92 protein-coding genes and 2 pseudogenes (1 of these 94 running past the window's edge) are annotated in these 115,100 nt (G+C 72.3%); 51 read left to right on the top strand and 43 right to left on the bottom strand.

What is annotated here, in order from left to right; genetic code table 11:
* From ACV530_RS22845 to ACV530_RS22865, 5 genes are all read left to right on the top strand, one after another.
* Positions 1–467: cbb3-type cytochrome c oxidase subunit I (locus tag ACV530_RS22845; RefSeq protein WP_494334469.1), on the top strand; the 467-nt coding region annotated here is incomplete at its 5' end.
* On the top strand, positions 464–784 hold the full coding sequence (locus ACV530_RS22850; RefSeq protein WP_494334470.1) for a hypothetical protein: 321 nt from the start codon (positions 464–466) through the stop codon (positions 782–784). The genes ACV530_RS22845 and ACV530_RS22850, both read left to right, overlap by 4 nt.
* A gap of 217 nt (positions 785–1,001) precedes the next feature.
* A complete protein-coding gene (locus ACV530_RS22855) occupies positions 1,002–1,532 on the top strand; it encodes a ferredoxin (protein ID WP_494334471.1) in 531 nt (176 codons plus the stop codon).
* Between the two features lie 45 nt (positions 1,533–1,577).
* On the top strand, positions 1,578–2,102 hold the full coding sequence (locus ACV530_RS22860; protein ID WP_494334472.1) for an HAD domain-containing protein: 525 nt from the start codon (positions 1,578–1,580) through the stop codon (positions 2,100–2,102).
* 61 nt (positions 2,103–2,163) lie between these two features.
* Positions 2,164–3,117, top strand: a complete 954-nt coding sequence (locus ACV530_RS22865; RefSeq protein ID WP_494334473.1) for an alcohol dehydrogenase catalytic domain-containing protein — start codon at positions 2,164–2,166, stop codon at positions 3,115–3,117.
* A gap of 165 nt (positions 3,118–3,282) precedes the next feature.
* On the opposite strand, the gene ACV530_RS22870 is transcribed toward ACV530_RS22865, so the two are convergent.
* Positions 3,283–3,450, bottom strand: a complete 168-nt coding sequence (locus ACV530_RS22870; RefSeq protein ID WP_494334474.1) for a hypothetical protein — start codon at positions 3,448–3,450, stop codon at positions 3,283–3,285.
* Positions 3,451–3,485: 35 nt separating this feature from the next.
* Positions 3,486–3,995, bottom strand: a complete 510-nt coding sequence (locus ACV530_RS22875; RefSeq protein WP_494334475.1) for an NUDIX domain-containing protein — start codon at positions 3,993–3,995, stop codon at positions 3,486–3,488.
* Between the two features lie 318 nt (positions 3,996–4,313).
* On the opposite strand from ACV530_RS22875, the gene ACV530_RS22880 reads away from it, so the two are divergent.
* The 3 genes from ACV530_RS22880 (at position 4,314) to ACV530_RS22890 (ending at position 7,339) form a co-directional block, all read left to right on the top strand.
* Entirely contained in the window at positions 4,314–5,489 is a 1,176-nt protein-coding gene (locus ACV530_RS22880; protein WP_494334476.1) for a DUF5005 domain-containing protein, read from the top strand.
* A gap of 570 nt (positions 5,490–6,059) precedes the next feature.
* Positions 6,060–6,623: a GNAT family N-acetyltransferase gene (locus ACV530_RS22885; protein WP_494334477.1), complete on the top strand. Its 564-nt coding sequence runs from the start codon at positions 6,060–6,062 to the stop codon at positions 6,621–6,623.
* 269 nt (positions 6,624–6,892) lie between these two features.
* Positions 6,893–7,339 carry a hypothetical protein gene (locus tag ACV530_RS22890; RefSeq protein WP_494334478.1) on the top strand — a complete coding sequence of 149 codons (447 nt, stop codon included), beginning with the start codon at positions 6,893–6,895 and terminating at the stop codon, positions 7,337–7,339.
* A 77-nt stretch (positions 7,340–7,416) separates the two neighbouring features.
* Here the strand turns inward: ACV530_RS22890 and ACV530_RS22895 are convergent, their stop codons facing one another.
* Complete coding sequence (locus tag ACV530_RS22895) at positions 7,417–7,872, bottom strand: hypothetical protein (RefSeq protein ID WP_494334479.1); 456 nt, start codon at positions 7,870–7,872, stop codon at positions 7,417–7,419.
* A 208-nt stretch (positions 7,873–8,080) separates the two neighbouring features.
* On the opposite strand from ACV530_RS22895, the gene ACV530_RS22900 reads away from it, so the two are divergent.
* Positions 8,081–8,722 (top strand): pentapeptide repeat-containing protein, encoded by a 642-nt coding sequence (locus ACV530_RS22900; RefSeq protein ID WP_494334480.1) that lies wholly within the window; start codon positions 8,081–8,083, stop codon positions 8,720–8,722.
* Between the two features lie 3 nt (positions 8,723–8,725).
* On the opposite strand, the gene ACV530_RS22905 is transcribed toward ACV530_RS22900, so the two are convergent.
* Positions 8,726–9,616 carry an esterase/lipase family protein gene (locus ACV530_RS22905; RefSeq protein WP_494334481.1) on the bottom strand — a complete coding sequence of 297 codons (891 nt, stop codon included), beginning with the start codon at positions 9,614–9,616 and terminating at the stop codon, positions 8,726–8,728.
* A gap of 272 nt (positions 9,617–9,888) precedes the next feature.
* On the opposite strand from ACV530_RS22905, the gene dcd (ACV530_RS22910) reads away from it, so the two are divergent.
* Positions 9,889–10,464, top strand: a complete 576-nt coding sequence (dcd, locus tag ACV530_RS22910) for a dCTP deaminase (protein WP_494334482.1) — start codon at positions 9,889–9,891, stop codon at positions 10,462–10,464.
* A gap of 26 nt (positions 10,465–10,490) precedes the next feature.
* On the opposite strand, the pseudogene ACV530_RS22915 reads toward dcd (ACV530_RS22910), so the two are convergent.
* The 5 genes and pseudogenes from ACV530_RS22915 to ACV530_RS22935 form a co-directional block, all read right to left on the bottom strand.
* Positions 10,491–11,041, bottom strand: a pseudogene (locus ACV530_RS22915) (YciI family protein).
* 74 nt (positions 11,042–11,115) lie between these two features.
* Positions 11,116–12,456, bottom strand: coding sequence for a vWA domain-containing protein (locus ACV530_RS22920; RefSeq protein WP_494334483.1), 1,341 nt, complete (start codon positions 12,454–12,456; stop codon positions 11,116–11,118).
* Positions 12,453–13,721: an AAA family ATPase gene (locus ACV530_RS22925; RefSeq protein ID WP_494334484.1), complete on the bottom strand. Its 1,269-nt coding sequence runs from the start codon at positions 13,719–13,721 to the stop codon at positions 12,453–12,455. Before ACV530_RS22925 ends, ACV530_RS22920 begins: the two co-directional genes overlap by 4 nt.
* A 113-nt stretch (positions 13,722–13,834) precedes the next feature.
* On the bottom strand, positions 13,835–15,280 hold the full coding sequence (locus ACV530_RS22930; RefSeq protein ID WP_494334485.1) for a hypothetical protein: 1,446 nt from the start codon (positions 15,278–15,280) through the stop codon (positions 13,835–13,837).
* A 126-nt stretch (positions 15,281–15,406) separates the two neighbouring features.
* Positions 15,407–16,390: a helix-turn-helix domain-containing protein gene (locus tag ACV530_RS22935; protein WP_494334486.1), complete on the bottom strand. Its 984-nt coding sequence runs from the start codon at positions 16,388–16,390 to the stop codon at positions 15,407–15,409.
* Positions 16,391–16,532: 142 nt separating this feature from the next.
* On the opposite strand from ACV530_RS22935, the gene ACV530_RS22940 reads away from it, so the two are divergent.
* Entirely contained in the window at positions 16,533–17,303 is a 771-nt protein-coding gene (locus ACV530_RS22940; RefSeq protein ID WP_494334487.1) for a G1 family glutamic endopeptidase, read from the top strand.
* Between the two features lie 138 nt (positions 17,304–17,441).
* Here the strand turns inward: ACV530_RS22940 and ACV530_RS22945 are convergent, their stop codons facing one another.
* The gene (locus ACV530_RS22945; RefSeq protein WP_494334488.1) at positions 17,442–18,875 is read right to left on the bottom strand and encodes an erythromycin esterase family protein; all 1,434 of its coding nucleotides are present in this window, start codon (positions 18,873–18,875) and stop codon (positions 17,442–17,444) included.
* Positions 18,876–19,281: 406 nt separating this feature from the next.
* Between ACV530_RS22945 and ACV530_RS22950 the strand changes: the two genes are divergently transcribed.
* Entirely contained in the window at positions 19,282–20,034 is a 753-nt protein-coding gene (locus ACV530_RS22950; RefSeq protein ID WP_494334489.1) for an SDR family NAD(P)-dependent oxidoreductase, read from the top strand.
* Between the two features lie 53 nt (positions 20,035–20,087).
* Here the strand turns inward: ACV530_RS22950 and ACV530_RS22955 are convergent, their stop codons facing one another.
* Positions 20,088–21,530, bottom strand: coding sequence for an alkaline phosphatase family protein (locus ACV530_RS22955; RefSeq protein ID WP_494334490.1), 1,443 nt, complete (start codon positions 21,528–21,530; stop codon positions 20,088–20,090).
* Positions 21,531–21,755: 225 nt separating this feature from the next.
* Between ACV530_RS22955 and ACV530_RS22960 the strand changes: the two genes are divergently transcribed.
* The 3 genes from ACV530_RS22960 (at position 21,756) to ACV530_RS22970 (ending at position 23,434) form a co-directional block, all read left to right on the top strand.
* Positions 21,756–22,712 carry an isopenicillin N synthase family dioxygenase gene (locus ACV530_RS22960; protein WP_494334491.1) on the top strand — a complete coding sequence of 319 codons (957 nt, stop codon included), beginning with the start codon at positions 21,756–21,758 and terminating at the stop codon, positions 22,710–22,712.
* Positions 22,713–22,776: 64 nt separating this feature from the next.
* A complete protein-coding gene (locus tag ACV530_RS22965) occupies positions 22,777–22,998 on the top strand; it encodes a superinfection immunity protein (protein ID WP_494334492.1) in 222 nt (73 codons plus the stop codon).
* Between the two features lie 130 nt (positions 22,999–23,128).
* Positions 23,129–23,434, top strand: coding sequence for a hypothetical protein (locus ACV530_RS22970; protein WP_494334493.1), 306 nt, complete (start codon positions 23,129–23,131; stop codon positions 23,432–23,434).
* Positions 23,435–23,490: 56 nt separating this feature from the next.
* Here ACV530_RS22970 and ACV530_RS22975 read toward each other — a convergent pair whose 3' ends face one another.
* Positions 23,491–24,081 (bottom strand): snapalysin family zinc-dependent metalloprotease, encoded by a 591-nt coding sequence (locus ACV530_RS22975; protein ID WP_494334494.1) that lies wholly within the window; start codon positions 24,079–24,081, stop codon positions 23,491–23,493.
* Positions 24,082–24,436: 355 nt separating this feature from the next.
* Between ACV530_RS22975 and ACV530_RS22980 the strand changes: the two genes are divergently transcribed.
* The gene (locus tag ACV530_RS22980; RefSeq protein ID WP_494334495.1) at positions 24,437–25,051 is read left to right on the top strand and encodes a methyltransferase family protein; all 615 of its coding nucleotides are present in this window, start codon (positions 24,437–24,439) and stop codon (positions 25,049–25,051) included.
* Positions 25,052–25,101: 50 nt separating this feature from the next.
* Here ACV530_RS22980 and ACV530_RS22985 read toward each other — a convergent pair whose 3' ends face one another.
* A complete protein-coding gene (locus tag ACV530_RS22985) occupies positions 25,102–25,497 on the bottom strand; it encodes a GNAT family N-acetyltransferase (RefSeq protein WP_494334496.1) in 396 nt (131 codons plus the stop codon).
* Between the two features lie 51 nt (positions 25,498–25,548).
* Positions 25,549–26,001, bottom strand: a complete 453-nt coding sequence (locus tag ACV530_RS22990) for a hypothetical protein (RefSeq protein ID WP_494334497.1) — start codon at positions 25,999–26,001, stop codon at positions 25,549–25,551.
* 155 nt (positions 26,002–26,156) lie between these two features.
* Here ACV530_RS22990 and ACV530_RS22995 point away from each other — a divergent pair, with 155 nt between their 5' ends.
* Positions 26,157–26,420, top strand: a complete 264-nt coding sequence (locus ACV530_RS22995; protein WP_494334498.1) for a DUF6225 family protein — start codon at positions 26,157–26,159, stop codon at positions 26,418–26,420.
* Here the strand turns inward: ACV530_RS22995 and ACV530_RS23000 are convergent.
* Positions 26,417–26,914 (bottom strand): HIT family protein, encoded by a 498-nt coding sequence (locus ACV530_RS23000; protein ID WP_494334499.1) that lies wholly within the window; start codon positions 26,912–26,914, stop codon positions 26,417–26,419. The genes ACV530_RS22995 and ACV530_RS23000 overlap by 4 nt on opposite strands.
* Positions 26,915–27,130: 216 nt before the next feature.
* Here ACV530_RS23000 and dcd (ACV530_RS23005) point away from each other — a divergent pair, with 216 nt between their 5' ends.
* The gene (dcd, locus tag ACV530_RS23005) at positions 27,131–27,679 is read left to right on the top strand and encodes a dCTP deaminase (protein WP_494334500.1); all 549 of its coding nucleotides are present in this window, start codon (positions 27,131–27,133) and stop codon (positions 27,677–27,679) included.
* Positions 27,680–27,696: 17 nt separating this feature from the next.
* Here the strand turns inward: dcd (ACV530_RS23005) and ACV530_RS23010 are convergent, their stop codons facing one another.
* Both ACV530_RS23010 and ACV530_RS23015 read right to left on the bottom strand, forming a co-directional pair.
* Complete coding sequence (locus ACV530_RS23010) at positions 27,697–28,023, bottom strand: hypothetical protein (protein ID WP_494334501.1); 327 nt, start codon at positions 28,021–28,023, stop codon at positions 27,697–27,699.
* A gap of 93 nt (positions 28,024–28,116) precedes the next feature.
* Positions 28,117–28,689, bottom strand: coding sequence for a GNAT family N-acetyltransferase (locus ACV530_RS23015; RefSeq protein ID WP_494334573.1), 573 nt, complete (start codon positions 28,687–28,689; stop codon positions 28,117–28,119).
* Between the two features lie 84 nt (positions 28,690–28,773).
* On the opposite strand from ACV530_RS23015, the gene ACV530_RS23020 reads away from it, so the two are divergent.
* A complete protein-coding gene (locus ACV530_RS23020; protein ID WP_494334502.1) occupies positions 28,774–29,562 on the top strand; it encodes a phosphotransferase enzyme family protein in 789 nt (262 codons plus the stop codon).
* Between the two features lie 167 nt (positions 29,563–29,729).
* Positions 29,730–29,942 carry a hypothetical protein gene (locus ACV530_RS23025; RefSeq protein WP_494334503.1) on the top strand — a complete coding sequence of 71 codons (213 nt, stop codon included), beginning with the start codon at positions 29,730–29,732 and terminating at the stop codon, positions 29,940–29,942.
* Between the two features lie 16 nt (positions 29,943–29,958).
* Here ACV530_RS23025 and ACV530_RS23030 read toward each other — a convergent pair whose 3' ends face one another.
* Both ACV530_RS23030 and ACV530_RS23035 read right to left on the bottom strand, forming a co-directional pair.
* Entirely contained in the window at positions 29,959–30,663 is a 705-nt protein-coding gene (locus tag ACV530_RS23030) for a lysophospholipid acyltransferase family protein (protein ID WP_494334504.1), read from the bottom strand.
* Positions 30,664–30,797: 134 nt separating this feature from the next.
* A complete protein-coding gene (locus ACV530_RS23035; RefSeq protein WP_494334505.1) occupies positions 30,798–31,931 on the bottom strand; it encodes an amidase domain-containing protein in 1,134 nt (377 codons plus the stop codon).
* Between the two features lie 557 nt (positions 31,932–32,488).
* Here ACV530_RS23035 and ACV530_RS23040 point away from each other — a divergent pair.
* From ACV530_RS23040 to ACV530_RS23070, 7 genes and pseudogenes are all read left to right on the top strand, one after another.
* Positions 32,489–33,413 (top strand): annotated as a pseudogene (locus ACV530_RS23040) (aldo/keto reductase).
* A 95-nt stretch (positions 33,414–33,508) separates the two neighbouring features.
* Positions 33,509–34,168 carry an NADPH-dependent FMN reductase gene (locus ACV530_RS23045; protein ID WP_494334506.1) on the top strand — a complete coding sequence of 220 codons (660 nt, stop codon included), beginning with the start codon at positions 33,509–33,511 and terminating at the stop codon, positions 34,166–34,168.
* Positions 34,169–34,207: 39 nt separating this feature from the next.
* Complete coding sequence (locus ACV530_RS23050) at positions 34,208–35,314, top strand: PP2C family protein-serine/threonine phosphatase (RefSeq protein ID WP_494334507.1); 1,107 nt, start codon at positions 34,208–34,210, stop codon at positions 35,312–35,314.
* Between the two features lie 99 nt (positions 35,315–35,413).
* Complete coding sequence (locus tag ACV530_RS23055; RefSeq protein WP_494334508.1) at positions 35,414–36,733, top strand: alkaline phosphatase family protein; 1,320 nt, start codon at positions 35,414–35,416, stop codon at positions 36,731–36,733.
* A gap of 243 nt (positions 36,734–36,976) precedes the next feature.
* Positions 36,977–37,822, top strand: coding sequence for a 2,3,4,5-tetrahydropyridine-2,6-dicarboxylate N-succinyltransferase (locus tag ACV530_RS23060; RefSeq protein ID WP_494334509.1), 846 nt, complete (start codon positions 36,977–36,979; stop codon positions 37,820–37,822).
* Positions 37,823–37,873: 51 nt separating this feature from the next.
* Positions 37,874–39,073 (top strand): acyl-CoA dehydrogenase family protein, encoded by a 1,200-nt coding sequence (locus tag ACV530_RS23065; RefSeq protein ID WP_494334510.1) that lies wholly within the window; start codon positions 37,874–37,876, stop codon positions 39,071–39,073.
* A 12-nt stretch (positions 39,074–39,085) separates the two neighbouring features.
* Positions 39,086–40,657, top strand: a complete 1,572-nt coding sequence (locus tag ACV530_RS23070; RefSeq protein WP_494334511.1) for an AMP-binding protein — start codon at positions 39,086–39,088, stop codon at positions 40,655–40,657.
* 29 nt (positions 40,658–40,686) lie between these two features.
* Here ACV530_RS23070 and ACV530_RS23075 read toward each other — a convergent pair whose 3' ends face one another.
* A complete protein-coding gene (locus ACV530_RS23075; protein ID WP_494334512.1) occupies positions 40,687–42,234 on the bottom strand; it encodes a CocE/NonD family hydrolase in 1,548 nt (515 codons plus the stop codon).
* Between the two features lie 138 nt (positions 42,235–42,372).
* On the opposite strand from ACV530_RS23075, the gene ACV530_RS23080 reads away from it, so the two are divergent.
* Positions 42,373–42,960, top strand: coding sequence for a hypothetical protein (locus tag ACV530_RS23080; protein WP_494334513.1), 588 nt, complete (start codon positions 42,373–42,375; stop codon positions 42,958–42,960).
* 16 nt (positions 42,961–42,976) lie between these two features.
* On the opposite strand, the gene ACV530_RS23085 is transcribed toward ACV530_RS23080, so the two are convergent.
* Positions 42,977–43,252: an acylphosphatase gene (locus tag ACV530_RS23085; RefSeq protein WP_494334514.1), complete on the bottom strand. Its 276-nt coding sequence runs from the start codon at positions 43,250–43,252 to the stop codon at positions 42,977–42,979.
* Between the two features lie 85 nt (positions 43,253–43,337).
* Between ACV530_RS23085 and ACV530_RS23090 the strand changes: the two genes are divergently transcribed.
* The 3 genes from ACV530_RS23090 (at position 43,338) to ACV530_RS23100 (ending at position 45,784) form a co-directional block, all read left to right on the top strand.
* The gene (locus tag ACV530_RS23090) at positions 43,338–43,724 is read left to right on the top strand and encodes a MerR family transcriptional regulator (RefSeq protein WP_494334515.1); all 387 of its coding nucleotides are present in this window, start codon (positions 43,338–43,340) and stop codon (positions 43,722–43,724) included.
* A gap of 148 nt (positions 43,725–43,872) precedes the next feature.
* Complete coding sequence (locus tag ACV530_RS23095) at positions 43,873–45,027, top strand: site-2 protease family protein (RefSeq protein ID WP_494334516.1); 1,155 nt, start codon at positions 43,873–43,875, stop codon at positions 45,025–45,027.
* A gap of 112 nt (positions 45,028–45,139) precedes the next feature.
* Positions 45,140–45,784 (top strand): CBS domain-containing protein, encoded by a 645-nt coding sequence (locus ACV530_RS23100; protein WP_494334574.1) that lies wholly within the window; start codon positions 45,140–45,142, stop codon positions 45,782–45,784.
* Positions 45,785–45,792: 8 nt separating this feature from the next.
* On the opposite strand, the gene ACV530_RS23105 is transcribed toward ACV530_RS23100, so the two are convergent.
* The gene (locus tag ACV530_RS23105; protein ID WP_494334517.1) at positions 45,793–51,798 is read right to left on the bottom strand and encodes a WD40 domain-containing protein; all 6,006 of its coding nucleotides are present in this window, start codon (positions 51,796–51,798) and stop codon (positions 45,793–45,795) included.
* Here ACV530_RS23105 and ACV530_RS23110 point away from each other — a divergent pair.
* A complete protein-coding gene (locus tag ACV530_RS23110; RefSeq protein ID WP_494334518.1) occupies positions 51,775–52,965 on the top strand; it encodes an ArsB/NhaD family transporter in 1,191 nt (396 codons plus the stop codon). The two genes, ACV530_RS23105 and ACV530_RS23110, sit on opposite strands and share 24 nt — an antisense overlap.
* Here the strand turns inward: ACV530_RS23110 and ACV530_RS23115 are convergent.
* From ACV530_RS23115 to ACV530_RS23125, 3 genes are read right to left on the bottom strand one after another with little or no spacing between them, the layout of a single operon-like run.
* A complete protein-coding gene (locus ACV530_RS23115; RefSeq protein WP_494334519.1) occupies positions 52,857–53,810 on the bottom strand; it encodes an inositol monophosphatase family protein in 954 nt (317 codons plus the stop codon). The genes ACV530_RS23110 and ACV530_RS23115 overlap by 109 nt on opposite strands.
* On the bottom strand, positions 53,791–54,465 hold the full coding sequence (locus ACV530_RS23120) for a hypothetical protein (protein WP_494334520.1): 675 nt from the start codon (positions 54,463–54,465) through the stop codon (positions 53,791–53,793). Before ACV530_RS23120 ends, ACV530_RS23115 begins: the two co-directional genes overlap by 20 nt.
* 9 nt (positions 54,466–54,474) lie before the next feature.
* Positions 54,475–55,440 carry a hypothetical protein gene (locus ACV530_RS23125; RefSeq protein ID WP_494334521.1) on the bottom strand — a complete coding sequence of 322 codons (966 nt, stop codon included), beginning with the start codon at positions 55,438–55,440 and terminating at the stop codon, positions 54,475–54,477.
* 235 nt (positions 55,441–55,675) lie between these two features.
* On the opposite strand from ACV530_RS23125, the gene ACV530_RS23130 reads away from it, so the two are divergent.
* Genes ACV530_RS23130 through ACV530_RS23160 form a run of 7 tightly spaced genes read left to right on the top strand, consistent with a single transcriptional unit; the run spans position 55,676 to position 74,722 of the window.
* Positions 55,676–56,431, top strand: coding sequence for a thioesterase II family protein (locus ACV530_RS23130; protein ID WP_494334575.1), 756 nt, complete (start codon positions 55,676–55,678; stop codon positions 56,429–56,431).
* A gap of 44 nt (positions 56,432–56,475) precedes the next feature.
* The gene (locus ACV530_RS23135; RefSeq protein WP_494334522.1) at positions 56,476–62,799 is read left to right on the top strand and encodes a type I polyketide synthase; all 6,324 of its coding nucleotides are present in this window, start codon (positions 56,476–56,478) and stop codon (positions 62,797–62,799) included.
* The gene (locus ACV530_RS23140) at positions 62,796–66,812 is read left to right on the top strand and encodes a non-ribosomal peptide synthetase (protein WP_494334523.1); all 4,017 of its coding nucleotides are present in this window, start codon (positions 62,796–62,798) and stop codon (positions 66,810–66,812) included. The genes ACV530_RS23135 and ACV530_RS23140 overlap by 4 nt, the downstream gene beginning before the upstream one ends.
* Positions 66,809–70,177 carry a non-ribosomal peptide synthetase gene (locus ACV530_RS23145; RefSeq protein ID WP_494334524.1) on the top strand — a complete coding sequence of 1,123 codons (3,369 nt, stop codon included), beginning with the start codon at positions 66,809–66,811 and terminating at the stop codon, positions 70,175–70,177. The genes ACV530_RS23140 and ACV530_RS23145 overlap by 4 nt, the downstream gene beginning before the upstream one ends.
* Complete coding sequence (locus ACV530_RS23150; protein ID WP_494334525.1) at positions 70,174–71,265, top strand: flavin-containing monooxygenase; 1,092 nt, start codon at positions 70,174–70,176, stop codon at positions 71,263–71,265. Before ACV530_RS23145 ends, ACV530_RS23150 begins: the two co-directional genes overlap by 4 nt.
* The gene (locus tag ACV530_RS23155; protein ID WP_494334526.1) at positions 71,262–73,130 is read left to right on the top strand and encodes a CoA transferase; all 1,869 of its coding nucleotides are present in this window, start codon (positions 71,262–71,264) and stop codon (positions 73,128–73,130) included. The genes ACV530_RS23150 and ACV530_RS23155 overlap by 4 nt, the downstream gene beginning before the upstream one ends.
* The gene (locus tag ACV530_RS23160) at positions 73,127–74,722 is read left to right on the top strand and encodes a class I adenylate-forming enzyme family protein (RefSeq protein WP_494334527.1); all 1,596 of its coding nucleotides are present in this window, start codon (positions 73,127–73,129) and stop codon (positions 74,720–74,722) included. The genes ACV530_RS23155 and ACV530_RS23160 overlap by 4 nt, the downstream gene beginning before the upstream one ends.
* Here the strand turns inward: ACV530_RS23160 and ACV530_RS23165 are convergent.
* The 3 genes from ACV530_RS23165 to ACV530_RS23175 form a co-directional block, all read right to left on the bottom strand.
* Complete coding sequence (locus ACV530_RS23165) at positions 74,703–75,512, bottom strand: alpha/beta fold hydrolase (RefSeq protein ID WP_494334528.1); 810 nt, start codon at positions 75,510–75,512, stop codon at positions 74,703–74,705. The genes ACV530_RS23160 and ACV530_RS23165 overlap by 20 nt on opposite strands.
* Before the next feature lie 66 nt (positions 75,513–75,578).
* Entirely contained in the window at positions 75,579–76,823 is a 1,245-nt protein-coding gene (locus tag ACV530_RS23170) for a GNAT family N-acetyltransferase (RefSeq protein WP_494334529.1), read from the bottom strand.
* A 65-nt stretch (positions 76,824–76,888) separates the two neighbouring features.
* On the bottom strand, positions 76,889–78,271 hold the full coding sequence (locus ACV530_RS23175) for a S53 family peptidase (protein ID WP_494334530.1): 1,383 nt from the start codon (positions 78,269–78,271) through the stop codon (positions 76,889–76,891).
* Positions 78,272–78,575: 304 nt separating this feature from the next.
* On the opposite strand from ACV530_RS23175, the gene ACV530_RS23180 reads away from it, so the two are divergent.
* From ACV530_RS23180 to ACV530_RS23190, 3 genes are read left to right on the top strand one after another with little or no spacing between them, the layout of a single operon-like run.
* Positions 78,576–82,571 (top strand): Pls/PosA family non-ribosomal peptide synthetase, encoded by a 3,996-nt coding sequence (locus tag ACV530_RS23180; protein ID WP_494334531.1) that lies wholly within the window; start codon positions 78,576–78,578, stop codon positions 82,569–82,571.
* The gene (locus ACV530_RS23185) at positions 82,568–83,881 is read left to right on the top strand and encodes an aspartate aminotransferase family protein (protein ID WP_494334532.1); all 1,314 of its coding nucleotides are present in this window, start codon (positions 82,568–82,570) and stop codon (positions 83,879–83,881) included. The genes ACV530_RS23180 and ACV530_RS23185 overlap by 4 nt, the downstream gene beginning before the upstream one ends.
* A gap of 22 nt (positions 83,882–83,903) precedes the next feature.
* Positions 83,904–85,151, top strand: coding sequence for an aspartate kinase (locus ACV530_RS23190; RefSeq protein ID WP_494334533.1), 1,248 nt, complete (start codon positions 83,904–83,906; stop codon positions 85,149–85,151).
* A 58-nt stretch (positions 85,152–85,209) separates the two neighbouring features.
* On the opposite strand, the gene ACV530_RS23195 is transcribed toward ACV530_RS23190, so the two are convergent.
* Positions 85,210–86,016: a M15 family metallopeptidase gene (locus tag ACV530_RS23195; protein WP_494334534.1), complete on the bottom strand. Its 807-nt coding sequence runs from the start codon at positions 86,014–86,016 to the stop codon at positions 85,210–85,212.
* 251 nt (positions 86,017–86,267) lie between these two features.
* On the opposite strand from ACV530_RS23195, the gene ACV530_RS23200 reads away from it, so the two are divergent.
* On the top strand, positions 86,268–86,612 hold the full coding sequence (locus ACV530_RS23200) for a DUF6355 family natural product biosynthesis protein (protein WP_494334535.1): 345 nt from the start codon (positions 86,268–86,270) through the stop codon (positions 86,610–86,612).
* A 21-nt stretch (positions 86,613–86,633) separates the two neighbouring features.
* Here ACV530_RS23200 and ACV530_RS23205 read toward each other — a convergent pair whose 3' ends face one another.
* The 5 genes from ACV530_RS23205 to ACV530_RS23225 all read right to left on the bottom strand — a co-directional run bounded on the left by ACV530_RS23205 (position 86,634) and on the right by ACV530_RS23225 (position 93,634).
* Positions 86,634–89,741 (bottom strand): error-prone DNA polymerase, encoded by a 3,108-nt coding sequence (locus ACV530_RS23205; protein WP_494334536.1) that lies wholly within the window; start codon positions 89,739–89,741, stop codon positions 86,634–86,636.
* On the bottom strand, positions 89,734–91,239 hold the full coding sequence (locus tag ACV530_RS23210; protein WP_494334537.1) for a DNA polymerase Y family protein: 1,506 nt from the start codon (positions 91,237–91,239) through the stop codon (positions 89,734–89,736). Before ACV530_RS23210 ends, ACV530_RS23205 begins: the two co-directional genes overlap by 8 nt.
* 6 nt (positions 91,240–91,245) lie before the next feature.
* Positions 91,246–91,872: a DnaE2-dependent mutagenesis accessory factor ImuA' gene (gene imuA', locus ACV530_RS23215; RefSeq protein ID WP_494334538.1), complete on the bottom strand. Its 627-nt coding sequence runs from the start codon at positions 91,870–91,872 to the stop codon at positions 91,246–91,248.
* Between the two features lie 144 nt (positions 91,873–92,016).
* Positions 92,017–92,694, bottom strand: a complete 678-nt coding sequence (locus ACV530_RS23220) for a transglycosylase SLT domain-containing protein (RefSeq protein ID WP_494334539.1) — start codon at positions 92,692–92,694, stop codon at positions 92,017–92,019.
* Between the two features lie 307 nt (positions 92,695–93,001).
* Complete coding sequence (locus tag ACV530_RS23225) at positions 93,002–93,634, bottom strand: hypothetical protein (protein WP_494334540.1); 633 nt, start codon at positions 93,632–93,634, stop codon at positions 93,002–93,004.
* A gap of 92 nt (positions 93,635–93,726) precedes the next feature.
* Between ACV530_RS23225 and ACV530_RS23230 the strand changes: the two genes are divergently transcribed.
* Positions 93,727–94,035 (top strand): DUF5959 family protein, encoded by a 309-nt coding sequence (locus ACV530_RS23230; protein WP_494334541.1) that lies wholly within the window; start codon positions 93,727–93,729, stop codon positions 94,033–94,035.
* Positions 94,036–94,042: 7 nt separating this feature from the next.
* Here the strand turns inward: ACV530_RS23230 and ACV530_RS23235 are convergent, their stop codons facing one another.
* Positions 94,043–95,200, bottom strand: a complete 1,158-nt coding sequence (locus tag ACV530_RS23235; protein ID WP_494334576.1) for a globin domain-containing protein — start codon at positions 95,198–95,200, stop codon at positions 94,043–94,045.
* A gap of 246 nt (positions 95,201–95,446) precedes the next feature.
* On the opposite strand from ACV530_RS23235, the gene ACV530_RS23240 reads away from it, so the two are divergent.
* Positions 95,447–97,762: a GH92 family glycosyl hydrolase gene (locus tag ACV530_RS23240; protein WP_494334542.1), complete on the top strand. Its 2,316-nt coding sequence runs from the start codon at positions 95,447–95,449 to the stop codon at positions 97,760–97,762.
* Here the strand turns inward: ACV530_RS23240 and ACV530_RS23245 are convergent.
* Complete coding sequence (locus ACV530_RS23245; protein ID WP_494334543.1) at positions 97,731–98,432, bottom strand: metal-dependent hydrolase; 702 nt, start codon at positions 98,430–98,432, stop codon at positions 97,731–97,733. The two genes, ACV530_RS23240 and ACV530_RS23245, sit on opposite strands and share 32 nt — an antisense overlap.
* A gap of 104 nt (positions 98,433–98,536) precedes the next feature.
* Here ACV530_RS23245 and ACV530_RS23250 point away from each other — a divergent pair, with 104 nt between their 5' ends.
* On the top strand, positions 98,537–99,526 hold the full coding sequence (locus tag ACV530_RS23250) for an alpha/beta fold hydrolase (protein WP_494334544.1): 990 nt from the start codon (positions 98,537–98,539) through the stop codon (positions 99,524–99,526).
* 9 nt (positions 99,527–99,535) lie between these two features.
* A complete protein-coding gene (locus ACV530_RS23255; protein ID WP_494334545.1) occupies positions 99,536–100,393 on the top strand; it encodes a trypsin-like serine peptidase in 858 nt (285 codons plus the stop codon).
* Here the strand turns inward: ACV530_RS23255 and ACV530_RS23260 are convergent.
* Positions 100,363–101,211, bottom strand: coding sequence for a chitosanase (locus tag ACV530_RS23260; protein ID WP_494334577.1), 849 nt, complete (start codon positions 101,209–101,211; stop codon positions 100,363–100,365). The genes ACV530_RS23255 and ACV530_RS23260 overlap by 31 nt on opposite strands.
* A 303-nt stretch (positions 101,212–101,514) precedes the next feature.
* Between ACV530_RS23260 and ACV530_RS23265 the strand changes: the two genes are divergently transcribed.
* Positions 101,515–103,056 carry a trypsin-like peptidase domain-containing protein gene (locus ACV530_RS23265; RefSeq protein WP_494334546.1) on the top strand — a complete coding sequence of 514 codons (1,542 nt, stop codon included), beginning with the start codon at positions 101,515–101,517 and terminating at the stop codon, positions 103,054–103,056.
* 3 nt (positions 103,057–103,059) lie between these two features.
* On the opposite strand, the gene ACV530_RS23270 is transcribed toward ACV530_RS23265, so the two are convergent.
* Positions 103,060–103,374, bottom strand: a complete 315-nt coding sequence (locus ACV530_RS23270) for a hypothetical protein (RefSeq protein ID WP_494334547.1) — start codon at positions 103,372–103,374, stop codon at positions 103,060–103,062.
* 91 nt (positions 103,375–103,465) lie between these two features.
* On the bottom strand, positions 103,466–103,804 hold the full coding sequence (locus tag ACV530_RS23275; protein ID WP_494334548.1) for an MmcQ/YjbR family DNA-binding protein: 339 nt from the start codon (positions 103,802–103,804) through the stop codon (positions 103,466–103,468).
* A 33-nt stretch (positions 103,805–103,837) separates the two neighbouring features.
* Between ACV530_RS23275 and ACV530_RS23280 the strand changes: the two genes are divergently transcribed.
* Both ACV530_RS23280 and ACV530_RS23285 read left to right on the top strand, forming a co-directional pair.
* Positions 103,838–104,782 carry a phosphatase domain-containing protein gene (locus tag ACV530_RS23280; protein ID WP_494334549.1) on the top strand — a complete coding sequence of 315 codons (945 nt, stop codon included), beginning with the start codon at positions 103,838–103,840 and terminating at the stop codon, positions 104,780–104,782.
* Positions 104,783–104,910: 128 nt separating this feature from the next.
* Entirely contained in the window at positions 104,911–106,968 is a 2,058-nt protein-coding gene (locus ACV530_RS23285; protein ID WP_494334550.1) for a phosphocholine-specific phospholipase C, read from the top strand.
* Here the strand turns inward: ACV530_RS23285 and ACV530_RS23290 are convergent.
* The 3 genes from ACV530_RS23290 to ACV530_RS23300 form a co-directional block, all read right to left on the bottom strand.
* Positions 106,965–108,170, bottom strand: a complete 1,206-nt coding sequence (locus tag ACV530_RS23290; protein ID WP_494334551.1) for a hypothetical protein — start codon at positions 108,168–108,170, stop codon at positions 106,965–106,967. The two genes, ACV530_RS23285 and ACV530_RS23290, sit on opposite strands and share 4 nt — an antisense overlap.
* On the bottom strand, positions 108,167–112,378 hold the full coding sequence (locus ACV530_RS23295) for an SNF2-related protein (protein ID WP_494334552.1): 4,212 nt from the start codon (positions 112,376–112,378) through the stop codon (positions 108,167–108,169). The genes ACV530_RS23290 and ACV530_RS23295 overlap by 4 nt, the downstream gene beginning before the upstream one ends.
* 139 nt (positions 112,379–112,517) lie before the next feature.
* Positions 112,518–113,381 carry an EamA family transporter gene (locus ACV530_RS23300; protein WP_494334553.1) on the bottom strand — a complete coding sequence of 288 codons (864 nt, stop codon included), beginning with the start codon at positions 113,379–113,381 and terminating at the stop codon, positions 112,518–112,520.
* Positions 113,382–113,476: 95 nt separating this feature from the next.
* Between ACV530_RS23300 and ACV530_RS23305 the strand changes: the two genes are divergently transcribed.
* Positions 113,477–114,343, top strand: a complete 867-nt coding sequence (locus tag ACV530_RS23305) for a LysR family transcriptional regulator (protein WP_494334554.1) — start codon at positions 113,477–113,479, stop codon at positions 114,341–114,343.
* Here the strand turns inward: ACV530_RS23305 and ACV530_RS23310 are convergent.
* Positions 114,332–115,100 carry the 3' portion of an erythromycin esterase family protein gene (locus tag ACV530_RS23310; RefSeq protein WP_494334555.1) on the bottom strand. 578 nt of this gene lie beyond the right edge of the window, so 769 of the gene's 1,347 nt are visible here — the last part of the coding sequence; its start codon lies beyond the right edge, outside the window; it ends in the stop codon at positions 114,332–114,334. The two genes, ACV530_RS23305 and ACV530_RS23310, sit on opposite strands and share 12 nt — an antisense overlap.

Raw genomic sequence — 115,100 nt, forward strand, 5'->3', positions numbered from 1 at the left:
TCGCCGGATTCCACTTCTGGTGGCCGAAGTTCACGGGCAAGATGCTGGACGAGCGCCTCGGCAAGATCACCTTCTGGACGCTGTTCGTGGGCTTCCACGGCACGTTCCTGGTCCAGCACTGGCTGGGCGCCGAGGGCATGGTGCGTCGTATCCCCGACTACCTGGCCGCCGACGGGTTCACCACGCTGAACACCATCTCGACGATCAGCTCGTTCCTGCTCGGCCTGTCGATCCTGCCGTTCTTCTACAACATCTGGAAGACCGCCAAATACGGCAAGAAGGTCGAGGTCGACGACCCGTGGGGTTACGGCCGTTCGCTGGAGTGGGCCACCTCGTGCCCGCCGCCGCGGCACAACTTCACCACCCTGCCGCGGATCCGTTCCGAATCCCCGGCGTTCGACCTGCACCACCCCGGCATGGACACACCGGCCGTGGAGACCGGCTCGCGGAAGGATGCACTCGCATGAGGACGACCGCCGAAGCCATCAACGAGATCGAGGGATATCTGCTGTGGGAGGGAGAGAAGCAAAAGGCGCGGGAAAGGGCCCGGGAATTCACCGCCGGAATACCCTGGCTGACCGACTCACAACGTACCGATCTCGAACACCGCTATACCGTGGACCAGCTCGTGGCATCCCGCACATATCTCCGGCGTATCGCCGCGAGAAGCGCTGAACTGCGGGCCGAGTACGAGGCGGTGTACCAGGTTCTCAAACGCCGGACGGCCACCTGGTTCGTGGTGTGCGGAGCAGTCTGGGCGGCGACCGTGCTGGCCTTGCGCTGAGTCAGGAAGGCTCCCCCCGTCCGGTGCGCGCAGGGTCGGCTGTGTACGACAGCGCTACCGCGCGGGCCAGCTGCACGGCTGAAGACGCAGCCGTGCAGCTGCAAGACCAGTAGCCGCAGGACAGAGGTACGGTCGAAGGTGCCCTCCCCCCACCATGCGCGTCTCCCTGCAAGGACCTGCCCGATGAATCCTTACGTTGCCTGGCTAACCTTCTGACATGGACCTCTACTTCGATCCGGTTCCTCTGCTCGGCGAGGCTCGTGCGGTGTTCCAGGGGCAGTGGACGGATCGAAAGTGGCTCAACGTGCCCGGACCGTTCTATGGAGCCAACACCGACAACTGCGGTACGGGCCGGATCCACGCCCCAGAGCTGGTGCTCTATGAGGACGAGTACTTCACCGAGTACGTCTACCGGCAACCCCGGACAGCCGAGGAGCTGCGGCAACTGGTCGATGCCGCGAAATCAGAGGCATTCTCCGGGTACGGTTGTGACGGCGACTCTCACTGGACACTTGCAGCCGTTCGAGAATGGTGGCGAGGCCGAGGCCGCATCAAGGAGTATCTGGCAACCCGGCAAACCGCCTGGGAGGCTGACGACGAAAAGTCCGGCCAGGGCACGGCCTCCGCTGTCCGCGACTACGCCGCATACCTCGATGGCGAGTTGGCCGAGCACCTCAGAATCTACCTCTTCTGGCTCGCCGAGCGACGACCGCCCACACTCGCGGACCGACTGCCACAGTTGCTCTAGGCCCGGGCTGCCCTCCCCGGCGCTGAACGCCATTACCGTGCAAGCATGACCGATTCTGCGCTACCCATCCTCTTTCTCGACGTCGATGGACCACTCATCCCCTTCGGGGCGACTCGGCAACAGCTGCCGGACGGATACCCGACCTTCGAGACAGACCATGAGCTCCGGGGAGCTGACACCAATCCCTTGATCACCAGGATCGATCCCGCTCTCGGGCCCCGGCTGATGACGCTGCCGTGCGAGTTGGTGTGGGCTACGACATGGATGTCCGACGCGAACGAATGCATCGCACCATGGCTCGGCCTGCCGGACCTGCCCATGGTGATCTGGCCCGACTCGTCCGACGAGGAAGTAGGAAACGGCCTTCACTGGAAGACCCGCACCCTCCACAGCTGGGCTGCCGGGCGCCCGTACGCCTGGGTCGACGATGAAATCTCCGAAGCCGACCGAGCCTGGACGAAGGCACACCAACCAGGTCGAGCTCTTCTGCACCGCGTCGAGGCATGGCGGGGTCTTACGGACGCCGACTTCACCACCATCGACAAGTGGCTGCGAACCGGGGCCAGATGAGGACTGCTGCGGCTGGGGCCCCTCGTCAGTCCAAGCAAGGATGCAGGCATACATTGCGACCATGCGAACCGTAGTGATCGATTCACAAGGGGCATTCCAGTTGGAGCAGCGCCCGGAGCCGGTCGCGGGGCCGGGGACCGTGGTGGTCCGGGTGCGGGCTGCCGGACTCAACGCCGCTGATCTTCAGCAGGCACGAGGGGACTATCCGGCGCCACCGGGCTGGCCGGCCGACGTACCCGGACTGGAGGTCGCCGGCGAGGTCGAGCAGGTCGGACCGGGCGTCGTCGAGGTCGCGCCGGGAGACCGGGTGATGGCACTGGTCGGCGGCGGTGGCCACGCCGAGCGGATCGCCATCCCCGTCGACCTCCTCCTGCCAGTGCCGCAGGGCCTGTCATGGCAGGAGGCCGCCGGTTTCCCGGAAGCGTTCAGCACCGCCTGGGACGCCCTGGTCACCCAGGCCGGCATCCGCGCCGGCGACCGGGTACTGGTCAGCGGCGCGGCAGGCGGGGTGGGCACGGCCATGGTGCAGGTCGCCGCGGTCTCCGGAGCCCATACCGTGGCCAGCGTGCGACGAACCGAACTCCACAGCCGGGTCAAGGCACTTGCCCCCGACGGCCGGATAGACGTCGTCACCCCCGACGAGGAAGCCACGCACGCACCGTACGACGTGATCGTCGAACTGGTCGGCGGCGAGGACTGCCTGCGACGAGTCACTCTGCTCCGAAGCCGGGGCAAAGTCCTCATCGTCGGAGTCCAGGCCGGCACCACTGCACCGCTGCGGATGTTCGACCTCATGCTCGCACGAGCCCAGCTGATCGGCACGACCATCCGCGGCCGCTCACATGCCGAGAAGGCCCTCCTCGCCGCCACTGTGCGGACGTTCGTGGCACCGCTGCTGGCCCAGGAAAGGCTACGCGTACCCGTCGACTCGGCTTTCCCCCTTGAGCGGTTCACCGACGCCTACGACCGCCTGGCCGGTCCGGGTAAATTCGGCAAGGTCATCCTGCTGCCCTGAGTACCGCTTGCAGTGCCCAGCATTCGGCGATGTCTTCGGGGTGCAGGCCCCAGTCCATTGCCAGCGGGGGGGTGGTCGGGCATTGTGAGCCCGGTCTCCTCGGCGGTCTCCCGGCGGCGTGCGAGCCATTCGGCCCGGGGAACTGCGAATGCCTGGTCAACGCGATCACGTTTCGCAGTCCTCGATGTAGACGCAGCCTCCCGCGCGGGCGGCGCGCAGTGTGGCCTGGAACAGGGCTTGGTTTGTGGGGTCCATGAGCTCGATGCCGTCTGTGGGGGTGAACCAGTCCCAGCCCCGCAGCATGATGGACGAGGAGTACCTGACCGTCGTCACGCTGGATGAACACACTGGCCCCTACGAGGAACCGCTCACCGCACGACATCAGTACCCGTCTCCAGGTACACGGCGGCGCTGTTCCTGCGAGCGTGGTCCACCGCCTTCAACCGCTCCCACGTGTGCTTACCGACGTCCCCTTCCCACGCGGCCAGCGGGCGGACTTCCCAACGGCTGTGCTCATCGGGATCCAGCGTGATGTTCTCAAGGTCGTTGTCGGTGAGAATGCCGCCATCGAAGACGAACCCGACCTTGCAGCATGTCCACACTGCGTCGTACGGCAGGTAATGGGTCACCAAGAGCCGCGTAGGGCCAGTGAAAACGAGCCCGATCTCCTCCTGGGTCTCGCGGACAGCGGTCTCGAAAGGCGATTCGCCCGAGTCGGTATTGCCGCCCGGGAGCTGCCACACCTGCGTCTTGGTCAGGACGGACGACAACAACTGGAGCGGATGCCCATGGGTGTTCGTGAAGTACAGACTCGCGTACATGGTGGCCTTGGGCAGGCCGGCGACATACTCGTGCGGTGGAAGCCACTGCTTCGGCACGAAGTCCCCCTCCCTGGTCATGTGCCTTGTCAGGCTGGACGTTGGTCCGGGTTGCCTCGGTGGATGACGTGGAAGTGCAAGTGCCTGGAGTCCTGGGCAGCGCCATACGCTCCCCCGCAGTGTGCGATGGGCACGGAAGGTGCCCCGTAAGCTGCCCGCTCCCTCCGCTTCGCTCGGCACTGATCCCCCATCCTTTTGCGACGGGCGTCAGTTCGACCCGCCCGATGTCTAACCGGCCGCATCGTCAGGAGGTCACGGCAGGAACACGTCCAGGCCGTTCACCGGCCCCGGGGCGGCGGCCCGCTACACCATGTGGCCATGAAACCGTCTCCGCGCACGCTGCTGCGCGCGGTGGCCACCGCGCTGCTCTCGGCCGTATGCGCCGCCCCGCCCACCCCCGCCGACACCGGCCGGCCGCCGGACGTCACCGGCACCGGGCCCGTGACGTCCCTGAACCGGGCGTTCGCCTCCTACGCCGACCGAGGCCACTCGCCACACCACTGGACGGGCGGGGACAGCACCTACTCGGTGCCCACCGCTGCCGGGGAGCTGTGGGTCTTCTCCGACACCTTCCTGGGCATGGTGCGTCCCGACGGCTCCCGGCCACCGGTCTCCGACGGCAGCCTCACAGCACCCTCGACCCCCTTCGTGCACAACAGTTTTGTGCTGTGGGACGGCGCGGGCCCGCACACCGTCACCGGTATCGACCGGGCCGGGCGGCCCGCCTCCGCCGTGCCGGAGACGGGCCACGACTGGTACTGGGCCCGCGCCGGTCTCCCCCTCGGACGCGGCGCCGCCGTCGTCTTCGCCCGGTACACCCACACCGGGACCGGCCCGCTGGACGTGGCCTGGCGCGCCAATGTCCTGGCCCGCGTCCTCCCCGGCCGCCCGGTGCCGGCCGGGGAGCTGACGGCACTGCCGTCAGCGGCGGGCATTGCCTGGGGCGCCTGGCTGGCCCGGGACCGGTACGGCACGTACGTCTACGGCACCGAGCCGGCGCCCGGCGGGGGCGCCTACCTGCACCTGGCCCGCACCCACGATCCTGCCCTGCGCCCCCCGTGGCGCTACTTCGCCGCCGACGGTTCCTGGGGCGGGAACGAACGGGACTCCGTGCGTGTGACGGGCGCCGACGGACACCCGCTGCGGGTCTCGCAGGAACTCAGCGTGGTACGGCACGGCCACTGGTGGGCACTGATCGCCCAGTACGCGGACGCGCCCTTCAGCCCCGATGTGCAGCTGGCCTGGTCTCGCTCCCCGACCGGCCCCTTCACTCGTCCGCACTCCGTATGGCGCGCCCCCGAGGCCGGGCCACAGGGCACCTACCACAACCCTCGGGTCATCGCATACAACCCGCACGAACACCCCGAACTGGAGCACGGCGAGCAGGATTTGGTGGTCTCCTACAACGTCAACAGCCTCGACTCCGAGGACGTCCTGCACAACGCCTCCATCTACCGCCCGCGCTTCCTGCGCGTCACCCTCGGCCGGCAGTGAGCGGGCCTTGATGGCGATGATGACGGGGACCGAATCGTGCGGTGAGTGCACGCAGCGCCTCACCGACTTCGACGCGCGCCAGGGCCGCGCCGCTTGGCCCCACCAGTGAACCTTGCACCGATCACAACCCCGCGCATGTGCGGGGCCGACGCTTCGTAAGCGGCAACGGCGGCTTGCCCGCCGCGGCTACTGCTGGTCGAGGGCAGCGTCGACGAGAGCTGCACCTGGCGGTGACCATGTTCCTTTGGGCCGCGAATTGCAGGGACCCAGGGCGAACCGGGTTCGCGCGCCTGCCTTCCATGCCGGACCCGGCCTCCATCATTTAGCCCAGGCTAAATCAGTGGGGCAGCCCGCCGACGGCCGCGCACCCTGTCGCACATGGCCGAAGTACCCGCTTCCCCATGGCCCCGTGGCGCGGCGTTCCCGTTGCCGTGCGACAACGACCGAAGAGGACACGTCGAGATGAGCCCCACACCCAGATCATGCCCCCACCACCCGCGGACGGCAGATGCCGGTCGCGGCACTCCCGGCACCGGCGCGCCAGTGCAACCACCGCGTTCGGCCGGGGTGATGACCGAGCCGCTGACCCCCGAAGACCTCCGGGGCCATGGTCTGCGTCTGCGCACCTGGTACCCGTACGAGACGGACGCCGTGCTGCGGGGCGTCACCGACCCCGATTTCCTTCGCTGGAACGTTCCCGGTTTCCCGGTCGGGGACGCCGCCGACGCCGCACAGTGGATCCGCATCCGCGCGGAGGGCTGGGAGCGGAACGCCTTCGGCGCGTACTGCATCGCGGACGAGGCGACGGACGCACCGCTCGGCGACATCTTCCTCAACATTCTCAACCCGCTCCAGCGCATCGGCGGTGTCGGCTACTGGGTCCTGCCCGAGGCACGCGGGCGCGGTGTCGCCCGGCACGCGCTCGAACTCATAACCCGCTGGGGTTTTGACTCCGTCGGCCTGCACCGGATCGAACTGGGCCATGCCGTCGGGCACGAGGCGTCGTGCCACATCGCGGTGCGAGGCGGCTACGCGGTCGAGGGGATCCAACGCGGCGCCCTGCATGGGGACCGGCGCAGGGACACATACCGCGACCGCCACCTGCACGCCAGGCTGGCCACGGACCAGCCTTGACAGCCCCCGGCTCCCCATCCATATGGGGTCGGCCCCTAGGGGGCGTCGCCTGCCGCCTAGTCGGTTCCCCTGGCTCCCCGGCGGTCCGTGTGCTCCTCACAGGCCGGAACCGGACGCCCGTGGTCGGGGCCTTGTCAGGGTTCGGTCCGGGGCATGCGACCAGGGAGGTAGCTGAGATCGGCACCCCGGATGGACAGTCGGCGCACGATCCGGCGGAAACATGGAGGAGTAGCCCATCCTTGCCCCTTTCGTGAAAGTGAGTCCCCCACGTGAGCCGTTCGTCCGCCCTCGCCCTCACCATCGGTGGCGTCGCCGTCCTCGGTGTCGCCGCAGCCTTCTCCGTCCCCGCCGCCATGGACTGGTATGACAGCCGTCACCAGCAGACCTCCGCCTACTCCACCGGTGCCGAGGCCAAGCGGGTGCGTACGTCGGTGCCGCGATGGCTGCCGGACGAGGCCACCTCCGTGAAGTACTCGATGAAGACCACCGGCGGCGAGAGGGTCCTGGTCGCCTCACTCGCCGACGGCAAACTCCCCTCGAAGTGCAAGCCCTTCACCGGCTCTGCCCCTGCCGCCGAACTCGAGACGGACTGGTTCCCGAAGGGTGTCCAGGGCAAGGCCACCGCCAAGTGCGATCTCTACTACGCCTACAACGATGGGACCACTCTCACCGCCTGGGCCACCAACCAGGAATGGATCGACGCCGGCGCCCCCTGACCCACCACCCCGCAGAACATGATGCCTTCAGGACCTCGTCGCTCTGGTCCGCGCCGGAGCTCGCTTCGGATGCGGCACTAGCTCAGTGGGTAGGTCTGCGACGGCCCTGAGCCCGCCGGGCGTTGGTCGAGGTAGACGACCTTCAGCCGGGAGAAGTACGACGCCTTTCCGGCCCGGTGCACCGGCCGGTACACCTCTACGCCCACCCAGAACGTGTGGAAGTGGCCCTGGGCGCAGTCCGGTATGCAGTCGTTGGCGACCTGCCTGCCCACGCCGTGCGCGGCGCGGGCGGTCCAGTCGGCCCAACGCAGCCCGCGCAGGTCGTTATTGCCGTCCCCGCACGCCAGCATGTACTCGCGTGGCGCGACCTGATCGTGGCGCAGGCAGTCGACCAGGACCGGATTCCTGCTCGGAGCGGGACCGCCGGCGGCGCGTGAGGGGGCGGAGCCGGAAGCGGAGGCAGGCACTGCCGCGGTGGCGAGAAGAGCGGCAGCGGATATGAGGACGCTGAGCAGACGACGGCTGGAGGACATGAGCGGTGTCCCTTCGGGTTTCGAGCAGATGTGGCTGTGCCCGCCTAGACCATCCACGCGCCCGGCCAGTTGCCCGATTCCAGGCCAATCCCCCGCACGGAATGAAAAACCTGTTGGCCTCTGTCTGCCGGACGCACCACACTCGCGTGTCGGCGGACAGGGAGAGGGCGCGTGGCAGGCCCTGCGGCTGCGGTGTTGAATGGCTGGCATGACGATCCGACCGGCCCGCGCGAACATCGACCCCGTCTCTGCCGAGCCTCCGATTCCCGACGCCGAGCGTGTGATCCGGGATGAGGACTGGTACGGACAGGACCTGTCGGGCCGGGTGTACACGCGTTACTCCTTCCTCGACACCGACTGGACCGAGGCCGTGAACGAAGGAGCGGTCTTCGACACCTGCACATTTGCCGGGGTACGTTTCAACGCCTCCCGGCACACCAATGCGGCGTTCACTAACTGCACCTTCCGTCGCTGTACTTTCTTCGACACCTCCTTCACCGACTGCAAATTCGTCGGAAGTCTCTTCCAGCAGTCGACCTTCACCCTCTTCCAGGTGACCGGAGGCGACTGGTCCTTCGTCGGCCTGCCTGGCGCGGACCTGCGCAAGGCCACTTTCGACGGTGTGCGGATGAGGGAAGTCGATCTCACCGCCGCGCGGCTGGAACAGGCGACTCTGACGTCCACGGACCTGTCCGGGGCGATGCTCCACAGCTCCCGGCTCACGGCCGCCGACCTGCGGGGTAGCGACCTGTCCGCTCTGGACCCGCTGACCGTGGAGCTGTCAGGGGCCACCATCGACCTGGAACAGGCTGCGGTCATCGCCGCGGCTCTTGGCCTGAACGTCGTGTAGGACCTACCGCTGCGGAGGCAGGAGCGGCGGGACGAAATGACAGCCGGGCTTCACCGTGCGGGCCGGGTCGAGGGCGTTGCGGGCGATGCGCAGGGTGATGTCGTCGTAGACGGAGTTCACGTGATCCGTGAAATCGGACGAACACACATCCTGTGTCACGACGTTGGTGACATTGGGCGCGGCCGGAAGCTGAGCCTCGGGCACGGAGACCAATCCGTCGGTTCGCGAGATGATGGTGGTGTACTCCACACCGGGCCGGGTGTAACCGCCTTCGGCGGTCTCTCTCATGAAGGAAGAGCCGGCGGTGAAATCCACGCACGCCGCGCAGGGCAGCCTCAGGATGTCCGACATGCCGGGGATCCTGGCGACCAGGGAAAGCAGACCGTAGAAGTGCACGCCCCGGCTGGCGGGCTCGATACCGACCATGCGGCCCACCTTGGCCTCGCCGCCCAGGCGGTTGATGTAGTAGAGGGGAAGCAGCCCTCCCTGAGAGTGGCCGACGAGGTCCACTCGCGAAGCACCCGTCGTAGCGAGCACTTTGTCGACGAAGGCGGAGAGCTGAATGCCTGAGGTGCGCATCGGCCCGAGCTGCTGGAACGGACTGCCGTCCGCGCCACCGTAGTCGAATCCGAAGACGCAGTAACCGTCCTCGCGCAGTTGCGGAGCGAGCCGCGACCAATTCGCGTACGAGTTCTCCAGTGTGCCGTTCACCAGCACGACCGGTCTCGGATGGGCCTCTCCGAGGCGACAATCGGGCTCATTGATGCCGGCTGGAACTGCCCGGGGATGGGCCACCGAATACAGGAAGGCCGCCGTCCAGTTGTCCTGTACGGGACCTGTCTCGGGCGATGCCGATACCGCTGTCGTCGAAGTGATCGTCGTCATCGCGGCCATCACCGCGATCAGGACTGACTGGATGATCCTATGTGGTCTGCGCCACTTCCATCTGGCACGCATGACAGTGACTTAACACAAGTTGCCGCAGCGTAGGCCCTTTTGCAGGAAAGCAGCGTCTTGTGGGCAATGCTGCAGCGCCACCTGACCGGAAGAGTCGCTTGGTCAGCAAGGTCCGTCCCCGCGCACGCGGGGACGGACCCGAACACGTCGGAACTGATTGGTTGTCAGCGGGGCTCTATAAGATCAGCCCACCGTTCCGCCAAGAACCCATGAGGCCCCATCCCATGCTGCTCCCCGACCACCAGATACTCACCGCGCTCCAGCAAGGTGACATCGATGTCAGCCCGCTTGCGCCCGAGGCCATCCGGCCCGCCTCCGTCGACCTCACCCTCGCCAGCGAACTGCGCATGCCCGACCCCACCATCGCCGAACTCGACGCCGCCTCGCTCGAGTCCCGGCACACCTTCCCGCTCTACATGGACACCGACGGCCACGTCATGAACCCCGGCGCCTTCCTCCTCGCCCGCACCACCGAGACCGTGCGGCTGTCCGGCAAGTACGCGGCCCGCGCCGAAGGCAAGGCCGGCACCGGACGCCTCGGCATCGCCGTGCACATCGCCTCCGCCTTCATCGACCCCGGCCACGACGCACCCCTCACCCTCGAAATCGCCAACATCTCCCCCTGGCCCGTACGCCTGCGCCCCGGCATGACCATCGCCCAACTCGCCATCATGCCCATGGCCGCCGAACCCGCACGCCTCCACGGACACAACACCACCCCCGACAGCCAACCTCGGATTCGGCTCGTGCCGGTCGCTTCCCGCTACGGAATTCGCGCTGCCTAGTGCGTGACTGACGCCTGGGCCTCGGTTCATGACGGCCGGCCGCCGAACTGCCAGTCATGGACCTCGATATCGGTGTACCGGCCCGGGGACAGGGCGGCGCGTGCCGTGTCCGGGTCCGGGGCCCGGACCAGTACCGCCGTACCCAACCAGGCGACGCCGTCGTCGGACAGCAGCGGCCCGTACGCGACAACTCGTCCCGCTCGGGCGGCAGGACGAGGCCAGCGGCCTGCCCTGGGCCGAGGCCGAGCACCAAGTACCGGTTGCCGCTGGTCTGTCCACCGGGGAAATCCCACATGGTGCGCCCCAGCATGTTGCGCCACCGGCGCAGCAGTACGTCCCGGTACACGCCGGCCTGGTAGTTGGGTTCGTCGAAGGCGAACGCGCGGGCCGCAGCGGGATCCGGCAGGTCGACGATGTGCACGCTGCCGGAGAGCGTATCGCCGTCGTCGGCGAAGGTCGGGCCGCGAGCGATCATCTCTTTCGCGTACCGGTCCATGTAGGACCAGTGCTCTTCCAGCAGCTCGTTGCGCAACGGCATGGAGCCGGGCCGGTCACGGTGGTAGCAGAAGAACTCCATGCCCACAGACTCTCCCCAACATACGCGGGCATCTCAACGGGCTGTACACCGCAGCCGAGCAACCTGCGCGATGTTCAGCCGATGGTGACGACACGTGCCCAGGGCGGCGGGGCGTCCGGGACGTAGTCGGGGTTCGCCTCGTCCACGGCGTGGGTGGGGCGGGGGAAGAGACCGACGACGGTGCGGCAGGGCGGCTGTACGGAGGGCCATGGCGTCTGGCCGTCCGTCAGGGCGACGATCACGTCCGGGCGGGGCCGGGAGCGGAGGGCCTGGGAGAAACCGGAGCACAGATCCGTACCGCCACCGCCGACCAGTGCGATGTTCTCGGCGCGGCAGAGCGGGACGGCGACCCCGGCGGCCGCGTCGCAGGAGATCACCGAGACCAGGTCGCGCCGCCCGCCCACCGCGCGCGAGATCGCCGCCACCTCCAGCAGCGCACTGCCCAGTTCGGCGTCGCTCACCGATGCGGAGGTGTCGATGACGACGCAGACCCGGGGCGGCGTACGGCGCAGGCTCGGCAGCAGCACTCCGGGGACGCCGGCCGAGCGCCGGGACGGACGCCGGTAGCTGTGGTTCTCCCCCGCCCCCGGCGCACCTGCCGCCGAGCGGATCGCCGCCCCCAGCAACTGCCGCCACGGCTGCGGCGGATGGAACGCCTCGACCGCCCACCGGCGCCACCCCTCCGGCGCGTCGCCCGGCCGGCCCTTGATCCCCTCCGCGACCCGGAAGCGGACCGCGTCCCGCTGCTGCCTGCTCAGCCCGTGTGCCCCGTCGGGCCCCAGCTCCCAAGGCCGGTCCTGCCCGTCGGCGCCGCTGCCGCAGTCCAGCCAGGCCAGGTCCGCGGCGAGTCCGGACAACGACGCCGTGCGCAGGTACTCCTCCATCAGCAGCCCGTCGGACAGCCCCAGCAGCGAGGGCAGCACCGCCCCGGCGGGCAGGGGCAGACCGTCACCGTAGATGTCGTCGTTGATCTCGAAGTCGGCGGCGATGTTCCGCCGCAGCCTCCCCCGGCTCGCGCTTCGTTCGCCCGGCCCGTGCTCCTCGCGTTCCCGCGCATACCGCTCGCCCCGTCCGTGGTGGTCGCGGAGCAGGTGGGAGACCTCGTGCACCCAGACGCCTGCCAGTTCCTCCACTGGGGTGCGCGCCACGAAGCCGGGAGAGACGTAGCAGCGCCAGTGCGCGTCCACTGCCATCGTCGGCACCGACCGGTCCTCCACCACGTGCAGCGCGAAGAGCGCGTCGGCCAGGTAGGGACGGACCTTCACCGCGTGCAGTCGGGCGGCCAGCAACTTCTCCGTGTCCAGCGGGAGTCCGGGCCTGTCGGCCGCCGCGCCCGGCACGGTGGCCCGCACCGGGCGCGGCGGCGTGGGCCGGGGCGTCGGGCGCGGCAGCGGGTGCTTCGCGGCCCCCGTCATCGGCTCTCCCCCGTCGCACGCCCGGCGTCGGCGGACACCGTGGCCCGCGCCACCGACCGGTCCGCCCGTCGGGCGAGACCGGCCACCCCGGCCAGCCGCTCCACCGCCTCCGGGACCTCCCAGTCGTCGCGCCGCAGTGCGGCCAGCGCGGCCGCCGGGGCGACCAGCAGGTCCGGTGCGCCGGTCTCCAGCGCCCGGACCAGTAGCGCCCAGCCCGCCTCCCACCGGTCCCGCTCCGGCCGCGCCCCGATGGCGGCCACCACTGCCTCCAGCGTCGCCTGGCGCAGATCACCTCGTACGGGGAGTTCGGCGGAGGCCGGATCGGCCAGCAGTGACTCCGGGTCCGGCAGGTCCAACCGGTCCAGATGGGCGAGGAGTTCGAGCCCCGGTCCGTCCCCCACCGTGCCCCGTACCAGCAGCGCCAGCACCTCCCTGGAGACGGAGGCCGCCGTGCCGAAGGCCAGCAGGGTCAACGCGGCCTCCCAGCTGCGGGGCGAGGGCCAGGCGCCGCCGCGCCGCGTCTCGGAGCTCGGCAGCCGGTGGATCAGCGTCGGCCGGACCCGCAGGAAGCCGCAGACCGCGCGCCGGGCGAAAGCCACCGCCTCCGGCAGCCGCTCCGGCGCCAGGTGGGGCAGCTCCGCCCGGGGCCAGATGCCGCCCAGCCCGCGTACCACCACCTCCCTGTCGTGCACCCAGTACAGATGCACGAACCGGTTGGCCAACGGCGGGCTCAGCTCCCACCCGTCCGCCGCCGACGCGCGCGGATTGGCGGCGGCCACGATCCGTACCCCCGGCGGCAGTTGCAGCGCGCCGACCCTCCGCTCCAGGACGACCCGGAGCAGTGCGGCCTGGACGGCCGGGGTGGCGGTGGAGAGTTCGTCCAGGAAGAGCAGCCCTCGTCCGGCGCGTACGAGCTCCACGGCCCACTGCGGTGGCGCCATCGGCACCCCCTGCACGGCCGGGTCGTCGCCCACGATGGGCAGCCCGGAGAAGTCGGACGGCTCGTGGACGCTCGCTATGACGGTCGTCAGCGGCAGGTCGAGGGAGGTGGCGAGCTGGGTCAGGGCCGCGGTCTTGCCGATGCCCGGTTCTCCCCAGAGCAGCACGGGCAGGTCGGCCGCGACAGCCAGGGTGAGCGCTTCGAGCTGCTCGTCGGGGCGAGGCTCGGTGGTGGTCGTGCGCAGGAGGGTCAGGAGGCCGTCGGCGAGAGCGAGTTGGGTGCCGCTCCCGGGGACCGGGTTGGGCAGGAGGGTGCTGGAAGTCATGGGCATCACCTGGGGTGGATTCAGGGGGACGGGGTCCGTCCCGGTGTCGTGGGGGCGTGCTGCGCGGAATGCGCAGTAGCAGTACGGGAAAGGGACTTCGGTGTGGCGGCAGATCAGCCGAACAGGCCGGTGCGGGGCCGGGCCCGGCTGCTCCGCTTGCCGCGCAGTGCGGGAGGCGTACGGCGGTCGAGCCGGGGACGATGGCGCCCCATGCCCGAGGCGTTCCCGTCCCCAGCCGCACCGGCACCGGGGTGCGCGGCGACCAGCCCCGCGCGGAAGAGACCGTGGTCGATGCGGCGAGCCGCGGCCGACACCAGTTCGTCCCGGAGCGGCCCGTCGCGCAGGATCGCACCGGGACCGAGCAGCCCTTCGACCACGGCCAGCGCCCCGGCAACGTCACCGTGGCCGAGCCGCTCCCGGACCGCGGGCAGCGCCTCTGGGCTGCGGTGCACGGTGTCGATCGCCCGCAGGCACGGCAGCGGCGGCCCGCCGAGCACCACCAGCAGTTCCTCCCGGCGCAGTTGGGCCGGGTCATGATCGATTGCCGTCAGCACGCCGTCCCGCAGCGCGATCCGGTGGACCTCGCCCCGGCATTCCACCCGGTGCGGATCACCGGTCTCGGGGGCGGGGCCGGCCACAGGTGCCGAGCCGGACGCCGCCAGCGCCGCCGCGACGAGCGGATGCAGCCGCTCGGCCGCGACCAGCCCGGCCCGTAGCAGCTCCAGATCCGGAAGGACTCGGGCTGCCGCCTCCGGTAGCACCGGAAGCGCCGCGACCTCCTGCGGCGGCAGCGCCTCCCGCAGCGGCCGGGATGCCGGGGCATGGCTGTCGTCGGGGGCGACGAGTTCGAACGCGGCGCGGCTCCGCGCACCGAGCCGTACGGCGAAGGCACCTCGAGGACGCCCCTCGGCCCGCAACAACAGCTCCGCCTCGGCGGCCCAACGTGCCACCGCCCACGGCGAATCATGGGCGGCGGGCCGATCGGGCAGCGCCATGGATGGCGCCCCGTCCGCCCCGTCCGCACCGCACCGCCGCGCCAGTTCGCCGCTCCGCCCGGCATCCCAGAGATGCGGGTGCAGGTCTAGCCGGAAACGCCGGTCGGGATGCGGGTGCGGACGGTGCCTGGAGGCGCCGTCCCCGGGCCCCTCCCACAGAGCCAGGGACATCCGCTGCCCGGCATCCGCCCACGCCGGCGGCGTCCGCACCACCAGTTGCAGGGGTGTGGCGCCGGAACTCCGGTAATGAGCAAGGGAGATGGTGAGGCCGGGCCGAAGCCGTCCGTCGGGGGCGATCCGGGGCATGTGCCAGCGAAGCAGATCCGGTGCCAGGCGGCGCAGATCCGCACGGAGGCGGGTGACGAGCTCGGTGCCGTGGCGGTCGCGCACGGCGCGCAGATCGAGATCGACGTCGATCCGGGCGGCGGCGCAGGCCCCCACCCAGTCACCGACCGCACGTCGTGCGGTCGCGGTCTCGATCATGGACGGTGGCACGGCGTACTCACGCACGCGCTGCCACATCAACAGGTGGGCCGGAATCTCGTTCGCGATGTGATGTGCCATCAGCACTCACCTTGCGCGAACGATTCCCCCAATCCGTACGAGGAGAAGTTCTTCATCTCCGGCATCATAAGCACCCCGATCGCGATCTGTCAGTTCCCCCCAGCCCCACCCAGCCCGCCCGAGCCGTCACAGCAGTCCGGCCCGGGCCGCCTGGATGCCGGCCTGGAATCGGGTGCGGGCCCCGAGCGAGTCCATCACCTCGCGTACCCAGCGCTGAACGGTGCGCGGCGAGACGCCGAGCTGACGGGCGATGCTGTCGTCGGTGTACCCCGCGCACAGCAGCGTGAGCAGCTCCGCCCGGCGGTCGCCGCCCGCCGAGGCGGCTGCGTCCGGAACCCGCACGGAGCGGTTCCAGTACGCCTCGAACGTTCCGGTCAGCGCGTCCAGCAGGGACGAGGCGCGCACCAGCATGGCGCCGTGCAGCTCGGATCCGGTGCACAGGGGAAGCATGGCCCAGCGGTCGTCGACGACGGCCAGTTTGCAGGGGAGTTCGGACAGCACCCGGGCCTGCTCCCCCACGCCGACGCACGCGTGGATCTCGGCGAGCCGGCCGCGGGCGCCGACCGAACCGGCCTCGTACACCACGCGGATGTCCACGCCCCGTCCGAGCAGGGCACGTTCGAGCGCCGGATCGGAGCGGACGATGTGCGGGGGCTTGTCGAAGAGCAGCACCCGGCGGTGCGCGCCGGCCAGCATCGCGCGCCAGTGCTGTGCGATGGCCGCGGTGCCGGTGACGACCTCGACCAGGTCGGTGGCGCCCGGGCGGCGGGCGGTGCGGTAGGTGCGCATCAACTCGCCGATGCGGCCGCGGGTGCGGCGCAGGTCCGCCTCGCGGCGCAGCAGCAGCGCTTCGACGGCGAGGTCGGGGGCTGCGGCCGACCAGCGTGCGGGGGTGCCGTCGTCGCAGCGGTGGAGGAGACCCCGTGCGGCGAGCAACTCGAGCAGCCGCCCGGCCCGTTCGGCTGTGGTGCCGAGGTCATCGGCGAGTTCTCCGGCCGTGCGGGCCGGTGCGGCCAGGGCGCGGAGGTAGGCCGTCTCCTCCTGCTCCGACAGGCCGAGGGCTTCGAGGAGTCCGGCGGCGGGTGTGCGGGACTCGTGGGGAACCGCCACCGAAACATCATGTCATGTTCCCGCCATAACGGATTCCGGCCGGACCGCGCCGCTTGAGGGCGGGCACGGCCGACCGCACCATGAGCCCCGATCGGCCGACCACCCCCCACCGGTACTCCGCACCCCCCAAGGAGCGTGCCTCATGGGCATATCCCCGGGCACCGCGCACCTCATCGGCAGATCCCGCGCCGGCGTCCCCCGCGCGGCCAGGGCCGCGGCGGCGGCACTCCTGCTGGCCGCGACCCTGGTCCCGACCGGTACCGCGAGCGCCCAGACCGCGGCCTTCGGCCCGCACAACATCCGTCTCCAGGACAGCAATTGGGGCGGCTACGTGGCGCAGGGCTCGTTCTCCACGATCACCGGCTCATGGACCGAGCCCCACGCCACCTGCACCTCCGCCAACGACCTCTTCGCCCCCTGGGTCGGCCTCGACGGCTACGGCTCGCAGACGGTTGAGCAGGCCGGGGTACAGACCGACTGCTCCAGTGGCTCACCCGTGCTCTCCGCCTGGTACGAGATGTACCCGTCCCCGCCCGTCTACTGGAACGACCCCGTCTCCGAAGGAGACACCATCACCGCGACGGTGGTCTCCAACGGCGGCGGCAGCTACACCCTGACCCTCAGCGACACCACCAAGGGATGGTCGGAGCACATCGACCAGACCATTGGCGGACAGAACGCCAGCGCCGAGGCCGTCATCGAGTCCCCCACCCGGAGCTACCCGTCCTTCGACCGCCTGGACTTCTCCGGCGTGACGGTGGACGGGCAGCCCTTCGACGCCACCCGGCCGCAAGCCCTGACCAGCGGCGGCTACACGCCCGGCCCCTTGCAGGGCGGCTCGTTCACGATGACGCCCGGCGGCGCCCCGCGCACCCCGGCACCCGCCACCCGGCCCGGGACCATCCGCTACTGAGCAACACGAAGGCCCCGTCGCCGTGTTCACCCGGCGACGGGGCCCACCGGCTCCGCACCGAGCCGAGCCGGTGTGGCGGGCCGCCCGTGACTCGTACGGAACGGCCCGCCCCGCCCGTGCTCAAGGCACGCCTGCCGCCTACTGCGGCGTGTCGGCGCTGAGGGTGGTGTCCGGGACGCAGATGATCCCGTCGAACGCCTCCAGGGCGGGGATCTCGAGGAACGCGGTGTCCAGCCGGGTACGGACCGGCTCCGGCAGCCCGTGGCGACGCGCGTACGCGCGCAGCGCCCGCGCATCCAGCAGGGCAGGTTCCCCGGGCACGCCCGCGAACAGCGCCTCGACGCTGTCCGGTGCGGCTTCAGGGGTGACGGCCCGGCCCCAGCGCATCCCGAGCGGGTGATCCCGGTCGGGTACGTTCTCCACCGTCTCGCCGCCGTTGCCGGTCAGCGCGAGAGGAACGTAGTCCGCGCCGAGCGCCCGGGAAAGCAGATGGCCCATGGTCGCCACCGCCAGTGGGCCGTCGGTCCAGTTGGCCGAGCGCTGGATGTGGGCGTTGTGACCGACAAGGACGACGCGGGTGTCGGGCCCGGACCGCTCGAGGAACTCCAGCAGCGTGTCTGCCAGATACCGCTCCCGGGCGGCGAAGCCCGGGCCGTCGGGCGCGCCCGCGAGTGCCTCGGCCATGGCACGCTGGGCCCGGTCGGTCGCCACCGCCGCACGGACGTCCGACAGCGCGGTCTCGTATGCCGTGCGGCCGCTGCGCTCGGCGTAGATCTCACGCAGGTCCGTGAAACGGCCCAGCAGCCGGGCGAGCGCGGTGGTGAGGCGGTCCTGCTCTGCCGGGTCGAGAGTGAGCCTGGCGTAGGCCGGCACCATGACCGTCCCGCCGGCGATGGGTCCGGAGATCTCCAGGGCGGTGTTCAGGAAGCGCAGTGCGCCCGGGTCCACGGTGGCCAAGTAGGCGGCGACCGGCTCCAGCACCGGCGCGAGCGAGCCGCCGGCCATCGGGATGTCGCAGCCGACGTAGCGGACCGGGTGCGCGGCACCGGCGTTGTGGCGGCGCAGCCATCGCAGGGTGTCCCGGCACTCGACGGGCTGCCCGAGTCCCTTGATCCTGCGCCCCTTTTCCTCGCCTTCGGTGTTGTCGCGTTGCGCTTCACCTCTCTCGGGCGCCAGGAGGTCGTCGATGTCGCCCGGCCCTCCCTGGATCCAGGCGTCCACGGCGCGGCCCTCGGCGGCTCCGTACTCCATGGCGTAGGCGGTGAAGCCCAGTTCCTCGACGAGGAAACGCATGATGCGATGGCGCAGCAGGCCGAACTCGCGGATCTGGTGCGAGTTCTCACCGAGGGCGACCACGCGGGCTCCGCCGATGAGGTCGCGCAGCGGCTCCAGGTCGTCGAGCGGGGTCTCCGGGTCCGTTCCGGGGCCGAGACCGGTCAGCCGGGAGGCGTGACGGGTGACCCATTGCGTCAGTTCGACGGGGGCGGCTGCCAGGATCGATTCGGCCGGGGGAAGGAGATCGCGCAAATCGCGCAGTTCGTCATGGGTGTTGTGGTGGTTCTGGTCGTTCATGAAAAGTGCTCCGCGGTGTGAGTCATCGTCGGAGCCGGGCAGCGTCGAGCACCGCACCGGCGGGGAACCGGAGTGCGGCGAAGCTGTCGGAAATGCTGGTCGCAGCTTGCCGCTATGCGGCGCTGCGGGGCCTGATGATCCAGCTCTGGCTGGCGCGGATGAACATGTCGGGGAGCGTATCAAGGGCAGTTGCAGCATGCATCACAGTTTTCCGATGGCCGTGCGGGAGCCAGGTGACGAGTAACTGGGCGTGACGTTCCAGAACCTGTCAGTAACTCTCCAGAGACCCCGGCAGTCCGGCATTTTGCCGGAAAGACCGGGCGTAGGAATGCGCGGTGGTGGTGCTGGGGTGAGAGTGGGCAGAGGGGGCGCCGCACAGAGGGAATAGAGGGAAGGGAGTGGCGACATGCGGATCAAGGACTCCGTCGTCCTCGTGACGGGCGCCAACCGCGGTATCGGCCGGGCTCTGCTGGCCGAGTTCCTGGCCAGGGACGCGGCCCGTGCCTATGCGGCAGCCCGGCGGCCGGAGACTCTGGAGCCGGTGACCGCGGCGGCCCCGGAGCGCGTGGTCCCGCTGGTGCTCGATGTCACCAGCCCACAGACGATCAGTGCGGCCGTGCAGGCCGCGCCGGATGTGACGGTCCTGGTCAACAACGCGGGGGCCATCAACCTCGGCCACCTGATCGACATGGAGCTCGATGCCGTCGAGAACGTCATGCGCACCAATGTCCTGGGCCCCCTGCGGATGGTCCGCGCTTTCGCCCCGGTGATCGAGCACAACGGTGGTGGCGCCATCGTCAATGTCATCAGCATCGGAGCCTTCGGCGGCACCCCGGGCATGGGCGGCTATCCGGCTTCCAAGGCCGCGCTCAACGTCATGACCCAGGCGTTCCGCGAGGACCTCGCACCGCGTGGCATCGTCGTGCACGGCGTGTTCCCGGGGCCGGTGGAGACCGACATGCTCGCCCAGGCCCTCGGCTCGGCCCCGGGCCTCGGCGCCTACCCGACGACGACACCGCAAGAGGTGGCGCGCGCCGTTCTGGACGGGCTGGAACGCGGAGATCCGGAGATCTTCCCCGACCCCATCTCCCGCGAGATCGGCGAGACATGGGCGCGCGACCCCAAAGGCGTCGAACAGCGGCTCACCCAGATGCGCTGACCCGGCAAAGCGACTGGGCCCAGGCGAGGCCCGCGACAGCGCATATTCCGGTGTCAGCGGTGTTTGTGCGTGCTGTGTTCCTGATGGGGAGGGGTCTGGTGTGTGGTGGGGAAGGTGGGCTTGGGGAGAGTGGCAGCTTCCAGCTCGGCCTCGGCGAGCTGTTCTTTGGTGTTGGACGGCAGACGGGGCGGTTTGTGTACGGGGCGGGTGAATCCGAAGGCGGACGTGAGATCGCCGAAGGCGTGCCGTCTCCAGGAGCCGATGTTGGGTTCTCTCACTTCCGTCCCGTGCGCTGCTGTCCAGCGTTCCAGGAAGCGCAGGCAGGAGGTGTGGTCGAAAGCTTCCCCGGCGACCCATCCGCCCACCGTCCAGGGCGAGATGATCAGGCAGGGAACCCGGAAACCGCCGCCGATCGGCAGGCCGCCCACGAACTCGTCCGGTGTTCCGTGCGGGGGTACAGGCGGGGGGACGTGGTCGAAGAGGCCGTCGTTCTCGTCGTAGTTGATGATGAAGACCGTCTTGGCCCACACATCAGGGTTGTCGGTAATGGCTTCGATTTTCCGGGCGACGTAGTCCGCACCCGCCGCGGGCAAGGAGTCGGGGTGTTCCGACTCCGCGGTGGACGGGATGAGCCAGGAGACCGCGGGCAAGCGGTCGTTGCGGGCGTCCTCCTCGAAAGCGCCCTCGGGCAGCCTGCGCATGCCACGCTCGTACAGCGGATCACCCGGCTGTGCCTCGCGGAACTGCTTGAAGCCGTTGAACACGTTGTAGGAGCCGTTGTCTTCTCCCTGGTAGACCTGCCAGCTGATGCCCGCTTCCTGCAAGCGCTCCGCGTAGGTCGTCCACTGGTAGAAGGTGGGCGGGTAACTGTTCGTGGTGGCGGGGCCGCCCTGGGTCCCACCGGGGTCGACCGTGCCCGACATCCAGTGCAGCCGGTTGGGCCAGGTGGGCCCCAGGACCGAACAGAAGTAGTTGTCGCAGATGGTGAACGCCTCGGCCAAGGCGAACTGGAAAGGGATGTCCTCGCGCGTGTGATAGCCCATCACATACGGGGCGTCGGCCTTGTCCGCCCGGCGGTGCGCGGGCATCCACCGGTCCATCCGCCCGCCGTTCCACGCCTCGTGCTGCACGCCCCAGGCATGGCTGGTGGACGGAATGGACTGGGCGTTCGTCTTGTGCGTGTCGAGATGGAAGGGCAGCAGATACCCCTCGGGATTCAGGTCGTCCGGCTGGTGGAAGACACTGCGGCCGTCCGACATCCTCAAGGCGCCGGGATCATCGAAGCCGCGAACCCCCTTGAGCGTGCCGAAGTAGTGGTCGAACGACCGGTTCTCCTGCATCAGCAGGACCACATGCTCGATGTCCCTGAGCGAACCGCTCCGGGCCGGCCCCGCCGCCACCGCCCGTTGCACGCTCCCCGGCAGCACGGACAACGACACCCCGCCAACGGCCGCCGCCATACCGCCCAGAAGCCTCCGACGACTGATACCACCCATGTACCCCTCCGGGCACGGCCCCCGGACACGGCTGCCTGACCAGACTGGCTGACCAGACGGGCTGCACCTGTTGCCGGACGTGACCGCGCTGAGCAGTCGATGAACAAGGTGTCAACGAGCCTGCCGGAGAGCGGTGCTTCACGGGACAGACCGACGCAACAGTCACCTCTCCGGATGAGTGCTGCGCGCGCCTTGACCTCGCCCACGAACATGTCGCGGCGAGGCATGTCCAACGACGTGGGTTTGGCAACCCATGCTCGCGAGAAAAGTCCCGTCGTGGCCTCTATCCCCACCATCGATTTGCGCACCTGGCGGACCGACGACAGTCCTGCTGCAGTCGACCGAGCACTGCGTACTGCGGGGTTCCTGCTCGTGACCGGGCATGACATTACTCCGGACCTGCGGGCTGCCGTCCGCACACAGGCCCGTGTGTTCTTCGGGCTCCCAGAAAAGATCAAGCGGTCGTACGCCGTCGAAGTCGGCGAACGCGGCTGGCTCGGACCTGGTGCCGAAGCCAATGGGTACGCCGAGGGCACGAAAACGCCACCCGACCTCAAGGAGTCCCTCTCCTTCGCCGCGGAGGACCCCGGCGGGGACCTGGCCGTGGACGCCGAGTGGTTCGCCCCCAACACCTGGCCCGCGGAAATCCCGCACCTGCGGCCCCTGGTGACCGCATACCTGGCCGGGATGCGCGAACTCTCGGACGGCATCCTGGGGTTGCTGGGTGTCGCGTTCGGCGAGGACGAGGACTTCTTCACCCGGCATACCACTCACCCCACGTGGGGGTTCAACATCAACTGGTACCCGGGCGCGGAGACGGTCGGTGCCCCGCAGCCGGGACAGTTCCGGATCGGGCCGCACACCGACTTCGGCACGGTCACGGTCCTGGACCGGCAGCAGGGCCGGGGAGGACTGCAGGTCTTCACGGACACCGACGGCTGGCAGGACGCCCCGTACGACCCGGATGCCCTCACTGTCAACATCGGTGACCTCATGGCGTTTTGGACCGGAGGCCACTGGTGTTCCGGGCGGCATCGTGTGCTGCCGCCGCCCGTCGACGAGCCGGCCGAGGAATTGATGTCGTTGGTGTACTTCTATGAATGCAACCCGGGTACGGATGTGCGCGGTATCGATTCGCACCGCTATCTCAGGGAAAAACTCGACGCCATCAGGGTCGGCTGACGCCGGAGGCCGTGGCGCGAGCACCCGGGGTCGTACGGCGGGAGCACCGGGATAGGCTGAGCCGGTGTTCAACAGCATAGGACCGTTCGAGACAGTTGCCCTCGGCGTCGTCATCGTGGCCTTGTACTTCGTGCCGTCGGTCGTCGCGTTCCGCCGCAGGCATCCCAGCCGACTGCTCGTCCTGGCCATCAATGTTGTCTTTGGCGGCACCCTCATCGGCTGGGCCGTCGCTCTCTATCTCGCGACCCGTTCCACCCCGGCTCGGGGTCGACCCCGGACTGTGTAACGGAGCTGGTCCGATTCGGCAAGGACAACCGGCCCCGGCCGACCGAGCGGCTGTACCGGTGGTCCCGCGTTATTGACCGAGACAGTCTGTCCAAGAGCGAGTCGTGGCCCTCCGCATAGGATCCCGCACCATGAGCGTCATACGGCTTCGGAGAAAAGCGCGCCGGAAAGACAGGCCAACGGCAGTCATCGTCGGGATGAGCAACCTGTTCATGAGCAGCGTGCTCTTCTTGATGATGATCGGCGGACCACCCTTCGAGCCCACTACTCGGGAGCAGGAAACTGCGACTCAGCAGCTCGCTATCCCGGTCTTCGGCTGCTGGCTCGCGGCCGGACTGGCACTGTTCCTCATCCTGGGCATGGCCCGGACCCTGCTGAGTCACCTGGCCACGATGCTCCTTCCGCCCGCACTGACTCTGCTCCTGCTGACTCTGTGAGACACGCTGTCGACGGTGCCCGAGCCGGCCCCTGCGGCAGGCGTGCTGTCGGCCAGTCAGCGCGAGCCTGAGAGAACCCGGCCGGACCAGATGTCGATCACCACCTGGTGGTGATGCGGGCGCACCGTCGGCGTACCGGCGGCGTAGTTCTTGTCGATCTGCGCCGCCTCGGCAGCGTCCGGCTTGGCGTTCGTGCAGGACGTGCCGGGGCCGTGGCCGGACATGAGTTCCGAGCACGGGCCGCTGTAGTCGTCGGGCAGCCCGAGGATGTGCCCGGTTTCGTGCGCCGCGATCCGGGTCGCGTCGTAGCCCTCGTCCACCGCTTGCTGGCCCAGCTGCACATCACCGTTGCCGCCGGGGAAGACCGGCCCCAACGTGGCCTGCGGCCAGCCGCTGGTCGCCTCGTAGACATAGTCCGCCGAGCCGGGGGTGTTCGTCGGCTCCAAGCGCACGTTGTGCACCGCGTCATTCCAGTTCTGCACGGCCTGCTTGATCGGGCCCGCCCACTGACCGGCATTGCTGGCGTCGTAGGTCAGGGTGACCACGGCCGGGGTCGCGTACGGCGCGGGGTGCGCCGAAGCGACGCCGACCGTAGCACTCAGCATGGCCGGGATAAGTGCCGTCAGGACGGCTGTTCGCTTGATCATGAGACTGGTGCGCCTCCTTGAGTCTCAGCTGCTGCCCGCAGTAAACGAGCTCGTCGCGAACATGACAAGCTTCTGTTGGCGAGTGGGACTCAGCGGATGTCAAGTTGGCTCAAAATACATGGGAGTTGACAGTGAATCAGACGGGAGGGGGATGGCAGAGGAGCAGCGCCTTCCCCTCTTCGGCCGCCTCGGCCTCACGGTGAACTTGCCGGTCGCCGCCAGCGCGGGCCCGGGCAGCGTGTCCGGTGACTCCGGAATGTCGCTTCCATGGAACCCTGTCCGCATGCCGCCACGTCTCATCGGAAAAGTCGGCGGCGGCACGGCGGCCGTCCCGGCTGAAGGGGGCGTAGCAAACATGACCGACTCACAGTGGCGTCACATTGCGACAGGGATCGATGTCGCCTGCTGGCTCACGTTCCTGACCGTATGGGCACTCGGCGCGCTCTACAACGCCCGGCGGTCCCCGGCCGTGCGCAAGCGCGGGCAGCCGCTCCAGCGGTGGAGCGTCGTCGCCGGGATCGTGGTGGCGGTGACGGTGAACGCGCTGCTGCCGCACGGCACTTGGGACCCGATCACCGTGCATGTGCAGTGGCTGCGTGCCGTCGGCGCCGTCGTACTGATCGCCGCGACCGTCTTCGCGATCTGGGCCCGCATCCGCCTCGGCCTCATGTGGACCTCCGCCCCCGTGGCCATGCAGGGCCACGAACTGCGCACCGACGGCCCCTACGCGATCGTTCGCCACCCCATTTACACCGGCATCCTCGGCATGTTCATCGGCACCGCACTGCTGATGCTGCTCGGCGGCTGGGTGGTGGCCGTGCTGCTGGCCGTCGTCCTCGTGCAGTGGAAGATCCGCGTCGAGGAGAAGCTGATGGCCGAGGCGTTCCCGGAGACTTACGAGGAGTACAAGCGTCGCGTCCCCCAGCTGATCCCGAGTCCGTGGCGCCACGGACGCGCTCCCGCGGCGTAAGGTCGCCCCTGAGAACGTGTGCGCCCTGCCCCAGGGCTTGGCGCACAGCGTTACAGAGCGATCAGGCCGGCTGTCGTCTCCTTGAAGCCGCAGGCATCAAAGTAGAACGAACGCAGGTGCTTCTCGAAATCGACGTGAAGCCATTCGCACCTCGCCGCACGGGCTTCATGGGCTGCAGTTGCGACAAGCGCGGCACCGACTCCTCTCGACCGGCAATGCCGAGCGACCACCGTGTCCAGGATGAAGGCATGCGCTCCACCGTCCCAGACAACGTTGACGAAACCGATCAGAGAGCCGTCTTCCCACGCGCAGACCCAGCCGAGGCTGTGGCGCTGCAGCTGTTCTTTCCAGTCGGTCCGAGCGACCGGGTGGTCGAAGCCGTCAGCGTGCAGCGCGTTGAGGGCGGCGTTGTCGAAGTCGCCCCGCCACTCGTACTCGATCGTCACGTCTCGATCGTAATGTCCGTGCCAAGTCCGGTGTCGGCACGGGGTGCGGGCTCAGTCCTGTTCGGACCAGTGCTCCGGCATCGGCAGGGGCATGAGGCAGAACGTGAACAAGAAGAGCGCGATCGGCATGACCAGCACCGGCCAGCCGCCGCCACCCGCGAACAGCACGAGCAGGAGCGGGACCAGCAGCAGCCCGGTCGTCAGGATCCGAAATCCGCCCGACTCCGTCTTGTACCTGCGCTCCGAGACGGCCAGCAACAGCACCATCGACGGCAGACCGACTATGGCCAGCATGCCCGGCGTGAGAAGGAGCCAGGTCCAGAAGGATTCCAAGGGGTCCGGGCGCATCGGGTCCCTCGATCCCGCGGCGGCCACGAGGTCGGCGGTCCCGCTGATCGCCCAGCCCATGGCGAAGAGGGCGCCGTAGCGGGCCGCGCAGTCCAGGATCCACCACTGCAGGAGGCGCCGTCTGCTGCCGGGGCCGATCGTGCTTCCTATGCTCATTCCGTGCAGATCCACCTTTTTGTTCGGGATATGCACATCTTGCTGTTTGTCCTCGTTGTTTCGCAAACGGCCGGTCAACTGGCGGCCGGCTTCAGCGCGTCGGCACTACGGCGTGGGAAACACCGCTCCGCCACACGCGGCCATACCCTCGGCCCATGTCTGACACATTCGACCACGCCCCGCAGGTGTGGACAGTCGGCCGCCTCCGGGCGGCCCTCGCCGGACTGCCCGACGACACTCCCGTTCACGTCGGCGTTGCGGACGAGCCCGGCGATTTCGAGGGGTACAGCGAGTATTCCCTGGTCGATTTCGAACCCGTGGAGAAGGACTTCGGCGACGAGGCCACCGCACGGATCGACGTCGAGTACACCCTGTTCGCCGACTACAAGGCCGGTCGGTACGACCGGGATCTGGTCTAGGTACGCCCGTCCGCCAGAGCATCCCGAAGAAGCGCGGCCATTGCCGCCGTTTCGTCCGGTGGCGTGTTCATGATGCCGTTCTCGGACATCAGGGCATGGAACTGTTGCCGGTCGTACGGCACATCGGGCGGAAGTCCGGCGATGTGCCAGTGCAGATGGGCGTTGCCCTGCTGGCTGCCGAGCGAGTACACGTACGTGCGCTCGGGGCGGCACACATGCTCCACGGCGAGGGCGACGCGGCGGATGAACCGCATCAGGCGCACGAAGTCGGTCTCGTCCATGTCCCGGACGACGTGCTCGATGTGCCGCTTCGGGGCGACGAGGACTTTCCCGGGCAGGGTCGGCCATCGGTCGAGGAAGGCCACGTGCCAGGCGTCTTCGGCGATCGTGTGGTGCTCGTACTCCGGGTTCCCGGACAGGAACGCGCAGACGAAGCAGGGTCCGGTCCGGGCGCGTTCCGCGTAGGCGTCCAGGTCCATCGGCTGTCGCTTCATCGGGTGCTCATGCATACATGTCCCCCAGGCATACGGCACCACCGCTGTCCAACGCGACTTGTTCGGCGTCGAGTTGTACGACATCGGGCAACCCGAGGTCAAGCTGTATGCGATGTTCTCCGCCTCGCCTCGCGGGGACGGGGAACTGATTGGTTGTCAGCGGGGCTCTATAAGATCAGTCCACCGTTCCGCCACGAACACGCGAGGCCTCATCCCATGCTGCTCCCCGACCACCAGATACTCACCGCGCTCCAGCAAGGTGACATCGATGTCAGCCCGCTTGCGCCCGAAGCCATCCGGCCCGCCTCCGTCGACCTCACCCTCGCCAGCGAACTGCGCATGCCCGACCCCACCATCGCCGAACTCGACGCCGCCTCGCTCGAGTCCCGGCACACCTTCCCGCTCTACATGGACACCGACGGCCACGTCATGAACCCCGGCGCGTTCCTCCTCGCCCGCACCACCGAGACGGTGCGGCTGTCGGGCAAGTACGCGGCCCGCGTCGAAGGGAAGGCCGGCACCGGACGCCTCGGCGTCGCCGTGCACATCGCCTCCGCCTTCATCGACCCCGGCCACGACGAGCCCCTCACCCTCGAAATCGCCAACGTCTCCCCCTGGCCCGTACGCCTCCGCCCCGGCATGACCATCGCCCAACTCGCCATCATGCCCATGGCCGCCGAACCCGCACGCCTCCACGGACACGACACCACCCCGGACAGCCATCTCGTGGCCGTCGCTTCCCCTTACCGGATTCACGTCGCCTAGGGTCGGGACGACGAACCCTAGTGCGCGCCGAAGATGACGCTGGAAAAGCGCGCGCCATTCGGTGCCGACTGCTTGGGAGCGAGGCGCACCGCACTCCCCTTGCACCGCTTCTCGGTGTAGACGACGAGCGGCTTGGCCGTCGCGTTCTGCGCGCCGCGCGCTTCCTGGCCCATGTCGTAGCACTTCCCGTCCGGCGGGTTCTGGATGCTGTACGCCTTGCCCTTGGGACCGATCCAGACGAACGTTCCGCTCGCGGCGGTGGCCGTAGTCGTGGAGACGGTCAGAGCGAGGACGAGCCCGCCGAGGCCGATGGCGGCCGGACGGCGAAGACGACAAAAACGCACCGTTGTTCCTTTCGTGGATGACGGGCAACTACTGCGCTCCCGGACCAACTGTTCTGCCGAACCGAAGGAAACGGTCGGCCGGTTCGCGACCAATCAGTGCGATTCCGGCGTGCCGGACCTGTCCGCTCGCCACTGGGGTGCGAGCACCGACCAGATCTCCTCGTCGTGGCGCTTGCCCCGGTAGAGGTAGCTCTCCCGCAGCACGCCGTCCTTCGTCATCCCGAGCCGCCGGGCCACGGCGATGCTGGGCTCGTTCTCCGGCACGACCCACCACTCCACGCGGTGGATGCCCCGCTTCTCGACGGCCCAGTCGATGAGTACGCGTACGCCCCGGGTCACCAGCCCCCTGCCCGCTGCCGACGGTTCCAGCCAGCAGCCCGCCTCGGCGGTGCCCTGTTGGGTGTCCATCTGCCGGAAGAAGACCGCGCCGACCAGCTTGTCGTCCGCCCATATGCCGCAGAGCCGTCCGGCGTCGGCCGCGGCCTTGTCCGCGTACGCCTGCAGGAACGCCCGGCTCGACTCCGGATCGGTGACGATGTCGGGCAGTCCGTTGTACTGCCCGATGAATTCCCGCCCCCGGTCCATGTGCGCCAGGAATTCCTCGGCCTGCCACGGCTCGAGCGGGCGCAGTTCCGCGCCGTCGTCGCCCAGGGATATCGCGTACATCGTCACCTTCCGCCTCCACAGCCGAACCCGTGCGCACTGCGAAAAGATCTTCCCACGCGCTTCCGCGGCAGCGAGACTGGCCGTGTGCAGCATGATCAAGAACAGCCGCTCTCCGGCGGCAACGTCAGCCACGGTGTCGTCCGTGTCGGCGACACCGTCCGTCGTCCCGCGGGGCCGTGGACTCCTGCCGTGCACGCGTTGCTCACGCACCTGCACGGGGCCGGCTTCCGGGCGGCTCCGCGCCCGCTCGGCATCGACGAACAGGGCCGCGAGGTACTGACCTTCGTGCCGGGTCACGTGGTCTGGCCCGGCCGGTTCTCGCTGCTGGATCCCCTGCACCAGGTGGCCCGTGCGGCACGTCTCGTCAGGGACTTCCACGATGCGGTGCAGGGCTTCACGCCTCCGCGCGATGCGCAGTGGCAGGTGCTGATACCGGCCGAGGGAAGCGACATCATCGCCCATCACGACCTGGCGCCGTGGAACCTCGTGGCCGGTGACGGTGACCAGGGCGAGTGGGCCTTCATCGACTGGGACACGGCCGCCCCCGGTTCCCGTCTGTGGGACGTCGCGTATGCCCTGCACGGGTTCGTCCCGCTGTCCGCACGCCCCGGACTGCAACGTGCCGATGCCGCAGAACGGCTGCGGGTGTTCGTCGACGCCTACGGGCTCGACGAGGAGCAACGGCGCGCGCTGGTTCCCCTGTTGGGGCGTCGGACCCGCTCCATGCACACGTTTCTGCGCGATCAGAGCGCCCGGGGCAGCCAGCCATGGGCGACCTTGTGGGCAGAGGGCCACGGCGATGTCTGGCGAAGCGATGCCGAGTACATCGAGCAGCGCGAGGAGCAGTGGGCGCGGGCTCTGCTGGACGCCTGACGGGCCTGGATATCTGACGAGCCTGGACGTCTGACGGTCCCGGCCGCCCCGGCTCCGTCCGGGTGACCCCAGCCGTGACACGGGTGTCCGGACGGGCCGTCGGATGGAAGAGATGCCGACAGGGTCGCCGGACCACCGCGCGGCCACGCCGACGACGAGGACGGATCATGCAGATCGACACCGTGGCACGGTTCCTCAACGCGCTCGCTCCGGCGAGCCGGGACACCGTGGGGCAACTGCCCCGCGACCGGCAGGAGAAGATGGCCGAGGCGTGGGAGAAGTACCTCAGCGACGACACGGACCTGCTCTCGCTGAGCGAGCTCGATCCGCCCAGCGCGGAGCACCGGGCGGCCGAACACGTCGTCCAGGAGTTCTCCTGACGTGCTGCAGGCGAGGTCAGGCCGCTGCGGCCCCGGACGGTACGGTGCGCAGCGCGGCCCTGGCCTCGGCCGCGTACGTGTCGACGTACTCCTGCTCCGACAGGCGCAGGATCGCGTACATGATCTCGTCCGTGACGGCCCGTAACACCTCGCGGTGGTCGTGCATGCCCTCGTACCGGGAGAACTCCAGCGGCTTGCCGAAGCGGACCGTGAGCGGGACCTTGCGCGGCAGGCGCTTGCCCGTCGGCTGGGCCTCGAACGTTCCGATCACCGCGCAGGGGATCACCGGGGCGCCCGATTTCAGTGCCATGGCGGCGACGCCCACTTTGCCCTTGTACAGCCGGCCGTCGTGCGAGCGTGTCCCCTCCGGGTAGACGCCGAGCAGGTCGCCGTTCTCCAGCACGCGCAGTGCGGCGTCGAGGGCCGCCTGTGCCGCCTCCTTGCCCGAGCGGTCGACCGGTATCTGGCCGACGCCGCGGAAGAAGCCCGCGGTGAGCCGGCCCTTGATGCCGCGGCCGGTGAAGTACTCCTGCTTGGCCAGGTAGGTGATCTTCCGGTCGACCACGGCCGGCAGCAGGAAGTGATCGCAGAACGACAGGTGATTGCCCGCGATCAGCGCCGCGCCGGTGCGCGGCAGGTTCTCCATCCCTTCGATCCTGGGGCGGAACAGCCACCGCCACACCGGCACCAGCACCATGGCCCGGAACAGGTAATAGAACACGCCTGTGGATCCCCTTCACTCACCCGAGTCGGCCCCCCGCGCCCAGGCACGCTAGCCGTCGGCGGCGATCTCGAGGAGAGGGCCTTTCAAGCCATGGGAGCCGGGCCCGGCTCGAGGCCGGACCCGGCGGACCGTCAGGTGCGGTAGGCGTAGTAGAGCGCGTCCGGGTACGAGGCGATGATGCTCGCCACCGACTTCCGGTAGGTGTTGGTGGAGTGGTAGGTCAGGTACGGGATGCCGTACCGGCTCCGGTAGGTGGTGATCATGGAGTGGTCCTTGGACCCGTCACCGTCGAAGTCCATCTGCAGGATGTCCCCGACGTCCAGCTGATACACGTTCTTCAGGCTGGTCACTCGCTTGGAATTCAATGCATACCACGACCACTGGGTGGCGCCCATCCAGGTGTCGGACTGGCTCGAGGAGGTGTACCACCACTTCTGGTAGTCGTTCTTCGCGCCGGACGCGGGCTTCCAGCCGCCCGCCTTCAGCGCCTGGCTGATGAAGTTGGTGCAGTCGCCGCCCACTTCGTTGAACTTGCGGTAGGCGGGGTTGTAGTTCCGCCAGTACTTCTCCGCGTACGCGGCCATGGCCCGGTAGTTGTAGCCGGAGGACGTCTGCCGCTTGGGCACCGGCCGCGCGGGCCAGTCGATGGAGGAGCGCTGCGCGCGGGGGGTCGGACCCAGGTTCTTCGCCGCCGCCGTCTTCGCCGCGGGGGCGTTGACCGGCCGGGGGCCGTCGTCGGCGGCCTTGATGCCCGTGAGCTCCCATGTGCCGTGCGCGGCGGCGGAGAAGCTCAGCTCGTGGTGGGCCTTGAAGCCGGTCGTGGCGGGCTCGTCGCCGCGGATCTTCTTGTACGTGAGCGTCGTGGTCTCGGTGACCCGCACCGTGGCGTGCCCGTTGGTGGCGCGCACCTGGTCGACGGCGACCTTCGTGTCGCCGGCGGTGTACGCCTCGCCCAGGGTGGCGAGCCGCTGCTTGCGGGTCCGCAGCGAGGCGTCCACCGCCTTCTCCGAACGCGCCACGGCGGCCGACAGGCGCACCGTGCGGGACGACTGCGGGGCTATTCGCCGCGCCGGCGCGTGGTCCAGGATCGCTGCCGTGCGCTCGGTCAGCACCTGGCCGGCGATGCGGCCGAAGGATTCGGCCGTCGCGTGGTCGACGGCGCCGGGCCGCTCGGCGGCGTTCGCGGCCGAGGCAGGCAGCAGCACGGCCGACACGGCCATGGTCAGCACCGCCCCGGCGGCGGATCTGAGCGTGGTAGATCTCATGAAGTTCCCCTTGTCGTCCGGCCGCTCTGGCCGGGTGACACGGAATCTTCGCACGAAGTTTCGCTTATGTGGATCCCCGGGTTCCGGGGCTTCGTCCGGATCAGCCGACTTTGCTCTTGCCCCGGCCGTACGGCCGGGCATCGTGGAAACGGGCCTGCCGTTTCCGGGGCCGTCGACCGAGCGGGGAGGGCATGTGACGCGGACTCGGCTCGTATGGGGACGCACCGTCAGTCCGGACGCGGTGCCGTGGCGGTTACGCTCCGGCGACGGTGCCGTTGCCGGCGAGGTGGCGGGGATGCGCGCGAACCCGGCCGAACGGTCCGTGGGCGCCGCCCAGTTGGTGGTGCGTCACCGGTCGGCTCCATGGATCACCGCAATATTGACGTCCTTTCAGTTTTCCACCGGGATCAATGCGGTGGCGACCGCGCTGTCCCTGTACGGGTGTTGACCGTGGAGAAGATCGAGCAGTCCTGGCGGCCCCGGTGACCGCGGAGGCGCTGCCCGGCGGCCCGGGTGCGCGGGCCGTCCTCGGCCGGTCCGGCGTCCCGGTCACCCGGATGGGATTCGGCGCGGCGGCACTCGGCGGGCTGTTCCGGCCGGTCGGCGAGGGCGACGCCGTACGGGCCGTCGAGGCCGCCTGGGAGGCGGGCATCCGCTACTTCGACACCGCCCCGCACTACGGTGCCGGGCTGTCGGAGCAGCGGCTCGGCGCCGCGCTGGTGGGCGTTCCCCGGCGGGAGTTCACGGTCTCCACCAAGGTCGGCCGGCTCCTCGCCGACGGTCCGGGAGGGGCGGACGGCGCCGAGTTCGCCGGCGCCCCGGACCGGGCCAGGGTGCGGGACTACAGCAGGGACGGGGTGCTGCGGAGCCTGGAGGAGAGCCTGGGCAGGCTCGGGCTGGACCGGGTGGACGTGCTGTTCATCCACGATCCGGACGAGCACTGGGAACAGGCGGCCGGTGAGGCGTTCCCCGCGCTGGCGCAGTTGCGCGACGACGGGGGTGGTGGGTGCGATCGGGGTGGGGATGAACCAGACGCCGCTGCTGGCCCGGTTCGTCGCCGAGACCGATCCCGACGTGGTGCTGTGCGCCGGGCGGTGCAGCCTGCTGGACAGCCGCGCGCAGCGCACGCTGTTCCCGCTGTGCGAGCGGCGCGGGGTGGCCGTGGTCGCCGCCGGGGTGTTCAACAGCGGAGTGCTGGCCGCGCCGGACGCGGAGGCGCGGTACGACTACGCGCGGGCCCCGGCCTCCGTCGTGGCCCGCGCGCTGCGGGTGGCCATGGTGTGCGAGCGGCACGGTGTGCCCCTGCCCGCGGCGGCGCTGGCGTGGCCGGCCCTCCACCCCGCGGTGGTGTCCGTCCTGGTCGGCATGCGCAGCGCGGTGGAAGTGGCCGCGGACGTACGGTGGGCGGGCCTGCGGATCCCGCGGCAGCTGTGGTGGGACCTCGAGGCGGCCGGGCTGCTGCCCGGCGCACTCCCCCGGTGACGTTGTCCGTACGGCGCCGTCCGAGTCGCAGGAGCCGGGCGGCACCGTGAGGATGAGGCAGGGGGACGCCCTCGCCCTGAAGGAGATCCGGCGCCATGGCCGACGTCACCGCACCCGCACCGGTCCGGGTTCTCGTCTTCGGGGGCGCACTGCGGGCCGATTCCCTCAACGCCCGGCTGGCCGTGCTCGTGTCCAAGCTGGTGATGGGCGCGGGCGCGGCCGTCGACCTGGCCCATATGAGGGACTTCGACATGCCGGTCTACGACGGCGACGTGGAGCAGGAGCAGGGGGTGCCCGCGGGGGCGATGGCGCTGTGCGAGCGTGTGCAGGCGAGCGACGCCTTTGTGATCTCCGCCCCGGAGTACAACGGGTCGGTGGCCGGCGGCCTCAAGAACGCCATCGACTGGGTGTCCCGCGTCCGGCCCCAGCCGTTCAAGGACAAGCACGCCCTGCTGGTGTCCGCGTCGCCGTCGATGGTCGGCGGCAACCGGGGACTGTGGGCGCTGCGTGTCCCGCTCGAGCATCTGGGGACGCGCGTCTACCCGGACATGTTCAGCCTCGCCAAGGCGCACGAGGGGTTCCGCGAGGACGGCAGTCTGTCCGACGAGGGGCACCAGCAGCGCCTGGGGGAAGCGATTGCCTCGTTCCTGCACCTGGTCGAGGCGGACACCCGCTACGTGTGCCTGCAGCGCCGCTGGTACGAGTTCCTCGGTGACCGCACGGACGCACCGGTGACCCAGCGGGCACAGGACTGAGCGCAGGCGCCCGGGCCCGCGGGAGTGTAAGCAGGAAACATGCGTCCCGAGCGTGAGGTGTCCCGGAACGGGCGGGCCCCGCACCGCAGGCATGTGCTGCTCGCGGTGCCGCTCGGGCTGATCGCGCTGATCATGGCGGTGGACCTGCTGAGCGGCCCGGACATCCATCTGGGCCCGCTGCTCGTCGTCGCGCCCGCCATCACCGCGATGTTCGGCGGGGCGCTGCTCACCGGTGTCATCGGGGCGCTCGCCGTGATCGCGCAGGTCCTCATCGGGGTGTTCCACGGCGGCCTGACGACCTCGAACCACGAGGCGCAGATCGCCGCCCTCGCCGTGATCTCGGTCTTCATCACCGTCTTCCGTTTCGCGCACGAGCGCCATGAGCAGGAGCTGAGCCAGGCGCGGTGGGTGGCCGACGTCGCCCAGTCGGTGCTGCTGCGTCCCCTGCCGTCGCGTGTCGGGCCGTTGCGGCTCGCCTCGATGTACGTCGCGGCCGAGGCGGAGGCGCAGATCGGCGGCGACCTCTACGCGGCCGAGCGCACCCCGCACGGCACGCGCGTCATGATCGGCGACGTGCGCGGGAAGGGGCTGACGGCGGTGGGGGCGGCCGCGCTGCTGCTCGGCGCCTTCCGTGCCGCGGCGCACCGCAACCCTCCGCTGCCCCGGCTGGTGGCGCACCTGCAGAACGCCGTCTACTGGGACACGATGGCCCCCGACGACGAGCCGGGGGCCTCGGAGAACTTCGTCACGGCCGCCGTGCTCGACATCGCCGACGACGAGCCCTCGCTCGAGCTCATCAGCTGCGGGCATCCGCCGCCGCTCGTGCTGCACCGGGCGCAGGTGAGGCAGCTGCTGGTGGACGACCCCGCGCTCCCCCTGGGCCTGGGCGGCGACGTCTCGGAGAGGGACTACGAGGCGGAGACGTTCCCGTACGGGATCGGCGACCTGCTGCTGCTCTACACCGACGGGGTGATCGAGACCCGTGATGCCAAAGGCCGCTTCTATCCGCTCGCCGAACGCGTCGCGTCGTGGCACGAGACGGATCCGCAGCGGCTCGTCCAGCGTCTGCACGACGATCTGCTCGCCCACGCGGGGGGTTCCCTGAACGACGACGTGGCCGTCGTCGCGATCGAGCGCTGCGCCTGACCCCGGTGCACACCGGGGTACGGCACGGAGTCGGAGTGCTACTCTCTGCGCCTGTCTCCGTGCTGATCGCAACCGCCCGTCCTGGGAGCTCTGACGCCGATGACCGGTCCACTGGATTCGATCGAGCACATCGTGGTCCTGATGCTGGAGAACCGCTCGTTCGACCACATGCTCGGCTTCCTCTACACCGATCAGGGCAATGTCTCCCCGGCCGGGCAGCCCTTCGAGGGCCTGACGGGTCAGGAGTCGAATCCGGACGAGCACGGCACCCCCGTGCCGGTCTTCCGCATCGACCCGGCTGCTCCGGGCGCGTACTTCATGCCGGGGGCGGATCCGGGAGAGGGCTACCAGGCCACCAACCAGCAGCTCTTCGGCAGCCCGGCGCCCGCCGCGACGGCGACCAACCAGGGCTTCGTCACCGACTACGCGGCCACGCTCGCCCTCAGGGCCCGGCAGGGCTGGTCGGTCTATCCGGGCACCACCTCGCACAGCATCATGGGCTGCTTCACTCCTCAGGCCCTGCCGGTCCTGTCCGGCCTCGCGCGCGGTTATGCCGTGTGCGACCACTGGTACAGCTCCGTGCCGACCGAGACGCTGCCCAACCGTGCCTTCGTCTGCGCCGCGACCAGCCAGGGCCACATGGACGACGCCACCCACACCTTCACCGTGCCGTCCATCTTCGGCCGGCTGAGCCAGGCCGGTCTGGGCTGGTCCGTCTACGGCTACGAGAAGCAGCCGCTGACCCGCGGGAACTTCCCCGACCTCCACAGCGCCCCCGCCTCCCGCTTCGGCCTCTTCGCCGACTTCCGCAAGGCGGCGGCGAACGGCACCCTGCCGCCCTTCACCTTCCTGGAGCCCGCCTGGGCCTCCACCGGCAACAGCCAGCACCCCAACTACGACGTCGCCCTCGGGGAGCAGCTCGTCCACGACGTCTACTACGCCCTGCGGGGCGGACCGCGCTGGCAGCAGACGCTGCTCGTCATCACCTACGACGAGCACGGCGGCTGCTACGACCACGTGCCCCCGCCCGGTGGGGCGACACCGCCGGACGGCTCGGTGGGCGAGTACGGCTTCGACTTCACCCGCTTCGGGGTCCGCGTCCCCACGGTGCTGGTCTCCCCGCTGATCCCGGCCGGAACGGTCTTCCGGGTGCCCGAGGGCAGTACGCCGCTGGACCACACGTCCATCCTCAAGACGGTCGAGCGCCGCTGGAACCTGCCGCCGCTGACCGCCCGCGACGCCGCCGCGCCCGATGTCGGCGCCGTCCTCACCCTCACCGCGCCCCGCGGCGACGACCCGCTCGCCGGGGTCGTGGTGCCCACCTCCACCGGGGCCAATCCCGCGGCCGGCGAGATCTCCCACCTCGAGGCGATCCACGCGGAGCTGACGGCCCGCCATCTCATTCCGGACACCCCCTGAAGGTTGTCCTCCCCGGATAGCGTCGACCGATAAGCCACCCTTTTATGGCGTGAAAAAATCACTGCGGAACCTTAACATCGCTGGCTTCCCATCGATTTGATCTAAGAATCCAAGCATGTGATGCTGTGTCGGTCAGGCCGTTGCTCAAGGCAACAGGCCATGCCCGCGCACATGCTGACGCCCCATCAGGCGAGCACCGGGTTTCTTTCGTTCAATTTTCAATTTGGGAAAGCGTTGGGTGCAATGCGCAACCACGGCGCCGACACGGCGATGCTGCAAAGCGAGATCGAAGAACTCTGGAAGCGGCGGGACGAGATTCCCCTGCATTCCCCCGAGGCCGTCGCCGCCGTCGACGCGGCGATCGGCCTCCTGGATTCGGGCCGTGCACGCGTCGCCGAGATCACGGACGGCGATGTCGTGGTCCACGAGTGGCTGAAGTCCGCGATCCTCCTGCTGTACCGGCAGGCCACGCCGAAGGAAATGCGGTTCGGCCCGTTCGAGAGCGCCGACAAGATCCCGCTGAAGTCCGGGACCGGCGGCAACGGCGTCCAGGTGTCGCCGGGCGCGGTGATCCGGCGGGGCAGCTACCAGGCACCGGGGTCGGTCGTCATGCCGAGCCACATCGGCATCGGCTCGTACGTCGGCGAGGGCACCCTGGTCGACTCGTGGGTCGGCATCGGCTCGTGCGCCCAGGTCGGCAGGAACGTCCATCTGTCGGGCGGGTGCGGTCTGGGCGGCATGATCGAGCCGCCGATGGCCAAGCCCGTGGTGATCGAGGACGACGCCTTCATCGGCGCCCGCTCGATGGTCTACAGCGGCGCCCGGGTCGGCGAGGGCGCGCTCCTGGGCGCCGGTGCCCTGCTGACCGACACCATTCCGGTCATCGACGCCGCCACCGGGGAGGAGCTCAGCCGTGGCGTCGTCCCGCCGTGGACGGTCGCGGTGCCCGCGAGCCGTCCGCGCGAGTTCGACGGCGGCACCTTCGGGCTGCCGTGCCTTCTGGTGATCAAGCATCTGAAGAAGGGCGAACGCCATGACAAGGCCAAGCTCAACGATGCGGTACGCACCCAGCCCCCTCCTGCCTTCTGAAGTCCAACCCGCTTCCCTGCACGCCGACTTGATGGAAAGGGACTCCTTACCGTGTCCGCCAACGGCATCACCCCGGTCCTGAACCGCCACCCCGAACTCGAAGATCTCCGCTCCCGGCTCACGGGCTTCCTGGACACCCACCTGCCCGCACCGGTCTGTGAGGAGGACGCACGGCCCGACTGGCTCGCCCTGCGCCGGCACGCCGCGGACGCCGGGCTCACCGGCATCGACCTCGCCTCCCGGAACGGGTACGGCCGGGTGGCCCAGGGTGTGGCCATGTTCCTCGCGGGGCAACGGGATTGCGACGCCCGCGAGGTCTTCAGCTCGGGGCACGGCGCCATGGCCATGCACTACGGGACGCCCGCCCTCGCCGACCATGTCCGTGAACAGGTGGTCCGCGAAGGGAAGTTGGCGGGCGTGGCGTCCAGCGAACCCCACTCCGGATCGGACCTGCGCGGCTTCAGGAGCGTCCTGGCCGACCACGGTGACCACTACGTCCTGTCGGGCTCGAAGGGGCTGATCAGCCGGGTCGAGGAGGCCTGCGGGTTCGTCGTCTTCGCCAAGATCGTCGACCGCGAGGAGGCCGGTACGGCCGACCTGCGCCGTATACCGCTGTCCGCGGTCTGGGTGCCGATGGGCACCAAGGGCGTCCTGACCGAGACCACCGACCCGCTGGGCATGCGCGGCTGGAGCTTCGGTTACCTGCACTTCGTCGAAGCCCGGGTGGACAAGGGGCACCTCCTCGGCACGCCGGGCGACGGCCGCCTGATCTTCGACACGCACTTCTCCGCGTGGCGGCTGATGATGGCCCTGGTCTGCCTCGGCGCCGCGTCGGCCTCGATCCAGGAGGCCGCGGCCCGTACCCGCGCCCGGAACGTGGGCCGTGTGCCGCTGGCCTCCATCCCCTCGGTCGCCGCCCGGACGGGAACGGCCGCCGCCGAGGTCGAGGCGGCCACCGCCTGGTGCTTCGCGCTCCTCGAGCGCATCGACCGGGGCGACGTCGACGCCGCCGCCTGCTCGGCCGCCAAGGCACTGGCCACCGACACCGCCTACCGCGCCGTCGACCTCGCCCTGCAACTGCACGGCAGCGAGGGCTACACCAAGCGCACGCCGATGGAGAAGCGGCTGCGGGACATCCGCGGGCTGCGCATCGCCGACGGCCCCAACGACACGCTCTACAGCGTGCTGGCCCACTCCCTGCTGGCCGGGGAGCCGCAGGCCGAGGACGCCCACGCCCTCGCGCGCCACTGAAGGGGACCGTCCATGCCGACCGCCGTACAGCCCTTCCTGACCTTCCGGACCGAAACGGAAGAGATCCTCGACGCCCTGGGGGCGCGCCCCGGGCAGGAGGCCCTGCTGCACCAGGGGCGCTCCGTCACCGCGGGCGAACTGCGCGATCTCACCCACCGGTTGGCCCGGGCGCTGCATGCCCGGGGCATCAACCGCGACCACACCGTCACCCTGCTGACCGGCAACGCGCCGGAGGCGGTCGCCGTGCGCCACGCCGCGGGGCTGGTCGGCGCGCGGGTCGACCAGCTCTATCCCAAGCTGTCCGCCGACGCGCAGGCCGCCATGGTCCGCGGCGTCGAGACCCGGGTGCTGGTCGTCGACCCCCAACACGCCGGCCGGGCCGCGGAGATCACCGCGCAGGTCCCGGTGGAGACCGTCCTGGTGCTCGGCCCCGGGGAGACGGGCCCGGACCTGCTGGCGGAGGCCTCCGGCCACCCGGCCGGCCCGTTCCCCTCCCTGGCGCGGCCGGAGGACGTCCGTACCATCCGCCACTCCGGCGGCACCACGGGCGCCTCCAAGGGGATCTGCGTCACCTACGGGCAGGCGCGCCCGTTCGGGCCCGACCTGCCCGGCACCCCGCAGGACCCGCCGCGGCTGCTGGTGTGCACCACGCTCGCCCACGCGGCCGGGCTGATGACCGACAAGGTGCTGCGGGCCGGCGGCAGCGTGGTGCTGCTGGAGGAGTTCGATCCGGCCGCCGTGCTCGGCGCGATCGAACGGGAGCGCGTCACCGATCTGTTCCTGATGCCGCCGCTGCTCTACGAGCTGACGGACCATCCGCTGGCGGAGCGCACCGACATCTCCACTCTGCGCCGCCTGAGCTACGGGGGCTGCCAGGCCTCCCCCGCCCGACTCGCCGATGCCATACGGGTGTTCGGGCCGGTGCTGGTCCAGCTCTACGGGCAGCACGAGGCCGGCATCGTCACCGTCCTCGACGCCGCGGACCACGATCCGCGGCGTCCCGACCGGCTGCGGTCCGTCGGCAGGGCCGCCCCGGGGTACGAGGTGGCGATCCGTGACGCGTCGGGCCGGGATCTGCCCGCCGGTGAGCACGGCGAGATCTGCGTGCGTTCCGCGTCCCTCATGCAGGGCTACTGGAAGCAGCCCGAGCTGACCGCCTCGGTGCTCAAGGACGGCTGGCTGCACACCGGTGATGTCGGGTTCCTGGACGACGAGGGGTATCTGACCGTCGTCGACCGGCTGAAGGACCTGATCAACACCGGCCGCGGCCATGTCTACACCTCCGACCTGGAGGACGTGCTCAACTCCCATCCGCACGTGCGGCAGAGCGCCGTCTTCGGCGTCACGGGCGAGGACCGGGTGGAGCGTGTGCACGCCGTGGTCGTGCCCGTGCCGGACCGCCGGCCCGACGCGGACGCCCTGCGCGCCATGGTGCGGGAGCGGCGGGGCCCGGTGCACGAGCCGTCCTGCATCACGTTCGCCGAGTCGCTGCCGCTGACCGATGTCGGGAAGCCGGACAAAAAGCTGCTGCGGCAGCGCGCGGAGGCGGCGAGCGCCGGCGCAACCGGCCACCACGACCGCTGAATTGCCTTCGGATGGCCAGACCTTCACCGCTATGCGATCGGGGACGGCAGAACCGGAAGGCGGAGGACGGAGGCCCTGTGCGCGTCATGGAAGATTTCCTGCTCCGCGGGGAGCAGGACGCCGCTGTGGTCGAGCAGTTCCGCGCTTCCGGTGTGCCGTGCGATACGCGGGTGACCGCCACTGCAGATGTGCACGCGCAGCCGGTGTCCGGCGCGGAAGTGGTGTGCCACCGGCCGGAGTTCGACCTCGATCCTGTGCACGCCGTCGGCGTCGGCGGGGCCGCGGTTGGCGGGGGTGACGCGGCGGAATCCTTCGCACACGGCGACCGAGGCACCGTCGGGGTGCACGTCGCACAGCCGCACGCCGCAGTCGGTGTGCGGCCGCGAGGACCGCAGGTGGATCTCCGCGGTGACCGGACCGGCCACGTCCATCGGGGCGGTGAGCGGTGCGCCGGTGTAGGTGAGGACGTCGGCGCGGGCCTCGAACGGCCCGCAGTCCTCGGGCCCGGGAACGGGTGTGGGGTCGGCCGGGTCGTAGCGGTAGCGGCGCGGTTCCCCGGCCGCGGGCGGTACGGGGCCCAGTCCCCCGCCGGACCGCAGGTACCAGGGTCCGGTCACCGCCTCGGGTGGTGGCCAGTCGGGGCGTTCGCGCCATACCCCGGCCCCGGTGACGAAGTACCGCACGGGCAGGCTGCGCAGGGCCGGAGCCCCCGTCAGGTGGGACCGGAAGAAGGTGGCGGCCTCGCGCAGCGCCACCGCCAGCAGGCGCCGGTCGCAGTGGTGCCAGGGGCCGATGGTCAGGTACGGCCGGTGTCCCGCGGCGCACAGGTCCTGGTGGTCGCGGAGCTGGCCCGGGAGGAGGACGTCGTGCCAGCCGGCCACGAGGTGCACCGGAAGGGTGGTGCGTCCGACGTAGCGGCGGGCGTCGAGCCGGGTGCGCAGGGGGCTGCCGGGGCCGGCACCGGCGAGCAGTTCCTGGTACAGGGGCAGGGTCGCGCCGCCGGTCGTGGTGTCGAGTTCGTGGAGGGGACGCCCCGAGGCGAGGGCGCGCCGTACGCGCTGCGGCAGGGTGGGCAGCCGTGTACGGTCGCGGCCGGCGCACCAGGTGAGGCCTGCCTCGAGGGCGAACGCCCCTCCGGGGTAGGCGGCGTCGGCCAGTGACGACGCGGCGGTCCGGACGGACATCGCCCGGCAGTCGGGCACGCCGTGGGCCAGCGGCCACTGCGCATGGCCCGCGGTGCCGGTGCCGTACAGGACGAACGTGCCGTCGTACCAGGGCTGTCGGCGGAGCCAGGCCACCGTGGACAGGCCGTCCTCCCGTTCGCTCGCGGGGTCCTGGAGGGTGCCCCGGGACGCGTGCCGGGTCTCCTGGACCAGGACGTGGAAGCCGTGGCGGGAGAAGTACCGGCCGTGGACCAGCCCCGTGGGCAGGCGTCCGTCGGGGGAACGGACGAGCACGGTCGGTCCCGTGCCCCCGGCGGGCGGGCGGTAGTAGTCGGCGGGCAGGTGCGTGCCGTCGGCCATCGGGACGGGAATGCCGCGCCGGGTCATGAACGGCACGGGGTCGGTGTGCGTCACGGGGATTCCTTTCCGGACCTGACGGCTCGCCGTGTGTGCTGGTTTACCGTCCTTTGCGACCCTGCGTGTCATTCTGTGCCGCGGGGCGGGACCCGTCGTATCAGGAAGCCGTTTCCGCCACTGCACAGGAGAAACGCCATGCCCCGTACCTCCCTGCTCGCCGTTGCCGTCGCGGCCGCGGCCCAGCTCGTTCTGGTCGCCCCGCCCGCCGACAGCGCCGTCGCCGCACCCGGGCCCGACGGGCCCCCGGAGCACAGCCGTCGTGCCGTGCTGAGCTGTGAGGTCCACACCCCGCGCGACCACCCGGTGACGTTCACTCCCCCGCTCGGCCGGGAGCCGCGCCGGATCACGGTGCACGGCACGCTGTCGCTGAGCGACTGCGTCGCGCGGGACCGGAGGCTGACGCGTCTGCGGTCCGGGTCGTTCGCCTTCGACGGGAGCGGCGAGGCCAGTTGCACCAGCGCCCGGGACTTCCGGGGCGAGGGAACACTCACCTGGCGCGACGCGGACGGGCGGACGGTGGGCACCTCGACCCTGCGGCCGGACGGCGCCCGGCTCGACAGCTACAACCCGGGGGACATCCTGCTGGCGGGCCATGTGACCCGGGGCCTCCTGTCCGGTGCGCGCGTGGCCGGCAGCGCCACCCCCACCAGTGATGTGAGCAGGTGCCTGCAGGGCGGGCTGCACAGCATCCGCGGCCGGGGCTCGGTGGCCTTCCTGCGCTGACCGCCGCTGGCCGCGCTCACGCGGTGGGACGTACCTCGAAGCCCGTCAGCCCCTCCGGTTCCTGCGGCGTGACCGCGACGTCCCGGACGTCCGCACGGGGCGGACCGTGGCCGGCCCACCGGGTCATGCGCTCCACGGCGTCGGCGGGTCCCTCGAAGACCGCCTCCACGGTGCCGTCGGCCCGGTTCCTCACCCAGCCGGCGACGTCGAGCCCAAGGGCCTCCTGGCGGCAGGTGTCGCGATAGAACACGCCCTGGACCGTGCCGGAGACGATGACGCGTGTACGGATCATTGGCTGTCTCACCTCGGGTACGGGTATACCGCGCGGGCAGCCCCCTGACCCGGCATCAACTCGGCGTCTCCGTATGCTCGTACACATGCGCATAGGAGAGCTGTCCGAGCGTACCGGCACGCCCCGCAGGCTGCTGCGCTACTACGAGGAGCAGGGGCTGATCGTCGCCGACAGGGCACCGAACGGCTATCGCGAGTACGACGAGCGTCTGGTGGACCGGGTCCTGCAGATCAGGGGGCTGCTCGACGCCGGTCTGCCGACCAGGATCATCCGGCAGATCCTTCCGTGCCTCGACAAGCCCCGGGTCATCCACTTCTCCGACGCGACGCCGGAGATGCTCGCCGCGCTGGAGCACGAGCGCGACCGGATGACCGAGCGCATCCTGTGCTTGACCCACAACAGGGACGCGATCGCCGACTACCTCGAGGTCGTGCGCGGGAAACGCTCGGCGCCTGATCACGCGACGGCCTGATCGCGCGGCGCTCCCCGGCACGGATACGCCCCCGCGCACACTCCCGGCTGCCCCTGTGCGGACCGGCGGTGCGGGCGGATGATGAAGGTGTGAGGTCCGCTCCGGCCGTGCGTGCCGCGCAGAGTGAGGCTGCGGCCGGGGCCGAACCATGGGCGAGGCGGCAATGGGCGGTTCCGTGTCACTGGGGAGGATCCTCGGCATACCGCTGCGGGTTCACTGGAGCGCGCCCGTCCTGATCCTGTTCCTCGGCGTCGGGCTCGCCGGGGGCACGCTGCCCGTGTGGGTGCCGGGGCGGTCGGCGGGGGTCTACGACGCGGCGGGGCTGGTCGGGGCGGTGCTGCTGACGGCGAGCCTGCTGCTGCACGAGGCGGCGCACGCGGTCGCCGCGCGCCGGGCCGGGATCCAGGTCCTGGACATCACGGTCTGGGGGCTGGGCGGGGTCACCCGGCTGGGCCGGGCCGCCACGGCGCGCACCCAGTTCGTGGTGGCGGTGGTGGGGCCGCTGACGAGCCTGGTGGTGGGCGGTCTCGTGCTCGCGGCGGGCTTCGGGGTCGCGCACGTCCTGCGCTGGCCGGTACCGGCGGCCGTGCTGGTCTGGGCGGGCGGGGCCAATCTGCTGCTGGGCCTGTTCAATCTGCTGCCGGCCGCGCCCCTGGACGGCGGGCGGATCCTGCAGTCGGCCGTGTGGTGGCGCTGCGGCGACCGGTCGCGTGCGCAGCGCGTGGCGGGACGCGGCGGGCAGGCCGCCGGGTTCGTGATGATGGCCGCGGGCTGGATCATGCTCACCCGTGGTGCGGGCGGCGAGCTGTGGCTGATGCTCATCGGCCTGTTCGTCAGCGTGTCGGCCACGGCCGAGATCCGGCAGGCGGCGCTCGTCGCGGCGCTGGAGGGGGTGCGGGTCGCCGACGCCATGACGTCGCCCGCCGTCCCCGAGGCCGACTGGCACACCGTGGACCGTTTCCTGGCGGAGGTCGTGCCGAGGACGCGGCGCCCGGCGGTCCCGCTGGTGGGCTTCGACGGCCGCCCCAGCGGGGTTCTCGAGCTGCGCAGGCTGCTCGCGGTGCCGCCGTCGCAGCGGGAGGAGGTACGGGTGCGCGACGTGGCCATGCCCATGGAGCGGTGCACGGTGGCGGCGCCGGAGGACGATCTCGTCGCGGTGCTGGACCGCGCGGCCCCGGCGGTGTCGCCGGTGATCCTCGTCCTGGAGGAGGGCCGGCTGGTCGGCACGGTCTCCGGGGAGGACATCGCGCGGGTCGCCCGGCGCCGGATGCCCGATCCGGGCGGTGGCGGCCTGCGGATCTGACCGGGTACGGCCGGGAGGGACGCGGCACCGGGGCCTGCCGTGATGTGCGAGGCTGAAGGCGGTCCGGACGGCCGCGGCGGCCATCCGGTGTGTGTGAGGGGACTGGGAAATGTTGCAGCACAGGACCGTGGGTGACCTGATGACCCACTCGGTCGTCCGCGTGCAGCTCGGGACGCTGTTCACGGAGATCGTTCGCGTCCTGCAGGAGAACGACATCACCGCCGTGCCGGTGGTGGACTCCGAGGACCGGCCGCTGGGTGTCGTCTCCGAGGCCGACCTGCTGGCGAAGGCGTCGCGGCAGGGCGATCTCGCCGGATCCGCGCCGGAGGCCGGGAGCGGCGCGGCGCGGGCGAAGCACGACGCGACGACCGCCGAGGGCCTGATGACCAGCCCGGCGGTGTGCGCGCGACCGCACTGGGGCGTCGTCGAGGCCGCCCGCGCCATGGAGGAGCACCGCATCAAGCGGCTCCCGGTGGTGGACGACGAGGAGCGCCTGGTGGGGCTCATCAGCCGCAGCGACCTCCTTCGGGTGTTCTTGCGCACCGACAACGCCGTGCGCCAGGAGATCGTCGAGGACATCCTCGTCCGCACGCTGCACGAGCGGCCGTCGAGCGTCGGTGTCGAGGTGAGCAACGGGCAGGTGCGGCTGAGCGGTTCGGTGACGCGCGAGGGCGTGATCCCCGTGCTCGTGCGGATGTGCCGGAGCGTGGACGGCGTCGTCAGCGTCGAGCAGCACCTTTCCGCGGAGCGCGACTAACCCCCGGCTTAGCCCCCGGCGGGTCGGATCGCGGATTCCGGCGCCAGTCGCCGTAGCCCGGGCAACTGGTCGTCGAGTTCGCCCGGCTCGAAGCGGCACATGCCCACCACGTGCCAGAACTCGCCCGCGATGTCGCCCTCGTACTTGTAGCCGCCCGAAGGGGTCAGCGCCGCCCAGCCGCCCGGTACGCCGATCAGGGTGGCCCGGGCCGAGGGCGCGCCGTCGGGGGGCACGGTCCACAGGCGTACGGTGCCGTCCGCGCCGCCGCTGGCCAGCAGGGAGCCGTCGGGGCTGAAGGCGAGGGCGAGGATCCGGCCGGTGTGCCCGGTCAGGCAGCCGGCCTCGTCGCCGGTGAGGGGGTTCCACAGGCGGACGGTCCGGTCGTCGCCGGCGGTGGCCAGCAGGGGGCGCAGCGGGTGGGCGGCGGCCGTCCACAGGCGGCCGGTGTGCCCGGTGAGCCGGTGCACGGGGTTGCCGTCGCGCCAGACGATGGCCTGGCCGTCCCAGGAGGCGCTCGCCAGCCAGGAGTCGCCGGGGCCGAAGACCACCGCGTAGACGCGGTCGGCGTGGCCGTCGAGCTGGGCGGTCAGGCGGCTGACGGCGAGGTCCCACAGACGGACGTAGCGGTCGTCGCAGCCGGTGGCCAGGCCGGAGCCGTCCGCCGTGAACGCGATGGAGCGCACCCGGCCCCGGTGCTGGGCGAGGGTCGTGACGTGCGCGCCGGTGCTGCGGTACCACAGGCGGACGGTGTCGTCGTCGTTCGCGGTGGCGAGGAGTTCGCCGTCGGTGCTGAAGGCCTCGGCCCACACGTGGTCGGTCTCGGCGTCGATCTCCCGCTGGTACTCGCCGGTGCGGGCGTTCCACAGGTGGACGTCGCCGTCGCTGCTGGAGGTGGCGAGGACGGGTGTGCCGGGGCTGAACACGGCCGAGACCAGGCGTTCGTTGCGGCCGGTGAGCTCGCGTACGCGGCGGCCGGTCGTGGGTTCCCACAGGCGTACGGTGCCGTCGTTGCCGCAGGCGGCGAGCCGGCTTCCGGTGGAGTCGAAGGCGAGGCCGGTGACCTTGCGCCCGTGGCCGCGCAGGATGCGGCGGCCCTGTCCGGTGGAGGTGTCCCACAGGCGTACGACGCCCTCGTTGCCGACGGACACCAGCAGCGGGCCGGGGTCGGGGGCGCCGGTGGCCGGGCGGAACCGGCAGGCCCAGACGGATCCCTGATGGTCGTCGGGCTGCCGGCCCAGCGGGACGGCCGACCAGCCGCCGGACTGCTGGGTGACGCGCCACAGGCGTACGGTGCCGTCGCTGCCGCCGGCGGCGAGCATGGTGCCGCCGGGGTCGAAGATCACCTGGTAGACGGCGCCGGCGGGGTTGGCGGCCGGGGGTGCGGCGGGGGTGCCGGTGGCCGGGTCCCACAGCCGGACCTCGCCCTCGGTGTCGCCGCTGGCGAGCAGCCGGCCGCCGGGGTGGAAGTCCAGGGTGTACACGCGGCCCGCGTGGCCGGTGAGTTCGTGGCGCAGCCGCTGGTCCGCGACGCTCCAGATGCGGACGGTGCCCCGGTCGTCGTGTCCCTTGTCGCCGGTGGCGATCAGGGTGGCGTCGGGGCTGAAGCGGGCGCGGTAGACGGCGCCACGGTGGCCGGGGAGCGTGCCGACGAGGCGGCCGGTGGCGGTCTCCCAGATGCGGACGGACGCGGCGGCGTCGCCGGTGACCAGGAGGGTGCCGTCCGGGCTGAAGACAGCGGTGTAGACCGGTGCGCGGTGGCCGGTGAGGCGGTGGGTGACGGTGCCGGTGCGGACGTCCCACAGGGTGACGGTGCCGGCGCTGTCGCCGGTCGCCATGCGGTCGCCCGAGGCGTCGAGGGAGACCGGCCACACGCCGTCGGGGTGGACGTGGAGGGTGTGGCGGCAGGTGCCGGCGACCGGGTCCCACAGCCGGACGATGCCGTCCGCTCCCCCGGTGGCGAGCACGGTGCCGCGGAACTTGACGGCGTAGACGCGGCCGGTGTGTCCCTGGAGGGTGCGCAGGGCGGTGCCCGTCGCCGCGTCGCAGACGAGGACGCCGCCGTCCTCGCTGCCGAGGGCGAGGAGTTCGCCGCCGGGGCTGTAGGAGACGGGCTCGGGGAGACGGCTGGTGCGCATGTCGAAGCCGTAGGGGACGCCGACGGCGGAGGGCCGGAACCCGGCCTCCGCGGACAGCCCGGGGGCGACGGCGGCGAAGCGCAGTTCCGGGGTGTCCAGGGTGACGGGGTCCACCGCCGCGTTGATCAGTGCGGCCTGGTGCCAGCGGCTGCCCTCGACGCGGACGTCGTGCAGGGTGGTGCGCACCAGGCGGGCTCTGCGCAGGTCCGCGCCGCGCAGGTCCGCGCCGGTGAGGTCGGCGTCGTCGAGGCGGGCGCCGGCGAGCCGGGCGTCGCGCAGGACCGCGCCGGAGAGCCCGGCCCCGGTGAGGCTCGCGTCGGTGAGGTCGGCGCGGGTCAGGTCGACGCCGGAGAAGTCGCGGTGGGAGAGGTCCTCGCCGGCGAGGACGGCGCCGCGCAGGTCGGTGTGGGCGGGCACGCGGAGCCTGTTGAGTATCTTGACGGCGTTGGCCCGGGCGATCTCGTCGCCCTGGCGGCCGTCGGCGGCACCGTCCAGCGTGCGCTCCGCCCACTGCTGGCAGGTCCGGTGGTCGGCGATGTCGCAGAGGAACTCGACAGCCAGCTGGGTCAGTTGGCGGCGGGCGAGCAGGCTCGTCCCGCCCTCCTCGCCCCGGCCGAGGCGCTCGGCGGCCTCGCGGGCGACCAGCCACTCCACCACGGAGCCGTGGATGAACTGGAACAGCCCGTCGTCGGTGCGCACGAGCAGGCTTCCGGAGCCGACGGCGTGCGCGGCCTGCGGCACGGAGAGCCTGCTGTCGGCGAGTTCGGTCAGGGTCTCGGCCACGTCGTTGAGTTCGTCCAGGCGCAGGGCGCTCTCGCCGCTCTTCCACAGGCGCAGGGCGAGGGTCGTCACGGCCCGCCAGAGCTGGCGCATGCTGAGGCCGGGGGTGCTGCCGGGGCCGCCGCGGCCGCGCTGTTCCTCGAACTGGAGCCAGGAGGTGAACACTTCCTCGTACAGTCCGGCGGGGCTCAGGGCGCGGCCGGCGCCCGCCACGGAGCGCAGCCGGTCGTGGTCGAGGTCGGCGACGAAGCTGAGCAGGCGGGGGTTGCGGCACAGGGCGAACAGGTCGGGGATGCCCTCGAGGAGCCGGACGCGCCGGTCGGCCCGGGTCTCGTCGCCGTAGCGGTTGACGAGGTACGCGCGGATCTGCCGGGGGGTGAACTCCTGGAGGGCCAGCAGGCGGCGCTGCGGGAGCAGGCCGACGCGCTCGCCGAGTGCGGTGAGCACCTGGGCCTGGGAGCGGAAGTGCTGGGTGCGGCTGGTGACGATGATCTTGGCGTTGTCGACCGCGGCGTCGAGCAGCATCTGCAGGTGGTCGGCGGCCCGGTCGTAGCTGACCTGGTTGACCAGTTCGTCGAACCCGTCGAAGAGCAGGACGAAGCGGCCCTGGCGCAGCAGGTAGCGGAAGGCGCGCAGGTCGATGCTGTCGACGCCGTGGGTGGCCAGGTGTGCGGCGACGAGTCCGTCGAGGCTGTGGGCCTTGTCGAGGGTGCTCAGCTGGATCAGCAGCGGGGAGAGCCGGGGCAGTTCGGCCGGGATGCGGCGGGCGAGCTCGCGCAGGGCGAAGGTCTTGCCGTGGCCGAACTCGCCGAGCAGCAGCACGAAGCGGCCGTGGTCGGCGTCGAGGAGCCGCAGCAGGCCGTCGACGAGTCCGTCGCGCTCGACGGCTCCGGGGCGTTCGATCTCGCGGTAGCGCTGCGGGAGGTAGAGGCCCGGGGGGTACTGGAGGTCGGTGGTCAGCCGTTCGGTCTGGGCCGTGACGTAGCCGCGCAGGTCCAGCAGTCCCTGGAACTCGGTGAAGCTGCGCACGAGGACGCCGCCCCGGCGGGCGTGTTCGCGCAGTTCGCGCGAGGGCGGCGGGCCGTCGTGGACGAGTTCGGCGTCGGCCTCGGTGCTGGAGGCGTAGATGTGGCCGATGAAGCGGTCGATGTCCTCGGCCTGCGGGGTGCCGGTGCACACGGCCACCCGCTGCTGCCGTACGAATCCGGATTCGGTCCAGGTGACGAGCAGGCCCGGGGTGTCGCCGGGGATGCGGCGCAGGCGTACGTCCGGGTGCCGGATGCGGCAGACCTCGGCGACGCGGTCGACGAGGGCGTCCAGGCTGCTGCCGACGGTGCGGCCGGCCTCGGGTTCGGGGGTGTCCGCGCCTTCCGGGTCCGCGGCGGCCTCGGGCTCCTCGGGTTCGGCGTCGGGGGCGGACGCGGGCAGGGGCGGCCCGAAGACGTGCCGTACGTCGCGCCAGGCGCTGTCGTAGCGCCAGGGTTCTCCTCCGGGGCGTTCGGGCCAGCGGGTGAGGCCGTCGCGGGTGATCTGCAGGAGCTGGTGCCGGGCGGGGGCGGCGGCGCCGAGGAGCGGCAGCTCGCCGGAGGCGAGCGGCAGTACGGCGGGGGCCGCCGGGGCCGCGGAGGCGGATCGCGGGTTGCCGGCGGGCCCGTGCAGCAGCAGGTGCAGGCGGGGGCCGGTGAGCCGGGCGAGCACGGCGCCGTCGCGCAGCGACGTGTGCGACGCGGTGGTGCGGCCGGTGCCGGGGTGCCGGTGCGCGTCGGGCGGGTGGCGTACGGCGCCCAGCCGCAGCCAGCCCTCCTGCTCGTACGGGCGCAGCGCCTGGGCGAACCAGGCGGCCTGTTCGGCGCCGAGCTGGGCGTGCCGGTCCTCGGGCCGGTGGCTGAACGCCATGGTGGAGTTGAGGCCGGCGACGACGGTGCGCAGGGCGGGGACGGGGAACAGGCTCCAGGGCTGGTCGCTGTCGAAGACGGCGTCGAGGCCCTGGTAGAGCTCGCGGAACAGCCGCGCGTAGTGGCGCCACTTGGGCCAGTACGGGGGCCGGGGCTGCATCTCGTCGGCTTCGCAGGAGCTGAAGTAGGCGCGGCTGGCGGCCTGGTTGACGTCCTGGCCGCCGGGCACGACGGCCAGGCGGTCGGCGGTCAGGCCGAGCCTCGAGCGCAGTCCGGTCAGGAAGGTCAGGGCCTGGTCGCATTCGCGGGGGCTGCCGGAGGCGGTGAGGTCGCCGGTGACGACCATCAGGTCGGGCGGGGGCGCTCCGGCGTCGGTGAGTTCGACGAGGTCGCTCCAGACGGCGGCCTGGAGTTCGGCGGGTTCGGCGCCGCGGCCGAAGCCCGGGCCGGCGAGGTGGAGGACGCAGACGGACTCCCGGGCGTGGGTGCCCCCGGGGGCCGACGGGTAGCCGGGCGGTGCGGCCGGGCGGCGGCGGCCGGCCCAGCCCGGGCTGCCGGGCCGGCCGTCCGGGAAGGCCTGCGTGGGGAGGGCCTGCGGGACGCCGGGCAAAGGCGCGGGCGTCCCGGCCGCGGTGCCGGGGAAGCCCGGGTGCCCGTCGGGCCGGGCGCGGCCGGCGAGGGCCTGGCCGATGCGGGTCAGCAGCAGCTCGCGGGCGTGGCCGGCGTCCTGGACGCCGACCAGGTCGACGTAGGTGATCGTGGCGAGCAGGCCCTCGACGGGGATGTCCTCGACGCGGACGGTGATCAGCCGGCGTTCGGGGGTGTCGGGGTCGGCGCGCAGGGCGGCCTGCCACTCCATGCGTCCGTAGCGGGAGCGTTCGTAGCGGCGGGAGAGCACGGCGATCACGGCGGCGGATTCGCTGACGCCGCGGTCCATGAAGTCGACGAAGTTCGTCCCCGGCACGAAGTCCCAGGCCTGGAGGACGGTGCGGTATCCGGCCTCCTCCAGGGTCCAGGCGATCCACGCCGCCCACTGCTCGTCCGCCGGCGAGTAGCTGATGAAGAAGTCCAACGGCCGCTGGTGTGCGAGGAGTTCCCGGCGCTCGACCATGGACACCATGGTACGGATCGTCAGGTCCGGGGTCATCGCATCGTGCGCAACGTGTGCGATGCTCTGCGGGTGGATGCCCTGAAACGTCTGCATGTGCTGGACTGGCTCGCGGGCGGCGTGCTGGCGTGCGGGCTGCTGTTCCTCGTCACGGGCCTGCTGCCCGCGGATCCGGCGCGGGAGGCGATGGTGCGGATCGCGCCGTTGCTGGCGTTCCTCGGCACGGTGATCGTGCTGGCCGAGCTGACGAGCCGGGCCGAGGTGTTCGACGTGGTGGCGTCGGCCGTGGCGCGTGCGGGGCGCGGGAGTTACGGGGCGCTGTTCGTGCTGTGCGTGGTGTTCGCCTCGGTGACCACGATGACGCTCAATCTGGACACGACGGCGGTGCTGCTGACGCCGGTGATGCTGGCGCTGGCGTCGCGGGTGGGGATCGCGCCGGTGCCGCTGGCGATGACGACCGTGTGGCTGGCCAATACGGCGAGTCTGCTGCTGCCCGTGTCGAACCTGACGAACCTGCTGGCGGCGGATCGTGTGGCCTTGTCCACGACGGGGATGGCAGCGCGGATGTGGGCGCCCCAACTGGCGTCCGTCGCCGTGACGATGGGGTGCCTGTGGCTGTTCTACTGGCGCCGCGGGCGGCGGGGTGCGGAGTCGTACGTTCCGCCCGGTGCGCACCGGCCGGGCGATCCGGTGCTGTTCCGGGTGTGCGCTCTGGCCTGCGCGGGTTTCCTGCTGGCCATACTGCTCGCGGACGTGCCGCTGTGGGCGGCGTCGCTGGCCGCGGCCGTGGTGGCCGTCGCGGCGTTCGCGGTGCGGCGGCGGGAGGTGCTGCGGCTGTCCCTGGTGCCGTGGCGGCTGCTGGTGCTGGTGCCCGGTCTGTTCCTGGTGGTGGAGACGGTCGACGTCAACGGGCTGCACCATGCGCTGTCGGCGGCGGTGGGACGGCAGGACGGGCTGCTCGGGATGGCGCGTGCGGCGGCGGTGGGCGGGGGGATGTCCAACGTGCTGAACAACCTGCCGGTCTATCTGGCGGGGGAAGCGGCCGTTCCCGCGGGGAACCACGATCAGTTGCTGGCGCTGCTCATCGGCACGAATGCCGGTCCGGTGATCACGCCGTGGGCGTCCCTGGCCACGCTGCTGTGGTTCGAGCGGTGTCAGGCCCAGGGGGTCGGGGTGCCGTTGACGCGCTTCATGGGCACCGGTGCGGTGCTGGCGACGGGGGCGGTGGCGTCGGCCGTGGCGGTGCTCGCGGCGACGCGGTGATCGCCGACCAGCTCGAGGAGTGCGGGGAGGTCCTCGGGCCGTGCGGCGACGAAGCTGCGGCCGGTGTCGGGGCCCGTGACCCCGCCGCGGAACGGGCCGCCGTCCAGGGCCCGTAGCTCCACGCCCGCCTCGGCGGCGAGCAGGGCCCCGGCCGGCAGGTCGACGGCCTCCGGGCGGTAGCCGACGAAGCCGTCGATGTCGCCGCGGGCGAGCATGCACCACGTCAGCAGGGGTGCCCAGAGCTGGAGGAGCCGGCGCGACCGTGCCTCGAGCGCGTCCTTGAGGGCATGTGCCGCGGGGTCGTCGCGGGTGACGGCGTACCCCTGGGTCCAGGCCAGCAGCGGCCCGCCGGACGACGGCCGGCGGCCGGCGGCGCGCAGCCGCCCGTGCGGTCCGTACGCCCCGCAGCCGCTCGAGGCGCTCCAGGTGCGGTCCACGACGGGCTCGTGCACCACGCCGACGACGGGCACGTCGTCGACGCACAGCGCGATGCCGACGACATAGGCGGCCAGGCCGATGACGACGTTGTTGCTGCCGTCGAGCGGGTCCACGAGCCAGGTGCGGCGGGTGGCACCGGCACCCCGCGCCCCGGACTCCTCGGCGAGGATCCGGTCGTGCGGGAAGCGTGCGCGGATGCGCCGCACGATCAGGTCCTCTGCCAGGGTGTCGAGTTCGGTGACCACGTCGCCGCGGGTGCCCTTGGCCCTGATGCCGTAGTCGCTCCCGAACCGGGTGCGCAGCAGCGCGCCGGCCTCGCGTGCCGCGGTGGTCGCCAGGTTCCGTTCCGCCGCGAACCGTGCGGCCGGGAGGGGGACTTCGTACGCGTCATCGGTGGTGAGGAGCATCGATCCTCCTGAGGACGGTGCGGGCGGCCCGTGCGGTCTGCGCGGCGTCCCACCGGTGTCGTACCACCCGGTGGCCCTGGCCATCCACGGGCCCGAGGGAGAGGTCGCGGCACCCGGGCCGCGAGCGGCCGAGTGCCAGGGTGGCCGCCGCGTTGCCGCCGGGCAGGAGCGTGGTGTGGAACTCCCCCGCGGGGTGGGCGTAGATCTCGCCCGTGCCGCTGGTCAGCGCGGGTTCGGGCACGCAGGTCACCAGGCGCGGGGTCGGCCGGATCTCGTCCACGCCGCAGGGGTCGCTGTGTATCTCGAAGATCCGGTGCGTGGCCCGTTCCCGCTGTTCGCGCACCTTTACGGGCTGATTGGCCACCCGGCCGTACAGCACGCAGCTGATCAGATCCCAGCTGTGGGCGTGCACGGGCGAGGTGGTGAGCTCCTGCGGTGTGCCGGGGGCGTCGAAGGCGTGGACGCAGACCCCGCGGTCGCCGTCGCGGGCCACGGGGAAGCACAGGAATCCCAGCGGATGGCGGACGGCGCACAACTCGCGCCGCCCCGCGGCGATGTCGTCCAGTGCGGAGGCGGCTCCGCACAGCAGGTGCCCGGCCCCGTCGGCGCGGCCGGCGGCCTGTTCGAGCCATTGGTAGTCAACGGGGCAGGGCACGGCGGGGGTTCACCTCCGGTACGGGTTCTCCGCGTGGAGCGCCTTTTCGATGATCTCGCCCACGTCCCGGTCGGTGAAGGCGGACGGGAGCGGCAGTCCGATGCCGTCGAAGAGCCGGAGCACCTCGTCGACGGTCGGCTCGTCGCTCAGCGGCTCGGTGCGGGCGAGGCTGACCAGGACCGCCTGTTCCCGGCTCTGGTGGAGTTCGGTGACGTAGTAGTCGTAGAGCGGCCGGTTCTGCTCCACGAGCAGGTTGAGCCGGCGGGGGTCGTCCTGGGTGATGATGAGGCAGGAGTCGGACAGGTCGAACCGCAGGGTGGGCACGCTGGACGACAGGTGGACGTCGGCCTCGAGGGTGTCCAGGCGCTGGCGGTACCAGCAGACGGCGAGGACAGTGGCGTACGACTCCTTGCGGGTGCGGTCGGCGCTCCACGGCTCGGGCGGCGGCACGACGTCCAGCCGGTTGGCGAACGTCTGACGGAAGCGCGCGTAGGCCGCGCACACCTGCTCGTCGGCCGGGTTCACGATCTCGATCTTCATCATGAGGGAGCGGCGGCGGCGCCGCGCCTCCTGCACGCAGACCGGGAGGGTCACGGCTCTGAGGTAGGTGCCGGTACCGCCCTTGAACACCCAGCGGTCGGTGGTCAACCGGGCCTGGTCCAGGGCGCGTTCGAGCTCGTCGCCGGAGAGCGTGCGCACCATGGTGAGGTCCTCGATGGCCCGCCGGGTCCCGGCCGTCGCCTCGTGGATGTCGGCGAGGCGACGGCGGCGCTCGTTGAGCGTCCCGTAGACGAGCGCGCCGAGCACCAACAGGGTGGCGCCGGAGCCCACGTTGGGCTCGAGGTTGTGGTCGAAGATCTCCAGCAGGCCGATGATGAGCGCGGCGCCCATGGCGACGACCGCGTCGAGGTTTCTGATGACCCAGCCGACGGCGCTCTCGATCCGGCGCCCCCGCTCGGCGGTTCTGCGTGCCACAGCAACACCCTCCCCCCGGATGGCGCCATCGTAGGAGGGGCGGAGGCCACCGAACAGGGCACAATGGCGGATCTTCCAGGCGCAGTCGGTACGTCGACATTTCCCGCTGACTCGTACACCGACATTCGGACAATCATGTGCTCCATGGGTACACGGACTTGGGAGTCTGATAGAGAGGGATCGAACGTTTCAGCCAGTCATCGGACTGGGCTACGGGGGATCATTCATGCCGAACATGTGGCTGCCCTTGGGCGAGCCGAGCGACAATTCAAGGTTTTTACTCTTCTGTCTTCCCTGTGCCGGCGGCGGTGCTTCCGCATATCGCGGCTGGCGGGAATCCCTCCCCGCGTGGATCGACGTGCTGCCGTTGGGTCTGCCCGGCAGGGAGAACCGGATCGACGAGCCCTCCTGCCCCGATCTCGGCACCCTGGTGACCGCGGTGTCCTCGGTGGTGCGGCCCCACGCGGAGGCCGGGCGGGCGTACGGTCTGTTCGGGCACAGTCTCGGTGCGCTCGTCGCCTATCACGTGGCGCAGCAGCTGCGGACGTGGGGCGCGCCGGAGCCGGGGCATCTGTTCGTGGCGGGCCACCGGGCCCCGCATCTGCCCGACCGGGTGCCGCCGGTCCATCACCTTCCGGACGCCGAGTTCACCCAACAGGTGTGTGAACTGGGCGGCCTGTCCAGGGAGTTGCTCGCGGAGCCCGATCTGCTGAGGCTGGTGCTGCCCGCGCTCCGGGCCGACTTCGTCATCAGCGACACCTACACCTCTCCTTCACTGCCGCCCCTCGCGTGCCCCGTCACGGCGCTCGGCGGGCTGGACGATCCCACGGCCGACGAGGCGGAGACGGCCGCCTGGCGCTCGCACACCGCCGGGGCCTTCCGGCTCGCCATGGTTCCGGGCGGGCACTTCTTCGTGACGTCCGCGCGGCAGATGGTCACCGGGATCGTGGAGAGCGGCATTCACCGGAGCGTCAGGGCGCACGCGCGCTGATCCGTCCCACCCCCCACAGGCAAGCAAGGCAAAGGAGCACTCGTTTGTCCAGGGAAAACGGAACGGGCTGTTGTCCTGGCGGACAGGACAGCCGACCGGAATCGATCGCCGTCATCGGAATGGCCGGGCGATTCCCCGGGGCGCCCGATACCGAGGCTTTCTGGAACATGCTCTGCGCGGGGCATGACGCGATCACGGAAGTTCCCGCGGAGCGGTTCGGCGTCGACGAGATCTATGAGAAGGACGGGCCCGCTCCGGGCCGGGTGACCAGCCGGTGGGGCGGATTCCTGGAGGATGTCGATCTTTTCGACGCGGAATTCTTCGGCATAGCCCCGAAGGAGGCCGAACGGCTCGATCCCCAGCAACGTCTGTTGCTGGAGGTGTCGTACGAGGCGCTCGAGGACGCCGGGCTGCCGCCCGCGCGTCTCGCCGGGAGCGCCACGGGGGTCTTCATCGGCCAACTGGGCGGGGATTACTGGCATCTTCAGTGCCGTGATCCGCGGAGCCTGTCGATCTACTCCACCGCCGGGGCCGCTTCGCGCGCGGTGACGTCGGGACGGCTGTCGTTCGCGTACGACCTGCGCGGGCCGAGCCTCACCGTGGACACCGCGTGCTCGTCCTCCCTGGCCGCCGTGCACATGGCTGTACGGAGCCTGCGGGCGGGCGAGTGCGGCACGGCGCTGGCGGGCGGGGTGAACCTGGTGCTGCTGCCGGACGAGACGATCACCTACTCCAGTGCGGACATGCTCGCCCGGGACGGGCGCTGCAAGTTCGGCGACGAGCGGGCCGACGGGTTCGTGCGCAGCGACGGCGTGGGCGTGGTGGTGCTCAAGCCGCTGGCGAAGGCGCTCGCCGACGGCGACACTGTGCGGGCCGTGCTGCGCGGCAGCGCGCTGGGCAACGACGGGCAGGGCAGCGGCTATCTGATGACCCCGAGCGCCGAGGGCCAGCGCCAGGTGCTGGCCGCCGCCTGCGCGGACGCCGGTGTCGAGCCCGCGGACATCGACTACGTCGAGGCGCACGGCACCGGCACCCGTGCCGGGGACCCGGTGGAACTGGGCGCGCTGGGTGCGGTGTTGGGCCGGGGGCGTCCGGCCGGCCGTCCCGCGCTGGTGGGGTCGGTCAAGACCAACATCGGGCACGCGGAGGCCGCGTCGGGCATGGCGGGGCTGATCAAGGCGGTGCTGTGCCTGGAGCGGGGGACGGTGCCGGGCAGTCTGCATCTGTCGGTGCCCTCGCCGGCCGTGCCCTGGGAGACGCTGCCGCTCGTCGTGGTGCGCGAGGCGACCCCGCTTCCGGAGCGGGGGCGGGCCCCGCTCGCGGGGGTGAGCAACTTCGGGATATCGGGGACCAACGCCCATGTCGTCCTCGAGGGTCCGCCGGCCCCGGCCGTGCCCGCGCACGGCGACGGCCGCGGTCCGCTGCTGTTGCCGCTGTCGGCCCGTACGCCCGAGGCGCTGCGGGAACTCGCCGGGCGGTACGTCTCCTTCCTGGAGGGCCCCGGCGCGGAGGAGGGCCTGCGGGACATCGCGGGGACCCTGGCCACCCGGCGCCAGCACCACGAGTGCCGGCTCGCCCTCGTCGCGGAGGACCACTGCAAGGCGGCCGGGGCGCTGCGCGCGTACCTCGCCGGAGGCGAGCCGGACGGCGTGGTGACGGCCGACGACGTCCCGGGGCAGCGGCCCCGGGTCGTGTTCGTCTTCCCCGGCCAGGGCTCCCAGTGGATCGGCATGGGGCGGGAGTTGCTGGAGAGCGAGCCGGTGTTCCGGGCGGTGCTCGAGGAGTGCGACGAGGTGATCGCCGCGGAGTCCGGGTGGTCGGTCGTCGAGCTGCTGCGCAGCGGTACGCCGGAACGGTTCGCGCAACTGGACGTGATCCAGCCGGCGCTGTGGGCGATGGAGGTGGCGCTCGCCACCGTATGGCGCTCGTGGGGCGTCGCGCCGGACGCGGTGCTGGGGCACAGCATGGGCGAGGCGGCCGCCGCCTGCGTCGCGGGCGCCCTGACGACGGCCGAGGCCGGGGCGGTGATCTGCCGCCGCAGCGCGCTGGCCAAACGGCTGGCCGGGCGCGGGGCGATGGCGTACGCGGAGCTGTCCTCGGCCGAGGCGGAGGAGGCGGTGCGGGGGTACGACGGGCGGGTGGCGGTGGCGGTCCGCAACAGCCCGTCCTCGACGGTCCTTTCCGGGGATCCGGACGCGGTCGACGAGATCCTCGCGGCCCTGGCCGCGCGTGAGGTGTTCGCCCGGCGGATCAACGTGGACTTCGCCTCGCACAGCCCGCAGATGGACGAGCTGCGCGACGAGCTCGTCGCCTCGCTCGCGGAGCTGCGCCCGCGCGCGGGCGATGTCCCGGTGCACTCGACCGTACGGGACGAGGTGATCGACGGTTCCGGCATGGACGCCGTCTACTGGGCCGACAATCTGCGCCGGCCGGTGAACTTCGGCTCCGCGGTCCGCCGCGAGGCGGCGGCCGGGGACACGGTCTTCGTGGAGATGAGCCCGCATCCGGTGCTCCACTCGGCGCTGCGGGAGAACCTGGGCGACCGCGCGGACGGGCGCGTCGTGGGGTCGCTGCGCAAGGAGGAGCCGGAGCGGGCGAGCCTGCTGGCCGGGCTGGGGGCGCTGTACGCGGCGGGCTGTCCGGTCGACTGGCCCGCGGTGCTGGGCGGTCCGGGACGTGCGGTGCGGCTGCCCGGCTATCCGTGGCAGCGCGGCCGCCACTGGCACGCCCCGGAGCCGCCCGCCCGTACCGCCGCGCCGACGGCACGCGGACGCCACCGGCTGCTCGGCGCGGAAGGCCCACGGGAGGGGGAACTGCGGCTCTGGGAAGGCCCGTTGGACCGGGGGGCGAACGCCTATCTCGACGGCCACCGGGTGCAGGACACGGTGATCCTTCCCGGCACGGCCTCGGTCGAGCTGGCGCTGGCCGCCGGCGGGGAGGTGTACGGCGGGCTGCCGCTGTGCGTCGGCGAGGTCCGGTTCCGTTCCGCTCTGTTCCTGGCGCCGGGCGAGGCGCCGGTGCTGCGCGTCGGGCTCGTGCAAGAACCGTCCGGCGCCCACCGGTTCGAGGTGGCCAGCAGGACGGCGGGCGACGATGCCTGGCAGACGCATGTGACCGGTGCCGTACGGCGCGGCGAGGCACCGGAGGTGGGGGCGGAGTCGCTGGAGCAGGCCCGGGGGCGGTGCCGAGTCCGGCTCGCGGGCGAGGAGTTCTATCGCCGCCACGCGGGGCTGGGCAACCAGTGGTCGGGGGCGTTCCGGGGCATCGACGAGCTGTGGCAGGGCGCCGGGGAGCTCGTGGCCGGGATCGTCTGCCCGGACGCGGTCGCGGCGGATCTGGGTACCCACCGTTTCCATCCGGCGCTGCTCGACGCGGTGTGCCAGACCCTGGCGGCCACGGTGCGCTGGCCGGAGGGCGGCGAGGACGCGTTCGTGCTGGACGGCATCGGCGAGGTCCGTGTCCACCGCGCGCCGGGCCCGCGGCTGTGGGCGCACACCCGGCTCACGTCGGATGTGCCGGGCGGGGCGTTCACGGGCGACGTCGACGTCTTCGACACCGAGGGCCGTCCGGTCGCGGAGCTCCGCGCGCTGTGCCTGCGTCATCTGGTGCCGGGGGCGGACCGCGAGGACCGTACGGCCGGCTGGTTCCACCGGGTGAGCTGGCGCCCCGCGCCACGCGGGGACGCCGCCGCCGGTGCGCGGCGGTGGCGGGTGCTGGGGGACGCGGGCGGGGTCGGCGACGCCCTCGTGGCGCGGCTGCGCGAGAGCGGGCACGACGCGGCGGCCGTCGCCGCCGGGGAACCGCTCCCCCACGGTGACCGCACGGGCGTGGTCGACCTGCGCGCCCTGGACCTCACGCCGGCGCAGGACGTGGCGGATTGTCCGGAGGGCAGCGAGCTCTGCGGGCCCGCGCTGACGCTCCTGCGGGATCTCGGCCGCCTCACCGGGGCGCGGGCGCCCCGGCTGTGGCTGGTGACGCGGGGTGCGCAGGCCGCCGTACCGGAGGAGGGCAGCGACCCCTTCCAGGCGGCGCTGTGGGGGCTGGGCCGTGCCGCGTCACGCGAACACCCGGATCTGCGCGTGTCGTTGGCGGACATCGGTGCCGCCGACGGCCCCGCGGACGCGGCCGCCGCCCTGGCCGCGGAGCTGACGGCGGACGGCGCCGAGGACCAGGTCGCGCTGCGGGCCGGGGCCCGGTACGTGGCGAGGCTGGTGCCGCACCGGATGCCCAGGCGCGACAGCGGGGCCGTCCGGCCCCGGGCACTGCGGATCCCCGTGCCCGGGGACCTGGGCGACCTGGAGCTCGCGGAGACACTGCGGCCCGCGCCCGGCCCCGGCGAGATCGCCGTACATGTCTCGCACGCCGCGCTCAACTACCGGGACGTGCTGTGCGCCCTCGGCGCCTATCCCGGCCAGGGGGCGGGCAGCCCCGAACTGGGCTGGGAGTGCGCGGGCACGGTGACCGCCACCGGGCCGGGGGTCACCGGACTCGCCGTCGGGGACGAGGTGGTGGCGCTCGCGCCCGCCGCCTTCGCGACCGACGTGGTGACCCGGGCCTGCCTGGCGGTGCGTGTGCCGGAGCGGCTCGACGCGGCGGAGGCCGTCACGATGCCCGCGGCCTTCCTCACCGCCCTGCACGCGCTGGTCCACCTCGCCCGGACCGGGACGGGCGAGCGCGTGCTCGTCCACTCCGCGACGGGCGGTGTCGGGCTGGCCGCCGTACAGGTCGCGCAGTGGCGCGGGGCGCGCGTGCTGGCCACGGCGGGCACGGCGGAGAAGCGGGCCGCGCTGCGGGCCCTGGGGGTCGCGCACGTCGCGGACTCCCGTTCGTGCGCGTTCGCCGGGGAGTTCCGCAACGCGCTGGGCGGTGCTGGCGTGGACGTCGTCCTCAACACCCTGACAGGCGAGGCGATTTCGGCCAACCTGGGACTGCTCGCCCCGTACGGCCGCTACGTGGAGCTGTCGAAGAAGGACATCCTGGCCGACCGCGGACTCGGCATGGCGCTCTTCGAGCAGAACGTGTCGTTCTCCGCCGTCGACGTCATCGACATGATCCGCAACCGGCCGGAGCAGGCGGGCCGGCTGCTGCGGGAGATCTTCGGCCTGGTGGAGCAGGGCGTGCTGCGCCCGTTGCCGTACCACCTCCACCCGGCGGCGGAGGCGGCCGAGGCGTTCCGGCTGATGGCTCGTTCGCGGCACATCGGCAAGGTGGTCCTCGACTTCACGGGCGCGGACGCCCCTGCTCCCGTGGGCGGGCCGGCGGTCCGTTCCGACGCGGCCTATCTGGTCACCGGCGGGCTGGGCGGCCTGGGCGGCGTGGTGGCGCGCCGGCTCGTGCACCGGGGAGCCCGGGACCTGCTGCTCACCGGACGCTCGCCGCTGCCCGAAGGGCCCTGCCCGCAGCGGGAGTTGCTGGACGGTCTGCGGGCGGCCGGGGCCCGGGCCGAGTACGCGGCCGTGGACGTGGCCGACGAGGGAGCCATGCGCACCCTGCTGGAGCGGCGGGAGCGGGAGGGTCATCCCCCGGTCCGCGGCGCGGTGCACGCGGCGGGCGTCATCCGCTACCGGGCGCTGGCCGACACCGGTCCGTCCGACCTGGACGCCGTCATGCGGGCCAAGGTCGCCGGAGGGTGGGTCCTGCACCGGGTGCTGGCGGATGCTCCGCTGGACTTCCTGGTGCTGTTCTCCTCCGGTTCCTCGGTCCTCGGCTCGCCGCTGCTGGGCGGTTACGCGGCGGGCAACGCCTTCCTGGACGCGCTGGCCCGGCACCGACGGAGGGCGGGACTGCCCGCGCTCGGCATCAACTGGGGCTTCTGGAGCTCGCTGGGCATGGTGGCGCGGGAGGCCGAGGAGCAGCAGCGCTCGATGGCGCCGCGCGGCATGACGAGCTTCGACCCGGCCGACGGCATCGAGGTGATGGAGCGGCTGCTGGCCGAGGACGCCGACGGCGTCGCGGTGCTGCCCACCGACTGGCAGGTGTGGCGGGACGCCTATCCGGACGCCGCCGCGGCACCACTGCTGGGCGAACTCGTCGCCGCCGGGCGGCAGGAGGACAGTGCACCGCCCGCGACCGAGGAGACGGGCGGGCGGTCCCTCGAGGACTACCTCGCGGACCTGACGGCCCGGGTGGTCGGCGCCTCGGGCCGCGTCACGCCCACCCGGCCGCTGAGCAGGCTCGGGGTCGACTCGCTGATGGCGATGGAGATCCGCACCCGTATCCAGCGGGACCTGGGCGTGGCGCTGCCGGTGGTGAAGCTGCTCGGCCGGCACACGCTCACCGATGTCGCGGCGTCGCTGCGTGCGCTCATGGAAGAGAAGGACGACAACAAGCGGACCGATGAGGCCCGGTGGGAGGTGGTGGAGCTATGACCGCCGAGACGGTGCACGACATTCTCGAGGAGATCGCCGGAATCGGCGCCGAGATACGGGTGTCGGAGGGCAGGCTGCGCTGCCAGGCGCCACCGGGCACCCTCACCCCGGACCTGCGGGCCAGGCTCGCCGAGCACCGTGACGCGCTCATCACGGCGCTCACCGCACCGGTCGCTCTGGATCCTGCGGCGGCGCACGAGCCGTTCCCACTGACGGACCTTCAACAGGCGTACTGGCTGGGCCGGACCGGCGCCTACTCCATGGGCGGCGTCTCCGCCCATCTCTACCTGGAGTCGGAGAGCGACGACCTCGACCCGGCCCGCTTCGAGGCGGCGTGGCGCAAGGTCGTGCGCCGGCACCCCATGCTCCGGGCGGTGATCCTCCCGGACGGACGGCAGCAGGTGCTGCCGGAGGTGCCCGGGTACGAGGTGCGGGTGCTGGACCTGCGGGACCGTGACGCGGGCGAGGCCGAGGCGGTGCTGGCCGGGGTGCGCGAGGAGATGTCCCACCAGGTGCTGCCGGCGGACCGGTGGCCGCTGTTCGACATCCGGTTCACCCTGTTGCCGTCCGGGCGCCGCCGCGTGCACGTCAGCGCGGACATCCTGCCCGCGGACGGCTGGAGCCTGCAGCTCGCCTTCGGAGAGTGCGAGCGCTTCTATCGCGATCCCCAACTGGTGCTCCCCGAGGTGGAGCTGACGTTCCGCGACTACGTCCTCGCCGAGCACCGTCTGCGGGACGGCGCCGAGTACCGCAAGGCGCTGGAGTACTGGCGGCACAGGGCCGCCGAGCTGCCGGGCCCGCCGGAACTGCCGCTGCGCTGCGCACCGGAGGAGCTGGCGAGGACACGGTTCGTCCGGCACGCGGGGCGGATCGGCACGGAGGCCTGGAGCCGTGCGACGGAGCTGGCCGGGGAACACGGGGTGACGGCCTCGGCCCTGCTGCTCACCGCGTACGGCCTGGTGATCGGCGAGTGGAGCAGGAGCCCCCGCTTCCTGCTGAGCCTGACCCTCTTCAACCGGCTGCCGCTGCACCCCCAAGTCGACGATGTCGTCGGCGACTTCACCTCCTTCACGCTGGTGGACGTCGACCACGCCCTGCCGGGCGGTTTCGCGGCCCGTGCCCAGCGGCTCCAGGACCGGCTGCACGAGCAGCTCGAGCACGCGGCGGTGAACGGCGTGCAGATCCTGCGGGAGATGTCCTCCCTCAGGGGCCGGGCCTCCGCGCCGGTGGTGCTGACGAGCCTGGTCAACCACCGGGGGCACGGCATGGGCCCGTTCGGCTGGCTCGGCGAGCAGGTGCACTGCCTGTCCCAGACCCCGCAGGTGTGGATCGACCACCAGGTGTACGAGGACGCCGGGGAGCTGGTGGTCACCTGGGACCTGGTCGAGGACCTGTTCCCGCAGGGCGTGCCGGAGGCGATGTTCTCCGCGTACACGAGTCTGCTGGAGTCGCTGGCTCGAGCAGAGACGTGGGAGGGCGAGCCGCCCTCCCTGCTGCCGTCCGAACAGCGCGCCCGGCGCAGCGCCTGCAACGACACCGCAGCCGAGCTACCCGAGGGCACGCTGCACGGGCTGTTCGCCGACCGGGCACGTGAACAGCCGGACGCCACAGCGGTGCTGACGGACGGGCGCGAGCTGTCGTACGGGGAGCTGGACCGGCTCTCGGACGGGCTCGCGCGCCGCCTGGCCGAGGCCGGCTGTGCGCCCGGCGACCTGGTGGCGGTGGTGATGGAGAAGGGCTGGGAGCAGGTCGCCGCCGTGCTGGGGGTGCTCAAGGCGGGTGCCGCGTACGTACCGCTGGAGGCCGGCTGGCCGAAGGCGCGCCGTGAGGGCGTGCTGCGCTCGGCGGGCGTCCGGCACGTCCTGGCCCGGCGGGAGAGCGAACCCGAAGGGGTGGAGATCCTCCCGGCCGGCGCGGGGCGCGGGGCGCCGGAACGATGTCCCGGCGACCTGGCCTATGTCATCTACACCTCGGGGTCGACCGGGCGCCCCAAAGGGGTGGCGATCGACCACCGGAGCGCGGTGAACACCGTGCTGGACATCAATCAGCGCTTTGAACTCGGGCCCGGGGACCGGGTGTTCGGCGTGTCGGCGCTGAGCTTCGACCTGTCCGTGTGGGACATCTTCGGCACCCTCGCCGCGGGCGGCACGCTGGTGCTGCCGGCTGAGACAGACCGCCGTGACCCGGCCCGCTGGTCGCAGCTGATGCGCCGGTGCGGGGTCACGGTGTGGAACTCGGCGCCCGCCCTGATGGAACTGTTCACCGAGTACGCGGCGGGACGGGCCGAACTGATGCCGGAACTGCGGCTGATTCTGCTGTCCGGCGACTGGATACCCGTGACCCTCCCGGATCGCATACGCGAACTGAGGCCCGACGCACGGGTGGTGAGCCTCGGCGGAGCCACCGAGGGCAGTATCTGGTCGATCCGCCACGAGATCACCGGCGTCGACCCCGCCTGGACCTCCATCCCCTACGGCGTCCCCCTGGCCAACCAGCGGATGTACGTACTGAACGAGGCGCTGCGGGACTGCCCGGACTGGGTGACCGGGCAGATCCACATCGGCGGCGCGGGACTCGCCCGCTGCTACTGGAACGCCCCGGAGCAGACGGCGGCGGCGTTCATCACCCACCCCGTCACCGGTGAACGGCTCTACCGAACGGGCGACTTGGGCCGGTTTCGCCCCGACGGGGTGATCGAGTTCCTCGGGCGCGAGGACGGCCAGGTCAAGCTGAGCGGCCACCGGGTCGAGCTGGGCGAGATCGAGGCCGTCGCGCTGGAGCACCCGCAGGTCACGGCCGCCGCCGTCGTCGTGACCGGGGAGCGGGGCGCCCTGAGGACGGCGGCGTTCGTCACGGGGCCGGCCGATGTCGCCGCACTCGGCGCGCACTTCGCCGGGCGGCTGCCCGCGTACATGGTCCCGTCGGCCGTCACGGTTCTGGACGCCCTGCCGCTGACCGCCAACGGCAAGGTCGACCGCGCGAAGCTCGCCGCGGACGCGGCGGCCCGCACCGCTCCCCCGGCCCCGGCCTCGGCCGGCGCTCCGGGCGGCGACACGCTCGAGCGCACGCTCGCCGCTGTCCGCCGGGTGCTGCGGACGCACGCCTGCGACCCCGATGCCGACCTGCTGCGACTGGGCGCCAGTTCGCTGGACCTGGTGCGTCTCGCCAACGAGCTGGAGAAGGACTTCGGCACGCGTCCCGCGCTGGAGGAGTTCGTGCGGCTGACGACGCCGCGCGCCATCGCCGCGCACTTCGCCGCCGGGCAGGCCCCGCGGCGGCAGGCGTCGCAGCAGATCATCACGGATCCCGGGGAACGCGAGCGGTTCAAGCGCCGCCGGCTCGCCCTGATCCGGCCGCAGGAGCCCGGTATCCAACTGGCAGCCGTGCCCCCGCGCCCCGCCGACCTGCTGCGGCGGCGCACCAGGAGGGCGTTCGCCGCCCGGCCCGTGGGCTTCGAGGATTTCGGTGCCCTGCTGGGGGCGTTGCGGCAGGAGGCCGTGGGCGAGGAGCGGGTGCGGGCGCTGTACCCGTCGGCGGGTGCGGTGTTCCCGGTGCAGACCTATGTGCACGTCGCGGACGGACGGGTCGAGGACGTCCCGGCGGGCACCTACTACTACGACCCCGACGCGCACCGGCTGGCCGTGCTCACCCCCGGCTCGGTGCCCGAGCCGGCGGCCCACTGGCCGGTCAACCGGCCGGTCGCCGACGACGCCGCGTTCGCGCTGCACCTGGTGGCGGAGCCGGACGCGATCGAGCCCGTCTACGGCGAACTCGCCGACCGCTTCACGCTGTTGGAGGCAGGACACATGGGACAGGTGCTGATGACCGTGGCCCCGGGCTGCGGTATCGGCCTGTGCCCGGTGGGGTCGCTCGACACCGCGGCCCTGCACGGCCCGTTCGGCTTCGGCCCCGGCAGGCAGGTGCTGCACACCCTGCTCGGCGGCGCCGTCGACGGGGACGAGGACAAGACGGCCGCCACGGGCGACGACGCATGGGAGGAGGGCGAACTATGACCCCGGAAACCGGAATCACCGGGACCACCGGGACCGAGGACATGGCCGGCGCGGCGGCGGACCTGCTCGCCGCGCTGGAGCGGCGCGGTGTGCAACTGCGCGCGGAGAACGGCACGTTGCACTATCGGGCCCCGCAGGGTGCCCTCACCACGGACCTCAGGGACCGCCTCGCCGTGCTCAAGCCGTGGGTCGTGCACGTGCTGCGCCGGCGTTCCGCGCCGGACCCGGGGGCGGCGTACGAGCCGTTCCCGCTCACGCCCATCCAGCAGGCCTACTGGGCGGGCGGGACGGACCTGTTCGAGCTGGGCGGGATACGGGCGCACGTCCTGCTGGAGTTCGCCCGGGCCGATCTGGACGAGGACCGTTTCGCACGGGCCTGGAACCGGGTCGTGGACCGGCATCCGATGCTCCGCTGTGTCGTCCTGTCCGACGGGACCCAGCGGGTGCTGCCGGAGGTGCCTCCGTACCGGCCCGGGACGGAGGACCTGCGGACGGAGGACGACAGCGGGGCGGCCCGACTCGAGCGCATCCGGCTCGAGTTGACGCACGAGGGCCCGTCGACGGACACCTGGCCGCTGTTCGACGTGCGGGTGTGCCGGACGCGGGAGCGGCACCATGTGTTCCTCTCGCTGAGCCTGCTGGTCTGCGACGCCCTCAGTTCCACGCTGATCCTCGCCGACCTCGAGCGCTTCCTCCGCGACCCGGACCTCGAACTGCCGCCGCTGGAGCTGACGTTCCGCGACTGGTGCGCGTCCCAGGAAACGGCACGCGAGACCCCGGAGTACGCGCGTGCGCTCGCCCACTGGCGCGAACGCGCCCGGGTCCTGCCGCCCGCTCCGGAACTCCCGCTCGCCAAGAGCCCGGCGGAGGCGGGCAGTCCGCGTTTCGTCCGCCACCGGCACCGGCTGGACGCCGCGGCGTGGGGGCGGGTCCGGGAGGCGGCGACAGCACGCGGGGTGACGCCGTCGAGCGCGCTGCTGGCCTGTTACGGGCAGGTGCTCGCGCGGTGGGGCAAGAGCCCGCACTTCACGGTGAACGTGCTGCACTCGCAGCGCCGTCCGCTGCATCCGCAGGTCGAGGAGATGGTGGGCAACTGCAGCTCGACCGTGCTGGTCGAGGTGGAGGTCCGTGCCGGGGAGCCGTTCGCCGAGCTGGCCCGCCGTGTGCAGCGGCGGCTGTGGACGGACATGGAGCACAGCGCGGTCAGCGGTGTCGACGTGCTGGCCGGGATGAACGCGGCGGGCGGCTCGAGGACGCGGGCGGCGATGCCCGTCACCTTCGCCAGCGCCCTCCACCTCACCGAGGACGACCCCGGTGCGACGTCCGGCGCGTGGCAGCGGGACCTGGTGACCTCGCGCATGCAGACACCGCAGGTGTGGCTCGACCACCAGGTCGTCGAGGAGGACGGGGAGCTGGTGCTCAACTGGGACGTGGTGGAGGCCCTGTTCCCGGCCGGGATGCCGGAGGACATGTTCGGCGCGTACCTCGGCCTGCTGAAGTCGCTGGCCGGGCCGGACGGCTGGGACCGCGCGGCGGGCTCCCTGCTGCCGCCGGACCAGGCCGCGGCGCGCGCGGTCTACCACGCCACGGACGGCCCGGGGCCGGACGGAGCGACGCTGTACGGCCTGTTCGCCGAGCGGGCCGAGGAGCGTCCGGGCGACCTGGCGGTCGTCTGCGAGGACCGGTCCCTGACCTACGGCGAACTCGCCGCGCTCGCGGACCGGGTGGCGGGCCGGCTGCGCGCGTGGGGGCTGGGCCGGGGCGGCCTGGCCGCGGTGGTGATGGAGAAGGGCTGGGAGCAACTCGCCGCCGTGCTCGGGGTGATGCGGACCGGGGCCGCGTACGTCCCGGTCGACGCCGCGTGGCCCGCGGCACGCCGCGACGACGTGCTGGCCTCGTCGGGCGTGGCGTGCGTGCTGACCCAGTCGTGGCTGGGCGAAACGCCCGGCCTGCCGGTCCTCGCCGTCGACACCCTGGCCTTGGAGCCGGAGCCCGGTGACGACGCGGGGCCGGGCGAGGGCCCCCGGGCGGAGGACCTCGCCTACATCATCTACACCTCGGGCTCCACCGGGCGCCCCAAGGGGGTGGCCGTCCGCCACGGGGCGGCGGTGAACACCGTGCTGGACATCAACCGGCGCTTCGGACTCGGGCCCGCCGACCGGGTGTTCGGGATCTCGGCGCTGAGCTTCGACCTGTCGGTGTGGGACGTCTTCGGCACCCTCGCCGCGGGCGGCACGCTGGTGCTGCCGGGCGAGGGGGCGCGGCGCGACCCCGCCCACTGGTCGGAGGAGATGCGCCGGTACGGGGTCACCGTGTGGAACTCCGCACCCGCCCTGATGCAGTTGCTCGTCGAGTACGCGGCGGGACGGGCCGAGCTGATACCGGAGCTGCGGCTGGTGCTGCTGTCCGGCGACTGGATACCCGTGACCCTGCCCGGCCGGATACGCGAACTGAGGCCCGGCACGAAGGTGGTGAGTCTCGGCGGAGCGACCGAGGGCAGCATCTGGTCGATCCACCACGAGGTGGAGGACGCCGACCCCGCCTGGACCTCCGTCCCCTACGGCACTCCCCTGGCCAACCAGCGGATGTATGTCCTGGACGAGGCCTTCCACGAGCGCCCCGACTGGGTGACCGGGCAGATCCACATCGGCGGCGCGGGGCTCGCCGACTGCTACTGGAACGCCCCGGACCTGACCGCCGCGTCCTTCATCACCCACCCGCGCACCGGTGAACGGCTCTACCGCACGGGCGACTTGGGCCGGTTCCGCCCGGACGGGGTGATCGAGTTCCTCGGGCGCGAGGACGGCCAGGTCAAGGTGAACGGTTACCGCATCGAGCTGGAGGAGATCGAGTCCGTCGCGCTGGAACACCCGCGCGTCACGGCCGCGACGGTCGTAGCGACCGGGGCTCAAGGTGACCGGGGCCTCGCCGCGTTCTGGACCGGGACGGCCGATGCCGCCGAGGCGCGGCGGCATCTGGCGGAGCGGCTCCCCGACTACATGGTGCCGTCCGCCCTGACCCCGCTCGACGCCCTGCCCCTGACCGCCAACGGCAAGGTCGACCGGGCGGCGCTCGCCGGCCGCGCCCCGGCCGCCGCCGCCCGGCCGAGGGGGTACACGGCCCCGCGCGACGCGCTCGAGTCCCGGCTGGCCGCCCTGTGGTCACAGGCGCTGGGCGGTGTGAAGGTCGGCGTGCACGACGACTTCTTCGGCCTCGGCGGACGTTCCCTGCCCGCACTGCGGCTCATGGTGCGGGTGGAGCAGGAGCTCGGTGTACGGCTCCCGGTGGCCATGCTGCTGCGCGGCGCCACCCTGGGCGAACTCGCGGAGGCGATCCGCGCGGAAGCGGAAGGCGAGGCGTCATGACGGCGGACGGTGCGGAAGAGGTGGATGTCCTGGTGATCGGTGCCGGGCAGGCGGGGCTGGCCCTGGGATACTTCCTGACCCGGCAGCGCCGCCGGTTCGTCCTGCTGGACTCGGCCGACGCGGTGGGCGCGTCCTGGCGGGACCGCTGGGACTCACTGCGGCTGTTCACCCCGGCCCGTTACTGCGGCCTGCCGGGCGCGCCGTTCCCCGGCGACCCGGACCACCACCCCGGCAAGGAGGAGGTGGCCGGGTATCTGGCGGGCTATGCGCGCACGTTCGGCCTGCCGGTCCGCCCGGGCAGCCGGGTCACCTCGCTGACCCACAACGGGACCGTCTTCACGGCGGTCGCCACGGGCGGCACCTGGCGCGCCCGTCATGTGGTGGTCGCCACAGGTCCGTTCCAGTCCCCCGTGGTGCCGGACGTGGCGGGCGGGCTCGACCCGCGCGTCGTCGCCGTGCACAGCACCGGGTACCGCAACCCCGGCCTGCTGCCGGGGAACCGGGTGCTGGTGGCGGGCGCCGGGAACTCGGGCGCCCAGATCGCCGCGGAGCTGGGCGCGGCCGGGCGCGAGGTGGTCCTCGCCGGGCCGAAGCTGCCGTGCATGCCCCAACAGGTGCTCGGGCGCGATGTCTTCCAGTGGTTCAGCGCGCTGGGGCTGCTGCGCACCGGGACCGACACCGTGCTCGGCAGACGGCTCAGCGACCGGGAGACGCTGATCGGCACCTGCCCCCGGGCCCTCGCGGAGCGGGGCGTGGTGCGCCTGAAGCCGCGGGTGACCGGTGCCGACGGCGGGACGGTGCTGTTCGCGGACGGTTCCCGGACGGAGCCCGACGCCGTGGTGTGGGCGACCGGCTTCCGTCCGCACCTGCCGTGGCTGGAGCTGCCCGTGCTGGACGCGCGGGGGGCGCCCCGTCACAGCGGCGGCGCCACCGAGGTGCCCGGCCTGTACTTCCTGGGCCTGCCCTGGCAGACCCACCGCAGCTCGGCCATCCTCGCCGGGGTGGGCCACGATGCCGCCATGGTCGCCCGGCGCATCAACGGCACGGGACGGCTCACCGCCACCGCCGCCTCCAGGAGGCACCCATGAACCGGCCGACCCCGCTGGGGCCTTGGCGTCCCGACGACATCACCGGCACGGTGCTGGCCGGACACGTCGTGACCGGAACACCGGACACCGTGGCGGCCGGGGTCTGCCGCCGTCATCTGCTGGACCTGGGCGCCGTGCCGGGCCCGGGCTCGGGTTCGCTGCGGATCGGCCCGCACGACCCGCTCGCGCTCCGGCTCGACTGGGCCGGGCCCATGGCCGGCGGCCCCGTCGACGAGGTCACCGCCCAGGCGGTGAGCGGGCTGATGCTGCTGCACGGCCGCCGCGAGGGCACGGGTCCGCGCCGCCTCGGCGTGGACTACGCCTCGGTCGCGGCCGGGGTGGTGGCGGCCCAAGGTGTGCTGGCCGCCCTGCTGGGCCGCCTGCGCGGCCTGCGCACCGCCGCGGTGGAGACCTCGGTGCTGGAGGCCGCGCTGCTGGCCGTCTCGCACTATCTAGCCATGGCCACGGCCGAGGACGACGACCCGGCACCACCGCGCCGGGAGGAGGGCGCTCCGCCCCCGTTCGTCTCCGCCGACGGCGTCGCCTTCGAGCTGGAGTGCCTGGCCCCCGACCCCTGGGCCCGGTTCTGGGCGCTGCTGGAGGTGCCCGGCCCCCTGGCCGGGCGGGGGTGGTGGCCGTACGTACGGCGCTACGCCGACGCGTCGGCGCCGTTGCCGTGCGAGCTCCACGCGGCCGTCGGCGCACGGGACTTCGGCCGGATCGAGGAGGCGGCGCGGCAGTCGGGCGCCGGGCTGTGCCGGATGCGGCCGCTCGCCGCGCGGCCCGGCGACCTCGGTGTCGCCGGGGGCGGCCGGGTGGGCGCGCCGTGGCGGCTCACGCCGCTCGGGCCGACCGGCAGCACGTACGGCGGGGGCTCGGCTCCCGGGGGCGGGCTGCCGTTGGAGGGGCTGACGGTCGTGGAGGCGGGGCGCCGCATCCAGGGCCCGCTCGCGGGGAACATGCTGCGGCTGCTGGGGGCGCGGGTCGTGCGGATCGAGCCGCCGGGCGGCGACATCCTGCGCGGCATGGCGCCGCTGGCGGAGGGCTGTTCGGCGGGGTTCCTGGCCTTCAACCGGGGCAAGGAGGCCGTGGAGGCCGACCTGGCGAGCCCGCGGGGCCGGGCGGCGGCGCTGGAACTGGCCGCGTCCGCCGATGTGTTCCTGCACAACTGGGCGCCGGGCAAGGCGGTTTCGCTGGGCCTGGACGCCGAGGACCTGGCCCGGGTCAATCCGTCGCTGGTGTACGCGGAGGCCTCCGGCTGGGGCGACGTGCCGGTCCCGGGCACGCCGCCCGGCACGGACTTCATCGTCCAGGCCCACACCGGCCTCGGCGAGTCCCTGCGCCCGGCGGACGAACCCGCGGCGGTGTCATTGCTGACGCTGCTGGACGTCATGGGCGGGCTGGTGACCGCCGAGGGGGTGCTCGCGGGGCTGCTCGCCCGTGAACGGGACGGCCGCGGGCGGCGGATGGCGTCCAGTCTACTGTCGGCCGCGGCGGTGCTCCAGGCGGCCGACGTCGAGGCCATGGCGACGGGGCGCGAGCGGGGCCGGTCCGGCGGGCGTCCCGTCTGGGGTCCGCTGGACCGGCCGCTGGCCGTGGCGGACGGCGCGTACCTCGCCCTGCCGTCCGGGACCCCTGCCGAGACGGTGTGCGCGGTGGCCGGCGCGGACGGTCCGGACGCGGTGGCCGGGCGTCTCGCCGCGCACGACGCGGCGCACTGGATCGCGCGCCTTCGGGACGCGGGGGTGCGTGCGGTGCGACTGTGCGGCGATCTCGCCGAGTTGGGGGCCGATCCCCGTCTGGCCCCGGTGACCTGCGGCAAGGGTGCCGTGTTCCTGCGCGCGCCGTGGAGGTTCACGCCGTGACCGTACTGGTGGTGCCGGACCAGGTGGCGCCCGGACTGCGGGCCTGGTGGCGCGCGGCGGGGTACTACGGGGCCGAGGACCTGTTCACGATGTTCGCCGGGCGGGCGGCCGCGCATCCCGGCCGGGCCGCGGTGGTCGACGACGAAGGGGCCGTCACGTACGGCGAGTTGCACGGTGCCGCACTGCGCCTGGCGGGCGCGCTGGCCGAAGCCGGGCTGCGCACGGGCGAGGTGATCGCCTGTCAGCTTCCGTCCGGCCGGCGCGCGGCCGCCGTCGAGCTGGCCGCCGCCGCGCTGGGGGCGGTGGTGCTGCCGGTGCCGGCCGGGCGGGACCGGCACGACACCGAGGCCGTGCTCGGCGGCTCGGCCGCGGCCGTGGTGGTGTGCGAGGCCGGCGCCGGGGCCGGGGTGGAGGAGCTGCGCGGTCGGTTGCCCGCGCTGCGTACGGTCGTCGCCGACGGGCAGCGCCTCGAGGCGCTGTTGACGGACGGGCCGCCGCTGCCGGAGCCGGTCGTGCCGGACCTCGCGGCTCCGGCGCGGATCGTGGTGTCCTCCGGTTCGGAGAACACGCCCAAGATGGTCGCCTACTCCCACGAGGCGCTCACCGGCGGCCGGGCCGGACCGCTGGCCCGGCTGTACGGCGCGGACGAACCTCCGCGTGCCTTCTTCCTCGTCCCGCTGGCCTCGTCCTTCGGCACGCTGGGCATTCCGGTCACGCTCGCCCGGCACGGCGGGACGCTGCTGGTGACCGGCAGGTTCCGCGCGGACCGGGTGGCCGCGCGGCTGGAACGGGACCGGCCGACCCACCTGTTCGGCGTGCCCACCATGTTCCAGCTCCTGCTCGAGCACGTACGCCCGTCCCCGGCCTCGGCCCTGCGGGCCGTGGTGGTCGGCGGTGCCCGGCTCGCCCGGCCGGTGCAGGAGGCGTGCCGGGAACGGTTCGGCTGCCCAGTGGTCAACTGCTACGGCTCGGCGGACGGGGTCAGCTGCATGACCGTGCCCGGGACCGCGGACGACGCCGAGTTCACCTCGGTGGGCCGCCCCGACCCGGAGGTGACGGCGATGCGGGTGGTCGGCGAGTCCGGCACCGACGTCCCGGCCGGCGGCGTCGGCGAGGTGTGGGGCCTGGGCCCGATGTCGCCGCTGGGCTACGTGGGCGCGCCGGAGCGCGACCGCCGCTACCGCGTGGCGGGCGGCTGGGTGCGCACCGGCGACCTCGGCTGGTTCGACGCCGGGGGGCGGCTGCACATCGCCGGGCGGCGCGACGATGTGGTGATCCGGGGCGGGCGCAACATCAGCACGGTCGAGATCGAGCTGCTGCTGCTCGGGCATCCGGCCGTGCGGCAGGTCTGCTGTGTCGCGGTGGACGACCCGCTCATGGGCGAACGGGTCTGTGCCTGTGTGGTGCCGGCGGCGGGCCGCCCGACTCCGGTGCTCGGCGAACTGACGCGGTGGCTGCTCGCCGAGCACGCGGTCGAGAAGGTCAAACTGCCCGAGCGGCTCGAGACGTTCACGGAGCTTCCGCACAACGCCGCGGGCAAGGTGGACCGCCGGGAGCTGCGGCGGCGGCTCGCTACGCGAACGTCTCCGTGAGCCAGCCCGCCACGACCTCGCGGAACGCCTCGGGCTCCTCGATGTGGGGGTAGTGGCCGCTGTTCTCGAAGATGTGCAGCCTGGCCGAGGGCAGCGCCCCGGCCAGGCGCTCGCTGTTCTCCGGCGGGCACTGCGGGTCGTGCCGGCCCACCAGCACGAGCGCGGGCTGCTTGACAGCGCCCAGCTCCGGTTCGAGGTCGAAGCCGGACAGGCCCTGGATGAACGCCCCGAGCCGCTCGGCCGAGTTGTCCGCCGCGTCCTCGGCGGGCGCCTCGGGGGTGCGGCCGGGGTCGGCGACGCTGAGCCGGAACATCCGCCGCTGCGCCAACTCCGGGTCGGTGCCGGCGAGTTCCCTGACCTCGGCGGCCTCGCGGGCGCGCGGGTGCGCCGGGTCCCCCAGGCTCCCCCGCACGAACCGGCCGCTGGCGGCCGAGCCGACCAGGACCAGTCCGCTGACGGCCGCCGGGTCGCGCAGCGCGTGCAGCAGGGCGACCATGCCGCCCGTGGACGCCCCTACCGCCAGCCACGGGGCGAGGCCGAGCGCCTCGCGCATGGCCGACAGGTCGGCGGCGAAGCCGTCCATGCCGAGGTCGCCACCGTCGCGCACCGGCCCCGAGCCGGCCATGCCGCGCGGGTTGACCGCGTGCAGGCGCGTGTGCGGGGTCAGGGCGCGGGCGAGCGAACTGCGCGCCGAGACCGTCCGGTACTGATGACACATCACGGCCGGCCGGCCCGTACCGCCCTCCTGGTAGGAGAGTTCTCCGCCGGGCACCGAAACACGCAGATCCATGGACGAGCTCCAAGGGTGGGGGCCACCGGGACACCGGCAGAATACGCCCGGCGCACCGGTGACGGCTCAGAACTCGTCGCTGGTGAAGGGGAGATAGGCGGTGCGCAGCGCCGCGTCGAGCTTCCCCGCGGCGCCCGCGGTGCGCTCGGTGACGAGCCCGGCCCGCACCAGGTCGCGCAGCCGGGTGCCGCCCAGGTAACAGGCGGCCAGGTCACGGACGTCGAGAACGAGGTCGGCCTCCTCCCCGGCCGGCGCGCAGGCGCTCCCCGCCGGGGAGACCGTCAGCCTGAACCTGCCGTGATTGGCGGGAATCATGTGGTCGCGAATGTCCAGGACGAGGTCGGCGGGCGCCGCCCAGGAGCGGGCGGTGAGGGCGGCCCGGACGTCCACCAGGCGCAGCCAGAGCGCGGGGAACGTCCCGGTGACGCGCACCTGGTCGGGGTCCTCGGCCATCAGCGGCAGCACGTCGTCGGCCGGCCGGCCCCAGGCGCGCACCTTGCCGGTGAGGTCGATGGAGGCGAGGTAGTCCCACAGGGCCGCGGCGACGGCCGGCATGTCCGCCTCGAGCTCGTACACCTGCACGAGGCCCGGGGTGCGGGTCTCGTCGTCGCCGCCGCGGGTGCGGTAGACCGCGTAGCCGGCGGGGGTTCCGTCGCCCAGCACGACGATGCGCGGCGGGCTGAGCTCGTCGTCGTCCTCGTCCTCCTCGGGCAGGATCTGCTCGCGCCACCAGTAGGTGTCGCGGGCGAGGCGGCCGGCGCGGTGGAGGCGGGCCGCCTCGTAGAGCGGGCCGAGCACGGCGGGCGCGGCCTCGGGGGCGAGCAGGCGCAGCGGGCGGGGGTCGGGGGTGACGCGCAGGCCGAGGGGGCGCTCGGAGTCGATCTCGACGGTGGAGAGTTGGGTGGCGGCGCCGAAGCCGAAGCGGCCGTAGATGGCGGGTTCGGAGGCCCAGAGGGCGGCGAGCGGCTGCCGTGCGGCGGCGCAGCGCCGCCACTGCTCCTCCAACATGCCGGAGAGCACCCCGCGGCGGCGGTGGGTGGGGGCGACGGAGGCGAACGTCAGCCCGGCGCAGGGCAGTTGTCCGCCGGGGACGGAGAGATCGAGGGGGAGGGCGCCGAGGAAGCCCACGAGGTCGTCGCCCTCGTAGGCGCCGACGCGGCCGCAGCGCTGGAGGTAGGCGCGGTCCCGCTCGCGGTCCTCCTCGTCGCCGTGCTCGTGGAAGACCAGGTAGGAGTGGTCGAGGACGCGGTCGATCCGCCCCTTCGGGACCTCGCGGAACCGCAGGGACGGACGGGCGGGCGAAGTGCTCACCCCGTGGATGCTAACCGCGAAGGGGAGCGGAGTCGCCTCCGCTCCCCCGGTGTTCACGGTGCGGTTCAGCCGCGGCGGCTCGCACGGGCGAGTGCGGGCACGAAGCGGGCGGCGTCCACGGTGCCGACGCCGCTGGCCATGTCGTAGCCCTTGACGGCGGTGTAGCCGGTCACGCCCATGTAGCTGTTGTTCGTGCCGTCCTTGACGTCCACGATCCCGGTGTCCCCGTGGTGCTGGGAGCGGGCGTACAGGGAGTACAGCGCGTCGTTGATGTTGCCCACGCGGTGCCCGGCGGCCTGGTCGGCCAGGGCCACGATGCCGGCGAACAGGGGGCAGGACTCGCTGGTGCCGCCGGTGATCTCCCAGCCGGTCGCCGCGGGGTTGTAGCTGGAGTAGATCCAGGCGCCGCCGTTGACCGCGCCGGTCATGGAGACGTCCGGGGTGCCGCGGCGCTGGCCGACGATGCCCTTGACGCCGTTCTGGAACGCGGGGCGGTTGAAGACGTGCGACTGGCCACCGCCGCCCGCGCCGTGGTCGTTGTAGACGCTGTCCGGGGCGACGCGGTTGCCCTTGTCGTTCAGGTGCAGCTGGGTGCCGCCGATGGAGGTGACCAGCGGGTCGGAGGACGGCCAGGAGTTGACGCGCTCCTTGTAGAAGTCCTTGCCGTTCGCCATGTTGTCGGTGGCGCCGCCGTCACCGGAGGAGGCGAGGACGGTGACCTTCTTCTTCTTGGCTTCCTCGAAGGCGTACCGCAGCTTCTTGATGCTGGAGAAGTCGCCCTTGTCGAAGCCGGGGAAGGTGTTCTCGGTGGCTCCGAAGCTCTGGCTGATGACGTCGCCGATGCCGCGCTTGATCATGGCCTTCTCGGCGTCCATCATCTCCGGCAGGCCGGTGACGCCCTCGGTCTCCGCGACCGCGGTCTCGACCAGGACGATCTTCGCGTCCGGTGCGACGGCGTGTGCCATCTCGACGTCGAGAGTCGTCTCGCCCGCCCAGCCGCTCATGGCGGTGTCCTTGGGGTCGAACTTGGGGACGTTGCCCCACTTGACGACCTGCACCTTGGTGCTGGGCAGCCCGAACTGCTTGCTGTAGACGTCCAGGTCGTGCTGGACGGTGGGCGAGCCGAAGGAGTCGACGATGACGATCGTGCGGCCCTTGCCCGTGATGCCCTTCTTGTACAGCGGGTTGAGGTCGTACGCCTGCCGGTACTGGAGCGGGGTGTAGCAGTTGAGGTGCCACTTGGCCTGGCACTGCGCGATGGGCAGCGGGCTGCTCTCTCCGCTCACCAGCGTGTGGCCCGCGACGGCCGGGACGGCCTTGGTGTGCGGAACGGCGACGGCCTGGGCGGCGGACCCGGTCAGCGGGGCCGCGGACAGGGCGGCGGCCGTGAGCACGGTGGCAGCGGCCGTGGTGACCACGGCACGCGGCCGGGGACGGGCTATGCGCATGAAATCTCCCTGAGCTGGGGCGGAGCCGCACGGGGCGGCTGCCGTGATCCCACCTGGTGGATCATGCACAGGACAAGAATGTTTGACGCTTGATATCGAACGTTTTACCTAAGCGTGAATAACTATCGGGCCGCAGGCGTCCCGCCGTTCATGAGTCACCCTCCGTTTTCGCTTCTCCGTCCCGCTGCCTACCGTGGGATGAGATGCGCCGGAGGCGACGTACGACTACTGAGCAGTACCCGCCCCCCGGACGTACCCGAGGACGAACACGGCGACCATGCCGCGGATTTCCGCAGGAGAGGTCATGGCCGAGTCGACGGCAACCAGACCGCGCGTCCGCGTTCTGGCCGACTACTTCGAGCGCACCTGTGACGCCCACCCGGACCGGACCGCCGTGATCTGCGACGGGCAGCGCCTCGGCTACGCCGAACTCGACCGCCGGGCCAACCGGCTCGCCCACCTGCTGCGGGCCCGCGGTGCGACGGAGGGCGCCCCGGTCGGCATCCTGCTCGAGCGGTCCGCCGACATCTACGTCGCCCTGCTCGGGGTGCTCAAGGCGGGGGCCGCCTATGTGCCGCTCGACCCCTCGTTCCCCGCCGGCCGGCTGGCCTTCATCGCCGCGGACGCCGGTCTGCGCGACCTGGTGACGGTCTCGTCGCTGCGCGAGAGGACCCGGGAGGTGACCTGCCCCGTGCTGGAGCTCGACCGGGCGCATGCCCTCCTGGACCGCCACCCCGACCACCGGCCGGGGGCCGCCGCGGCGCCGTCGTCGCTGTGCTACGTCGTCTACACCTCCGGCACGACCGGCCGCCCCAAGGGGGTCGCCGTCTCGCACGCGAGCATCGTCAACTTCCTGCGGGTGGCCGCCCCGGTCTACCGGGTGACCGGCGAGGACCGGGTCTACCAGGGCCTGTCGATCGCCTTCGACTTCGCGGTCGAGGAGATCTGGCCGGCGTGGATGGCGGGCGCCACGCTGGTGGCGGGCACCGACGACAGCCGGCGGGCCGGTCAGGGGCTCGCCGACTTCCTCACCGAACACGGCATCACCGTGCTGTGCTGCGTCCCCACCCTGCTGATGACCCTCGACACCGACGTGCCCAGCCTGCGCAGCCTCCTGGTCAGCGGCGAGGCATGCCCGCCCGACCTGGTGCGCCGCTGGTTCCGCCCGGGCCGGCGCATCCTCAACGTGTACGGCCCCACCGAGGCGACCGTGAGCGCCACGTGCAGCGAGCTCGTCCCGCACCGGCCCGTCACCATCGGCACTCCCCTGCCCACCTACCGCGTCTACATCCTGGACGAGGAGCTGCGCGCGGTCGGGCCGGGCGAGACCGGCGAGATCTGCATCGGCGGCCCCGGCGTCGCCGTCGGCTACGTCAACCGCCCCGACCTCACCGCGCGCTGCTTCGTACCCAACCCGGTGACGCGCGACCGCGCCGACGCCCCGCGGATCTACCGCACGGGCGACCGGGGACGGTTCACGGCCACCGGGGAGATCGAGTACCTGGGCCGCGGCGACTCGCAGGTCAAGCTCCGCGGCTACCGCATCGAGCTCGCCGAGATCGAGGCGGTGCTCCGCGAGGACGAGGCGGTCGCGAACGCGGTCGTCGCCCCGCGGGTGGCGGACGGCGTCCCCCAGGACCTGACCGGCTACATCACCCTGAACGGCCGGGCCGTGCCGGAGGACGGGCTGCGCGCCCGGCTGCACGACCGGCTGCGGCGCAGGCTTCCCGCCTACATGGTCCCCGCGCACCTGGAGATCCTCCCCGAACTCCCGCTGCTGGCCGCCGACAAGGTGGACCGCGCCGCGCTCCCCGCACCGTCCTCGCCGCCCCTGGCCGCCCGCACGGGACCGCGCGCCGATCCCGCGACGCCGCTGGAGCACCGGCTGGCCGCGCTGTGGCGGGAGGTGCTCGGGGGCGAGGAGATATCCGTCGAGGACGACTTCTTCTGCGACCTGGGCGGCCACTCCATGACCGCCGCCCGTCTGGTCTCCCGGATGCGGCAGGACCCGCGGCTGCGGGGCGTGGCGATGGGCGACCTCTACGCCCGTCCCACGGTCCGCGGCCTGGCCGCGCTTCTCGAGACCGGCACCGCCGACGAGACCGGCACCGCCGCCGCGCCCGCCCGCCGGGAGCACTCCTCCGCGCGGGTCAGGGCCTGCGGGGTGGCCCAACTGGCCGGGCTGTACGTGTGGTTGCTGCCGGCCGGCTGTGCGGCGGCGGCCCTCGTGTACCGGCTGTGCCACGCCTGGCACCTGCCCGTGCGGGCCCCCGTGCCAGGCGTCCTGGACCGGCTGGCCCGTATGCCGGTCGCCTCCTTCACGGTGCTGGAGCTGGCCTGGATGGCGCTGGGCATGATGGTGCTGCCGCTGCTCGGCAGCAGGCTGCTGATGGCGGGGGTGCGGCCGGGCCGGTATCCGCTGTGGGGCGTGACGTATCTGCGGTTCTGGCTGCACCACAAGATCCTGGCGTTCACCCCGGTCAACGTGCTGGCCGGTTCCCCGCTGCTGCCGCCCTTCCTGCGTCTGCTGGGCGCCCGGATCGGGCCGCGCTGCCATCTGTCGACGGCTGTCGTCCCGCCCCCGCTGGTGGACATCGGCGCGGGGACGAGCATCGGCTACGGCGCCCGGATCCAGCCGTACACGGTCGAGGACGGCCTGCTGCGGCTGGCGCCGGTGCGCATCGGGTCCGGCTGCTTCGTGGGCGCCAACTCCGTGGTCCTGCCCGGCGCGGTGATCGGCGACGGCGCCTCGGTCGGCGAGCAGTCGCTCGTGCCCGAGGACCAGGTCGTCCCCGCGGGCGAGCACTGGGCGGGTTCGCCGGCCGCCCGGCAGGACGCCCCGCCGCCCCTGCTGGCGGACCTGACCGCCCGGGCCGACGACCGCCCCTGGCCGGCCACCGTCCTGGCCGGGTACGCCGCGGGAGCGCTGCTGTTCCTGCTGGCCCCGCTGGCCGTCGCCGCGGCGGCCTCCACGCTCGTGGTGTACACGGCCTGGCGGTACGGCTTCGGCTGGGCCTGTGTCTCGGCGGCGGCGGCCGGCCCGCTGGCGGTGCTGGCCGTGTGCGTCCTCGTGCTCGTCGTCAAGCACGCGGTGATGCCCCGCGCCCGGGCCGGCATCCACCCCGAGCGCAGCGGTTTCGGGGTGCGCAAGTGGATCAGCGACGGGATGCTCACCCTGAGCCTGACGGTGACGCACGCGCTGTACTCCACCCTGTGCCTGGTGCCGTTCCTGCGCGGGCTGGGCGCCCGTACGGGCCGCTGGTCCGAGGTCGCGACGGTCAGTTTCGTGGACCCGGACATGCTCGTCATCGGCGAGCGCAGCTTCGTCGCCGACGTGAGCGTCGTCGCCCCGGCGGTCTACCACCGCGGCCGGATCGCGCTGGCACCGGCCGAGGTGGGCGCGTTCGCCTTCGTCGGCAACGGTGCGCTGGTGCCCGGCTCCTGCCGGCTGGGCACGGGCAGCCTGCTCGGGGTGCACTCCCTCGCCCCGGCCGGGGCCCTCGCCCCCGAGACGACCTGGCTGGGCTCGCCCGCGATCTTCCTGCCGCGGCGGGAGGCCAGCCGGAAGTTCCCGGCGAAGCTGACCTACGCCCCGACCCGCGGCCTGGTCGCGGCCCGGCTGGCCATCGAGTACTTCCGGATCACCCTGCCCGCGACGATCGGCGCGCTGAGCGCCCTGGCCTCGCTGTACGCGGCGCTGCTGGTGGCCGCGTCCTTCCCGCCGGCGGTGCTGTTCGCCCTCGGTCCCCTCCTGCTGCTGGGTGCGGCGCTCGCCTGCACCCTGGCCGCGGTGGTGCTCAAGTGGCTGGTCATCGGCCGCTACCGGCCGCGTACGGAGCCGCTGTGGAGCATCTGGGTGCGGCGCACCGAGCTGATCACGGGCCTGTACGAGAACCTCGTCGTGCTCGCCCTGGTGAACCTGCTCACCGGCACCCCCTGGGTGGCCGTGGTCCTGCGGCTGTTCGGCGCCCGCATCGGGCGGCGGGTGTGGCTGGCGACGACGTACCTGACGGAGTTCGACCTGGTCGAGGTGGGCGACGACGCGGCGGTCGGCGAGGCCACCTCCCTGCAGACGCACCTGTTCGAGGACCGGGTGATGAAGATGTCCCGTGTGCGCATCGGGGCGGGCGCCTCGGTGGGCATCCGTTCCGTCGTCCTCTACGACGCGCAGGTCGGCTCCGGTGCCGCCCTGGACGCCCTGTCCCTGGTGATGAAGGGCGAATCCCTGCCCGACGGGACGCGGTGGCGGGGCATTCCGGCCCGTCCCCGCCCGTCGGCCCGAAGCGGAGGCATGCCATGACCACGACCGTCGAGGAACGCCTGTGGACCGGTCCCCGGGTGAGCGGTGACCTGCCCGGGCCGCTGTCGGCCGAGCTGCTGGCCCGGCAGGAGCGGTGGGAGTCCAATGCCCGGACGTATCCCCGGCATCTGCCGATCGCGCTGGACGAGGGCCACGGCAGCTTCGTCCGGGACGTCGACGGCAATGTGTTCATCGACTTCCTCACCGGTGCGGGGGTGCTCTCGCTGGGCCACGGCCACCCGGAGCTCGTGGCCTGTGCGGCCCGGCAGCTCGGCCGGCTCGCCCACGGGCTCGACTTCCCCACCCCGGCCAAGGACGCCTTCACCCAGGCGGAGCTGTCCATGGTGGCGCCGGGGCTGCGGGACCGGCTGAAGGTGCACTTCTGCGGGCCGACCGGGGCGAACGCGGTCGAGGCCGCGGTCAAGCTGTGCAAGATCGCGACCGGCCGCGGGGACGTCGTCTCCTTCCAGGGGAGCTTCCACGGCAGCACCCACGGCGCCATGGCGCTCAGCGGGCTGGTGGGCCCGAAGCAGGCCGTGCCCAACCCGATGCCGGGCGTCCACTTCTTCCCGTACTGCGCGGAGGGCTGCCCCAGGGACTGCGCCGGCGAGCTGGAGCAGGCGCTGACCGACGGCTTCGGCGGGATCCCGTTGCCCGCCGCGGTGCTGATCGAGCTGGTGCAGGGCGAGGGCGGCGTCGTGCCCGCCGGCCGGGAGTTCGTACGGCGCGTGCGCGAGGTGACCCGTGCGCTGGACATTCCGCTGATCGTCGACGAGGTGCAGACGGGGTGCGGGCGCACCGGCAGCTGGTTCGCGTTCGAGCAGTACGGCATCGAGCCGGATGTCGTCGTGGCGTCCAAGGCGCTGAGCGGCATCGGCATGCCGGTCGCGCTCATCCTCTACGACGCCGCGCTCGACACCTGGGCGCCGGGGGCGCACATCGGGACCTTCCGCGGCAACCAGTTGGCCTTCGCCGCGGGTGTGGAGGCGATCCGCATCATCCGGCGGGACGGCGTCCTGGAGAACGTCCGGCGGCGCGGCGAGCAGCTCGCGGACCGGCTCGCGGAGCTGTCCGGCCGTCCGTGGGTCCGCGAGGTGCGCGGCCGCGGCCTGATGTGGGGGATCGAGATCGCGGATGCCGAGGTGGCCTCCGCGGTCCAGGCCCATGCGCTGCGGCACGGGCTCATCACCGAGCTCGGCGGCCGGGACGACCGTGTCGTCCGGCTCCTGCCGCCGCTCAATGTCACCGCCGAAGTCGTCGACGACGCGTGCGCGATCCTCGCGGCGGCGGTCGGGGCGAGCGGTCCGTGACCGGCTGAGGAGGAGTCTTCCGATGGCTCTCATCGTCCAGAAGTACGGCGGCTCGTCGGTGCGGGACCCCGAGCGGATCCGGCACGTCGCCCGTCGTGTCGTGGCCGCCCACGACGCGGGGCACGACGTGGTCGTGGTGGTGTCCGCCATGGGCAACACCACCGACCGGCTGCTCGGGCTGGCCCGGGAGATGGCCCCCGTGCCCTCCCGCCGCGAGCTGGACATGCTGCTGACGGCCGGGGAGCGCATCTCGATCGCGCTGACCGCGATGGCGATCCAGACGCTCGGGGCGCCGGCACGCTCGTTCTCCGGGCCGCAGGCCGGTGTGATCACGACCTCGGCCTACGGCAGGGCCCGGATCATCGACGTCGAGCCGCACCGGGTGCGCGAGGCGCTCGACCGCGGGGAGATCGTGCTGGTCGCGGGGTTCCAGGGCGTCAGCCGGGAGACGGACGAGGTCACCACCCTGGGCCGCGGCGGTTCCGACACCACGGCCATCGCGCTGGCCGCGGCGCTCAAGGCCGACGTGTGCGAGATCCACACCGACGTGGCCGGCGTCTGCACCGCGGATCCCAAGATCGTGCCGAGGGCCGGGCTGCTGTCGCGGCTGGGCTACGGGGCGATGCAGGAGATGGCCGACGGCGGCGCGCGGGTGCTGGCCCCGTCGAGCGTGGAGTACGCCCGCCGGCACGGGGTGACCGTGCACATCCGGTCGTCCTTCGACGACCGCCCCGGCACGGTGGTGTCGGCGGAGGCGGAGCGTGCGAGCGCCGGGCGCGAGGGGTTCACGGGCGTCGCCCACGACCCGTCCCGCGCCGAGATCACCGTGGCGGCCGTCCCGGACCGCCCCGGGACCGTGACCCGGATGCTGCGGGCCCTGGCCGGTGCCGGGATCGACGCGCGCCACGTCGTGGCCCACCCGGACGGGCAGGGCGGCGGCCTCGGGCTGGTCCTGCCGCAGGTGGACGTCCCCGCCGCGCTGGCCGCCCTGCGGGAGCTGCGCCCGGAGGCCGGTTTCGGGGAGGTGTCCCACCGGGACGGCGTCGGCACGGTGTCCCTGGTCGGGTCCGGCATGCGCGCGGAGGCGGTCGCGCTGTTCAGCGAGGCGCTGGCCACGGCGCGGGTGCCCTTCGAGACCGTCTCGGTGTCGGAGTCCCGGATCACGGTGCTGTGCGAGACCGGCCGGATCCCGGACGCGGTCCGCGCGGTGCACACGGCGTTCGGGCTCGGCGCGGCCGAGGGCGAGTACGAGCGGCTGCTCGTGGCGTGACCGCACGGCCGTTCGCACGATCGCCGCATGACACCACGGCCGGTCCATCGGACACCCCCTAGCGGGCCGAGGAGAGGGAACGCCGGCTGACGGGGAAGTCGAAGTAGGTGTCCGGGAAGGTCTCCGGCTGGTACGTGTAGTGCCACCACTCCTCCGGAAGGTTCCGGAATCCGGCCTTCTCCAGCCCGTCCTTGAGCAGCAGCCGATTGCGCCGCTGTTCGCCACCGATGCGCGGGTCGAGGGTGTGTGCGAGGGTGTCGAAGCAGTCGAAGCCCGTGCCCATGTCGACGGAGTTGTCCGGGAAGCGGTCCCGCTTGGGTCCGTAGCACGGCTTCAGCGGCTCGCCGGGCACATAGGGACGGGTCGGCCAGGCGGGCAGCCGGACCAGGGTCAGGTCCGCCGTACTGCCCCTGCTGTGCCCGGACTTGGCGGCGATGTATCCGTCCTCGAACAGCCTCGTCTTGTCCTCACGCGGGTAGAACTCGGCCTTCATCCGCTGATCGCCGAGGTCCTCGGCCCACCGCACGAAGTGGTCGACGGCGCGCTGCGGCCGGTAGCAGTCGTACACCTTCAGGGTGTAGCCCCGCTTGAGGAAGGCCCATTGGGCCCGGTGCAGTGCGTCGGCCGCCTCCCGGGTCAGAATGCACAGCGGCTGGCGGTAGCCGTCGATCCGCTCGCCGGTGAAGTTGTGCCGGGTGGTGTAGCGCATCTCCTGGAGGATGGTGGGGTCCACGTCCCGGAGGGCGACGAACTCCGGTGGCGCCTTGGGCTCCGGGCGCACCTGCGCGCCGGCGGCGCCGGTGGCGGGCACGGTCAGCAGCGCAGCGGCCACTCCGGCGACCAGACCGCGGATAACTCTTCGCATCGGCCCCAACTCCCTCTCGCTCGGTAGGCGGCATGGTGGCGGAGCCGTGCCGGAGCCGTCCAGCAATCCGGCAAGGGGGAATCGGCCATGCCGGACAGGGGGACGGGGATTCGATCCCGGCAAGGCCGTTCCACCCCCTTCGATCACCGTCGAAACGCCTGGTGACTCGGTTCCCGCCAGGCCACTCTGGCGTCGTCAGAAGCGGTGCGGGGCCGGTCCCGGCATCGCTCCTCCGGCGAAGGAGACCACAGATGAAACTCCATGGATCACCTGCCACCGCGGCGCTCCGGCTCGGCTTCGCGGCCGTAGCCCTGGCCGGCGCCCTCGCCTGCTCCGCGGTCACCCCGGCGACGGCCGCCCCCGAGCGGATCCAGGGATGCGGCTGGAACGAGAGCAGGAACGGTGAACGGGCCTACTACGAGCACTGCGCCACGGACACCAATGTGTGGATCCAGGTCAAGCGGTGGCCCCGCTCCGACTACCACCGCTGCGTGGGACCGGGGCGCACCAACCTGGACCTCGACGCCACCGGCGCCTGGTACGACAGCACCTACCAGGGCGGGCTCTGCTCCCACCCGGGCGACACCGGTCCCTGACCGGGGCGCCCGCCCAGCCGGCTAGGAGCCGATCCGCAGCGGCTCGAGGTGGTGGGCGAGCACATTGACGGCGCCGTCGACGCCACCAGCCCGTTCGACGGTGCCGTGGACGAGGAGTCCGGCGTGGTCGACGGCCGTCCTGTGGTGCCGGTCCCAGACGGGCGGCGGCACGATGACGTTGACCATGCCGGTCTCGTCCTCGATGTTCAGGAAGCAGACGCCCTTGGCCGTGGGCGGGCGCTGGCGGTGGGTGACCAGCCCGCCGAGGAGGACGGGGGTCCGGTCGGCCAGGCCGCGTACGGCCGCGGCGGTGGCGGCGCCGCAGCGGTCCAGGCAGGGGCGTACGTGCTGGACGGGGTGGGTGTCCGGGGAGGCGCCGGTCGCCCACAGGTCGGCGAAGGTCTCCTCGGTCACCGTCATGGGCGGCAGGTCCGGGGCGGCGGGGGCCGCGGTGGCGCCGGGCAATGGGTCCTCGCCGTGGTGGGCGAGTGCCCCGGCGGCCCACAGCGCCTCGCGGCGGCCCGTCCCGAACGGGGCGAAGGCACCGGCGGCGGCGAGCGTCTCGAGCAGGCGGGCCGGCAGGCCGGTGCGGCGGGCGAAGTCCTCCAGGTCCGTGAACGGGCGGGCGGCGACGATCTGCTCGGCGTGCCGCTCCCCCAGGCCGCGCACGGCGGTCAGGCCGAGCCGGATGGCGGGCTGCCCCGGGCCGGGCCCGGGTTCGAGCGTGGTGCGTACGTCGGAGGCGTGGACGTCGACGCCACGCACGGTGACGCCGCGCCGGCGAGCGTCGCCGATCAGGGTCAGCGGGGAGTAGAAGCCCATGGGCTGGCAGGCCAGCAGCGCGGCGGTGAACGCGGCCGGGTGATGGAAGCGGATCCAGGCGCTCGCGTAGACCAGGTGCGCCATGGACTGGGCGTGGGACTCGGGGAAGCCGTAGTCGGAGAACGCCTCGATCATGCCGGTGATCTTCTCGGCGGCCCGCGGCGGGATGCCGCGGGCCGCCATCCCCTCCAGCAGCCGGGCCCGCAGCCGGGCGACCCGCTCGGCCGAGTGCTTGGCCGCGAGGGCCTTGCGCAGCCGGTCGGCCTCGCCCGCGGAGAAGCCGGCGCAGTCGATCGCGAGGGTCATGGCCTGTTCCTGCCACAGCGCCACGCCCAGGGAGCGCTCCAGGGCGGGCCGTGCGAGGGGGTGCGGGTAGGCGACCGGTTCGCGGCCGGCGCGGCGGCGCAGGTACGGGTGGACGGAGCCGCCCTGGATCGGTCCGGGCCGGATCAGGGAGACGGCGACGACCAGGTCACCGAACGTGCTCGGCTTCAGCCGCGGCAGCGTGGACATCTGTGCCCTGGACTCGGCCTGGAACACCCCGATGGTGTCGCCGCGGGCGATCATCGCGTAGACGTCGGGGTCGTCCGGGGGGATCGAGGCGAGGTCGAGCGTGCTCCCGTGGTGCCGGGCGATCAGGTCGCAGGCGGTGTGCAGGGCGGAGAGCATGCCCAGCCCCAGGATGTCGATCTTGATGAGGCCGGCGGCCTCGCAGTCGTCCTTGTCGCCCTGGAGGACCGACCTGTTCTCGGCGGCGGCCCACTCCACGGGCATGATCTCGCCGACGGGCCCGCGGGTGAGCACCATCCCGCCCGAGTGGACGCCCAGGTGGCGCGGCAGCCCGTGCAGCTGGGCGGCGAGGTCGCGGACGTCCGCGGGAATGTCGTCGTCCGGGGCGGGCGGTTCGTGGTGGTGGATGTGCCGGGTCATCCGGTCGATGCGGGCCGGCGGGTGGCCGAGGGCACGGGCGGCGTCCCGGACGGCGAGGCGCGGCCGGTAGGTGATGATGTTGGCGACCTGGGCGGCGTGGTCGCGGCCGTAGCGCTCGTAGACGTACTGGATGACCTCTTCGCGCCGGGAGTGCTCGAAGTCGATGTCGATGTCCGGCGGGCCCGCCTTCTCCGTACTCAGGAACCGTTCGAACAGCAGGCCGTGCCGGATCGGGTCGACCGCGGTGATGCCCAGGACGAAGCACACCACCGAGCCGGCGGCGGACCCGCGTCCCTGGCACCAGATCCCCGACCGCTGGGCGTGGGCGACGATGTCGTGGACGATCAGGAAGTAGCCCGCCATGCCCAGGTCGCGGATGACGCGGAGCTCGTGGTCGAGCTGTCGCCAGGCCGCCTGCGCGGCGGGGCCGGTACGGGGCCCGAACCGCCGCGCGCATGCCTGCCCGGCGAGGTGCTCCAGCCAGGAGTCCTCGCCGTGCCCGTCGGGGACCGGGAAGCCGGGCAGTTCGGGGCGCAGCAGGGCCAGGTCGACCGCGCACCGGCGGCCGAGGTCCACGGTGGCCTCCGGCACCCCGGGGTAGCGGGCGAAGGCGCGGGCCATCTCGGCGCCGGAGCGCAGGTGGGCGGTCGGGGCCGCCGGCAGGTGCCCGGCGGCGCGGTCGAGGTCGGCGCGGCGGCGCAGCGCGGCGAGTGCCTGGGCGAGGCGGGCCTGGCGGGGGGCCGCGTAGTGCACGGCGCCGGTGGCGATCACGGGGCAGTCGAGGCTTCGGGCGGCGACGTACAGGGCGTCGTTGCGCACCGTGTCCTCGGGCCGGTGGTGGTCGACGAGCTCCGCGTGGACGGTGCCGGTACCGAACACCTCGGTCAGGGCGCGCAGGCGGTGTACGGCCGCGGTCACGTCCCGCGGGTCCTCGTCCGCCCCGGGTGCGGGGCAGCCGGGCAGGACGGCCCAGTGCCCGCCGCGCGCGGCGGCGGCCAGGGCGCCGAGGTCGTAGCGGGGGGCGTTCTTGGCGCCGGCCAGCTGGGCGGCGCTGATCGCCGCGGAGAGCCGGCGGAACCCCTCGAGGTCGCGGGCGAGCACCACGGGGGTGCCGAGCCCGGGTTCGGCGAGGGTGAGCTCGGCCCCGTACACGGTGCCGATCCCGGCCGGGCGGGCGGCATCCGCCAGGCGGCGTGCCCCGTACAGGCCGTCCCGGTCGGTCAGGGCCAGCACGCCGATGCCGAGCCGGGCGGCCTCGTCGACGAGGGCGCCTGGGTCGGTGGCGCCCTGCAGGAAGCTGAAGGACGAGTGGACGTGCAGCTCGGCCCATTCCTGTCCCTGCGGGGCGTCCGTGCAGAGCCGTATGAGTTCAGCCATAGGACGCCTCGGCCCACCACCGGCTGTTCTCGACGACCAGCAGCCAGGCGTGCCCGTCGGCGGTGGTGACCTGGAGCCGGGCGATCCGCCGGGCCCGGTCGCGGTCCCACCACTGCTCCAGCACCGGCCAGGGGCCCGCCCAGCCGGTGACCGCCGCGTCGCGGTCCCCGACGGCGAGCCGGGCGGGCGGTGCCGAGACCTCGATGCGCGCGGAGACGGCGACGCGCCGGCCGCGGGCGTCGGTGAGCCGTGCGGGGACGCGCCGGGTGAACACGGTCGCCGGGTGCGGGGCGGGCAGCCGCCCGGGCCACGGTCCGGCCTGCGGACGGGGCTCGGGCAGGTCGCCGTACGGCACGCGGCGCACGCGGTCGGCCGGGCCCCGGCCGCCGCCGAGCTCGACGCGCGTCACCGCCCGGTGGCCGAGCAGGGCCTGCACCCGGGCCGCCGCGCGTTCCACTTCCTCGGGCGTCAGCGCCTCGCCGAACAGGGCCGTCTGGCGTCCCGTCGCCGGGGTGAGCCGTTCGGGGCGCAGGACGAGCCGGGTCACGCCGGGCCCGGAGCCGAGGTCGCCGGAGGCGGCCCAGGCCGTCAGCACTCCGCGCACCCGCTCGGCCACCGCCAGGGCGGACAGCCGGCCCTCGTGCCGGAACAGCCGTGACAGCCGCCGGCCGTCGGCGAGGACGGCCTCGGCCTCGAGGCGGGCGCACACCGCTCCGGCCGCGGCCAGGCTCTCGTGGACCTGTTCGGCCAGGGCCTTCGCGGCGAACACCACCGGTTCCAGGAGCGCCGTCGCCGGTTCGAAGATCTGCTCCGCCGTGTGGTCGCCGGTGCCGGTCCGGGCGGAGACGGGGCGGGCCTCCTGCCCCCGGGCCGTACGGTGCGCCGCCGTGCCCGTCGCCCCGAACCGGGCCCGCACACGGTCCGCGGGCAGCGCGGCGAACGCCCCGACCGTGCGGATGCCGAGGCGTTCCAGCAGCTCGGCGGGGTACGGCCGGCCGAGGACGCCCACCGGGTACGGGGCGAGGAAGCGGGCGGTGGCGCCCTCCGGTACGAGCCGCCCGGTACGGGCGGCGAGCGCGGCGGCGAACACGGTGTCCGCGATGCCCGCCCGGGCCGGACGGCCCTGCTCGGCGACCGCGGCGACCACGCGCTCGGCCAGCCCCGCCTCGCCGCCCCAGTAGCGGGCGGGCCCCCGCGCGGGCGCGGCGAGCAGGCCGGGCCGGATCACCTCCAGCCGCGGCATGACCGCGGTCTCGAGGTGGCGCACCAGCGGTTCGAAGAGCCGTACTTCCGCCTCGAGGTCGCGGGCGACCACCCGCAGTCCGGGGCAGCGCGCCTGTGCCGCCCGCAGCCGCATCCGGCGCCGTACGCCCGCCGCGCGCGCCGCGGGCGAGCAGGCCACGACCGTGCCGCCGTGGACCACGGCCACCGTGTCCTCCCCCGCCCCGGCCGCGATCACCGGCCAGTCCGGAACCCAGACGACCAGGACCCTGCTCACCGCCGCTCACCTCACCGCGCGCAGAACGGGCCGGTGCGCGGGCTCCCCGGCCGGGGACGCCGTGCCGTCGGGGCCCGGCAACCACAGGTCCGCGTGGCGCGGGCGTCCCGCCGCGCCGCGTCCCGTGGCGGTGACGCGTACGCGCCGCCCGCGCAGCAGTCCATGACCTGCGCCGACGCCCTCCCATACGGCCGCGGTCACCCTCAGCCGTACCTCGGCACCGTCCCACGCGTCCGCCGCCAGGAGCACCGATCCGCCGCGCCGCAGCACGGCGGCCAGCCGCCGCCCGACCCGGTCGGGCACGGGGGCGAGCGTGCCCACCATCACCACCGGGACCGCCTCCAGGACGGCCGCCAGCACCTGCGGCCACCGGCGGCCGGGGTCGTCCACCCACATCCCGGCGCCCAGGTCCAGCCCGGCGTCGGCGGCGGCGAGCGCGCCCAGCTGCGGGAGGCCGACGGCCGCCCAGCCCGCGTTGCCGGCCGCCGCCTCGGCGGCCAGGGCCAGCAGCAGCGGCATGTCCCCGCCGGCGCTGACCGCGGTGCCCGGGCGGATGCGCCCGCCGGGCAGCAGCGCGCCGAGCGGGGACCCGGCCGGACGGCCGGCCCGGCCCCGCATCGTCCGCTCGCTCACCACCGGTACCGCATGCACACCATGAATTTCGAGCATTAGTTCGAAAAGCGCAAATCGAAGACCCGTTCGACCAAACGACAAGGGCGGCGACACCCGGTGTTCCGGGTGCCGCCGCCCTGTGCGGTGTCTGGTGTCGTCCGCGGGTCAGTAGGCGGAGTTGACGTTGTCCATCGAGCCGTAGGTCTTGGCCGCGTAGTTGCAGGAGGCCACGATGTTGGCGACCGGGTCGTAGATGTCCCAGGACGTGCCCTCGACATGGAACGCCTTGAACGTCGGGTCGATGATCTGCAGCAGACCCTTCGACGGGATACCGGCCTGGGCATTGACGTCCCAGCCATTGATCGCCTGCGGGTTACCGGTCGACTCACGCATGATGTTGCGCTTCAGACCCTCGTACGAACCCGGGATGCCCTTGGCCTTCATGATGTCCAGCGCCTGGCTGATCCAGCCGTCCAGGTTGTCGCCGTACGCCTTCGGCGCCGCAGCGGCCGGGGCGGCCACGGGGGCGGCCTTGACGGGCTTGCGGGCCTCGGAACGGCTCGCGGCCTGCACGGCACGGTCCTTCCCGGCGGCCTTGACGGCCTGCGCGTCGGCCTTGGCCTTGGCCGCATCCGCGTCCACCTGGCGGGACAGCTCGCCCTGGTCCTGCGTGGCGAAGGTCTTGGTGTTCCAGGCGACCGGCTTGACAGCGGCGGCCTGGGCCGAGCCCGCACCGCCCACCACCGCGAACGCCACCGCGGCGGCACCGGCCGCGGCCATACCGGCAGCGGAGAACTTGTGGACCTTGGTCAGACGGGTATAGCCAGAGTGAGTGGAACGCATGAGCGGAAACGAAACCTTCCAGTCGCTTGTGCCGCAGCGGCCGGAAGTAACTCCGGCACCAAAGAAGCGCCGCGTCTCGATCCGACGGCGCCCTGCGACTCAGCCATTGTTAGCGGCCCGAAAACCCCCTGACAAAGGGTGTGACCTACGACCCCGCCTCGTCGAACCCACCCCCACAACCCCAAAAAATGTCCGATTTACCCCGTAATGGGACCACGACGCGACATCGTAAGTGACGCGCGTCTCATGAGCGGCCTCACGCCGGGAAGCCCTCCAGCTCACCCGACGTGAGCACACGACTACGGGATTACGGCTGGAAGGAGCAGTTGGAGAAGCGGTAGTTGATCTGGTCCGGGTGGGCGGCGGACTTCCAGCTCCAGTAGAAGGAGACCCAGGCCCCGCGCGGCATGGTGAACTTCTTGTTGCTGCCCACCGGCTTGAAAGAGGTCGCCAGCGTGCCGCTGAAGTCGGAGTTCCACTTCTGCTTCCGCTGCTTCGCCTTGCCGAGATCGGCCTCGACGCCTTCCGCGAAGATCTGCGTCTTGAAGTCGACGGTTCCCATGTTCTTGTTGGCCTTCGTCAGGCCGACCTTCCAGGCGATCCCGCCACGCACCGACTCCTTGTAGGAGATGTCGGCGATGGAGTGCCGGTACGTCCCCTGGCACTTCGGCAGACCGTAGCCGGACGCCGCCGCCTTGATCCCCTTCGGCGCCGCGCCGAGGTTGCCCCGGAGCTCGGCCGCCAGGGAATCCTTGGCGAGGTTCGCCGACCCGGCACCCTCGGCCACGCCGCTGTCACGCAACTCCGCGAGAACCGCCGCTATTTCGGCGTCCCCGTTCCGAGGAGCCTTGCGTACGGCGGCATCCGCGCCGGCGGCCGAGGCGAAGACCAGCGCTGCGCTGCAGGCAGCCGCAGCCGCAATGCGGGTATAAGAAGGCATGAACGTCCCCCTGATGGTGATGATCACTGATGAGGGGATGCACCGTACCCGACGCCCTGAACCGGCCGCACAGCGGGAATCACTTGTGCGGCATGATGTCCGGGAAAGTCATCACGGGCTCGTTCTTCAACGGCCGACTCGAATTCCCTTTGTCGCCCGGGAACTTGGACGAGTGGGAGAATGCCCTGGACGATCTGGCCCAGGGCCGGAGCATCTGCTGGATGCCCGACCTGTGCGAAATCACCATCGCCTTCGACACGGATTTCACCGTCCCCGTCGTCACCGTGGAGGACGGTCTCTCCGAAACCGCCATGGTCGTGCCGGTGGACCTCCCGGACGGCTGGGTCGACGAACACCGCAGGCGCCTGGAAAGCGTCCGCGAACTTTCCGCAGGCAGCTGAGACTCCCTCAGGGAAGCGGGTCGTGCCGGATCCGCCCCTCGGGCAGGCCGTGCGCGACGAGCCAGTCCATGGCCGGATCGGCCAGGGCGGGCGGCCCGCCGATGAGGGCGAGGTGGTCCGACCAGTCGCCCCGGCGCGCCAGGGCGTCGGTCACCGCCGTTCCCCGCACGGCGATGCGGGTCACCTGCAGCCACGGGCGCTCCGGTCCGGCGGGCGGCTCGTCCGTGAACAGGTGCACGGCGCAGCGGGCCGGCCGGGTGGCCAGGTCCTCCAGCAGCGCTGCGGCCGCGGCCCGTCCGGCGCCGCCCGCCACCAGCAGCAGGCCGCGGCCGAGGTCCCTGTCGTCGAGCGTCATCTCTCCGCCCGCGGGCCCGAGCCGCAGGGTGTCGCCGACGCGGGTGCGCTCCACGAGGAGCTCGCTCACGCCGCCCGGTCCGGTGCGCCGGACGTGGAACTCCAGCTCGCCGTCCGGCCGCGGTGCGCGGGCGAGGAAGTACTGCCGCCACGCCTGGGGCAGGTGCGGTGACTCGACGGTCGCGTACTGCCCCGCCCGGCAGGGGTACGGCTCGTGCGTCCTGACGCGCAGGACGGCGAGGTCCCGGCCGTACCGCTCGTGCCGGGTCACCGTGGCCTGCCAGGCCGGGGGTTCGGCGAGGGCCGCCTCGGCGCCGTCGGCCATGGCGGCCACCGCGAACCGCAGCATGCGCACCCACGCCTGCTCCGTCTCCGGCACCCAGCGCGGGCCCGCCATGCGCTGCAGGGCCCGGCAGAGCGCGGTCTCGAACGCCTCGTAGTGCGCCGGCCGCACTCCGAGCTTGCGGTGGTCGCGCCCGAGGCGGGTGAAGGTCGCCGCGATCTCGTCCGGGTGCTCCAGGTTGTCGACCAGGTAGCGGAAGATCTGCGCGAGGTGCGCGCGCTGGAAGGCCATCGACGCGGGGAACAGGGATCTCAGCGTGGGCCATTGGCCGAGCAGTTCCTCGTAGAGCAGGACTATCAGGTCGTCGAAGGGCGTGACCTCCTCGAGGTGACGCAGGATCACCTGCCGGTCGGCCGCACCGTCGTAGCCCGCCGCCGGACGTTCCGCTAAAGCGCCCGGAGTGAGGAGCCGCCGGCGCAGCCGCATCGCGTCGTGCCGGGCGAGCAGCGTGTGGTACTCGGGGTTCACGGTCCTCAAGGGTTGGCGTCCTTCCGGGAAAAGGGCAGGTCAGGCGCCAGTATGGCACTGCGGGCAGATGCCCAATCGGCCCTGTCCATGGGGCCGTTCGGCCCTTTACAAGCACGCTCGCGAGCCCGCACGGGGGAAAATGCGAGTCCGATCGACGGAGCGGGTGTGCGGGGAAATTGACTGGGCGTCACCGCCCGACTGGACTGCTCCCGGCACAGCGGGCGATGCGGCGGAGGCGAGCACGGCATGGCGGGACAGGGCAGATGGCGCACGGCGGCGGTCGCGCTCGCGCTCGCGGCGCAGGCCCTGGGGGGCGCTCCGGCGTCCGCCGCACCGGGCCTGGTGGAGGATCCGGCGGCGCTGGTCGATCCGCTCATCGGCACCTCGGGCGCCGTCGACGCCTTCCCCGGGCCCGACATGCCGTTCGGCATGCTCCAGTGGGGCCCGGACACCGCTCCGCACCGGCCGGACGGCGGCGGCTACGAGTACACGGACCACAGACTCTCCGGCTTCAGCCTCACGCACCTGTCGGGGCCGGGCTGCAAGGGCGCGGGGGACGTCCCCCTCCTCCCGGTCGCAGGAGCCCTGCCGCGCAAGCCGGGTGACGCAGCATCAGATTTCAGTCACGCGCACGAGCACACGGGCATCGGCTACTACGGCGTGACCGATGCCTCGGGCATCACCACCGAGCTGACCTCGGCCACCCGGGCGGGGCTCGGCCGGTTCACCTTCCCGGCCGGCGCCGTCTCCCGTCTGCTGCTCAAGCTCAAGGGGGGCGCGACCCCGGTGGACGGCACCCGGGTCCGGACCGTCGACGACCACGAGGTCACCGGCTCGGTGGACAGCGGCCACTTCTGCGGCGCCAAGAACCGCTACACCCTGCACTTCGACATCCGCTTCGACCGGCCGTTCACCGGGACCGGCAGCTGGACGGGCGGCACCGTCCGGCGGCGGGCCCTCCCCGGCCCTCAGCTCACCGGTGCCGACGGGATGTACCTGACCTTCGACACCCGCTCCGCGCGGACGGTGACGGCGGCGGTGGGCATCTCGTACACCAGCGAGGTGAACGCCGCGCGGAACCTGCGGCGCGAGCTGCGCGGCCAGGACTTCGACAGCCTGCGCCGGGAGGCGCACGACGCGTGGAACCAGGTGCTCGGCCGGGTCCGCATCGGCGGCGGCACCCATGACCAGCAGGTGCAGTTCTACACCGCGCTCTACCACGCCCTGCTGCATCCCAACGTCTTCTCCGACGTGAACGGCCAGTACGCGGGCATGGACGGCCGGACGCACCTGCTCTCCCCCGGCCAGCGGGCCCAGTACGCGAACTACTCCGGCTGGGACACCTACCGCTCGCAGGCCCAGCTGATGGCCATGGTGACCCCGGTTGCCGCCTCGGACGCCGTCACCTCGATGCTCAACGGCTACGACCAGACGGGCCTGCTGCCCAAATGGGCGCAGAACAACGGGGAGAGCTATGTGATGGTCGGGGACCCGGCCGCCGCGATCATCGCCGGCACCCATGCCTTCGGGGCGCGCGGCTTCGATGCCGGGCACGCGCTGGACGCCATGGTCCACGAGGCCACGCGGCCCAACGCCCACCGTCCGGGCCAGAGTGTCCGGGACGAGCTGGGCTATCTGCCGGCCGACCGCACCGAGTGGGAATGCTGCAACTTCTACGGCCCGGTCTCCACCCAGCTCGAGTACGACACCGCGGACTACGCCCTCGCCGCGATGGCCAGGTCCCTGGGCAGGACCGCGACGTACCGGCGCTTCGCGGCCCGGGCGCAGGACTGGCGCAATGTCTTCAACCCGCGGACCGGCTATCTGCAGGCGAAGCTGGCCGACGGCCGCTTCGCGCCCGGTTTCACCCCGGGCACCGCCTACGGCTTCGTCGAGGGCACGTCCGCCCAGTACACCCCGATGGTCCCCTTCAACCTCAAGGCCCTGATCGCGGCGCGCGGCGGCCCTCGGGCCTACGGCACCTACCTGGACAGCCTGTTCACCCGGCTCAGGGGCCCGGGGCCCACCAACGCCGACCTCGGCAACGAGCCGAGCTTCGAGATCCCGTGGGAGTACGACTACCTGGCGCAGCCGTGGAAGACGCAGGCACTGGTCCGGCGGATCCAGCGGACGCTGTACGGCCACCGGCCCGCGGGCGAGGCCGGCAACGACGACCTCGGCGCCATGAGTTCCTGGTACGTCTTCTCCGCGCTCGGCATGTACCCCGAGACCCCGGGAACCGACATCCTGGTGCTCGGCAGCCCGCTCTTCCCGCACGCGGAGCTGCGTCTGGCGGGCGGCCGTACGGTGCGCATCACCGCGCCCCAGGCACAGGCCGACGCCCCGTACGTGCGGGGGCTGAGCGTCAACGGCGCGGCGTGGAACGCCTCCTGGCTCTCCTTCGGCTCGCTGCGCCGCGGCGCCGAGCTGGACTGGACGCTGGACAGCCGCCCGCACACCGGCTGGGCCTCCTCCCCCGGTTCGGTCCCGCCGTCGGACGCGGGACCGGGCCTGCCGGAGGAGGATCGTGCTAGGAAACCGCGTGCGGTGACAGCGCGGTGAACCAGAGCAGGGCGACCGTGGCGACGCCCATGATCGGGGTGAGTATCTCGGTCTCGAGCCGGTTGCCGCTGTGCTTGATGATCACGATCTCGTAGCGGTTCTTCAGCGGCCACAGCCAGGGCGCGCCCCGCTTGGTGATGGAGTCGCCCAGCAGATGGGCGACGCATCCGAGCCCGATGGCGTACGGGAGCCAACCCGGCGCCGACGGGATGAACTTGGCTATCACGGCCGTGCCGATGCCGGCCATCGCCACGATGGTGCCCCAGGCGTGGAAGCCGTGTCCGGGCGGGCAGATGTTGAGCGCCCGGACGGCCAGCGCCAGCAGGAAGAAGGTCATGACCAGGGTGAACGGCCGTCCCAGCCAGGTCACTCCGGCCCAGCTGCCGAGGCTCATCAGGGCCACGAAGAACAGTGAGTGCGTGGCGTGCCGGTGGCCGCCGGACGCCCAGGCCACGAAGCGGCACAGGGTCTTCGAGACGGGTCCGAGGAAGTTGGCTATGGTGCCGTCGTGGTGATCGAGATCGGGCAACAGTGCGGCACCGGCGCACAGCACCGTCCCCATCAGTATTTCCTGGGGTGCCAGGTGTGCGTGCATCACCAGCGGTGGCAGATACGGTGCGGTGCCCGCGAAGAGCAGCGCGCCGCTCACTGCGTGCGAGTGGCCCATCATGGTGAGTTCGTCTCTCCCCGTTGTGGCGCCACCGTGGTGACGCGTTGTCAAACCCGGGAGACGCTACCAGCAAGTTCTGCTTGAGGACGACGACAGGAGGACGCATGACCAGCGCCGTCGCGCACCGTACCGTCGAGGTGAACGGTGTCACCCTGCATATTGCCGAGCAGGGTGAGGGACCACTCGTTCTGCTGCTGCACGGCTTCCCCGAGTGCTGGTACTCCTGGCGGCACCAGTTCGGGCCGCTGGCGGAGGCCGGTTACCGGGTGGTGGCGCCGGACCAGCGCGGTTACGCCCGCAGCGAGCAGCCGCAGGAGACCGGCGCCTACTCGCTGCTGCATCTGTCCGGCGACGTGGTCGCGCTGATCCACGCGCTGGGCGAGCGGGACGCGGTCGTCGTGGGCCACGACTGGGGTGCGCCCGTCGCCTGGACGACGGCCCAGCTCCGCCCGGACCTGGTCCGCGGTGTCGCCGGGCTGAGCGTTCCCCCGGTGCCGCGCGGGCCCCGCCCGTCCCTGGAGATCCTGCGCCCGCTGCTCGGTGACGGCTTCTACCAGGTCTACTTCCAGGAACCCGGCCTTGCGGACGCCGAGTTGGCGCAGGACCCAGCGGCCACGTTCCGACGCATCCTGACCGGTGGTTCGGGCGACAGCCCGCGCACCGACCCGCCGCGTCCCTGGGTCGTCCCCGACGGGGGCACCCTCCTGGGCGGCATGCCGGAGCCGGAGCAACTGCCCGCCTGGCTGGGCGAGAACGACATCGAGGTGTTCGTCCGCGAGTACGCCCTGCACGGCGACCGGGCGTTCACCGGCGGGCTGAACTGGTACCGCAACATCGACCGCAACTGGGGGCTCCTCGCCCCGTTCGAGGGCCGCGGGATCGAGGTGCCCGCGCTCTACGTGGGCGGCGACCGCGACCTGGTACAGGCCTTCCCCGGCATGGACCAGCTCATCCCGGCCCTGGACCGCACCCTGCCGAAGCTCCACGACAGCATCACGCTGCCCGGCTGCGGCCATTGGACGCAGCAGGAACGCCCGGAAGAGGTCAATGCCGCGCTCCTGGACTTCCTCGCCCACCTGCCCGTCCGCGGGTAGCGTTCGGGCATGCCCGTGACGACCGGCCCGCTGCCCGCCCGCGCGGCCTTCGCGCTGCTGCTCGTGCTCCTGGTGCCGCTCGTCCCCTCCTCGGACCGGCTCGCGACACCCCGCCCCGGCGGCTCCGCCGGGGCGGGCGTCTGGTCGAGTTCCCGGCTGGCGCGGGCGAAGGCGCTCGGCCACCATCCCGGGGTGTCCCGCACGGCACGGCCCACGACGGAAGGCGCCCGGGTCGGCGCGCTGTTCGCCCACGACGACGCCTCGGGGGACCACTTCTGCACCGCGAGCGTCGTGGCCAGTCCGGGCAGGTCGCTGCTGCTCACCGCCGCGCACTGTGTGCACGGCGGTGGCGGCGGGGACTACAAGAGCGACATCGTCTTCGTCCCCGGTTACCGCGACGGCCGCGCCCCCGACGGGATCTGGCAGCCCGCGGGCATGGTCGTCGACCCGCGCTGGACGGACTCGGGGGATCCCGATTTCGACGTCGCGTTCATCGTGCTCAAACCGAACGGCGGCAAGCGCATCGCCGATGTGCTCGGCGCCAACCGGCTGGGCGTCAACGAGGGTTTCGCACACGCGGTCCGGATCACCGGCTATCCGGACAACGGCAACGAGCCCATCACATGCGGCAATCGGATCGCTCAGCAGAGTGCGCACCAAATGCGTATCGCCTGCACCGGCTACAGCGGGGGAACGAGCGGCAGCCCGTGGCTCGTCCGCTTCGTGCCGGGGGCCCGCACCGGCTCCGTCATGGGGGTGATCGGCGGCTACCAGCAGGGCGGCGACACCGACGACGTGTCCTACAGCCCGTACTTCGACGACGGCATCCGCGCGCTCTACGAGCGGGCGGTCGCCCGTGAGCGCTGAGGCCAGGTCTTGATCTCGTAGGAGTCGCCGTAGGTCTTCCACCGGAGCGGCGGTACGAGGCCGAAGTTGCGCTCCTCGAGGAAGACCCGCTGTTCGGTGTCGACACGGCTGGTCTCACCGTGCACCGTCTGCGCTTTGATCGTGTCTCTCCGGATGTCCAGGAAGGCGTCGAGATAGGCCTTTTCATCTCCGCCCTGCGCCGGGATCCCGGCTCTTTGCAGCGCGTTCCTGCGCATGGCGCCGAAGCCGTATTTGTTGCTGCCGTTGCCGTGCATGACGATGGCGTCGAAGTAGATGAACTGGCCGAGCGCGCGCAGCCCGTCGGCCTTGGCCTGCCGTACCGCGGGGTCGAAGTAGACGCGGTCACGCTCCTCCTCCTGCGCGGCCTGGAACGCCCTGTCCCTGGCGGCCGCCTTCCAGGCGTTGACGAAGGGAGTGCCCAGGCCGTCGTGCGAGGCGGTGCCGTTGACCTTGCGCAGGGCGGGGAGGAATTTCGCGAGCGGATTGTCCGGCTTCCGGCGGGTGTAGAGGGTGACGACCTCGAGCATGTCCCCCGTGCCGGAACAGAAGCCGATGATGCCCCCGGTGTAACCCTGGCCGTCGCCGATGTCTTTGATGAACTGGTACTGGCCGCGCCAGTCGAGGGTGGAATTCTCCGCACTGGAGATCAGCTCCATCGCCACTTCCTTGCGGCGCGGTTCGTCCAGGCCGTTGTTCTGCTCCGCCTGTGCGACGTTCGCGATGCGCACCGGGGCGTGAACGGCTCCCGTAAGGGCAAGGGCGAGGGAGATGCCGACGGCATTCCAGGTGTGTTTCATGGTCATGAATAACCATCAGGAGACGTCCATCACAAGCACGTCGGCCCAAAGGCGTGTCCGCCGGCACCACCTTCGTCTTTGCGTCATTCCCGCGGTAACCCCGCGACTCCGACATGGCTCAGCGTGATCGCACGTACACGGTGCGACCCCTTGGGGGCCGGGCCTCGAACACAGAAATCCCCCGCCCGGACCGCCACGTCACGGTCCGTGATCGTCCGGAACAAGATCCTCTTCTCGCCCGCCCGCCTGGCGCTCTGCCAGGGTCTGAGCGTTCATCCATCCCGTCCCTACGGAGGAGGATTCGTGGTCAAGAGGATGCGCGCCGCCCTGGCGGCCGGTGCGTCCGGGTTCGTCGCCGCCGGACTGATATGGGCAGGCGCACCGGCCCAGGCCGCCGCGAACGAGGCACCGCTGCTCGATGCGGGCTCCCCCGCCGGGAAGCAGTTCCGGGCCACCGGGCGTCTCATCGGTGGCGGGGGCACGACCTGCACGGCAACGCTCGTCCACGCGGCGGGGAAGCCGGACCCGGGCGCCAAGGCCCTGATCCTGAGCAACGGGCACTGCTCCGACGACACCATGGGGACCAACGACGTCGTCGTCGACAAGCCCGCGCCGGAGGAGTGGAGTTACAGCCCCGCGTACTTCCACGACAACGTCTCCGAGCACAAGAAGTTCGCCGTGGAGCGCATCGTCTACGCGACGATGAAGGACGTCGACGTCTCGCTGCTCCGACTGTCCGTCACCTACGGCGAGTTGGCGAAGATGAACGTGACGCCGCGCACCCTCGCGGACACCCGGCCCGCGCCGGGCACGGCTCTGCGGGCCGCCCACGCCCCGACCGACGGCGTCCCGGAGGGCAAGCAGTTCCTGCGCATGTCGGCCTGCAAGGCCACGGGCGCGCAAGTGGCCGTGCACGAGCACACCTGGCTTTGGAAGGACTCCACCCGCACCGACTGCCTCGGCATCAGCGGGGGTTCCTCCGGCGGTGCCGTCACCACCGCGACGGATGCGAACCGTCTCGTCGGGATGCTCAACACCATTGCCACGCCCGGCTATCTGGGCTGCGGTCTGGGCCGCCCGTGCGAGGGCGGCGCGGACGGTCTGGTGATACCGAAGGACAGCACCGCCTACGTCACCCCGGTCGACCAGGTCGGCTCGTGCCTGGACGGGGCGGAGCTGCGGCTGGGCAGGAAGGGCTGCCGCCTCGACCCCGGCGGCCAGGTGACCGTCACCGCGAGCGGGAAGCAGACGCAGAGCAACACCCCCGAGGGACCGGCCCGTTGGGATGCCCGCATCACCCCGGTCCAGGCCGCGCGGCACGCGTACGCCGCGGTCAAGAGCGGTCCGTTCGGTGTCGTCGACTGCACCCGCCCCGAGGGCTACGGCACCCCGCGGAAGCTCACCGCCGCGGGCCTCGACCACAACGAACTCCTGCCGGCGAAGGACAACCTGTACGTCCTGTGCGTGGCCGGCGGCCCCGACGCCACCCTGAAGGGCAGCGCGTGGGAGACGTCCCTCGCCCACCCCGCGTACGCGTACGCGCGCGTCGACAACACCCCGCCGACCGTGGCCCCGAAGGTCGACATCCAGCTGTTCGACACCGGCGCGGACGCCACCTACTGGGTCCGGCCCGTCTACCAGCCCTGGGAAATCACCATGTACAAGGTGAAGTACGGGCCCAAGGCGACCACCAACTGCGCGGACACCAGCGGATACCGGCCCTACCTGGGCATCCCCGCCTCCCTGAAGGCCGCGGACGGGCCCTGGACGTACTGCGCCATCGGCTACGACAACGCCGACAACGCCACGCCTCCCACGGCGTTCGACGTCACCGCGTCCCACTGAGCGCTATTCACTGACGTCGACGCTCGCCGAGCCCGACTCCGTCCGTTCGAGGCGCCAGTGGTAGGGGCCGATCCTGATGTCCATCCCCTTGTGCAGGGTCATGCCGATGCCGTGCGAGGAGAGGCGGACGGAGTTGTCGTCCACGTGCTCCACGGAGAATTCCTGGCCGCCTATCTTGATCGAGTGCCCCGCCTCGAGATTGACGTGGCACGTGTCCTTCTTGCACCCGATGTCGACCTTGTCCGCGCACCCCAGAAGTGCCGCGGACAGGGCCGCCACCAGGCCGACTGCCGCCGACGCGGCCGCGACTCGGCGCATGAGTGCTCCCCCCGACGCCCGTAACGGTCCTGACACCCTGTCAGGACCAGGGTTCGCGCCCTAAGGTAAACCCCCTGAAGTGCCGTGCGCATCAGGGGGTTTCGTCATGGGCAAGGCGCTCCGGCGCGGCCTGTCGCCAGGAGTCGGTGATGATGTCACGCAGTTCGGCCAGGTCCTCCAGGGCCGCGAGCCGTACGCGCACCCACGCCGAGGACGCCTCGTGCGGCGGCACCCAGAACTTCTCCGGCTCCGCGGCGATCAGTTCGGCGCGCTCGTGCCGGGGGCATCGCACGGCGACGGACGTCTCGTCGTCGGGGACGGTGAGGTACATCTTCCCGGCGACGCGGAACGTGGGCATGTTCCACGCCTCCTTCTCCACGGTCTCCGGGAGGGAGAGCGCGATCCGGCGGACGTCATCAGCGTTGATCATGGTCACCACAGTAAACAGGAAGGCGAACGGCCTATGAGAAAGCTCCGCGTGATCGCCGCACTGGTGCTCCTCGCGGGCACGGCGGCCTGTGGAAGCGGGAAGCCGTCCCCCTCCGGCGAGTCGGCGGTCTCCTCCGGGGTGTCGGCCAGGCCGGCGCGGCTCATCGTCGACGTCGCCGACCACGACGGTCTGCCGAAACGGTTCCACACCACGCAGGACCGACCCCGGGCGGAGGGCGGCGGTCCGGCGCCGGACCTGACCGGGCTGGACGGGCTCCGGGCCGCCGGCAGTGCCGCGCCCTCGGCCCGCGGCCTGGCGGCGATCGCCCGCAGGCTGGGCGGCCGGCCGGTCGACGTGGATCTGCGCCAGGAGACGCACCTGTTCGTCAACGGCATGGGCGTGAGCTGGTTCGGCCGTGACGACGACGCGAACCTGGGGCTGGACCACGGCCGCGTCCTGGCCGCGGAGGGACGGGCCAGGAAGCTGCTCGGCCGGGGCGGGCCGGTCGACTTCGCCGATCTGCCCGGCAAGTCGGTGCCGCAGGACGGGCCCGTGCGCGACCCGAAGCGGATCCGCAGCGAGGAGGAGTCGGCCACGAGCGCCGGCATGGGGTACCTGCGGCTCACGGTGCCGGACCACTACCGGCCGCAGAACGAGGAGGTCGACCGCTTCGTCGCGTACGTCCGCCGGCTCCCGGCGGACACCTGGCTGTACTTCCACTGCCGCGGCGGCAAGGGGCGCACCACGACATTCATGGCGATGTACGACATGATGCGCAACGCCCGGAAGGTGGGGCTCTCGGACATCATGCGCCGTCAGCAGCTGATCGGCGGTGCGGATCTGCTCGGCGGCGACGACGCGGGCGGCGGGCAGAAGCGGGCCCGTGAGGACTTCCTGCGGTCCTTCTACGACTACGCGCGGCAGGAAGCGGGCCACGGTTTCGCCGTGCCGTACGGCACCTGGGCCTCACGTCGCTGAGGGGAAGCTGTTCGTCCGCTGTACTTTCGCAGGTCACGATGGTGCAACCAGGTCTTCCCAACACCCCGCTGTTCTTGCAACGCTTCACCGTCTTCTGTCCCCCCACCTCCTCAGAGGTCATTTTGTCCATGCCAGAGCTCAACCGACGACGCTTCATGCAACTCGCCGGGGGCACCGCCGCCTTCACCATGCTGTCGGACAGCATCGCCCGCGCCGCGGCCATTCCGGCCCAGCGCACCACCGGCAGCCTCCGCGACGTGGAGCACATCGTCGTGCTGATGCAGGAGAACCGATCCTTCGATCACTACTTCGGGTCGCTGCGGGGTGTGCGCGGCTTCGGTGACCCGCGGCCCGTGACGCTGCCCAGTGGGAAGTCGGTCTGGCACCAGTCGGACGGCAGCAAGGACATCCTGCCGTTCCGCCCGGAGGCGGACAATCTCGGCCTTCAGTTCATCCAGGACCTCAACCACGACTGGGCGGGCGGCCACAAGGCGTTCAACGGTGGCCGGTACGACCAGTGGGTGCCGGCCAAGACGTCGACGACGATGGCGTACCTCACCCGCGAGGACATACCGTTCCACTACGCCCTCGCCGACTCGTTCACCATCTGCGACGCGTACCACTGCTCGTTCCTCGGCTCCACCGACCCGAACCGCTACTACATGTGGACGGGCTACACGGGCAACGACGGCAAGGGCGGCGGCCCGGTGCTCGGCAACGAGGAGGCCGGGTACGGCTGGACGACCTACCCCGAGCGGCTGGAGAAGGCCGGGGTCTCCTGGAAGATCTACCAGGACGTCGGTGACGGTCTGGACGCCAAGGGCGGCTGGGGCTGGATCAACGACGCGTACCGGGGCAACTACGGCGACAATTCCCTGCTGTACTTCAACAACTTCCGCAACGCCAAGCCCGGCGAACCGCTCTACGAGAAGGCCCGTACCGGGACCGACGCGAAGAAGGGCGAGGGGTTCTTCGACATCCTCAAGGCCGATGTGAAGGCCGGGCGGCTGCCGAAGATCTCCTGGGTCGTCGCCCCCGAGGCCTTCACCGAGCACCCCAACTGGCCGGCGAACTACGGTGCCTGGTACATCTCCCAGGTGCTGGACGCGCTCACCTCCGACCCCGAGGTGTGGAGCAAGACCGCGCTGTTCATCACGTACGACGAGAACGACGGCTTCTTCGACCACGTCGTGCCGCCGCACCCGCCGGCCTCCGCCGCGCAGGGCAAGTCGACGGTGGATCCCTCCCTCGACCTGTTCCCCGGCAAGGGCGGTCTGGCGGCGGGCCCGTACGGTCTCGGGCAGCGCGTCCCGATGATCGTCGTCTCGCCGTGGAGCACCGGCGGGTTCGTGTGCTCCGAGACCTTCGACCACACCTCGATCATCCGGTTCATGGAGCGCCGGTTCGGCGTGCACGAGCCCAACATCTCGCCGTGGCGGCGGGCCGTCTGCGGCGACCTCACCTCGGCCTTCGATTTCAGCCGGGCGCACCACGCGCCGGACGGCCTGCCCTCCACCGACGGCTATCTGCCGCCGGACCGCAACCGGCACCCCGATTTCGTGCCCAAGCCGCCCGCCGTGGGCAGCTTGCCGAAGCAGGAGCCGGGTTCACGGCCCACCCGGCCGCTGCGGTACGCGCCCTTCGCCGACGCCGCCGTCACCACCCATGCCCACGGCGGCAGGCTCGCCCTCGCCTTCGGCGGAGGCCCCTCGGCCGGGGCGCAGTTCTACGTCACGTCCGGGCACCGCGCCGACGGGCCGTGGACCTACACCGCCGAAGCGGGCAAGAAGGTCTCCGGCACCTGGGACACGGCATCGGCGAAGGGTGAGTACGACCTGACGGCGTTCGGCCCGAACGGCTTCCTGCGCGCCTTCCGGGGCACCACCACGGCCGCCGGTCCCGAGGTCACCGCCCGTCATCACGCCGGTGGCGACCTCGAGTTGGCCCTGACCAACCACGGCCGCTCCGACTGCCACCTCACGGTCACCAACGCGTACGGCGGTCACGCCGAGACGTTCCGGGTGCGGGCCGGCGCCACCGTGCGGCACACGGTGCGGCTGCGGCACAGCAAGCACTGGTACGACGTGTCGGTGACCGCCGACCACCACGGGTTCCTGCGCCGGTTCGCCGGACACGTGGAGACCGGGGCTCCGGGGGTGAGCGACCCTCACCTCGCGACCCACTAGCCACCGGGTTGCGCGGCGCGGGCCCGGCGGGCCGCCTTGTAGGCGGTGGCCGGGTCCGCGGACGGTCCGGGGGCGGGCCGCCAGGTGCCGAGCCAGTCGGTGAACGGGTACCAGCGGCCGTCGGGTCCCAGGCGGAGCTGGACGCGGGCGGCGGGGTCGGTGAGGCGGTTGTGGTCCCGCTCGAGCGTCGACAACTGGGCGGGCCGGACGGGCTGGATGGCGGCCTCGGCCCGGGCGAGGACGTCCGGGTCGGCGGGTGTCAGGTGGGCGGTGACGTGCACGCCGTCCGCGCCGCCGTGTTCGTGCGCGGCCATCAGGTGCCGCAGCCGGCCGGGGGCGAGCCCGAGCCGGTCGGCCGCGGCCTCGGCGTACGGCGCTCCGGCGGGGCTCGCGAGCAGGCGCACGGCGTCGGTGAGCACGTCGGGTGCGCACGGGGTGTGCTCCCCCGCCAGCAGGGCCGCCGCGCGCTGCGCCGCGTCCTGCGCCAGCGCCCCGAGCACCGTCAGGGACGGGGCGGGCTGGGGCGGTTCCTCGCGCAGGGCGTCCAGGACCGGCGTGCCGCGACCGGCGTCGCCGCCCTGCCGCGGCAGGGGGCCCGGGGACGTGTCGTCCCAGTGCTGGTAGGCCTGTTGCGCGCACACCGCCTCCGTGGCGTCGGCGGCGGGCGGGGCGGGGACGGGTGTGCCCTCGCGCAGGAACGCCTTGAGGTGCTTGTGGGCCCGGCCGCGCAGGGCCAGCAGGACGGCGGGTGCGGTACGGGCGCGTTCGGCCAGGGCGTAGGCCACGGCCGCGGTGTGCGGGCAGATGCCGGGGGTCGTCCGGCAGGTGCAGGTGAAGCGGAAGTCGGCGGGACCGGGGACGATCGGCAGCCCCGCGGTGCGCGCCGGCTCGGTGAGCGCGTCGGAGAGGCGCTCGGTGCGCAGCGCCTCGGCGAGAGCGGGGTCCTCGGCGATCGCCGCGTAGACGCGGTCCCACTGCCCGGGTGTGAGGACCGGCACGGTGATGAGCGGGCGGATCTTGGCCTCGGTGCCCGGGGCGGGGATCTTGGATGTGGCCACGCCCGCGCAGACGTTGAGGGCGCCGAGCGTGCCCGCGAGGGCGCGCCCGGCGGCCAGGGTGCCGGGGTCGCCGGCGGCGGCCTCGAAGGCCGCGGTCCAGGCGGTGGACCAGCGTGCGGTGGTGTGCTGGACGGACGTGCTCATCGGTCCTTCCCGAGGGTGACGAGGGCGGCGAGTTCACGGTCGGTCAGGGTGCCCAGGGCGCTCTCCCCGCCGGTCAGGACGGCGTCGTGCAGGGCGCGCTTGCTCGTCAGCAGGGCGGCGATCCGGTCCTCGACCGTGCCTTCGCTGATGAGGTGGTGCACATGGACGGTCCGGTGCTGTCCGATGCGGTGGGCGCGGTCGGTGGCCTGGTCCTCGACGGCGGGGTTCCAGGTGCGGTCGTAGTGGATGACGTGGGTGGCGCGGGTGAGGTTCAGGCCCGTGCCCGCCGCCCGCAGGGAGAGGATCAGGATCCGGTTGCGGCCGGTCTGGAAGGCGTCGACCATCTGCTGGCGCTGTGCGGTTCCGGTCGATCCGTGGAGGAACAGCGGGTCGAGACCGAGGCCGGTGAGGTGGGTGTGCAGGAGGTTGCCCATGACGACGTAGCTGGTGAAGACCAGGGCGGATTCGCCGCGTTCACCGATGGTGGCCAGCAGTTCCTCCAGTGCCTTCAGCTTGGCCGACCGTTCGGCGAAGGGCGCGTCGGCGGCGTCCGGGCCCGGGTCGTGGTGGTGCAGGTAGTGCGCGGGGTGGTTGCAGATCTGCTTGAGCGCGGTGAGGAGCCTGAGCACCATGGTGTGGCGGCCCGCGCCGCGGGCGCCCTGGACGGCGGCCATCGCCTCGCGGACGTTCGCCTCGTAGAGCGCGACCTGTTCCGCGGTGAGCTGGACGATGCGCTCCTGGTGGACCTTGGGCGGGAGTTCGGGGGCGATGCCCGGGTCGCTCTTGCGCCGCCGCAGCAGGAACGGGCCGATCAGCCGGGTCAGCCGCCTCGCGGCCTCGCCCTCGGTGTCGCTCGCCGCGTCGCGTTCGACGTCGCGCGCGTAGCGGTCCCGGAAGCGGGAAAGGGTGCCGAACAGGCCGGGGTTGGCCCAGTCGAGGATGGCCCAGAGCTCGTCGAGGGTGTTCTCCACGGGTGTCCCGGTCAGCGCGACCCGCACGCCGGAGGTCAGCTCGCGCAGGCAGTGCGCGGTGCGGGTGCGGTGGTTCTTCACGTGCTGGGCCTCGTCCGCCATCACCAGTCCCCAGCCGGCTTCGGCGAGTTCGCGGTGGTCGCGGCGCAGGACACCATAGGTGGTCACCACGACCGAGCCGTCGGTGAGCGCGTCCAGGGTGCGGTCGTTGCCGTGGTAGCGGATGACGTCGGTGCCGGGGGCGAACCGGGCGATCTCCCGGGCCCAGTTGGTGACGAGCGAGGAGGGGCAGATCACCAGGGTGGGGCCGGGCCGGCCGTTCTCCTTGCGGTGCAGGTGGAAGGCGATGCCGGTGAGGGTCTTGCCCAGGCCCATGTCATCGGCGAGGCAGACCCCGAAGCCGAGGTCGGTGGTGTGCGCGAGCCAGGTCAGTGCCCGGTGCTGGTAGTCGCGCAGCCGTCCGGCGAGCGCCCGCGGGGGCGGTACGGGCCGGGCCGAGGACTCGCCGGCGCGCAGGGTGGTGACGACCTCGGCCAGGGCCCCGGCCGGTTCGCAGGCGAACTCCCCGCCGTCGACGGTGACGGTGCCGGAGAGGGCGGCGGTCAGCGCCGCGGCGCCGGTGAGCGGTTCGAGGCGGCGGTCGCGGGCGCGGCGGGCGGTGTGCGGGTCGACGAGCACCCATTGGTCGCGCAGCCGTACCAGCGGGCGGGTCGCCTCGACGAGCTCGTCCATCTCGGACTCGGTCAGCGGCGCGCCGTCCAGGAGCAACTGCCACTGGAAGTCGAGGAGTTCGGTGAGCCCGAACCTCCCGCGTCCCGTGCCGCCCACGACCGTACGGGTGCCGAGCGCGGTGCGCAGCTGCCCGGGCCAGCGCAGGACGATGCCCCGCGCGGCCAGCGACTCGCCTGCCTCGCCGAGCAGTTCGAGGATGTCGGGGCCGCCGAGGGCCAGGCCCTCGGGCGGGCTCTGGTCCGCCAGCCGTTTCAGCGGCGGCCAGTCCTGTGCGGCGCGGCGCAGGGCCCGGACCACGCGGGGCCGTACGGTCGCGTCGAGACCCGCCGCGCGGGCGGTGCCGCGGAAGACGTCGGCCGCCGCGAGCTCCTGTCCGGTGTCGTCGGTGCCGGGCGGGCGCAGCAGCAGGGTGGCGCGCAGCAGGCCGGCGGCCGCGTCCTGTGCGGTGGGTGGTTCGACGGCGAGGACGAGGCCGGGAGGAGGGCCGCCCTCGCAGCGGTCCTCGACGGTGTCCGCCCACAGTCTCAGGTGGTGGGCCGGCCGTGCGGCGGTGGTGACGTAGGGCAGGTCGCCGAAGAGGGCGGCCGCGCCGGGCGGGCGCAGGAGGGCGTCGGCGAGGGCGTCGAGGAAGTCGGCGAGGGCGCGGTCGGCGGGCACGATGCGCGGCTGCCCGCCGACGGCCGCGCAGTGCGCGTGCGGCGGCATCCGCTCGGCGAGCCGGGCGAGGGCGGTCCGGTCGGCGTCCGGTACCGGGCCGACGCGCCACATGTCCAGTCCGGTGTCGGTCAGTGCCGGGTGCACGAGGCGGGCGGCGACCAGCCGCAGGCCGGTGCGGACGGCCTGGGCCCAGGCCCGCGTCGAGGGGTGGGCGGCCGGCCGGCGTTCCAGAGGCAGGACGGCCGCCGCCGCGTCGGCCAGGGGCAGTGCCCAGCCCTCGACCCTGGTGCGGCGCACGCCGTCCGGCCGGTCGAGGACCAGGTCGTGGGCGGCCCGGGCGAGGGGCGCGGGCAGGGGGGCGACGGGCATCGGGCGGCCGTCGGCCCGGTGGACGAGGAGGCGAGCGTCGCGCGGCGTGGGTCCGGTGACGAACACCAGGGCGCACCCGGCCTCGAGCGCCTCCCCGGCAACGGCCGCCGCGGAGCGGCTCGTTGCGGGGGCCGGGGGTGCGGGGGCGGGGGCCGCGCGCCGGGCGGGGACGGACGGCGGCGGCTTCGCGGGGGTGTCGGCCGCGCACAGCGCGCCGATGAGGGCGCGGGCCGCGGCGAGGCGGGCGTCCGCCTTCGCCTTGGCCCTTCCGGTGGCCCCGACGCCCGGGCGGCCGTGGTAGTCGCAGCTCACCGTGCAGACGACGGCCGCGCGTGCGCCCGGTCCGGTGCGCTGGAAGGTGTAGACGGGTTTGCTGATGACCTCGAGCTGCGTGTACTTGTTCAGCAGCTTGAGCGGGTCCTCGCCGGGCCGGGCGGGGACGACCTTCTTCTCGCTCTCCGGCCGGTCGGGGACGGTCACTTGGGGCTCCGGCAGGCCGATCAGGCGGGCGAGCAGGCTCACGGCCGCGTAGTGGCGTGCGGTCTTGCGGCTCCTGGCCCGCCGGGGCCCGCCGTCCGTGATCCCGTCCCCGGCGTCGAAGCGGGCCGTGACCGTGTGCGTACCGCCCGGGCCCGTGCCGGTCTCGTCGTAGGCCGGGCCGGGTGCTCCGGCGCGTTCGGCGTGCCAGGTCAGGAGCGTCTCGGCGGTCGGGGGCATCTTGGCCGCGATGCCGAGCGCCGCGCACCGCGCCGCGGACCACGGGGGGCCGTCGGTATGGAAGAGGAGGAGCTCGATCTCACGGTGCCGGAGTCTGCTGGAGGCGGCGCGGAGCAGGATCTCCTCGAGGAGCTCCTCCCCCGGCCCGTCGTCCCCGGCGGCGCGGTGGCGCAGCAGTTCCTCGAAGGCGTCCTGGTCCATGCCCGGCTGCAGGGTGTGGGCCGCGCGCGCCAACGGCACGGCGGCGCCGCGCGCCAACGGGTCGGCCGCACCGGCCAGTCGGGCCAGCAGGCTCAGCAGTGCGCCCCGGCGCGCGGCCCGGTCGGTGGCGGCCCGGCAGGCCCGTCCCTCCGTCTCCCGCCCGGGCGGGCCGATCCGGGCCGTGGCCTCGTACTCCTGCTCCCCCTCGGCGGCGGTGCGGGCCTCGACGGTGACAGCCGGGGGCGGCCACAGCTCGGCCTGGGCGTGCATCAGCAGCAGTTGTTCCGCCGTGTCCCCGCCCTGGGCGACCTGGCCGATCGCCGCTTCGCGCGCCGGGTGCCGGCCCGGGTGGTCGTCCGCGCTCAGCAGGAGGAGCCGCAGGTCCCGCAGGGACAGCCGGCCCTCGGCCGCTCTCCGTGCGGTCTCGTCCGCGAGGTCCGGGGCGAACGCCCCGTTCGCACAAGCCGCTTTCAGGGCGGTGTGCCACTCGTCCGTGCCCGGGAGGGCGTGGCCGGCCGGGTGCCCGGCCACCGGGGGGCGGCCGTCGTGCTCAGATGTCAAGAACAACTCCTCGCGGGCATGTGACAGCCGCCGGGCGCGTCGCGGGCCCGGCGCACCGCCTGCGGACAACTTCCCGTCGGAGTCAACCAGAGCCGCCGGGCTCACGTGGGCGAGTTCGGTCAACCGCCGCGGGCCGGCGTCATGTCGCGTCGCTCTCGCGGTGCCCCGAGCGCGCGGCCGCCACGGCGGCGACGGTCACCGCGAGCACGCCGAGCAGCTGCACCGGGTCCGCCGCCTGGTGGAGGATCACGAGGCCGACGACGAACGCGATGGCCGGTTCGAGGCTCATCAGGGTGCCGAACGCGCCCGTGGTCAGCCGGCGCAGCGCGAGGAGCTCGAGGGCGAACGGCACGACAGGGACCAGCAGGGCCAGGCCGAGCCCCTCCAGCACGTTCCACGGCGTGAGGTGGGGCAGCGCCTGCGGCATGCCGGGGACGGCGGCCACGACCGCCGCGACCGGCATGGACAGCGACAGGCCGGTGAGCCCGTCGAAACCGTCGGCCACGCGCTGGGTGAGCAGGATGTACGCGCCCCAGCCGACCGCCGCGCCCAGCGCGAACCCGAGACCCGGCAGGTCCGCCGTGCCCTGCCAGGGCCGGGTCACCAGCAGCACCCCGGCGAACGCGAGCGGCGGCCACCGCCTGGCGCCGGGACGCAACAGCCCGACGGCGAGCGGGCCGAGGAACTCCACCGCCGCCGACGTGGCCAGCGGGATGCGGGCGATCGCCGCGGAGAACAGCAGCGTCATCGCGCCGCTGACCACCCCCAGCGCCACGGGGCTGCCCAGGTCCCGCACCCGCATCGTCCGCGGCCGGGGGCGCGCGATCGCGAGGAAGACGAGCGCGGCCCAGGTCAGGCGCAGCCAGACGGTGCCCGCCGTGCCGAGCGTCCCGAACAGGTGCGTGGAGGCCGCGGCGCCCACCTGGACGGTCAGCATCGAGGCGAGCGCGAAGCCGGCCGCCGGGACGCGGGGCCGGGCGGCCGGGTTGATCGTGATGGTCATGCCGTCATCGGACCCGATGCCAACCGTCCGTGTCCATCGTGTAATTCCGCACACACTGTCCCGGATTCACGGACGAACAGGCGGACGATGGCGTGATGGACACCCACCGTCTGCGCCTGCTCGTCGAGCTCCACCGCCGGGGCACGATGCGTGCCGTGGCCCGGGCCACCGGATACGGCACGTCGACGATTTCCGCCCATCTCGCGACGCTCGAGCGCGAGGTGGGCACGCAGCTGCTGGAACAGGTGGGCCGCACCGTGCGGTTCACCCCCGCCGGGCACCTGCTCGTGGAGCACGCCGAGGGGATCCTCGGCGCCGTGGAGGCCGCCCGCGCGGCGGTCGGTCCCGGCGCGGCGCCGGGCGGGCGGCTGCGGATCGCGTCGTACGCGAGCGCGCTGTCCGCGGACCTGCTGCCCGTCACCCGGCAACTCGCCGTCAGTCACCCCGACCTGACGCTCGAGCTCCAGGAGCGCGAGCCGCCCGAGGTCTCGGCGCTGCTCGACGACGACGCGATCGACCTCGGTTTCGTCTACGACTACGACCTGGTGCGCAAGCTGGGCGACAACGGGACGACCGTGCGGCTGATCTGCGAGGTGCCGGTGCTGCTGGCCGTCCCGGAGGGCGCCGGTCCCGCCGGGCTGCCGTGGGTGGTCAACTCGCGGGGCACGGACGACACCGAACTGGCGCTGCGCTTCTGCGACCTGGCCGGTTTCGCGCCGCGGATCGCGCACCGGGCCGACAGCCTCGACCTGGTGCTGGAGATCGTCGCCGCCCGTCTCGGCATCGCGCTGGTACCGGCGTTCGCCGGTGCCCGGCCCGGTGTGACGCTGAGTCCGCCGCACGGACCCGGGATCCGGCGGCGGATGTTCGCGGTGACCAGGCCGGGCCGGCACCGGTGGCCGGCCGTCGCCCTGGTCACGGACCTGGTGGCCGCCCATGCCCGGGCCGCGTCACCGGACTGACGGGATCGCCGCCAGGTAGGCGGCATGGACCCGGTGCAGGTGGACGACGATGTCGTGCGACTTCGCGAGCGCGATGTCGAACTCGGGGCCGTTCCCCGGGTAGGCGGTGCCGATGTTCCGGGTGGGCCGGGCCCGGGCCAGCCAGGTGCGGGCGTCGCGCGGCGCGGTCCGCATGTCCAGGACGTAGTCGTCCGCGCGTACCCGGTCCAGGACGCGCTCGTTGCTGCCGGGCCGTGCGGGGCCCACGGTGAAGACCTTCACCCGGCCGTCGGGCCCGGTGGCGTTGAACGAGCCGCGGCCGAAGGTGGTGGCGATGCTCACGTACCGCTTGCCCAGCGCGTCGCGCAGGAACGCCCCTTGGACCTTCGGGTAGTTCAGGGGGTCGCTGGTCTCGTAGGCGACGTGTGCGTCGTGGGCCGACAGCAGCACCTTGCTCCCGGTGTGCCGCTGCCACCAGGCCACGTTGGCCGCCATGAGGGAGTCGCGGTAGCGCATGCCCGCCGCGATCTGCCGCTGGTCGTCGAAGTCGAACGCGTACCCCCTGGCCGTCTGGTCGACGGCCGTCGCGTGCTGCACGGCCCAGGCGTACGCCTCCCGCCCGGCACCCGTGCCGGGCTTCTGCCGCTTGAGGAGGTCCAGCGCGCGTCCGGTCCTGGCGGCCATCTCCTTGCGTTCAGCCAACGGGCGCTTCAGGTACCCCTGCATGTACGCACCGGCGGAGACGGTCGGCCGCAGGCCGCGGTAGAGCTCGGTGAAC

The sequence above is a fragment of the Streptomyces sp. SX-6 genome, assembly GCF_059089585.1.

What these genes read in the sequence shown, in the direction of transcription:
- ACV530_RS22905 (WP_494334481.1), bottom strand. Translation starts at nt 9,616, where the DNA reads ATGGCCGCGATGACGACGATCACTTCGACGACAGCGGTATCGGCATCG.
- ACV530_RS23145 (WP_494334524.1), top strand. Translation starts at nt 66,809, where the DNA reads ATGACCCCGGAAACCGGAATCACCGGGACCACCGGGACCGAGGACATG.
- ACV530_RS22955 (WP_494334490.1), bottom strand. Translation starts at nt 21,530, where the DNA reads ATGGGTGGTATCAGTCGTCGGAGGCTTCTGGGCGGTATGGCGGCGGCC.
- ACV530_RS23290 (WP_494334551.1), bottom strand. Translation starts at nt 108,170, where the DNA reads ATGAGCACGTCCGTCCAGCACACCACCGCACGCTGGTCCACCGCCTGG.
- ACV530_RS23050 (WP_494334507.1), top strand. Translation starts at nt 34,208, where the DNA reads ATGCGTCCCGAGCGTGAGGTGTCCCGGAACGGGCGGGCCCCGCACCGC.
- ACV530_RS22885 (WP_494334477.1), top strand. Translation starts at nt 6,060, where the DNA reads ATGACCGAGCCGCTGACCCCCGAAGACCTCCGGGGCCATGGTCTGCGT.
- ACV530_RS23095 (WP_494334516.1), top strand. Translation starts at nt 43,873, where the DNA reads ATGGGCGAGGCGGCAATGGGCGGTTCCGTGTCACTGGGGAGGATCCTC.
- ACV530_RS22990 (WP_494334497.1), bottom strand. Translation starts at nt 26,001, where the DNA reads ATGAGCATAGGAAGCACGATCGGCCCCGGCAGCAGACGGCGCCTCCTG.
- ACV530_RS23220 (WP_494334539.1), bottom strand. Translation starts at nt 92,694, where the DNA reads ATGCGTTCCACTCACTCTGGCTATACCCGTCTGACCAAGGTCCACAAG.
- ACV530_RS22930 (WP_494334485.1), bottom strand. Translation starts at nt 15,280, where the DNA reads ATGGCACATCACATCGCGAACGAGATTCCGGCCCACCTGTTGATGTGG.
- ACV530_RS22945 (WP_494334488.1), bottom strand. Translation starts at nt 18,875, where the DNA reads ATGAACGACCAGAACCACCACAACACCCATGACGAACTGCGCGATTTG.
- ACV530_RS23115 (WP_494334519.1), bottom strand. Translation starts at nt 53,810, where the DNA reads ATGCTCCTCACCACCGATGACGCGTACGAAGTCCCCCTCCCGGCCGCA.
- ACV530_RS23250 (WP_494334544.1), top strand. Translation starts at nt 98,537, where the DNA reads ATGACCAGCGCCGTCGCGCACCGTACCGTCGAGGTGAACGGTGTCACC.
- ACV530_RS23305 (WP_494334554.1), top strand. Translation starts at nt 113,477, where the DNA reads ATGGACACCCACCGTCTGCGCCTGCTCGTCGAGCTCCACCGCCGGGGC.
- ACV530_RS23085 (WP_494334514.1), bottom strand. Translation starts at nt 43,252, where the DNA reads ATGATCCGTACACGCGTCATCGTCTCCGGCACGGTCCAGGGCGTGTTC.
- ACV530_RS23070 (WP_494334511.1), top strand. Translation starts at nt 39,086, where the DNA reads ATGCCGACCGCCGTACAGCCCTTCCTGACCTTCCGGACCGAAACGGAA.
- ACV530_RS22925 (WP_494334484.1), bottom strand. Translation starts at nt 13,721, where the DNA reads ATGACTTCCAGCACCCTCCTGCCCAACCCGGTCCCCGGGAGCGGCACC.
- ACV530_RS23025 (WP_494334503.1), top strand. Translation starts at nt 29,730, where the DNA reads ATGCAGATCGACACCGTGGCACGGTTCCTCAACGCGCTCGCTCCGGCG.
- ACV530_RS23225 (WP_494334540.1), bottom strand. Translation starts at nt 93,634, where the DNA reads ATGCCTTCTTATACCCGCATTGCGGCTGCGGCTGCCTGCAGCGCAGCG.
- ACV530_RS23140 (WP_494334523.1), top strand. Translation starts at nt 62,796, where the DNA reads ATGACCGCCGAGACGGTGCACGACATTCTCGAGGAGATCGCCGGAATC.
- ACV530_RS23055 (WP_494334508.1), top strand. Translation starts at nt 35,414, where the DNA reads ATGACCGGTCCACTGGATTCGATCGAGCACATCGTGGTCCTGATGCTG.
- ACV530_RS23180 (WP_494334531.1), top strand. Translation starts at nt 78,576, where the DNA reads ATGGCCGAGTCGACGGCAACCAGACCGCGCGTCCGCGTTCTGGCCGAC.
- ACV530_RS22900 (WP_494334480.1), top strand. Translation starts at nt 8,081, where the DNA reads ATGACGATCCGACCGGCCCGCGCGAACATCGACCCCGTCTCTGCCGAG.
- ACV530_RS23280 (WP_494334549.1), top strand. Translation starts at nt 103,838, where the DNA reads ATGAGAAAGCTCCGCGTGATCGCCGCACTGGTGCTCCTCGCGGGCACG.
- ACV530_RS23045 (WP_494334506.1), top strand. Translation starts at nt 33,509, where the DNA reads ATGGCCGACGTCACCGCACCCGCACCGGTCCGGGTTCTCGTCTTCGGG.
- ACV530_RS23035 (WP_494334505.1), bottom strand. Translation starts at nt 31,931, where the DNA reads ATGAGATCTACCACGCTCAGATCCGCCGCCGGGGCGGTGCTGACCATG.
- ACV530_RS23270 (WP_494334547.1), bottom strand. Translation starts at nt 103,374, where the DNA reads ATGCGCCGAGTCGCGGCCGCGTCGGCGGCAGTCGGCCTGGTGGCGGCC.
- ACV530_RS23130 (WP_494334575.1), top strand. Translation starts at nt 55,676, where the DNA reads ATGTGGCTGCCCTTGGGCGAGCCGAGCGACAATTCAAGGTTTTTACTC.
- ACV530_RS23090 (WP_494334515.1), top strand. Translation starts at nt 43,338, where the DNA reads ATGCGCATAGGAGAGCTGTCCGAGCGTACCGGCACGCCCCGCAGGCTG.
- ACV530_RS23105 (WP_494334517.1), bottom strand. Translation starts at nt 51,798, where the DNA reads ATGCAGACGTTTCAGGGCATCCACCCGCAGAGCATCGCACACGTTGCG.
- ACV530_RS22975 (WP_494334494.1), bottom strand. Translation starts at nt 24,081, where the DNA reads ATGATCAAGCGAACAGCCGTCCTGACGGCACTTATCCCGGCCATGCTG.
- ACV530_RS23285 (WP_494334550.1), top strand. Translation starts at nt 104,911, where the DNA reads ATGCCAGAGCTCAACCGACGACGCTTCATGCAACTCGCCGGGGGCACC.
- dcd (WP_494334482.1), top strand. Translation starts at nt 9,889, where the DNA reads ATGAGGCCCCATCCCATGCTGCTCCCCGACCACCAGATACTCACCGCG.
- ACV530_RS23205 (WP_494334536.1), bottom strand. Translation starts at nt 89,741, where the DNA reads ATGGCTGAACTCATACGGCTCTGCACGGACGCCCCGCAGGGACAGGAA.
- ACV530_RS23150 (WP_494334525.1), top strand. Translation starts at nt 70,174, where the DNA reads ATGACGGCGGACGGTGCGGAAGAGGTGGATGTCCTGGTGATCGGTGCC.
- ACV530_RS23155 (WP_494334526.1), top strand. Translation starts at nt 71,262, where the DNA reads ATGAACCGGCCGACCCCGCTGGGGCCTTGGCGTCCCGACGACATCACC.
- ACV530_RS22995 (WP_494334498.1), top strand. Translation starts at nt 26,157, where the DNA reads ATGTCTGACACATTCGACCACGCCCCGCAGGTGTGGACAGTCGGCCGC.
- ACV530_RS23015 (WP_494334573.1), bottom strand. Translation starts at nt 28,689, where the DNA reads ATGTACGCGATATCCCTGGGCGACGACGGCGCGGAACTGCGCCCGCTC.
- ACV530_RS23300 (WP_494334553.1), bottom strand. Translation starts at nt 113,381, where the DNA reads ATGACCATCACGATCAACCCGGCCGCCCGGCCCCGCGTCCCGGCGGCC.
- ACV530_RS23190 (WP_494334533.1), top strand. Translation starts at nt 83,904, where the DNA reads ATGGCTCTCATCGTCCAGAAGTACGGCGGCTCGTCGGTGCGGGACCCC.
- ACV530_RS23175 (WP_494334530.1), bottom strand. Translation starts at nt 78,271, where the DNA reads ATGCGCATAGCCCGTCCCCGGCCGCGTGCCGTGGTCACCACGGCCGCT.
- ACV530_RS23200 (WP_494334535.1), top strand. Translation starts at nt 86,268, where the DNA reads ATGAAACTCCATGGATCACCTGCCACCGCGGCGCTCCGGCTCGGCTTC.
- ACV530_RS22850 (WP_494334470.1), top strand. Translation starts at nt 464, where the DNA reads ATGAGGACGACCGCCGAAGCCATCAACGAGATCGAGGGATATCTGCTG.
- ACV530_RS22880 (WP_494334476.1), top strand. Translation starts at nt 4,314, where the DNA reads ATGAAACCGTCTCCGCGCACGCTGCTGCGCGCGGTGGCCACCGCGCTG.
- ACV530_RS22960 (WP_494334491.1), top strand. Translation starts at nt 21,756, where the DNA reads ATGTCCAACGACGTGGGTTTGGCAACCCATGCTCGCGAGAAAAGTCCC.
- ACV530_RS23275 (WP_494334548.1), bottom strand. Translation starts at nt 103,804, where the DNA reads ATGATCAACGCTGATGACGTCCGCCGGATCGCGCTCTCCCTCCCGGAG.
- ACV530_RS23165 (WP_494334528.1), bottom strand. Translation starts at nt 75,512, where the DNA reads ATGGATCTGCGTGTTTCGGTGCCCGGCGGAGAACTCTCCTACCAGGAG.
- ACV530_RS22950 (WP_494334489.1), top strand. Translation starts at nt 19,282, where the DNA reads ATGCGGATCAAGGACTCCGTCGTCCTCGTGACGGGCGCCAACCGCGGT.
- ACV530_RS22940 (WP_494334487.1), top strand. Translation starts at nt 16,533, where the DNA reads ATGGGCATATCCCCGGGCACCGCGCACCTCATCGGCAGATCCCGCGCC.
- ACV530_RS23195 (WP_494334534.1), bottom strand. Translation starts at nt 86,016, where the DNA reads ATGCGAAGAGTTATCCGCGGTCTGGTCGCCGGAGTGGCCGCTGCGCTG.
- ACV530_RS22865 (WP_494334473.1), top strand. Translation starts at nt 2,164, where the DNA reads ATGCGAACCGTAGTGATCGATTCACAAGGGGCATTCCAGTTGGAGCAG.
- ACV530_RS23240 (WP_494334542.1), top strand. Translation starts at nt 95,447, where the DNA reads ATGGCGGGACAGGGCAGATGGCGCACGGCGGCGGTCGCGCTCGCGCTC.
- ACV530_RS22855 (WP_494334471.1), top strand. Translation starts at nt 1,002, where the DNA reads ATGGACCTCTACTTCGATCCGGTTCCTCTGCTCGGCGAGGCTCGTGCG.
- ACV530_RS22920 (WP_494334483.1), bottom strand. Translation starts at nt 12,456, where the DNA reads ATGACGGGGGCCGCGAAGCACCCGCTGCCGCGCCCGACGCCCCGGCCC.
- ACV530_RS22970 (WP_494334493.1), top strand. Translation starts at nt 23,129, where the DNA reads ATGAGCGTCATACGGCTTCGGAGAAAAGCGCGCCGGAAAGACAGGCCA.
- ACV530_RS23245 (WP_494334543.1), bottom strand. Translation starts at nt 98,432, where the DNA reads ATGATGGGCCACTCGCACGCAGTGAGCGGCGCGCTGCTCTTCGCGGGC.
- ACV530_RS23185 (WP_494334532.1), top strand. Translation starts at nt 82,568, where the DNA reads ATGACCACGACCGTCGAGGAACGCCTGTGGACCGGTCCCCGGGTGAGC.
- ACV530_RS23060 (WP_494334509.1), top strand. Translation starts at nt 36,977, where the DNA reads ATGCGCAACCACGGCGCCGACACGGCGATGCTGCAAAGCGAGATCGAA.
- ACV530_RS22980 (WP_494334495.1), top strand. Translation starts at nt 24,437, where the DNA reads ATGACCGACTCACAGTGGCGTCACATTGCGACAGGGATCGATGTCGCC.
- ACV530_RS22860 (WP_494334472.1), top strand. Translation starts at nt 1,578, where the DNA reads ATGACCGATTCTGCGCTACCCATCCTCTTTCTCGACGTCGATGGACCA.
- dcd (WP_494334500.1), top strand. Translation starts at nt 27,131, where the DNA reads ATGCTGCTCCCCGACCACCAGATACTCACCGCGCTCCAGCAAGGTGAC.
- ACV530_RS23080 (WP_494334513.1), top strand. Translation starts at nt 42,373, where the DNA reads ATGCCCCGTACCTCCCTGCTCGCCGTTGCCGTCGCGGCCGCGGCCCAG.
- ACV530_RS23260 (WP_494334577.1), bottom strand. Translation starts at nt 101,211, where the DNA reads ATGAAACACACCTGGAATGCCGTCGGCATCTCCCTCGCCCTTGCCCTT.
- ACV530_RS23000 (WP_494334499.1), bottom strand. Translation starts at nt 26,914, where the DNA reads ATGAAGCGACAGCCGATGGACCTGGACGCCTACGCGGAACGCGCCCGG.
- ACV530_RS22895 (WP_494334479.1), bottom strand. Translation starts at nt 7,872, where the DNA reads ATGTCCTCCAGCCGTCGTCTGCTCAGCGTCCTCATATCCGCTGCCGCT.
- ACV530_RS23230 (WP_494334541.1), top strand. Translation starts at nt 93,727, where the DNA reads ATGATGTCCGGGAAAGTCATCACGGGCTCGTTCTTCAACGGCCGACTC.
- ACV530_RS23255 (WP_494334545.1), top strand. Translation starts at nt 99,536, where the DNA reads ATGCCCGTGACGACCGGCCCGCTGCCCGCCCGCGCGGCCTTCGCGCTG.